A 112699-nucleotide genomic window follows, 5' to 3' on the forward strand; every position below is an offset into this window, starting at 1 on the left:
CCGCCCTGTCCCTCGGGCCCCGTCCGGCCACACAGCACCACCCGCCCGCTTCCTGTCACACCGGACCACTCACCCCCTGTCACACAGGACCACTCGCTATCTTCTGTGCCTACAGCGACATCCGTACGGACATCCGGTCCGCGCGGACATCTGGACGTGGGGTCGGGATGCGGGTGACGGGCGAGCTGGTCCACGTCGAGCCGGAGGGGCGGGAGGCGGGCCGGAGGGGGGAGGAGCCCGGAGCGGGTGCGCTGCCCCGGTACTGGCCGCTGCTGCTCGTCGGGGCCGCCGTCGTGCCCGGCACCCTGCTCTTTCTCGTCGGGCGGTGGGGGGACGCGCCGGCCGCGCAGGCGTGGCGGACCGTGTGCCTCGCGGTGACCGTGCAGGCGCTGCCGTTCCTGCTGCTCGGTACGGCCCTGTCCGGGGCGATCAACGCCTTCGTGCCCGAGCGGGTGTTCCGGCGCATGCTGCCCCGGCGGCCCCTGCTCGCCGTACCCGTGGCGGGGGTGGCGGGGGTGGTGCTGCCGGGATGCGAGTGCGCGTCCGTGCCGGTGGCCAGCAGCCTCATCGGGCGGGGGGTCGCCCCGGCCGCCGCCTTCGCCTTCCTGCTGTCCGCGCCGGCCATCAACCCCGTCGTGCTCACCGCCACCGCGATCGCCTTCCCCGGCAACCCGGCCATGGTGCTGGCCCGGCTGCTCGCCTCGCTCGCGACGGCCGTCGTGATGGGGTGGCTGTGGTTGCGGTTCGGGCGCAGCGAGTGGCTCAGACCGGCCGTACGGCACACCGGGCACCAGGTGGGGCACAGCCGGTGGGACGAGTTCCGGGCCGGGTTCCAGCACGACTTCCTGCACGCCGGCGGGTTCCTGGTGCTCGGCGCGATGGCCGCCGCCACCTTCAACGTCGGGGTTCCGCGCTCCGTGCTCGCCACCTTCACCGGGACGCCCTGGTTGTCCGTGATCTTCCTGGCGGCCCTCGCCGTGCTGCTCGCCGTCTGCTCCGAGGCGGACGCCTTCCTCGCCGCCTCGCTGACCGGGTTCCCGCCGGTGGCCCGGCTGGCGTTCATGGTGGTGGGCCCCATGGTCGACCTGAAGCTGATCGCCCTCCAGGCGGGCACGTTCGGGCGGGCCTTCGCCGTACGGTTCTCCGCCGCCACCCTCGTCGTCGCCGTCGTGTGCAGCGCGCTGATCGGAGGTGCCCTGCTGTGAAGCGGACGCTGCAATCGGGGCTGCTCGTGCTGTGCGGGCTCGGCCTGCTGCGCATCTCCCTCGTCACCGACCTGTGCCTCAGATACGTCAAGGAGAGCATGCGGCCCCTGCTCATCGCCTCCGGGTGCGTGCTGGTGCTGCTCGGAGTCGTCAGCGCGGTCCTCGACCGGAGGCGGCGGAAGCGGGAGTACGGCGGCCACAGGCACGATCGGGCGGACAGTCACGGCCACGGACACGGACATGGGCACTCCGACGGCCATGGCCAGGGCCACGACCATTCCCGTCTACCCCGCGTCGCCTGGCTGTTGCTGCTCCCCGCGCTGAGCCTGCTCTTCTACGCCCCGCCCGCCCTCGGCGCCTACACCGCCTCCCGGCAGCCGCCCAAACCCGTCGCCCGGCAGAGCGAGTTCGCGCCGCTGGCGGCCGTCTCGCCGCTGCCGATGACCCTGTCCGACTTCACCAGCCGGGTCCAGCAGGACCGCTCGCGGGCCATCAAGGGGCGTACCGTCCTGATGACCGGCATCGTCACGCCGCACGGGAACGGCAGCTGGGACCTCACCCGGATCATCATCAACTGCTGTGCGGCGGACGCCCAGTCGGTGAAGGTACGTGTCTACGGCGGGCCCGTGCTGCCCGCCAACACGTGGGTCACGGTCACCGGGGCCTGGCACCCCGGCGGCACGCTGGGCACCGCTTCCGCGGCGGTCGCGCTGGACGCCCGTACCGTCGAGAAGGTGCCCCGGCCCATCAACGGCTACCAGGACGCCCTCCCGCTGCCCACCACGCGCACCTCCTGAAAGAAATGGGGCGGGGGCGAACCGGCCGTCACGGCAGGGGAGTTGGTCCTGCCCGCCCGCCGGTCTGCTTGCCCTCCCGCAGCGCCAGCACCCCGATCGCGCCCGCCGTCGCCAGGGCCGCCGAGACCAGCAGGGCGAGGTTCATGCCGTGGGCGAGGTGGCCGCCGGAGGTGGCGAGGGCGATGGTGAGGGCGACGCCGACGCTGGAGCCGATGTAGCGCAGGGTCTGCTGCGCGCCGGAGCCCATGGCGGCGCGTGCGCGGGGGACGGAGTCGACGGCGAGGAGCGGGAGGGCGGCGTTGAGGAGGCCGCTGCCCAGTCCGCCGATGATCAGACCGGGGAGCAGCCGGGTCCAGGAGCCGGAGCCGATGGCGCCGAGCAAGGTCAGGGCGCCGGCGGCGTGCAGGGCGAAGCCCAGGGCGAGTTGGCCGCGCGGGGGGACGGGCAGGCGCTTGACCTGGAGGGCGACCGTGCAGCTCAGGCCGGACCAGAGCAGCAGCAGACCGGCCGTGGCGAGCGGGGAGAGACGCATCGTCTGCTGGGCCACCGCGGGCAGATAGCTGAAGACGCCGATCACCGCGAGGCCTGTGAAGAGGCCGCCCGCCGAGGAGGCCAGGAAGCGGGCGTGGCGCAGCAGGCCCAGGTCGATCATCGGGGTGCGGGAGCGTCGTTCGACGGCGACGAAGACGGCCAGCAGCGCCACGGCCGCCGCCAGGAGCAGCCCCACCGGTGCCCGCAGCCAGCCGTCCCGGCCCAGCGTCAGCGCCGCGACCAGGGAGATGAGGGCGAGTCCGAAGGTCAGCGCGCCGGGTATGTCCGGGCGGCCGCCGCGGGGGGCGCGGGACTCGGCGAGGGTGCGGGTGCCGAGCGCGGCCAGCAGCAGGGCGAGGGCGCCGAGGACGCCGTAGCCGGCGCGCCAGTTGGGCAGTGAGGCCGCGATCAGGGGGCCCGTCGCGATGCCGCCGCTGACGAACGCGCCCCACACACCGGTCGCGTGCAGCCGGCCGCGCGTGCTGGGGAAGGCGTGCACGATCAGGCCGAGGGCGCTGGCCAGCAGCGCCGCGCCGGCCGCGCCCTGGGCGATGCGGGCCAGGGTGAACTGCCAGGTCGAGGTGGTCAGCGCGCCGAGGGCGGTGGTCAGGCCGAGGGCCAGGGTGCCGGCGAGGAAGACCCGGCGGCGGCCGTAGTCGTCGGCGAGGCTGCCGGCCACCAGGAGCAGGGCGGCGAGGCCCAGCGGGGTGCCGTTGAGGAGCCAAGCCTGGCCGGAGAGCGGGGTGTGCAGGGCGGCCGCCGTCTGCGGGAGCGTGACCATCGGGGCCGTGTAGTTCATCAGGGTCACGGCGGTCGCCGCGCTGACGAGGGCGAGGGTGGCGCGGGGGCGGGCGGGGGAGGGTGCGATGCCGTCCGGTTCCGGAGGCGGGGCTCCGCCGGTGCGAGCCGCGCGTGACCCGCGGGAGCCGCCCGGCCCCGGCGCGTCGCGAGCCCCGCGCACCACCTCTTGCACTCCATGCGCCTTTCGCGCCTCGCCCACTGCGGCGGAATCGAGCCCGGTCATCGCAAGTCCTCAGTTCGGTCAATGAACCTAGCTGTCCCGGCCACCGTAACACCGTCGGTTCGGTGACTGAACCGAACGTCGGAAAGTGGCTACAGTGGAGGGCATGGCACTGGGCAAGGACTACGCGACACAGGAGTGCTCCATCGCCCGCGCGCTGGAGATCGTCGGCGAGCGCTGGACGTTGCTCGTCGTCCGGGACGCGCTCTACGGCGTGCGGCGCTACAACGACTTCCTCGTCCACCTCGGCATCCCGCGCGCCGTCCTCGCCGCCCGGCTCCAGACGCTGACCGCGGAGGGGATCCTGGAGAAGCGCCGGTACCAGGAGTCACCGCCGCGCGACGAGTACGTGCTCACCGAGCGCGGCATCGCCCTGTGGCCCACCCTGCGCGCCCTCGCCGCCTGGGGGCGTGACCATGTCGTCGGCGTCCGGCTGCGCTCCTTCCGGCATGCCGGGTGCGGCGCCGAGATCGGGCCGTACGCCGCATGCGTCCGGTGCGGAACCGTCGTGCCGGCCGGTGACGTCGTCATGGAGCCGGGCCCCGGACTCGATCCGGACCCGGCGGATCCGGTCAGCCGCGCCCTGCTCAAGCCGAAGCGGTTGCTGGAGCCCATGGAGATCGAACAGGCGTAGAACAGGCGTATGGCGAACGGCGCACGGCGAACAGGCATAATCGAGCGGGCACCGTCGAGTGCCGGACAAGCGCCGATCGGAGACGATCAGGGAGGGGGATGACGATGAACCGGCCCATGAGCCACGGAACCAGCCGTGCCGTCGCGTTCCTGCTGGCCCCCCTGCTCTTTCTGCTTCCCCTCGCGATCCTCGACACCGGCGGCCTGACCACCGCCGTCGCCCTCGCCGCGACCGCCGCCGCCGGTTCCGCGCTCGCCCTGTGCACCCTGATCGCCGCCGGCCGCGCCCCCGCCGTACCGCCCACCCGGATCCGTACGGCGATACGCGACCGCGCCCGGCGCACGGCCTTCCTGCCCCAGCGTGATCCCGACGCGCGCGGCCGCCGCAGGCCGCGGGCGCCCGGACGGACCCTTCCGGCGACCGCCGCGTAGGGCCCGTACCCCCGTACTTCCCGGCCCCGCGCGGGTCGTCCTGCCGTTATCTCCTTCTCCCGGCACGACGAGACCCCCGGAGGGCTCACCCATGTCCGTCTTCTCCGTGTTCGCACACCTGGTCGAGCGGCTCGCCGGCCTGCTCGCCCCGCTCTGCCACGACTCCGCGACCGCCGCCGCGATCGTCCTGTTCACCGCGCTCGTACGACTCCTCGTCCACCCCCTCTCCCGCGCCGCCGCGCGGGGGCAGCGGGCCCGCGCCGCGCTCCAGCCGAAGATCGCGGAGCTGCGGAAGCGGCACGCGAAGGACCCCGAGCGGCTGCGGTCGGCGATCATGGAACTGCACACCGCGGAACAGGTCTCGCCCCTGTCCGGCATCCTGCCGAGCCTGCTCCAGCTCCCCGCCTTCTTCCTCCTCTACCACCTCTTCTCCAGCACCTCCGGCAACGCGCTGCTCGACCACCGGCTGTTCGCGGCGCCGCTCGGCGGCCGCTGGGCCGACGCGCTCGCCGGCGGCGGGGTGTTCGGCGGCGCCGGCCTGGTCTACCTGGGCCTCTTCGCCCTGGTCGCGGGCGTCGCCACCGTCAACTACCTGCGGACGAAGCGGCAGCTGGCGCAGAACCCGGTCATGGCCGCCGCCGGTGGCGGGGAGCCGGTGCCGGGGCTCGGGGCGGTCGGCAAGGTGATGCCGTTCCTGTCCTTCCTCACGCTGGTCAGCGTGGCCGTCGTACCGCTCGCCGCCGCGTTGTACGTCGTCACCAGTACGACGTGGAGCGCGGTGGAGCGGGCCGCGCTGTACCGGCAGTCGTAGCCCGGCGACCCGGAGTTACGGTCCAGTACGTGAACAGGGTCTTGCCGGGTGGACGGTGTGCTTGGAGGATCGTCCAGCCCTGCCGATGGCTGCACCCGTCGGCCGGGCGCCCGCGATCGAGGGAGATGGTGACCATGAAGCTGCTGCGAGTCGGTGCGGCGGGGGCCGAGCGGCCCGCGCTGCTCGACGCCGACGGAACCCTGCGCGACCTGTCCCCGCTCGTGACCGACATCGACGGGGCGCTGCTCGCCGACGCCGCCGCGCTCGGGCGGGTGCGGGAGGCGGCTGCCACCGGTGAACTGCCCGTCCTGGACGCGGCAGGGCTCCGGATCGGGCCGCCGCTCGGGCGGATCGGGAAGATCGTGTGCATCGGGCTGAACTACCACGACCACGCCCGCGAGACCGGCGCCGAGCCGCCCGCCGAGCCGGTCGTCTTCTTCAAGGCGCCGGACACGGTGGTCGGGCCGGACGACACCGTGCTGGTGCCGCGCGGCTCCGCCAAGACCGACTGGGAGGTGGAGCTGGCCGTCGTCATCGGGCGCACGGCGCGCTATCTGGAGTCGGCCGAGGAGGGGCTCGCGCATGTCGCCGGGTACGCGGTCGCGCACGACGTCTCCGAGCGGGAGTTCCAGATCGAGCGGGGCGGGACCTGGGACAAGGGCAAGAACTGCGAGACGTTCAACCCGCTCGGGCCGTGGCTGGTGACCGCGGACGAGGTGCCCGATCCGCAGCGGCTGTCGCTGCGGCTGTGGGTCAACGGGGAGCTGAAGCAGGACGGCACGACGGCGGAGCAGATTTTCCCGGTGGGCGAAGTGGTGCGCTACGTCAGCCAGTTCATGACGCTGTACCCCGGTGACGTGATCAACACGGGGACGCCGGCCGGAGTGGCGATGGGGCACCCCGAGCCGAAGCCGTACCTGCGCGCCGGGGACGTGGTGGAGCTGGAGGTCGAGGGGCTGGGGCGGCAGCGCCAGGAGTTCAAGGACGCGTAGGCGCTCCGCTGGGATCGCGGGGGGGGGATGCGGTTCCGCCGGGGCGGTCGGTGGGGCGCGGCTTCGTCCGGGGTGGCCGGGGGGATGCGGTTCCGCTGGGACGGCGGGCGATGCGGCCTTGCAGGGATGGCCGGGGGGATGCGGCTTCGGCGCTGGGTGGGGGTGGGTGACGGTCAACCGGGCCGGGAAGCGCCAGGGCACTCAGCCGGCCCGGGAAACGCCGGAGCGCACGGCCGGGCCGGGAAGTGTCGGGACACTCAGCCGATCCGGAAAGCACCAGGGCAGTCGCCCGGGCCCGGAAGCGCCGGGGCGGTCAACCGGACCGGGAAACGCCGGAGCACACGGCCGAGCCGGCAAGTGCTGGGACACTCAGCCGATCCGGGAAGCACCGGGATGGTCCGCCGGGTCAGGAAGCGTTGAGGCAGTCGGCCAGTCCGGGGAACGCCGAGGCAGTCGGCCGGGCCCGGAAGCGCCGGGACATGACGTGGGCGGTCGCGTTCGCGCGGCGCGGTCGTACGCGGAGACGGCCCCGCCTCCGGGCCGGGCGGGACCGGTCGCGTGTGCTGCCGGGCCGCCCGGCCCGGTCGTCTTGCCGGGGCGGGGGTGCGGGCCGGTCACCTCAGGAGCAGGGCCAGCCTGCGCCACTGCTCCCTCGGGATGGTCTGGCCGGTGGTCTCCGTGACCACCTGGAGGGCCACGTGGTCGGCGCCCGCCTCGTGGAAGGCGTGCACGCGGCGGCGGATCCGGTCGTCGTCGCCCCAGGCGAAGACCGCGTCGATGAGCCGGTCGCTGCCGCCGTCCGCGACATCGGACTCGGTGAAGCCGAGGCGGAGGAAGTTGTTGGTGTAGTTGGGGAGTTCGAGGTACCGGGCCAGGTAGGCGCGGGCGATGCCGCGGGCGCGGCTCGGGTCCTGCTCCAGGACGACCTTGAACTCCGGGGCCAGCAGCGGGCCTTGGCCGAGGATCTCGCGGGCCTTCGCGGTGTGCTCGGGGGTGACCAGGTAGGGGATGGCGCCGGCCGCGCGGTCGCCGGCCAGCTTCAGCATCTTGGGGCCGAGGGCGGCGAGGACACGGCGGCCGGCCGGGACACCGGCCTTGTCCAGCTCGTCCAGGTAGCCGGTCATCGCGGAGTAGGGGCGGTGGTAGCCCTCGACGCGGGGACCGTGGCTGACGCCGAGGCCCAGGATGAAGCGGCCGGGGTGGGACGACTCCAGCCGGGCGAACTCGGCCGCGGTCGTGGCGGCGTCCTGCTGCCAGACGCTCTGGATGCTGGTGCCGACGGTGATGTGGTGGGTGGCCTCGATGAGCGGGGCGGCGTGCGCGGCGGTGCTGTTGCCGCCCAGCCAGATCGCGCCGAAGTCGAGTTCCTCCAGCTCGGCGGCGGCGTCCTCCTGCTCGCCGCGGCGGGCGGGGTCCTCCGCGCGCAGCGCGATGTCCCAGACGCCGTGCCGGCCGATGCGCTGTTTCAGCGGGCCTGTTGTCTCACTCATGCGGGCGATCCCTCCGGAGGGTGGGCGATGCTGTCGTGATCGTCACGTCTGTGCCCACTGCCAACCGGAGGGGGTCCCCGCTGATTCCCTGCTTCCCTCGGTCCGGCTGCCGGGTTCCCTCAGTCGGCCGAAGGGGCGAGGGGCTCCCGCGGGCGGCCGAGGAACTGCTCCAGCGCCGCCACCACCAGCCGGTGGTCGTCCACCTGGGGCAGTCCCGAGACGGTCACGGCGCCGATGACGCCCGCGTGCTCCAGCCGGATCGGGAAGGAGCCGCCGTGGGCCGCGTAGGCGTCCGGGTCCAGGCGCGAGGAGTTCTCGAAGGTGGTGCCCTTGGCCCGGAAGCGGCAGCCGACCAGGTAGGAGGAGGCGGCGTAGCGCTCGGCCACCCGGCGCTTGCGGACGATCCAGACGTCGTTGTCCGGGGTGGAGCCGGGCAGGGCCGCGTGGAACAGCTGCTGTCCGCCGCGGTGGATGTCGATCGCGACCGGCGCCCGGTGCTCGCGGGCCAGCCCGACCAGCAGGGAGCCCAGCTCCCAGGCGTCCTCGTACGTGAACCGGTCGAACACCAGGCGCCGCTCCTGGTCCTCCAACTCCGCGATGGTGGGCGCGACTTGTTGCTGTTGCGTGGTCACAGGGTCACCGTCACCTTCTCCTGGGCGGACCTGCGGGCCGCCTCCAGTACGTCGAGGGCGGCGGCCGCCTCCAGGGCGGTCACCGGGTTGGGGCCGGCACCGGCGAGGGCGGCGGCGACGGCCGTGTAGTAGGCGGGGTAGTCGCCGGGCAGGGTCTTCACCGGGGTGCCGCCGCCGGTCAGCGGGGATTCCCCGGCGCCGATCCGACCGTACAGCTCCTCGGGCTCCGCGCCCCACCGGGGTCCGGGGCGCAGGCCCTCGCGCAGGGCGGCCTCCTGGGGGTCGAGGCCGTACTTCACATAGCCCGCCTCGGAGCCCAGCACCCGGAAACGGGGGCCGAGTTGGGGGGTGGTGGCGGAGACGTAAAGGTGGGAGCGGGCGCCGCGCCGGTGGGTCAGCGCGATGAAGGTGTCGTCGTCGGCCTCGGCGCCCGGACGGCGCACGTCCGCCTCCGCGTACACCTCGGCGGCCGGGCCGAACAGCACCAGGGCCTGGTCGACGACATGGCTGCCGAGGTCGTAGAGCAGGCCGCCGATCTCCGCCGGGTCGCCGGACTCGCGCCAGCCGCCCTTGGGCTTCGGGCGCCAGCGCTCGAAGCGGGACTCGAAGCGGCGCACCTCGCCGAGCGCGCCGTCCGCGAGCAGGGCGCGCAGGGTGAGGAAGTCGTTGTCCCAGCGGCGGTTCTGGAACACGGACAGCAGCAGACCGCGGTCCTCGGCGAGGGCGGCGAGCGTCCGGGCCTCGGCGGCGGTGCCGGCGACCGGCTTGTCCACCACCACGGGCAGGCCCGCCGTCAGCGCCGCGGTGGCGAGCGGGACGTGCGTCTTGTTCGGGGAGGCGATGACGACCAGGTCCAGCTCGCCCGCGCGGGCGAGGAGTTCCTCGGGGCTCGCGGCGAGCGTCACGTCCGGGAACGCGTCGCGGGCCTGGCGCTGCCGCTCCGGGTTCGAGGTGACGACCGTGTCGAGGACCAGGCCCTCGGTGGCGGCGATCAGGGGGGCGTGGAAGACGGAGCCGGCGAGGCCGTAGCCGATCAGGCCGACGCGGAGGGGAGTGCTCATGGCCCCCACTTTCGCAACGCTGTTGCCAAAGTGCAAGCGGTGGGGAGAATGGGTGAGTGAGCGAGGACAGGGTGGACAGCGGGGCAGGGGTGCGGCGCGAGCCGGTCGCCGGGCGGGCGGGAGCGAACCTGGGGGCGGTGCGCTCGCACAACAGCGCGCTCGTGCTGGGGCTGCTGCGCGGGGCCGGGGCGGAGGGCATCAGCCGGCTGGAACTGGCCGAGCGCACCGGGCTGACCCCACAGGCCGTCAGCAAGATCACCGGGCGGCTGCGGGAGGCGGGCCTCGCGGCGGAGGCGGGCCGGCGGGCGTCCACGGGAGGCAAGCCGCGCACGGTGCTGCGGCTGGTGCCGGAGGCGGGGCACGCGGTGGGGGTGCAGCTGGACCGGGACGCGCTGCGGGTGGTGCTCGTACGGCTGGACGGGGCCGTGGTGGGGGAGCGGTGCGGCGAGCTGGACCTCGGGGCGGGCGCGGAGGCCGTGCTCGGGGTGGTCGTGGAGGCGGTCACGGGGCTGGTCCGCTCCTGCCTTGGGCCCTTCGGGGCGCTGGCCGGAGCCGGGTCGCTGCTGGGGGTGGGGGTGGCCCTGCCGGGGCCGCTCGACCACGCACGCGGGGTGCTGCACCGGGTGACCGGGTTTCCGGGGTGGGACGGATTTCCGCTGCGGGACGCGCTGCACGGGCGGCTGGGGGTGCCGGTAGTGGTGGACAAGGACACCAACGCGGCGGCGGTGGGGCTGGCGGCCGGCGGTGAGGGCGGGTCGTTCGCGTACCTGCACCTCGGTACGGGCCTCGGGGCCGGGCTCGTGATCGGCGGGCGGGTGCACCGGGGGGCGCGGACCGGGGCCGGGGAGTTCGGGCACCAGGTCGTCCAGCTGGACGGACCGCGCTGCGCGTGCGGGGACCGGGGGTGTCTGGAGGCGCTGTGCCTGTCCGCGGTGGCGCGGGGCGAGGTGGCGGCGGCGGCGCGGGCGCTCGGGGTGGGGGCCGGGAACCTGGTGGGGCTGCTGGACATCGACCGGGTGCTGCTCGGGGGGCGCACGGTGCTGGCGGACCCGGAGCCGTTCGTGCGCGGGGTCTCGGCGGTCCTGGACGCACGGGCCCGGCGGGAGGGGCTGGGCGCGGGCGCCGCGGTGGCAGTCGTACGGCAGGGGGAGCGGGTCGTGGCGGAGGGGGCGGCGGAGATGGTGCTGGGGGCGGGGGTGTTCGGGAGGGGGGAGGGGTGACGGATCCCTGGGGACGACCCCCCACCGGTGGGAGGCTGCCGGGCAGTCGTCTTCGAGCGCGCCGCGCGAGCGCCGGATCCGGATGTGGGTACTCATGCTGTGGGGGTTGCTCGTGGGACGGAGGTGTCCGATGAGGTGGATGAAAACCAGAGTGGCCGTCGGGGCGATCGGGCTCGGTCTGCTCTGCGTGTCGGGCGGCGGCACGGCCGTCGCGGCGCAGGACGCGGGCACCCGGTACTGCGGCGCCGATCCCGCCTCCGGGCTCGGCGTCCTCGCGAGCGAGCCGGTCACCTGCGGAGCGGCGCTCCAGGTCGCGGCGGCCTACACGAAGGTCTGGCACGGCGCGGCGGCCGGGGCGCAGGTGCGGGCGGCCGGGGCCCGGTGGGCGTGCGGGGAGCGGCAGGGGAACCCCGACCCGTACCAGGTTTGCGTGGAGGTCCGGGACGGCGGGCGTGTGGTCACGCTGTCCTCCTGACTCGGCGTCACCATCACACACCCCGAGCATCCGTCACAGCGGAGGTTCCCATGAGGTCCATACGACCGTTCGCGGCCGGAGCCCTGGCGCTCCTCGCCTTCTCCGCCGCCGCGCCCGCGGCCCACGCCGCTCCCCCGACCAACTGCGACAAGGCCCTGGCCGCCGCCCAGAAGGCTGAGCGGTCCTACGACGACATGAAGGCGGACCTGCTGCGCAGCATCGCCGACGGCGGCCACCCCGACGCCTCCCAGCGGCGGGCGCTGCAACAGGCCGAGAGCCTCCGGAACTCGACGGCAACCGAGGCGGAGCACGTCTGCGCGGGCGCTTCCTGAGCCGGCCGAGTGTCCCGGTGCTTGCGGGCCCGGCCGACTGCCTCGGCGCTTCCGGGCCCGGGCGACTGCCCCGGTGCTTTCCGGATCGGCTGAGTGTTCCGGGCACTTGCCGGGCCGGTTGACTGCTCCGTCGTTTCCCGGAGGCTTCCCCGCCCGGTTGACCGCCTCGGCGCTTCCGGGCCCGGCCGACTGCCCCGGCACTTCCCGGACCGGCCGCGTGCCCCGGCACTTCCCGGATCCGCCGCGTGCCCCGTCGTTTCCCGACCGGCTGACCGCCCCGGTGTTTCCTGGGCCGGGCCTGCCGGGCGCCTCCGCCGATCGAGGGGTGTCCGGGGCCGCCCCGGAGTGGCGGTCCGGTTCCGCGTCGCTGACCCGGCATGGTCATGTGTTCATGCGACTGCGCTCGTCCCCGTCCCCCGGCCGCATCTCCCGCCACTCCCTCATCCTCGCCGCAGCCACCGCCCTCGCCCCGCTCCCGGCTGCCCTCCTCGCCCCCCTTCCGGCCGCCGCCCTCGCCGGCCCCCTCCCGGCGTCGGTCCCCGCCGGTCCCCTCCCGGCGTCGGTCCTCGCCGGTTCCCTCCCGGTGTCGGTCCCCGTCGGTCCCCTCCCGGTGTCGGTCGCCGCCGGTTCCCTCCCGGCGGCAGCCGCCCCCGCGCCCTCCTGTGCCGCGCCCGGCGAGCACGTCTTCCCCCTGGCCACCCGGATCCGCGGCGGCCCCACCGAGTACCAGCCCGGCGCCGGTGCCGTCACCTGGCACATCGACCTCACCAACACCACCCGCCGCTCCTGCGCGGGCATCCACCCGGTCGTCGTCCTCGTCGACGACCGGCATGAACTGAAGGCCGGCCAGGCACGGCTGGACTTCGACGACGGCTCCCGCGTCCGCCCCGTGACGTTCGAGAGCACCGACGAGAAGGAGTTGGTCGGCGTGCTGGACGCACCCGGATTCGGCGGTTTCACCGTGGCCCCCGGCAAGACCGTCAGCGTGCGGGTCCGCCTCGCGCTCACCCGTGAGGCCGCCGTACCCGACCAGGTCACCGCCAACGCGGCCGCCGTACAGCGGCGCGGCCAGGACGGGGACTGGGTCGGCGAGTCCAACGCCTACCGGTTCGGGGTCGGCACCCCGATGTCCCCTGCCCCCGAGCCGACCGGAGACCAGGACGGCACCCCGGTCGCACAGGACCTCACGGGCACGGGCACGGCCACGGCTCCGGAGCCAACGCAGGGCACCGGCAGCCCAGGCACCGGCACCGGCACCCCCGGCCCCGCCTCCTCCGCCGCCCCCTCCCTCCCCCTCGCCCAGGACGCGCGGGAAGCCGGCAGGCGCGCCCGTGAACTCGCCCGCACCGGTCCCGCCCTCACCCACGGCCTGCTCGCCGCCGCCGGTGCCCTGCTCTGCGTGGCCGGCGCCGCGTTCCTGCTGGCCCGCGGGCGCCGCTGAGTTGAGGCGCCCCCACCCCCGTCTGCGACGATCCCTTGCGTGGACTACCCCGTTGAGCAGGCTCCTGGCGCCCCCGTCCGGTCCGGCATCCCCGAGCACGGCCGGATCCCGAAGTACTACGCGGTGAAGGCGAGGATCGCCGCGCTGCTGGAGCAGCTGGGGCAGGACAGCGTCATCCCGACCGAGCGGGATCTCGCCGAGCGGTACGACGTCGCCCGCGAGACCGTGCGCCAGGCGGTGCGGGAGCTGGTGCTGGAGGGGCGGCTGCGCAGGCGCGGGCGCGGGACCGTGGTGGCCGGGCCGAAGCTGGCCCAGCCGCTGTCGCTGGCGAGCTACACCGAGGGGGTGCGCCGCCAGGGCCGTACCCCCGGCCGTACCCTCGTCGGCCTCGACCGCTTCCCCTGCCCGCGGGCGCTCGCCGCCGAGACCGGGCTGACGCTGGGCGAGCCCGTCTGGCACCTGGAGCGGGTGCTGCTCGCGGACGAGGAGCGGGTCGGCCTGGAGAGCACGTACGTCGCCGTCGCGCGGGTGCCCCGGCTGGACACGGACTTCGAGGCCGACTCCTCCTTCTACGGCTATCTCGCCGCCCAGGGCATCCGGTTCGGCGACGCCGACGAGCGCCTGGAGACCGTGCTCGCCACGCCCCGCGAGGCGCTGCTCATCGGGACCCCGCCCGCGCTGCCGATGCTGCTGATCCACCGGGTGTCCCGCGACACCGACGGCCGTCCCCTGGAGCGGGTGCGGTCGCTGTACCGGGGGGACCGGTTCTCCTTCACCACCCACCTCCAGGGCTGACGCCGTCCGTTTTCGGCGGGAAGGTCGGGACATATGCGCCACCCTACAGGTCACTGGAAGGTAACGGGTCTAGCCCAAACGTGATGGCCAGTTCACGCTCCCGTCGACCGGCGGACGACTCCGGTTACCCGCCCCCGAGGACCGTGGGCGGCGTGAGAGTGACAGTCGTCGGAGGCGGCGTGGTCGGCACCATGCACGCCTGGCAAGCAATCGAACGTGGCCACGAGGTCGTCCAGATCGAGCGGGAGGCCGAGGCGCGCGGCGCCTCGCTGCGCAACTTCGGACAGATCTGGGTGAGCGGCCGGGCCGGGGGAGCGGAACTGGAGACCGCGCTGCGGGCACGGGAGCTGTGGGAGGGCATCGGCGGCCGGGTGGCCGGGCTGGGCTTCCGCGCCACCGGCTCCCTGACCCCGGTGCGCACGGACCTGGAACTGGCCGTCGCCGAGGCCGCCGTGGCCCGCGCGGACGCCGCCGCCCGCGGCTACAAGCTGCTGACCCCGGCCGAGGCCCGCGCGCTCAACCCCGCCCTGCGCGGCGAGTTCACCGCCGCCCTCTACTGCGAGCGGGACGCCGCGGTCGAGCCGCGCACCGCGCAGCTCGCCCTGCGCGCGGAGCTGCGCAGGTCCCCGAAGTACACCTTCCTGCCGGGCCGCGAGGTCCGCGAGGTGACCGGCGCCGGGACCGTCCGCGACGACCACGGGGACGTGCACCACGCCGACGCCGTGGTGCTGGCCACCGGCGCCTGGCTCGGCGGTCTGGTCCGCGAGCTGGCCGGGCCCGGCCTGCCGGTGCGCCGGGTCCGGCTCCAGATGATGCAGACCGACCCGCTGGGCGAACCGCTGCCGACCTCCGTCGCGGACGGCGACAGCTTCCGCTACTACCCGGCCTACGCCTCCGCGGCCCTCGACGCGCTCAACGCCGGCCAGCCGCAGCCCGAGACGGCGGCCGCGCACAAGATGCAGCTGCTCATGGTGCAGCGCGCCGACGGCGGCCTGACCATCGGCGACACCCACGAGTACGAGTATCCCTTCGCCTTCGACACCGTCGAGGAGCCGTACGAGCACCTGACCGGCGTCGTGGAGAACCTGCTGGGCCGGCCGCTGCCGCGCATCCGGCACCGCTGGGCGGGCGTGTACGCGCAGTGCACCGACACGTCCCGCGTCGTGCACCGCCAGCAGGTCGCCGACGGGGTGTGGCTGGTCACCGGGCCCGGCGGGCGCGGCATGACCTGCTCCCCCGCGATAGCCGAGACCACCGCGAACGAACTGGGCTGGTGAGCACCCCCATGACCGACACCTCCGCCGACATCCGGCTCGTCGTCCTCGACATGGCCGGTACGACCGTCGCCGACGGCGGGCTCGTGGAGCGCGCCTTCGCCGTGGCCGCCGCCGAACTCGGCGTCCGGGAGGGCACGGCCGAGCACGCCGGGCACCTCGCCTACGTCCGCGCCACCATGGGCGAGTCCAAGATCTCCGTCTTCCGGCACCTGTTCGGGGACGAGGAGCGGGCCCGGCGCGCCAACACCGCCTTCGAGAAGGCGTACGGCGAACTGGTCGACGGCGGCCTGATCGCCCCCGTCCCCGGCGCCCGCGAGACCATCGAGGAACTGCTCGTGGGCGGCCGGACCGTCGTACTGACCACCGGCTTCGCCCGGATCACCCAGGACGCCATCCTCGCCGCCCTCGGCTGGCGGGACCTGGTGCCGCTCACCCTGTGCCCGGCGGACGCCGGCGGGCGCGGGCGGCCCTACCCGGACATGGTCCTGGAGGCGTTCCTGCGGACCAGGGCCGCCGAGGACGTACGGCAGGTCGCCGTGGTCGGGGACACCGCGTACGACGTGCTCAGCGGCGTGCGCGCCGGGGCCGGACTGGTCGCCGGGGTGCGCACCGGGGCCCACGGCGACGAGGAGTTCCGCGCGGCGGGCGCCGGCCACGTCCTGGACTCCGTGGCCGGCCTGCCCGCGCTGCTCACGGGAGCCCGGTGAGATGAGCATCCGCTTCGATTCCGTCACGGTCGCCTACGACGGCGCCGTCGTCCTCGACTCCCTCGACCTGACCGTCGAGCCCGGCGAGGTGATGGCGCTGCTCGGGCCGTCCGGCTCCGGCAAGACCACCGCGCTGCGGGCGGTCGCCGGGTTCGTCCGGCCCGCGTCCGGGCGGGTGTTCCTCGGCGGCCGGGACGTGACGGACCTGCCACCGTACCGGCGGGGCGTCGGGATGGTCGTCCAGCAGTACGCGCTGTTCCCGCACATGCGGGTCGAGGAGAACGTGGCCTTCGGGCTCAAGGCCCGCGGCACGGCCAAGGCCGAGGTGCGCCAACGGGTCGGCGAGGCGCTGGAGATGACCGGTATGGCCGGCTACGCCCGCCGCCATCCACGGGAGCTGTCCGGCGGCCAGCAGCAGCGCGTCGCGATCGCCCGCGCGCTGGCCATCCGGCCCGACGTACTGCTCCTGGACGAGCCGCTGTCCGCGCTCGACGCCCAGCTGCGCTCCGGGATGCTCGCCGAACTCGCCCGGTTGCACCGCGAGTTGCCCGAGGTCTCGATGCTGTACGTCACCCACGACCAGGTCGAGGCGCTGACGCTGGCGGACCGGATCGCGGTGATGGACAAGGCGCGGCTCCAGGGCTGCGGCACGCCCAGGGAGCTGTACCGGGCGCCGGCGAACGAGTTCACCGCGTCCTTCGTCGGCGGGGCGAACCTTCTCCCGGTGACGGTGAGTTCGGGAAGCGTCGACTTCGCGGGCCGGGAGGTGAAGGTCGACACGGCGGACGTGGCGGCGGGGGCACGGGCCACGCTGTGCGTACGGCCGCATCTCGTGGGAATCGGGGAGGGGCCCAACCAGCTCACCGGTGTCGTACGCGAGATCCAGTGGCGGGGAGCCACGCACCGGCTGTATGTCGAGGTCGGTGCCCACCAGGTCATGGCCGATGTACGTGAGTTGAGGAATCCGCCGTGGCGGGGGGACGAGGTCACGCTGCACTTCGCGCCGGACGACGCGGTGCTGCTGCCCGCGGGGGTCGGTCATGGCTGAGGCCGTGCAGAAGGTGCGGCTCGTCCGTGGCCGGTCGCGCAGTTCCCCGCGCCCCTACCGGGCACTCGCCTGGGCCCTCCCTCCCCTCATGCTCCTCGCCCTCTTCTTCCTCTACCCCCTCGCCCTCGTCGTCCAGCAGTCCTTCCGGCCGGACAGCGGCGGGACGTCCGTCCAGCCGTACGCCGATGTGTTCGCCTCGGAGGCGTTCCGGCACGCGCTGTGGACCACCGTGTGGCTGGCGCTCGCCTCGACCGCCGGGTGCCTGGTGCTCGGGTTCCTGCTGGCGCTGGTGATCGCGTTCGTGCCGTTCCCCGGAGCGAGGGCGGTGGCGCGGTTCGTGGACGTGTTCCTGTCCTTCCCGTCCTTCCTGATCACGTTGGCCCTGCTGTTCATCTACGGCAGCGTCGGCATGGCCAACGGGGCGTGGACCGATCTCACCGGCGCCGCGCAGGGGCCGTTCCAGTTCCTGAACACGCCCTGGGGCGTGCTGCTCGCGGAGATCACCTACTTCACGCCGTTCGTGATGCGCCCGCTGCTCGCCGCGTTCTCGCAGCTGGACACCGCCCAGCTGGAGGCGGCCAGTTCGCTGGGGGCACGGGCGCCCAGGGTCGTCCGCAGGGTGATCCTGCCGGAGGCGCTGCCCGCGCTCGCGGCCGGCGGCAGCCTCGTCCTGGTGCTCTGCCTCAACGAGTTCGGCATCGTGCTGTTCACCGGCGCGAAGGGGGTCACCACCCTGCCGATGCTCGTCTACAGCAAGGCAATCCTGGAGTCCGACTATCCGGGCGCCTGCGTGGTCGCCGTCGTCAACGTCCTGATCTCCGTGGGCCTGTACGGCCTCTACCGGGTGGTGAGCCGTCGTGCTGGTGCATAGCCGGGGGGCCAGGTGGGCCCTGTGGGCGGTGTTCCTCGTCCTCTTCCTGCCGCTGTTCGCGCTGCCGCTGCTCACGGTGCTCGGCGCCTCCTTCGCCACCCACTGGTCCAGCGTCCTGCCCTCGGGCCCGACGCTCGCCAACTACCGTTCCGCGACCCGCGGCGAGGCCCTCCAGGCGCTCGTCACCAGCCTGCTCACCGCCACCGGTGCCAGCCTGCTCGCGCTGGCCGCCGGCACCTGGGCGGCGCTCGCCGGGGCGGCCCTGAACAGGCGCGGCAAGCGGGTGCTGGACGCCCTGTTCGTACTGCCGGTCGCCGTGCCCTCCGTGGTGGTGGGCCTGTCGGTCCTGGTGGCCTTCTCCAAACCGCCGCTGCTGCTCAACGGCACCCGCTGGATCGTGATCCTCGCGCACACCGTGCTGGTCACCGCCTTCGCCCACCAGTCCGTGTCGGCGGCGATCACCCGCCTCGACCCGGCCTACGAACAGGCCGCCGCCTCCCTCGGCGCCCGGCCCTCCCATGTGCTGTGGCGGGTACGGCTGCCCCTGCTGCTGCCCTCCCTGACCGCGGCCGCCGGCCTCTGCTTCGCCCTGTCCATGGGCGAGCTGAGCGCCACGATGATGCTCTATCCGCCGGACTGGACCCCGCTGCCCGTCCTGATCTACGCGGCCACCGACCGGGGGACCCTGTTCACCGGCTCCGCCGTCGCCGTGGTGCTGATGGCCGCGACCCTGCTCGTCCTGTTCGCCGTCTCCCGGATCCGCACCCGGGCGTCGTACCGCTGACCCTCCCGACCGCCCTGAAAAACGCCAGGAGTTCGTTCCGCCATGTCCAGAACCCGCGTCCCGCTCGCCATCGTCCTCGCCCTGCTCGCCGCCCCCGCGCTGTCCGCCTGCGGTGCCTCCTCCGCCGCCGACGCCAAGGAGGTCACCGTATACAGCGCGGACGGCCTCAAGGGCGAGAACGGGGACGGTTGGTACGACAAGGTCTTCGCGGACTTCACCAAGAAGACCGGTATCAAGGTCAAGTACGTCGAGGGCGGCTCGGGCGAGGTGGTGCAGCGCGCCGTGCGGGAGAAGAGCAACCCGCAGGCCGATGTGCTGGTCACGCTGCCGCCGTTCATCCAGGAGGCCGACGCCAAGGGCCTGCTCCAGAAGTACGAGCCCGACGGTTCCACGGCGGTCAGCGGGGCCGACAAGGCGCCCGACGGCACCTGGACCTCCGTCGTGAACAACTACTTCGGCTTCGTCTACGACAAGAAGGAGCTGAAGCAGGCGCCGAAGACCTGGGACGACCTGCTCGACGCCCGTTACAGGAACAAGCTCCAGTACTCCACGCCGGGCGTCGCCGGCGACGGCACGGCCGTGCTGATCCAGGCCATGCACGACCTCGGCGGCAAGGACCGGGCGCTCGCCTACCTGAAGAAGCTCCAGGCCAACAACGTCGGCCCGTCCGCCTCCACCGGCAAGCTCGCGCCCAAGGTGGACAAGGGCGAGCTGCTCGTCGCCAACGGCGATGTCCAGATGAACTACGCCCAGGCCAAGACCATGCCCAACCTCGGCATCTGGTTCCCGGCGGGCAAGGACGGCAAGCCCTCCACCTTCGCGCTGCCGTACGCCGCGGGCCTGGTCACGAAGGCCCCGCACAGCGCCAACGGCAGGAAGCTGCTCGACTTCATGCTCTCCCAGCAGGCGCAGGCCCAGGTCAGCTCCATCGGGGGCGGCTTCGCGGCCCGCGAGGACGTCAAGGCCACGGACGCCAACGCCAGCGCCCTCACCAAGCTGATGGACGGCGTCCAGTTCTTCCAGCCCGACTGGAACGACATCGACAAGAACCTGACGTCGTACGTCGAGGACTGGAAGTCGGCGACGGGCAGCTGACCGCCGGGACACGGATCGGCCGCGGCTGACTACGCTGGGGGCGTCGGTACGCCGTGGTTCCGGCGCCCCCGCCCGTCGATCTCACGCATGCCAGGAGACGCACAGCATGGCAGACCGCAAGCCGATCACATCGTGGCTCACCGACATGGACGGCGTCCTGATCCACGAGGGCGTGCCGATCCCCGGTGCCGAGGACTTCCTGAAGAGGCTGCGCGACTCGGGCCGCCCCTTCCTGGTCCTCACCAACAACTCCATCTACACCGCCCGCGACCTGCACGCCAGGCTGCGCCGGATGGGCCTGGACGTGCCGGCCCAGAACATCTGGACCTCGGCGCTCGCCACCGCCCAGTTCCTGAACGACCAGCGGCCCGGCGGCAGCGCCTACGTCATCGGCGAGGCCGGCCTGACCACCGCGCTGCACGACATCGGCTACGTCCTCACCGACCACGAGCCCGACTTCGTGATCCTCGGCGAGACCCGCACCTACTCCTTCGAGGCCATGACCAAGGCCGTCCGGCTGATCAACGACGGCGCCCGGTTCATCGCCACCAACCCCGACAACGTCGGCCCCTCCACCGAGGGCGCGCTGCCCGCCACCGGCTCGGTCGCCGCCCTGATCACCGCCGCGACCGGCCGCAAGCCCTACTTCGTCGGCAAGCCCAACCCGCTGATGATGCGCGCGGGCCTCAACGCGATCGGCGCCCACTCCGAGACCTCCGCGATGATCGGCGACCGCATGGACACCGATGTGCTGGCGGGCCTGGAGGCCGGTATGCGCACCTTCCTGGTGCTCAGCGGGGTGACCCGGACGGAGGACGTGGACGGGTACCCGTTCCGGCCCTCCCAGGTCGTGGACTCCATCGCCGACCTCGTCGACCTCATCTGACGTCCGGCCCCCGCACCCGTCTCACCCGGATGGAGCAGCGGCGCGCCCCCCGGGATGCGGGGGCGCCCCGGCCGGGAGAACCTCCTTACGTGTCTGGAGGTTCACGATGGGCTCACTACCCCTCACTGTGTGCAGCGGTCTGCTGGCCGTAGCCGCGCTCGGCCCGACGGCCCAGGCCGCCCACGCGGCCGACGGCGGCACCCTCGCCGCGGCGCCCGCGGCCCCCGTGCCGGGGGCCGCGGTGACCCTGCGGGTCAGCGGCTGCACCGGGAGGCATGCCACCGCCGCCTCGCGCGCCTTCACCGCCGACGCCCGCCTCACGGGCGCCCACAACGCCCTCGCGGGCCGGGCCCGCGTCGGCTCCACGGTCGGGCCGGGCGCCTACGACGTCAGGGTCACCTGCGCCGACCGGGTGGTGGACGGCAGGATCACGGTCGTGGCCGGGGACGGCGGCAGCAGAGTCTCCGCCGCTCCCGTCGACGCCACCGCGCACTTCGCCACCGTGGCCACCAGCGGCTCCGGACCCGACACCGCGCAGGCCCTGACCGGTCTCGCGCTGGCCTCGGTCGCCGCCGTCGCCGTGGGTCTGCGCACCCGCCGCGACCGCCGCCCCCGCTGAACCCGCCGCGCCGGCCGCGGTCGGCTCACCCGGACGAGTCGGCTCACCCGGACAGGCGTGTCCGCACGTTCCCGAAGTGGTCCCTTATGGCGCGCTCCGCCCGCGGGGAGTCCCCGGCGCGCACCGCGTCCAGGATCTCCCGGTGCTGGCGGCAGGTCACCCGCGGGTCCTGCGGCACGTCCACCAGGTCCCGGCGCACCCGGTGGAAGGCGTCCCAGAACGCCTCCAGGACCTCGCTGAGCAGGGCGTTGTCCAGGCCCCGGTAGAGCGTGGCGTGGAAGGCGCGGTCGGTGTCCGCGAGACCGTCGCCGCGCGCCGCCTGCTGCTCCATGCGGTCGACCAGCGCGTCCAGCTCGGCCAGGTCCGCCGCGGGCAGCCGCCCGGCGAGCCGGGAGACGAGGCCGGTCTCCACGGCCTCGCGCAGTTCGAGGAGCTGGAGCAGCGAGTCCTCGCCCCGGTAGTGGCCGACGACCGTGCGGAAGGCCAGGCCCTCGATCATCGGCGCGAACGACATCGGGCCGACGTACGTCCCGAAGCCGTGCCGGATCTCCACGATGCCCATCGCCTGGAGCGCCTTCAGCGCCTCGCGCACCGAGTTCCGGCTCGCCCCGAGGAACTCCATCAGCTCCGGCTCGGTGGGCAGCGGGGCTCCGGGGGGCAGCCGCCGGTCCACGATCAGCTTCTTGATCCGCTCCTGAAGGTCCCGCGCCGCCATGACCAGAGCGTAGCGGCCCACCCCACCGACGAACGCCCCCGGCAACGGGCATGCGAGAAGGCCCCTCACCGATGGGAGGAGGCTGGAGCCGGGCTCGGGGGTGCGGGTGGCGGAGCCCCCGCCGCGCGCGGCGAAGCCGTGCAAAACAGAGATGGCGACCCAGGTCCGCGTTGTCCGCGGACATGAGTCGCCATCGTCATCGTGCGCCGCCAGGGACTCGAACCCCGGACCCGCTGATTAAGAGTCAGCTGCTCTAACCAACTGAGCTAGCGGCGCCTGCTGACAGAGAGAACTCTACCTGACCAGCTGGGGTGCTCCGAACCGCCGGGGAGGGGCGCAGGAGGGGCCGTACATCGTTCGGACCGTCAAAGTGCGCGTTCCGTGGACAGTTGGGAAACTGATCAACGTGCACACAAGCGGACAAAAACACCATGAATGTGAGGCAGATCGCATGACCGCTCCGGTGTTCGAGGAGTTCGAACCCGCGCGCGACTGTGACTGCCCCGGCTGTGTCCACCGGCGCCGCGCCCGTCGCCGCCAGCTGCCCGGCCGTCTCGCCCAGCTCCCCGCGAGACGCGGGATGGCCGTCGTGGCCGCCGTGTCCGCCGCCCTCGGCGCGGTGACCCCGGCGGCCGCGCTGCCCGCCGTCCTCCCCGCCGGCCACCCCCCGCACCGCCAGGCCGTCCCCGGCGACGGCGAGAGCGCGACCCCTCAGGGCCCCCCGTCCCCGCTGCACGGCCGGGGCCCCGTCCGCCCCGGCGCCGCCCGTACCCCGCACACCACCCGCAACGCCATCATCAAGCGGGCCAAGTCCTGGGTGACCGCGAAGGTGCCGTACAGCATGGGCAGCTACTGGACCGACGGCTACCGGCAGGACTGCTCGGGCTACGTCTCCATGGCCTGGGGCCTGGGCAGCAACCAGTGGACCGGCAGCCTCGCCCAGTACGGCGTAAAGATCACCAAGTCCCAGCTCCAGCCCGGCGACATCCTGCTCTACCACAACGCCGCCAACCCCCAGGACGGCTCCCACGTGGTGATCTTCGGCGGCTGGACGGACTCCGACCACACCCACTACAAGGTCTACGAGCAGACACCCCCGCACACCCGCAGCCGGACCACGCCCTACCCCTACTGGAGCAACACCGGCAAGTACGTCCCCTACCGCTACAAGGGCCTGTCCACCGGCAGCGAGGGCGCCGAGGCGGCGGACGGCAAGGCCTCCCCGGACTTCCCGGGCCCGGACGCCTTCGGGTCCGGCGCGGTCAACGAGTACGTCACCCAGCTGGGCCAGATGCTGGTGGCGCGGGGCGCGGGGCCGTACTACCCCGAGGGTCCGGGCCCGGTCTGGAGCGAGGCGGACCGGCGGGCCACCGAGGCGTTCCAGCGGGCCCAGGGCTGGCAGGACGCGCAGGCCGACGGGCTGCCGGGCCCGCGCACCTGGGAACTGCTCACCTCCGGCCGGGGCCGGGACATCCCTCCGGACGCGCCGGAGCCCGCCGCCAACGGCGTGCCCGGCTATCCCGGCAAGGCCTACTTCCGCGCGGGGCAGAGCAGCGAGTACGTCACCCGGCTGAGGGGCCGGCTGACCCGCAAGGGGTTCGGCCGGTTCTACGACGACGATCCCGGACCGCGGTGGGGCGAGGCGGACCGGCAGGCCGTGGCGGCCTTCCAGCGCAGCCAGGGCTGGCGGGGCGGCGCGGCCGACGGCTCGATGGGCCCGGAGACCTGGCGCCGCCTCTTCTCCTGAGCCCCGCCCCGACCGCCGTACGCATCCCATCAGTTCCCGTTCATGACGCATCTGGCGCGGAGGCTGGAGGCACCCATGAGTACGACCACCTCGCACACACCGTCCGGTTCCGAGGGGCATCCCTGGTCGGCCACGGCCACCGGCACCCGCCCGGCCCGGCTGATCCGCAACGAGTCCACCACCGAGATCCCGGTCCATCTGCTGTTCCGCGACGACCCCGGCGGCCGGGACGTTCGCGGGGACGGCCGTGATCCGGTGGGGCCGCCGCTCGCGCCCGCCGTGGTGGGGCGCCGCCAGGGCACCGGTGAACTGCCGCGCGCGAGCCGCCCGGCGCCGGCGCGTCGGCACCCGCTGCCCCGGATCGACCCCGAGCTGACGGAGCGTCCGGCGCGGGTGCTGCCCGGTGCGGCCGGGGTGCTCGCCGGGGCCTGCGGGGTCACCGGCTGCCTGGCCGCCTCCTGGTGGGCGGGGGTGCTGCCGCCGCTCGCCGCCCAGGCGCTGCGCCTGCCGGAGCCCGCGGGCGCGGGGCTCGGACCGGCGCAGTGGGCGGCGTACGCCGGGGCCGGGCTGCTCGGCGCGGCCGGGTTCGGCGGGCTGGCTCGCGGGCGCACCGGACGGGCCTGGGTGGTGGGCCTGTTCGGCCGCTACCAGGGGACGGTGCGGCGCACCGGGCTGCTCTGGGTCAATCCGCTGCTGCGGCGCCGGCGGGTCGACGTGCGGCTGCGGCACTGGCGCAGCGAGGCGATCCCCGCGGCCGATCCGGGCGGCACCCCGCTGCGGGTGGTGGTGCTGGTGGTGTGGCGGGTGCGGGACACCGCGCGGGCGGTGCTGGGCCTGGAGGACCACGAGCGGTATCTGCGCGAGTGCGTGGAGGCGGCGCTCGCGCGGGTGCCGGTGGAGCCGGCGGGCGGCGTGGGCGGCGGGCCCGCGGCGGCGGGGGAGCGGCTGACCCGGCTGGTGACGGCCCAGACCGCGCCGGCCGGTCTTGAGGTGTTCTCCGTGCAGCCGCTGCGGGTGGAGTACGACCCGGAGATCGCGGCCGCGATGGAGCGCCGCCGGATCGCCGCGCTGGACGCCCGGCAGCGGGCCAGCGTGCTCAGCTCGGTGGTGGACTCCGTGGAGGACACGGTGACCCGGCTGACCACGCGCGGCCTGGTCGAGCTGGACGACGACCAGCGCAAGGTGCTGGTGCGCGACCTCACGGTGGCGTTCTGCGCGGGGCGCGGGGAGCAGGTGTAGCCGGGAGCAGGTGCGGACGCCACTGGTATGGACATGACCAAGTGACGCCCATAACCTGTGACTTGGTCTAGACCTTCCTCCGTGGCGCCTCCCTGAACTCCCCACGTTCTCCAGGAGCGGCAGTATGCGAACCAAGACCAGAATGTCCGCAGTCGTGCTCGGCGTGGTGACCGCCGCAGCGTTCGCTCTCTCCACCGGCGGCGCCAGCGGGCACGGCTACACCGACCTGCCCATCAGCAGGCAGAAGCTCTGCGCCAACGGTACGGTCAAGGGCTGCGGCGACATCCAGTACGAGCCGCAGAGCGTCGAGGGCCCCAAGGGCTTCCCGGCCGCCGGACCCGCCGACGGGCAGCTCTGCAACGGCGGCGTGGACCGGTTCGCCCAGCTCAGCTCGCCGACCACGCCGTCCGGCGCCGCCTGGCCGACCACGCAGGTGACCGGCGGGCAGTCGTACACCTTCCGCTGGCAGTTCACGGCCCGGCACGCCACGACGGACTTCAAGTACTACGTCACCAAGCAGGGCTGGAACCAGAACCACCCGCTGTCCCGCTCGGACCTCAACCTCACGCCGTTCCTGACGGTGCCCTACAACGGCCAGCAGCCGCCGGCGACGCTCAGCCACAGCGGCGTCCTGCCGACGGGCCTGTCCGGCCACCATGTGATCCTCGCGGTCTGGACGATCGCCGACACGGGCAACGCGTTCTACGCCTGCTCGGACGTCACCTTCTAGGCGAACGAAAAGGGCCCCTCACCGAGGTGAGGGGCCCTTTTCGCTGTGCGCCGCCAGGGACTCGAACCCCGGACCCGCTGATTAAGAGTCAGCTGCTCTAACCAACTGAGCTAGCGGCGCGTGACTCTCGCCTTCCGCTTCCCGCGGCCGGCGACGAAGAAAATACTACCTGGTCCTCGGGGGTGCTCGTGACCACCCGAGGGGTCGCCTAGATCGCCAGCGAGAGCAGCACCGGAGCCGCGTTCCGGTTCAGCGTGTCCGCGGCCTGCTTCAGCCGGTGCGCGTGCTCCACCGGGAGTGACACGGCCAGGCAGCCCACCGAGGCGCCCGCGGTGATCGGGACCGCCGCGCAGACCGTGCCGACCGCGTACTCCTGGAGGTCGAGCACCGGCACCGTCGGCGGCTGGGACTCCAGGCGGGACAGCAGCAGCTTGTCGCTGGTGATGGTGCGCGAGGTGAGGCGGGCCATCTTGTGCCGGGCGAGATGGTCGCGGCGCGCGTTGTGGTCCAGCTGGGTCAGCAGGCTCTTGCCGACCGCCGTGGCGTGGGCCGAGTAGCGGAAGTCCACCCACTCGTTGACCGCGGGGGTGGCGGGCCCGGCGGCGTACTGGGTGACCTTGACCTCGCCGTCGACGTACCGGCTGATGTAGACCGCCGCGCCGACCGAGTCGCGCAGCCGGTCCAGCATGCGCTGGAGCTTCTCGGCGAGGGCCCGCTCGCGGTCCCGGACCGAGGTGAGCCGGCGCAGGGTGTCGCCGGTGGTGTACGCCCCGCCGCCGATCTGCTCCACGTACCCCTCCCGGCGCAGCATCCGCAGCAGCAGGGCGAGCCGCTCGGGGCCGAGGCCGGTGTGCCGGGCCAGCTCGGTCTCGGTGACCCCGGCGGCGGTGCGCGCCACGGCCTCCAGCACGCGCAGCGCGTCCTGGACGGAGTGGTACGGGGCGGTCGGCTCGTGCATCAGCGCCACGGTGGGTCCCCCCTGCGCTCGCTTACTGGGCCGTGGATTTCCGGACGGTGCGGCGATACCACGATAACGGGCAAACGGCCGCCGGGGAGGGGGCGTTGACAAGTTCCCGGCCCGTCGTTCTCGTCCCGGCGGCCGCCTCAACTGCGGCGGAGGCCCGCTGGCATATGCCAAAGGCATGCCCCAGCGGCTGGACCTCGACCGTTGCTCACGGACGCCACAGCACCGCCCTCACGGCGCCGCGCCGATGAATTCCCGTGTGCGGTCCTGCTCCGGCTCGCTGAAGATCTTATCCGGCGCCTAGCCGCGCCGCTCCCCAGCGGCCTGTCCCCGCTTCCCGCCCCTCGCCTCCACAACCCCCACCGTCCACCGGATCAGTGGCCCGGTACGTAACCGCGTTTCTTGTCGACCACGTTCCGCAGGGGCCGGCCCGCCGCCCAGCGCTCGTACAACTCCAGGAACTGGCGGCCCAGTTCGTCCCGCCAGCCCACCGTGTCGCCGCTCATGTGCGGGGAGACGATCAGCCCCTCCAGCCCCCACAGCGGGCTGTCGGCCGGCAGCGGTTCGGTGGCGAACACGTCCAGCGCGGCGCCCGCGATCCAGCGCCGGGCCAGGGCGTGGACGAGCGCCTCCTCGTCCACGAGGGCGCCGCGCCCCACGTTGACGAAGAACGCCGAGGGCTGCATCACGCCGAAGAGGTGGGCGCCGAACATGCGGTACGTCGCCTCCGTCAGCGGCGCCGCCGCGATCACCCAGTCCGCGCGGGAGACCAGCCGGTCCAGGTCGTCCGGGCCGTACACCCCGGTCCGCGGCACCCGCCCCACCAGCGCCGTCGTCACCCCGAGCGCCTTCAGCAGCCGGACGATCGCCCGCCCGACCGGCCCCGTACCGACCACACACGCCCGCGTGCCCGCCACCCGCCGGCTCTCCCGGTGCCGCCACACCCGCTCCCGCTGCTGCTCCAGGGTGCGCGGCAGATCCTTGGCCACCGCCAGCACCAGCGCCGCCACGTACTCGGCGATCGGCTGCTCGAAGATCCCGCGCGCGTTGGTGACCACCGCCTCGGACGCGGCCAGCTCCGGGCACAGCAGATGGTCCACGCCCGCGCTCGCGGTGTGCACCCAGCGCGGCCGGGGCCCGGCGCCGGGCCATGCCTCGCGCACCGCGGTCGAGGTGAAGTCCCAGACCAGCAGCGCGTCCGCGTGCGGCAGCCGCTCGGCCAGGTGCGCCGCGTCGGTGTGCACGATCCGGGCCCGCCCGGTCAGCCGGCCGAGCCGGGGCGGCGGCTCGGCGTCCAGCACCAGCAGGGTGGGGACGCTCGCCGTACCGGACGGCTCCCGGCGTCCGGCGGGACGGCTCCCGACGTCCGACATGCGCGGCTCCCGGCGGTCCGTGGCGGACGCGTGCCCGGACGCTCCGGAGGCACCCCTCCGGCCTACCGGACAGCACGGACCGTCCACGCTCGCACCCCGGCCCACCCACGTCAACACGGTCGGCCGGCCATGGTGTGGGCCGTGCCGCCGAGGCTGGGTACCCGAGCTGCGGGACCACACCGGGCGTCGCCCCGCGGGCGTCCCGTGCCGATGCCCGAACGCACGCAGGAAGGACGGACATGACCGCACTCGGAGTCCTCTATCCGGGCCACTTCGCAAAGGACGACTATCCGCGCATCGAGCAGCTCCTTGGCAGCGACATCCGGGTGGACCTGATCCACGCCGAGGACGGCGAGGACGCGCGCCGGATCGAGGAACTGCGCGAGACGGGCTCCGCGGAGCGGCTCGGCGCGGGCATGGAGCGGCTGCGGCTCGCCGGTGCCGAGACCGTGGTGTGGGCGTCCACCAGCGGCGGCTTCGTGCACGGCTGGCAGGGCGCCCAGGACCAGGTGCGCACGCTGGCCCGGCTGGCCGGGATGCCGGCCTCCTCGACGTCCTTCGGCTTCGTGCACGCGGCCCGTGAGCTGGGGGTACGACGGGTCGCCGTCGGCGCCACCTACCCCGGGGAGATCACCGCGCTGTTCGTGGAGTTCCTGCGGGCCGGGGGCCTGGAGGTGACCGGGGCGCGCTCCTCGGGGATCAGCTCGGCCGCCGAGGCCGCCCGCTGGGGCGAGGAGGACGTGCTGACGCTGGCGCGGGCCGCGGACGACGCGGGCGCGGAGGCGGTGCTGCTGCCGGACACCGCCCTGCACACGGCCGCCCACCTCGGGCTGCTGGAGAAGTCCCTGTCCAAACCGGTCCTCACCGCGAACCAGGTCACGGTGTGGGAGGGGCTGCGGCTCGCCGACCGGCGGGTGAACGCGCCCGAGCTGGGCGCGCTGTTCACCAGGGAGCCGCTCGTCCAGGTCTGAGGGCCGCTCCCGGCGGGCGGAATAAGCGGGGAGGGCCGCCTGTTACGACACTCCGGCACAGCTCACGCCGGAACCAGGAGGCCCCCACCGTGTCCGCAGACGAGGCAGCTCAGGCACCCGAGAACCACGCGGTGGCGCACGAGGACCGCGCGGTCGCGGACGGCATCCGGGGCACGGCGCACGGCACCGCACCCGTCCCGCTCTCCGTCCTGGACCTGGTGACGGTCGGCGCGGGCCGCACCGCCACCGACGCGCTGCGCACCAGCGCCGAGCTGTCCCGCCTCGCCGAGGCCCGCGGCTTCCACCGGTACTGGGTGGCCGAACACCACTCCATGCCGGGCGTCGCCTCCTCCTCGCCGGCCGTGATCCTCGCCCACCTCGCCGCCCACACCGAGCGCATCCGGCTCGGCTCCGGCGGCGTGATGCTGCCCAACCACGCCCCGCTGGTGATCGCCGAGCAGTTCGGCACGCTGGAGGCGCTGGCCCCGCGCCGGATCGACCTCGGCCTCGGCCGCGCTCCCGGCACCGACGGCGCCACGGCCGCCGCCCTGCGCCGCAGCGACACCCTGCACGAGGGCGCCGACGACTTCCCCGAGCAGCTCGCCGAGCTGATCCGCTTCCTGGACGACGACTTCCCCGACGGCCACCCCTACCGGCGCATCCACGCGATCCCCGGCCCGGTGCAGGGCAGCACCGAGGGCGGGGTCCAGTCCCCGCACCGTCCGCCGGTCTGGCTGCTCGGCTCCTCCGGGTTCAGCGCCCAGCTGGCCGGCATGCTCGGTCTGCCGTTCGCCTTCGCGCACCACTTCTCCGCGCAGAACACCATCCCCGCGCTCGACCTGTACCGGCAGACCTTCCGCCCCTCCCCGGTGCTCGCCGAGCCCTACGCCCTCATCGGCGTCTCCGCCCTCGCCACCGACGAGGAGCGCGAGGCCCGCCGCCAGACCCGCGCGATGGCCCTCAACATGCTCCGCCTGCGGATGGGCCGCCCCGGCCTCTTCCCCGACCCGGCTCAGGCCGAGAACCAGGAACTCGGCGCCATGGAGGAGGAGTTCATCGCCTCCTGGTCGGCCAACGTGGTGCACGGCACCGCCGACGAGGTGCGCTCCGGCCTGAACGACCTCCACAAGCGCACCGGCGCCGACGAGTTGATGATCACCACGCACGCCCACCGTGGCGAGGTGCGGGTGCGGTCGTACGAACTCATCGCGGACGCCTACGAGTTGCCGACGGCCGGATAGCCCCTACGGCACCGCGCGCCCCGCCCTCGCGGGGTGGCGGTGCGGCCGTCCTCAGGGAGTGGCGGTGCGGCCGTCCTCACGTGGTGGCGGTGTACGCCCGTGCCCCCAGCAGCTCGGAGATGCGGTCCGGCGGCACCGGGCGGGAGTACAGCCAGCCCTGGCCGGTGTCGCAGCCGATGCGGCGCAGCCGGGTGGCCTGGGCGGAGGTCTCCACGCACTCGGCGGTCACCGTCAGGCCCAGCCGGTGGGCCAGCTGGATCATCGCCTCCACGATCACCTCGTCGGCCGGGTTGGGCGCCACCCCCTTGGGCGTCTCCTCGTACTGGAAGCTGCGGACGAAGGAGCCGTCCAGCTTCAGCGCCGAGACCGGGAGCCGGCTGAGGTAGGCGAGGTTGGAGTAGCCGGTGCCGAAGTCGTCGATGGCGATGCGCACCCCCATGTCGCTCAGGGCCTGCAACGCCTGGAGCGGGCGGCCCGCCGAGCCCATCACCGCGGACTCGGTCAGCTCCAGCTGGAGCAGATGCGGGGCCAGTCCGGTGTCCGCCAGGGTCTGAGCCACGTCCGCCACCAGGTCGGAGTCCCACACCTGGCGCACGGCCACGTTCACGCTGACGAAGATCGGCGGCTCGCCGGGGTGGGCCTGCTGCCAGCGGCGGGCCTGCCGGCAGGCGGTGACCAGCGCCCAGCGGCCGAGCTGCACGATCGAGCCGTCCTCCTCGGCCAGCCCGATGAACCGATTCGGCGTCAGCGTGCCGAACTGCGGATGGTGCCAGCGCACCAGCGCCTCCACCCCCGACAGACGGCCGTCCTCCATGCCCACCAACGGCTGGTACTCCAGGGCGAATTCACCCCGCTCGATGGCGGGCCGCAGGGTGGAGGACAGGGCCTGCCTGGTCATCCGGTGCGCGTTGCGCTCGGGATCGAACAGCGTCCAGCGGCCCTTGCCGTCGGCCTTCGCCCAGTAGAGCGTCGTATCCGCCGCCTGCATCAGACCGGTCGCCGTGGTGCCCGCCGCATGGCGCTCCACGACCCCGATGGACGCCGTCAGCGACAGCCGCTGCCCGGCCAGGTCGAAGGGCTCCTGGAGGGCCGCGAGCGCGGACTCGGCGAGGTCGGCGAGCTGTTCGGTGCCGGTGGAGTCCTCCACCAGCAGCGCGAACTCGTCCCCGCCGAGCCGGGCCACCAGGGGGGTGGCGGCGCGGGCGTACCCGGCGTCGTCGGCGACCCTGGTCAGCCGCTCGGCCGCGGCGGCGAGCAGCCGGTCCCCGACGCGATGGCCGAGGGTGTCGTTGACCGCCTTGAACCCGTCGAGGTCCAGGTAGCACAGCCCGATCCGGCCGGTGCCGCCGCGCTCGTACGACTCCGCCTCCAGCGCGGCCGTCAGGCGCTCGAAGAACAGGGTGCGGTTGGGCAGCCGGGTCACCGGGTCGTGCATCTGCAAGTGCCGCAGCCGCGCCTGGAGTTCACGGCGGGCGCTGATGTCGGCGGCGGACAGCAGCACGCCCGCCCCGCCGTCGGCCAGCGGGACCACGGTCAGCTGCACCCACACCGTGGTCCCGGCGGGGCGCTTCAGCCTGCGGGTGCAGCGCAGCCTGGCCTGCCGCCCGCTCAGCACCTCCCGGTAGGCGTGCCAGGAACGGGCGTCGGCGGCCAGGTCCACCAGATCCGCGGCGGACCGGCCGGTGAGGGTGTCGCAGTCGGTGCCGAGCAGCTCGCCGAAAGCCGGGTTCGCGCGCAGGACGAAGCCTCCGCGGTCCACGACGGCCATGGCGAGCGGCGACGCTCCGAAGACACGGTCGTAGGTGATGTGATCACTGTCTGTGACGGCTGACCGGTCGAGGTCTGCCGCGGGCGTCGGCCCTTCGGACGTTCCGCTCACCGCTCGCTCCCGCAGTGCACTCGATCTCTGTCCGTGCCGGAAAGTGTGCCGATCATAGAGGCTGGCCCCAGGCCCTTCCAGCCATCATCCAGTGTCCCGGACCGGACAGACTTTCTGACAGATCGTTTCTGCCCGCACCTGGACGGGTTATTGAGCCCGTCGACCAGTTGTGACGTTCCGTGAGTGAATCGGGGCTGACGAGCGCCGTAGTGCGCCAGGCGCCCAAATGGGGAGCGCTCACCCTTCTGGTGCAGACAAACAGGGCATCGAGTGGTGAAACCGAGCAACCTGGGTGCGGGTCTGTCGAACCGCGTCCGGAGGTCATGTCCGTGCCCCTGCTGCGCAGCACCGCCGCCGTGTGCACCACGTTGTCGGCGGTGGCCGCGACCTCGATCTTCACCGGCCCGTCGGTCGCCGAGCCCTTCTCCACCGCCCCCTGTGCCCTGCACCGCACCGAGGCCCACCACTCCGAGGGCGTCGACACCTGGGACTCCGACTACGCCCGCCCCACCCGGACGCTGGACGCGGTGATGGTCTTCCTGTCCTTCCCGGACGGCACCCCGCGCACCACCCCGGCGGAACTGACCGCCGACCACTTCCCGGAGACCAGCCGCTACTTCGAGCAGGCTTCCTACGGCAGGTTCACCCTGCGGCCGCATCCGCTGACGCACTGGCTGCGTATGCCCCGCCCGTCGACGGCGTACGCCATGCGGCGGGACTGGGCCGCCGAGGACCGGGCCGCCTATCTGAACGACGCCTTCAAAGTGGCCGACAAAGTTGTCGACTTCTCCCGCTACCAGGTGGTGTACCTGGTAGCCGACCCGGACGCGCCCGGTGTGGACTCCGACGCCACCAAGGTCGTCAACCTCGACACCCCCCTGCATGTGGACGGCACGGATGTACGGCGGGTCGTCACGGTGTTCGAGAAGCATCCGCCGGACCGGCTGGTTCTCGCCCATGAGACCGGCCATGTCTTCGATCTGCCCGACCTCTACCACCGCCCGGCCGACGGCAAGGGCGACTGGGACACGTACGTCGGCGACTGGGACCTGATGGGCAGCCAGTTCGGGCTCTCACCGGATCTTTTCGCCTGGCACAAGTGGCGGCTCGGGTGGCTGGACCCGCGCCAGGTGATGTGCGTACGCGGCACCGGGCCGACCCGGATCACCCTGGAACCCCTCGCCGCGGGGCCCGGCATCCCGGTGCAGGGCACCGGCGGGGCGCCCGCGTTCGGGCTCGGCGGCGGGGTGAAGCTGGCCGTGGTGCGCACCGGGGCCGACAGCGCCCTCGCCTTCGAGGCCCGCACCGCCGCCGGCAACGACCGCGCCACCTGCCGCGAGGGCATCCTCGTCTACCGGGTGCGCAGCGGCGCGGAATCCGGCGGCGGCCCCATCGAGGTCGTCGACGCCCACCCGCACACCTCGGCCTGTCCCGACGACTCCGTCTACCCGCCGCTGGCCGACGCCCCCGTGGCCCTGGGCGAGAGCTTCACCGTGCCGGGGCAGGGCGTGAAGGTCGAGGTGGAGGACCGGACGGCTTCGGGGGCGTGGACGGTGCAGATCACGCAGAGGATCAGGGGCTGACCTCCCGGCCGGCGTCCATCGGGCCGACCTGACGGGAGCGTGGGTGGCGGAACCCTGGCGTCGCGCGGCGGAGCCACGCGAAAACAGCGATGGCGAGTTCTGACCGTGTTTTTCTGGTCAGAACTCGCCATCGCCATCGCGTGCGCCGCCAGGGACTCGAACCCCGGACCCGCTGATTAAGAGTCAGCTGCTCTAACCAACTGAGCTAGCGGCGCCTGCTGACGTCGTAGACCTTAGCATCCTGGTCGGCGGGAGGAAAAATCGATATCCGCACCGCCGCCCTGGCCGCCCGCACCGCCGCCCACAGCAGCACCTCCGGGCCCGGCAGCCAGGGGTGACGCGCGTCCGGGGCGACCAGCCAGCGGGGGTCGGCCGAGGCGTCGACGTCGGGTGCCGGGACGGTCACCGCGTCGCCCGTGCCGTGGCAGAGCAGGGGCGGCACGGCGGCGGCCCGGTGCGAGCCCCACTCCTCCCAGGCCAGCAGCGAGGGCAGCCGGTGGGCGGTGCCGGGGGCGCAGAACAGCAGCATCCGGCCACGGGACATCGCGACCGGGCCCGAGCCGGGGCCGTCGTCCCAGAGCCGGTCGAGCATCCGGCGGCCGAAGACGGCCGGGGCGCTCACCACGTCGAAGACGGTGCCGCAGGGCAGGACGGCCGGGGCGGGCGCCCGCCGCGGGTAGGTCCCGGCCGAGGCGAGCCAGGCGGCGCCGTCGGAGGTGACGCGGGTGACGTTCGGTGTACCGCTCATGCCGTACAGATCTACCGGCGGTGAGCAACCGGTTCTGCTGAGTTGCGAAAAACCGGGACAGGCGGCGGGGGAGAGGAGTATCTTGCCCGCCTGGCATATGCCAGACGAGGATCACGTCGGCTTATCACACGGCGGATCGCGCGCGGGGTCACACGGGATCGGCGGTGGTCCGGCCCTCGCTGTTCCCGCGCATCAGGTCCCGGCCGAACTCGACCATGCGCTTGGCATAGTCCTCGGTCCACTCCGCGCGCTCGGCGATGTCAGCGGTGGTCAGCCGGTCGAACCGGCGCGGGTCGGCGAGCTGGGCCGCGGCGATGGCCTGGAATTCCACGGCACGGTCGGCGGCCGCGCGGAACGCCTGGGTCAGCTCCGTCGCGCGGGACAGCAGCGCCCGCGGATCCTCGATGGACTCCAGCTGGAAGAAGTGCTCGGGATCGGCGGCCGCTTCCACGGGCTCGAAGATCAGGGGCGCGGGGCGTAGCCGCGGTTCGTTCCGACGCGGCGTGGGCTCCGCCATGTCTTCATCTCCTCCTCGTACGGCTCTGCTGCCGGACCCGGCGGGTCTGCCGGGCCACCGTCCATTGTCCCGCGTGCGCGCAAGGGCGCTGCCGCGCGTGCCGCCGCCTTCCGCGGGTCCGTTGTGGCGGGTCGCGCGGTTCCCCGCGCCCCTGGGGGTTGCGGTGCCGTCGGCTGTCACGGCCCCCGGAGGGATGCTCACGGTCGCCAGCGCACCCGGTGTTCCGCCAGATGCGCCAGTACCGCGTGGTTCGCCTCCCAGCCGTCGGGGAACTTGACCAGGGCGCCCAGGGGGACCGGTTCGGTGGAGGGGTAGTCGTCCAGGAGGCCGGTCACGCCCTCGCGGCAGACCACGATGCAGGCGTGGCGGTGCCGGGAGGCGAGGACGCACAGGCGGCCGGTCTCCAGGTGGAAGGCGGTGGCGTCGGGGCGGCCGGAGAGCGGGTGCAGGACGACCGTGACGTCGTACTCGCGGCCCTGGAGCCGGTTCGCGGTGTCGACCGTCACGTCTGGCACGCCCAGGGCCGTCAGCGCGGAGCGCACCGCGGCCGCCTGGTCGCGGTGGGCGGTGCCGACGGCGATCCGGGCGGCGGTCAGCGGCGCCGGGTCGGGCGAGCCCTCGGAGAGCGCCGCGCCGCCCCGGTCCAGCAGGCGCCGGACCACCGCCGCCACCGCCCGCACCGCCTCCGGGTCGGTGCGCGGGGTGTGCCGGGCGGGCAGCTCCAGCAGGCCCCAGCCGGAGGCGGCCGCCTCGTCGATCACCCGGTCCGGGCCCGAGCCGTCGGAGGGCACCGCGAAGCCGAGCCGGCGGTCACCGGGCCCGGTGCCGCTGCGGAACGGGGTGTACGGGTAGAACGCGTCCGAGACCAGGGGCGCCGCGGAGGCCGGCAGCCGCCAGGAGACCGGCAGCCGGTGCTGCGGCAGCCGGGGGTTGTGGGCCAGCAGCGTGGTGACGGCGGAGGCCGAGGGGTCGTACGACAGCCCCGCCCACTGCTCGCTGCCGACGATCGCGAACGGGTCCAGCTGGCCGGGGTCGCCCACGAACAGTGCCCGCTCGAACAGGCCGGCGACCGCGAGCAGGGAGTCCGAGCGCATCTGGTACGCCTCGTCCACGATCGCGTGCCGCCAGGGCTCGTCCACCGTCACATGCGCCCACTTCGCGGCCGTGGACAGCACCACCGGCAGCCCGGCGAGATCGGCCGCCTTCGCCGACGTACGCACCTGGGGCAAGTCGTCCAGCGCCTTGTCGTACGCCTCCGCGTCGCTGCTGTGCAGCCGCCCCACCGGCAGCTCCGGGTTCTTCCCGGCGAGGCGCAGCACCAGGTCGTCCACCTGCGCGTTGGTCTGCGCCACCACCATCAGCGGGCGCCCCGCGTCCGCGAGTTCGAGTGCCGCCCGCACCACCAGCGTGGATTTGCCCGCGCCGGGCGGCGAGTCGACCACCACGCCCCGCTCGGTGCCGTGCAGCGTGTCGTGGAGGATCGCGTCCGTGGCGCGCGCGGCGGCGGCTCCGGGGTCCGCCTCGACGGTCGTCACAGCACGTCCTCCTCGGTGATCGGATCGGCGGCCTCCGCCACGGCCTCGCCGGGCGGCCCGCCGTGCGTCCACGGCGTCTGTTCCGGGTCGGGCAGCTTCGCCCCGCCGCGCTGCTCGTGCTCGAAGAGGGTGAAGCAGACCCGCTCGCCCTTCTCCGGCACCGAGCCCGGCTCCGGCTCCCTGCCGCGCCCCATCTTGTCGAGGACGCGCAGTACGACCGCGTCCTCGGCCGCCCGCTCCACGAACTCCGCCGACTGCGGCCGGCCGCCCAGCGACCGGTACACCCTGACGCGCTCCGCGAGCTGCGGCCGGTCGTCGGTGCGGACCGTCACCAGCGGGCGCGGGCTCGGCCGCTTGCCCTCGCTGTACGCCATGACGACCTCGGTGACCTCGCCCGCGAACGCCTCCCCGGCCAGCCGCCGCCCCGCCATCACCAGCGGATCGTCCAGCGCCTCCTGCGCCTCCAGCCGGGCCTGCTCCCGCTCGCGGGCGGCCAGTTTGTTCGCCGCCGTCACCGCGTCGTCCCGGCGCGGCTGCGGGGGCTCCCCGGCGAGCACCCGGTCCCGGTGCCCGGTGAACGACCAGCGGTCCCGCACCCAGCGCTCCCCGGCATGCCCGCCTTCCGGCAGCGCCCGCAGCAGGTCCAGGCCCCGCCACACCGCCTCCCAGGTGGGCCGGGTCTGGCCCTCGATCAGCTCGCGGATCTCCCGCTCGGCGCGGGTGAGCGCGGCCAGCCGGTCGTCGGCCTCCAGCGGGTCCTCGGCGGCGGCGAGGGCGGTGCGCGCCCGGTCGTACCGCCCGATCGCCGGGGCCAGCAGCTTGTTGTCGAACGCCGGGTCGGTGGCGGGACCGGCCGGCGGGCACCGCAGCTGCCCGGCCTCGTCGCGCGCCAGCTCCGCCGCCCGCGCTGCCTCGGCGCCGCTCATCCCCTCCGGGGGGTCGATCCACGCCAGCAGCGCCCCGAGGTGCTGGTCCTCCAGGCCCGACTGGCCGGTCGCCCAGTGCCGGGAGAGCACATCGGTGAGGGCGAGCAGCAGCGCGGAGCCGGGGACGCGGGCCCGCTCCCCGTAGTGGGTGAGCCAGCGCCCGAGCAGCGGCACCCGCGGCGGCGCCGGATAGGGGGCCTCCGGGTCCTGTTCCGCGGTGCGGCGAAAGCGCATGGAGCGGCCGAGCAGCCGTACGAACTCCAGGCCGGCGCGGCTCGGCACGATCAGCTGGGGCGCGTCCGCGCACAGCTCCGTCTCCACCTTGACCCGCTTGCCGGTCTCCGGGTCGGTCTCGGTGCGCTCGGCGGCCTCCACCTCGGTGGCGTAGGAGTCGATGTACGGCAGGACCACATCGGCCAGTTCGGCGAGGAACGCGAACCGCAGCTCGCGGTCGCGGGGCTGCGGTACGACCAGCAGCCGGGGCGCGTCCCGGTCGGTGCCGACCAGCGCGCCGAGCGGGGCGCCGGCCTCGCCCGCGGTGGTGAGCGGCACGAACACCAGCGGACGGCCGGACAGATGCCGGTGCCGCACGGTCGCGGCGGCCTGGGCCCGCCCGCTGCCGACGGCCTCCAGGCGGGCGAGGGTGTCGATCAGCGACATACGGCTGCCACCTCCCGGTTCCGGGCCTCCTGGAGCGCCTCGGCGCGCAGGGCCGCCGCCCGGCGCAGGGCCGCGACCGCCGGGTCGTCCGGGTCGCCCAGCTCGCCGTGGGCCGCCGCGAGGACGTCCCCGACCGTGGTCAGGCCGCCCAGTTCGGCACGCAGCGGCCGGCCGAGCGGGGTGACCGCGCCGGCCGCGCGGGCCCGCTCGCGGCAGTGGAAGGCCAGTTCGCAGGCGGACAGGCACTCGGGCGCGTACGTCGCCGGGACCGCCGCCACCGCGGCCGTCAGCTCCTCGGGGTCCCGGTCGGGCGCGAAGCAGGTGCCCTCGGGCAGGGAGCCGGCGATCTCCTCGATCCGGGTGAGCCGGGCGAGCTGCCGCGCGGTGACCGCCCGCTGCTTGCGCACGTCCACGGCGGAGCCGGCCGGCAGGTTCGAGAAGTCCTTCGGGCACACCAGCAGCACCTGGTAGCGCACCCGCGGGGCGGGGTCGAGCCGGGCGGCCACGTCCTCCAGGGCGAGCACGTACACCGCGGCCTGCCGGGCGGCGGCGCCCACCTTCGCCGGGTCCGCGGAACCGTCCAGCACCGGGAAGGACTTGATCTCCACCACGGACCAGCTGCCGTCCGGGTGCACCACCACCGCGTCCGGCTCCAGGAACGCGAGCGAGCCCGCCACGTCCAAGGCGAGCATCGGGTGGTCCAGCAGTGTCCAGCCGCCCGCGCGGGTGGCCTCGCGCAGCGCGAGCGCCGTACGCGCCGTACGGCCCTCGGGGCCCTGGGCGGTCAGGTCGGGCACCGCGGCGCACCCGGGCGGCTCGGCGGCCGGGTCGAGGCGGGTGTGCGCGAGGCGCAGCAGCTCGGCGCCGCCGTCGGCCTTCACCTTCGCCTCGAACGCGTTGCCGCGGGTCAGCGCGAACTGCGACTGGCCGAAGCCGGAGGGCGCCCCGAGCGCGCTCGCCAGCCTGGCCTTGTCCACTCCGGCGCCGTCCAGGATCGCCCGTCTGCGGCAGCCGGGGTTGGCGGCCAGCGCCGCGAGGGCGCGGGCGTCCAGGGCCTTCGCCGGTACGCCGGGGCCGCGCAGCTCAGCGAGCCGGTGCCGGAGCCCCGTCGCCCGCGTCCGTGGGGGAGGGGTCCGGCTCGGCTCCGGCGCCGGGCCGCGACTCGCGCTGCCGTGGAATTCGCTCACCCGCGGAAGTCTGGCATCCGCCACTGACAATCGGGGAACTTCCGGCCGCGGAGCCCTTGAACAGGCGGGCGCGGACCAGGTCGACGGCCCGCAGTACGCGCGGCGCGAGCAGGTGGCCCACGCCCATCACGGCGACGCCGGCGAGCGCGTCCAGCAGGTAGTGGTTGGCGGTGCCCATGACGACCAGCGCGGTGCCCAGCGGATAGAGCACGCCCAGGACCTTGGTGAGCCGGTTGCCGCCGTGCCGCCACAGCATCAGCCCGCACCACAGCGCCCAGCCGACGTGCAGGCTCGGCATCGCCGCGTACTGGTTGGTCATGCCGCCCAGGCCGCGCGGGGCGCTGGCGTCGCCGCCCCACCAGCCGTACGCGCTGTAGTGGGCCATGGTGTCCACGAAGCCCTGGTCGGCGGCGAGCAGCCGGGGCGGGCAGGTCGGCACCAGGGTGAAGCCGATCAGTCCGATGAACGTGGACGTCATCAGCCAGGCGCGGGCCCGCCGGTAGTGCTCGGCGCGGTTGCGGAACAGCCAGACGAGGATCGCGGGCGTGACCAGGTAGTGCAGCGAGGCGTACCAGAAGTCCGCGGGTATCCCCAGCCAGGGCTCGCGGGTGAACAGGCGGTTGAGGGGGTGCTCGGCGTTCAGGTGGAGCAGCTTCTCGGCGCGCAGCAGGGCCAGGCCGTGGTCCACGGCGTCGTCGACGTCGCCGCGCACCAGGAGGCGGCCGGCCGAGTAGCAGCCGTAGACCAGGACGAGCAGCGGCAGCTCGGTCCACCAGCGCAACCGGGTGCGGGGCGCCACCTCGGTGCCCGGTGTCTCGGTCTGCGGCATCCGATCGCCCTCCCCCTTCTGCGGTACGGCCACCCGGCGGGCGACCGTGCCACTTTACGGTGTCCTTCCGCGGCCCACGCGGGTGCTCCGGAGCTCGCCCGGCGGTGGGCGGCCCCGGCCCACAAAGACGCCGGGACCGGGCGCGGGGTTGCCCCACACGGGTGAGCGATGATGGAGGGGCCGACTCTCGTTGTTCCTGTGGCGTCTTCTGGGCGTCCGTCTCCCGGAAAGGTCCCCCATGGCACCGCGCATCCTGCTGGCCCGGCACGGACAGACGGCATGGTCGCTGTCCGGCAAGCACACCGGCAGGACCGATGTGCCGCTCCTGGAGGAGGGCCGGCACGGCGCGAAGCTGCTCGGCGAACGCCTGCACCGGGCGCCGCTGGACGGGCTGCCCGGTGTGGCGGTGCGCACCAGCCCGCTCGTGCGCGCCGCGGAGACCTGCGCGCTGGCCGGGTTCGGGGAGCGGGCCGAGACCTGGGACGCGCTGATGGAGTGGGACTACGGCGCGTACGAGGGCCTGACTCCGGCGGAGATCCAGGCCGTCCGCCCCGGCTGGCTGATCTGGCGCGACGGCGTCCCCGAAGGGGAGAGCGTCGCGGAGGTCACCGCCCGCGCGGACGAGGTCGTCACCTGGGCCCGCTCCGCCGACCGGGACGTCCTCCTCTTCGCCCACGGCCACATCCTGCGCTCCCTGGCCGCGCGCTGGCTGGGCTTCCCGCTGGACTTCGGCGCCCGTATCCGCCTGAACCCTACGTCCCTGTCGATCCTGGGCTGGGCGTACGGCGAACCGGCACTGGAGAGCTGGAACGACGTGGGTCACTTGGCGGGCTAGGAGCCAACGCCTCCGGGGGGCCGGGCGCGATCCACGGCTCCGCTGCGAGCCGGCGCCGATCTACGGCTCGCTGCGGGCCGGGGCGATCTACGGCTCCGCCGCGGGCAGGGTCCGACCCACGGATCCGGCGCGTGGGCGCGACAGGCCGCTCACAGCCCGCGGGCCGACGACGGCAGCCCCCCGCCTCGTCCACCAGTCCCTGCCGCTTCCATCAGCCCCCGGCCGCTTCCGTCGCCCCCCGGCCCCCCCGTCACGCTCCCGCCACCCTCGGATACGCCTTGTGCCGGTCGAGGAAGTCCGAGACCCCCGCCGCCCGCCGGTGCGGCAGCAGCACCCGCGCGGTGCCCGCCAGCATCGTCTGGATGCGCGACGACTGCACCTGGTCCAGGAGCGACAGCACCCGCATCCCCGCCTCCGCCGCCTCGTCCGGCCGGCCCTCGCGCGCGAGGTCGTCCGCGAGTTCCGCCGTGTACAGGGCGATGTTCCGGGTGAAATGGGGGTCCTGGAGGTCCGCCGCCCGCCGGGCGTGCCGGGACGCCCGCGGCCAGTCGCCCAGCATGGACCAGCACTGCGCCTCCAGCCCCTCCAGCTCGGCCTCGCCGTAGAAGCTCATCCACTCGGGGTCCGCCTCGGAGCGCCCCCGCGCGAACAGCGCCTGCGCCCGTGCGAGCGCCCGCGCGCAGCCGGTGCGGTCGGCCAGCCCCGCCCAGCCGCCCGCCTCCCGCAGCGCCAGCAGCGAGTTCAGCCGGTCGGAACCGAGCGACCGGGCCGCCCGCTGCGCGGCCTGCGCGGCGCGCACCGCCTCCCGCGGCCGGCCCGCGTCCCGCGCGAGGAACGCGGTGTTGCAGAAGGCGTGCGCCTCCAGCCCCTCGTCCCCGGTCATCCGGGCCGTGGCCAGCGCCTCCGCGTAGTGCGAGCGCGCGTCGTCGAAACGGCCGGAGTCGTGCGCCAGCCAGCCCACGGAGATGGCGAGTTCACCCGCGCCCGTGTGCAGCCGCTCGACGGTGGCCTGCCGGGTCGCGCCGGCGTCCAGCAGCGCGTACGCCGCGCGCAGGGGAGCCGCCGCGCGCCGATAGAGGCCGTCCGCGCCGTGCCGGTCGTCCAGCAGCCGGATCCGGCGGACCGCCTCCTCCAGGGCCGTCGCCTCGGTGCTGCCGGGCCGGCGCGAGCGGCGGGGCGCGGGCACGGCGTCCGGGGTGAGCCGCAGGGGGCCCAGCGCGGCGGCGGCCACGGTGGCGCCCCCGCCGGTCATGAATGCGCGACGCAGCACGTCGCTCTCCTCGTGGTTCGGATGGTCGTACGGGTACGGCCCCTCAGGGCCGTACGCCTCGTGCGGGTCATACGGGTCGTGCTGGTCCGGCGGCTCGAACGCGTCGCCGCCCGCCACGGCGGCGGCCTCCCGCACGACGGGAGACGGCGTGGCCGTACGCGCCGCGCGGCCGCGGACGGACGAGCGGGGCGCGAAGCCGAGGTCGGCGAGCGTACGACCGGGGAACATGTGCAGGAACACCCGCTCGTAGGCGTAGTTCGGGCAGCGGATCTCACCCGCCTCCACCCGCCCGACATAGCGCGCGTCACAGCTCACCCGCTCACCGATCTCCCGCGCGGCCCGCCGCACCAGCGCCGCGAACTCGGCCGGTGAGCGCCGGCCGCGCAGCCGCCGGAAGGCGAGGTTCGGCCGGGGTGGCCGTTCGGGCTGTGACGAGGTCACGGTAGACGACGCCATGGCCGGGTCCTCTCGTGCGAACCGTCGAACCATGCCGGTGCCGGGGCGGGTTCGGGACATGGCGCCCGAGTGGTGCCCTGGTTCCGGCGAGCAAGAACGTACCGGCTGTGAGGGTCCCGCCACGCTGGGTTTGGCCACAAAAGCGGATATCTCATCCGCGAACTGCCATGAAGTGCCATCCTTTGCGGCGCACTTGTGCCGTAGCCGTTGACAGGTTGGCGCGTTGAACATGTTGACCGCGACAGTGCTGTGTGGTGGAGGCGGGCATGGAGACCAGCCAGAGCAAGAAACCGTGTACCCCGCCGCTGTCGCCCGGCTCGGGCGACACGGTGTGCGACCTGGTGACCGTACCGGCCCGGCAGGGCCTCGAAGCGGTCGACATCCTCCGGCGCGGTGCCGCGGACGCGGTCGGACCGGTGCTGCACGACGACGACCGCGACACCCTCGGCTTCCTGGTGCCCGCCGGCACCGCGGCCGGCTGGGACGTGCCGGGCAGCACCTGCACCCAGACCAACGGGCGCGGGCTGCGGCTCGCCCCGGAGCCCCCGGTCGCGGGCGCCGACTGGCTCCTGCCCCCCGGCGACGACGCCGACCTCGCCACCGACCCGGTCGTGCTGCGCGAGGCCCTCGGGGAGGCGGCGCGTCTGATCGAGGCCGCCGACAACTGCCGCTGACACGTCTACCGCGGGGACCTGCGAAGCTCCCGCGGGGACCTGCGAAAATGGCCAAATGGGCAGGTCCAGGAACCCGCGGCGCGCAGCGGCCGCCGCCACCGCCGTCGAGGAAGCCGTCGACGGCGGTCTCGCGCGGCTCGTCCCCGACCCGGACCGGAGCCGGGCCTGGACGCTGCTGATCGACGGGGCGCCCCAGTCACACGTCGACCTGGACGACCCGGCGTACCTCTCCTTCGAGTACCAGCGCCGCCTCGGCCATGTCATCGACCTCGCCGCCCCGCCCGGCAAGCCGGTGCACGCCGTCCACCTGGGCGGCGGCGCGTTCACCCTCGCCCGCTACGTCGCCGCCACCCGGCCCCGCTCCACCCAGCAGGTCGTGGAGCGCGACGCGCGTCTGGTGCAACTGGTCCGCCGGGAGCTGCCGCTGGACCCCGGCGCCCGGATCCGGGTGCGCTCGGCGGACGCCCGTGCGGGTCTCGCCAAGGTGCCCGACGGCTGGGCCGATCTGATCATCGCCGATGTCTTCAGCGGCGCCCGCACGCCCGCCCACCTCACCTCCACCGAGTTCCTGGACGAGGTCCGCCGCGCCCTGAAACCCTCCGGGATCTACGCCGCCAACCTCGCCGACGGCCCGCCGCTCGCCCATCTGCGCGGCCAGATCGCCACCGCCGCCGCCCGGTTCGGCGAACTCGCGCTGATCGCCGACCCGGCCGTGCTGCGCGGCAAACGCTTCGGCAACGCGGTCCTGGTCGCCGCCGACCTGCCACTGCCGCTCGCCGAACTCACTCGGCGCGCCGCCTCCGACCCGCACACCGCACGCGTCGAACACGGCCGCCCGCTCACCGACTTCACCGGCGGCGCGCCGCCCGTCACGGACGCGGCGGCCGTGGACTCCCCGGCGCCGCCGCCCTCCGTGTTCCGCTGAGCGTTCCGCTGAGCCCCGGCCGGCCGCCTCAGTAGGTGCCGATGTCCACGTGCGGCGGGCCGTCGTGCCAGGCGCAGAACACCGACACCCGGTCCGTGCCCCGGCTGAACTCCACCCGGATCCACGTCTGCGTCTTCCACACCTGCATCGACCAGCCGGCCCCCGGCGTCGCCGAGACGAGCGTCGCATCGGCCGCGCCCAGCTCGAACACCGCACGGCCGCCGTCGGTGTCGTACGCCCTGACCTTCCCGGAGGCGGTGGAGGAGGGAGCGGGCCCGGAGCGGGGGCCCGGCGAGCGGTGGACGGTCGCCTCGGCGGAGCGGGACGGCGGCGGGGGCGCGGAGTGCGACCGGGACGGCCGCGGGCCAGGAGCCGTGGCCGACGTCGCCATCGTCGTCGGGGCGGGCGCCGGCCCGACCGGCAGCGCGCGCGGCGGGGCGGGCGCCGTCCCGGCCATCACCGTGTGCACGCCCCACCACGACAGCGTGACCGCCGCGCCCGTCGCGAGCAGCCAGGCCAGTACGTGTACGAGTCCTCTGCGCATCGCGGTCCATCCTGCCCCAACCGCTCGCGCGGACCCCACCGGCCGGTGCCGGTTGTCCACAGCCGGGGAGTTGTCCACAGGCCCGCACCGGCTTCCCGCGCATGGCGTACGGTGCGGCGCATGGCAAGTCTGCTCGTGGTCGAGGACGACCAGTTCGTACGCTCCGCGCTCATCCGGCAGTTGACCGACGCCTCGCACACCGTGCGCTCCGTCGGCACCGCGCTGGAGGCGCTGCGCGAGGTCGCCCACCACCGTTTCGACGTGGTCGTCCTGGACCTCGGGCTGCCCGACCTGGACGGCTCCGAGGCCCTGAAGATGCTGCGCGGCATCACCGACGTGCCCGTCATCATCGCCACCGCGCGCGACGACGAGGCGGAGATAGTCCGGCTGTTGAACGCGGGCGCGGACGACTACCTGACCAAGCCGTTCTCCGTCGGCCACCTGTGCGCCCGGATCTCCGCGGTGCTGCGCCGCGCCCGCGCCACCGGCGGCGAGGACCCGCCCTCCAGCGTGCTGCGGGTCGGCGGCCTGACCGTGGACCCGCTGCGCCGCCAGGCCGAGCTGGACGGCACCCGGCTCGACCTCACCCGCCGCGAGTTCGACCTGCTCGCCTTCCTCGCCGGACGCCCCGGCGTCGTCGTCCCGCGCAGAGAACTGCTCGCCGAGGTCTGGCAGCAGTCGTACGGCGACGACCAGACCATCGACGTCCATCTGTCCTGGCTGCGCCGGAAACTGGGGGAGACGGCGGCCCGGCCGCGCTATCTGCACACGCTCCGCGGCGTCGGCGTGAAGCTGGAACCCCCGGCGGACGTGGAGCCGCCGCGATGAGGTGGGCCCTGGTCAAGGTCTGCCTGGCGGTCACCACCATGGTCGTCGTCGCCTTCGCCGTGCCGCTCGGCCTGGTGGTCCGGGAGATGGCCCGCGACCGTGCCTTCGCGGGCGCCGAGCGGGAGGCCGCCGCCGTGGCGCCCGCGCTGTCCATCACCACCGACCGGGACGAACTGGAGCGCGTGGTGGCCGCCGCCGGCGCCGGCTCCCACCTGGCCGTCCACCTGCCCGCCGAGGGCACCCGCGCCGCCCTCGACATAGGCGCCACCCACACCACCGGCCACGACATCCGGGCGGTACGACGCCTCGGCCGGGCCTCCACCGCCACCGTCACCGGCGGCTTCGCCCTGCTCCAGCCGGTGGCGCTCGGTTCCGGCGCGATCGCCGTCGTCGAGGTATACGTCCCGGAGTCCGAGGTGACCCACGGCGTCGGCACCGCCTGGGCCGTGCTGGCCGGGGTCGGCCTCGCGCTGATCGTCGGCTCGGTCGCCGTCGCCGACCGGCTCGGGGTGCGCATGGTGCGGCCCGCGCGCCGGCTGGTCGAGGGCGCGCGGGAACTGGGCGAGGGCGAGCTGGGCGCGCGGGTGCCGGAGGAGGGCCCGACCGAACTGCGGCTCGCGGCCGTCGCGTTCAACTCCATGGCCGACCAGGTCGTCCGGCTCCTCGCGAGCGAGCGGGAGCTGGCCGCCGACCTCTCCCACCGGCTGCGCACCCCGCTCACCGTCCTGCGGCTGAACGCCGCCTCACTGGGCGCCGGACCGGCCGCCGAGCAGACCCGCGCGGCCGTCACCCAGCTGGAGCGGGAGGTGGACACCATCATCCGCACGGCACGGGAGGCCAAGCCCCAGACGGCCGCGCCCGGTCCCGGCGCCGGGTGCGACGCGGCCGAAGTGGTGGGCGAGCGGATGGAGTTCTGGTCCGCGCTCGCCGAGGACGAGGGACGCGCCTGGCGGGTGGCCGGGGTGGACCGCGCGGTGCGGATACCCGTGGCCCGCACCGACCTGGCCGCCGCGCTCGACGCCCTGCTCGGCAATGTCTTCCGGCACACCCCGGAGGGCACCGCCTTCGCGGTGGACGTGCACCAGGGCGAGGACGCGGTGATCATGCTGGTCTCCGACGCGGGCCCCGGCATACCCGACCCCGAGGCGGCGCTGGCCCGCGGCCGGGGCTCGGGGAGCACGGGCTCGACCGGGCTCGGCCTCGACATCGTGCGCCGACTCGCCGAGTCCACCGGCGGCGACGTCCGCATCGGCGCCTCGGTGCTCGGCGGCAGCGAGATACGCATCCGCTTCCAGCGGGACCCGCGCGGCCCCCGGCGCCGGGGACACCGGGGTGCCGTGCGACGGCGCGGGGCACGCCGGCTGGTCTCGACCTTTAACCGGCCCCGATCCCTTCCTTAAGCGAAGCCTAAGGACCGGGGCGGCCGCCCGCATCAAGCGGTTTGCCCGATTCCGGCTCGCTAGCGTGCTGCCGCACCACACCCCCACACCCGTGACGAACGAAGGCAGGCACGCGCATGAGCACGCACCGGCGCAGCATCAGTGGCAGGAACAAGGCGATAGGCGGCCTCATCGCCGCGGCCGTGGTCGGCGGCGCCGCGCTCCTGTTCACGGGCACGGCGAACGCGGCAGGGGTGAACGCCGCCTACACCCGGACCAGCGACTGGTCCACCGGCTACACCGGCCAGTACGTCGTCACCAACACCAGCGGCCAGCAGGAGAAGACCTGGACCCTGGAGTTCGACCTGCCGGCCGGGGCGAGGCTGTCCTCGCTGTGGAACGGCACCTCCAGCGTCAGCGGGAGCCATGTCACGGTCCGCCCCGCGAGCTGGGACACCACCGGTCTCGCCCCCGGCAAGTCGGTGACCGTCGGCTTCGTGGTCGAGGGCAGCGGCGCCCCGACGGGCTGTCGTATCGACAACAGCTCCTGCTCCACCGACGACGGCCCGGCCCCCGAGCCGAGCGGCCGCCCCACCGAGACCGGGACCCCCACCCCGGCCCCCACGCCCACCAAGACCACCAGCCCCGCCCCCACGCCCACCACGAGCACCGGTTCCGGCACCACCGCGTCCGCCGGGTTCGCCCCCTACGTGGACACCTCGCTCTACCCGGCCTTCGACCTCCTCGGCGCCGCCGACGCCACCGGGGTGAAGAACTACAACCTGGCCTTCATCACCGATGGCGGCGGCTGCACCCCCAAGTGGGGCGGCGTCACCGATGTCACGAGCGACGCCGTGGCCGCGCAGATCGGCGCCCTGCGCGCCAAGGGCGGCGATGTCCGGGTCTCCTTCGGCGGCGCCAGCGGCTCCGAGCTGGCCACCACCTGCTCCTCCGCGGACGCGCTCGCGGCGGCGTACGGCAAGGTGATCGACGCGTTCAAGCTGACCAAGGTCGACTTCGACGTGGAGGGCGGCGCGCTGCCGAACACGGCCGCCAACACCCGCCGCGCCCAGGCCATCGCCAAGCTCCAGGCCCAGCACCCCGGCCTGGACGTCTCCTTCACCCTCCCGGTGATGCCCGAGGGCCTCACCCAGGACGGCGTCAACCTGCTGTCCAACGCCAAGGCGAACGGCGTGCGGACCGGCACCGTCAACATCATGGCGATGGACTACGGCTCCTCGTACAGCGGCGACATGGGCGGCTACGCCGAGCAGGCCGCGACCGCCACCCAGGCCCAGGTCAAGAGCGTGCTCGGGCTCTCCGACGCGGCCGCCTGGAAGACCGTCGCCGTCACCCCGATGATCGGGGTCAACGACGTCTCCACCGAGACCTTCACGGTCGCCGACGCCACCCGGCTCGCGGGCTTCGCCACCGCCAAGGGCCTCGGCGGACTGTCCATGTGGTCCGGCGCCCGCGACCAGCAGTGCCCCGGCGGCCCCAAGCCCTCCGCCGACCCCACGTGCAGCTCCGTCGCCCAGGACAAGTGGGCGTTCTCGAAGGCGTTCGCCGCCTTCAAGTGAGTCACGGCAGGACCACGGACACGAGCCGGGGGCGCGGCGCCACTCCGCCGCGTCCCCGCCCCCGCGGTCAGCTCACGCCGCGTCCACCGGTGGCAGTTGGCCCGTCCGGGCCGCCCGGCTGTACCAGTGGGCGCTCGACTTGGGGATGCGCTCCAGGGTCGTGTAGTCGACGTACACCGCGCCGAACCGCTTGCCGTAGCCGTACGCCCACTCGAAGTTGTCCATCAGGGACCACAGGTAGTAGCCGCGCACATCGGCCCCGTCCGCGATGGCGCGCTCCACCTCGGCGAGGTGGGCGCGCAGATACGCGATGCGCTCGGGGTCGTGCACCCGGCCCTCGGCGTCCGGCTTGTCGTCGTAGGCCGCGCCGTTCTCCGTGATGTACAGCCGCAGCCCCGGCGCCTCCCGCGAATAGCGCATGACCAGCTCGTACAGGCCGCTCGGGTCGATGGTCCAGCCCATCTCGGTGCGCTCGCCCGGCGTCTGGTGGAACAGCACGTCGTCGGCGCCCGGCCAGGGGGAGTGCTCGCTGGCGCCGTGGCCGTCCGCGCGCGGGCCCGCGACCTCGCCGGGGGCGGCCGAGACCAGCGCGGGGGTGTAGTAGTTCAGGCCCAGCGCGTCCAGCGGCGCCCTGGCCGCGGCCAGATCGCCGTCCCGCACGAACGACCAGTCGGTGACCTGGGCGGTCGCCTCCAGCAGCGTGGCGGGGTACGCCCCGTGCAGCATCGGTCCGTGGAAGACGCCGTTGGCCAGGTCGTCGATGCGCCGCACCGCCGCCAGGTCGGCCGGGTCCGGCGTGAGCGGCCGTACCACCGAGGAGTTGAGGCTGACCGCGATCTGGTTGCGGGCCGGCATCACCGAGCGCAGCGCCGAGGCGGCGAGGCCATGGCCGAGGTTGAGGTGGTGCGCGGCGCGCAGCGCGGCCACCGGGTCGGTACGGCCGGGGGCGTGCACCCCGGAGCCGTAGCCCAGGAAGGCGCTGCACCAGGGCTCGTTGAGGGTGATCCACTGCTCCACCCGGTCGCCCAGCGCCTCCCCGACGAGCTGGGCGTACTCCGCGAACCGCAGCGCGGTCTCCCGTTCCGGCCAACCGCCCGCGTCCTCCAGCTCCTGCGGCAGGTCCCAGTGGTAGAGGGTGACGGCGGGCCGGATGCCGTGCTCCAGCAGGTCGTCCACGAGCCGGCGGTAGAAGTCCAGGCCCACCTGGACCGCGGGGCCCCGGCCGGTCGGCTGCACCCGCGACCAGGAGACGGAGAACCGGTAGGCGTTCAGGCCGAGGCCGGCCATCAGCGCGACGTCCTCGCGGTAGCGGTGGTAGTGGTCGACGGCGATGTCACCGTGGTCACCGCCCGCCGTTCTGCCCGGCGTATGGCTGAACGTGTCCCAGATCGAGGGGGTGCGGCCGCCCTCCCGCACCGCTCCCTCGATCTGGTAGGCCGAGGTCGCACAGCCCCAGAGGAAGTCGGTCGGGAAGGTGACGGGGGTGAGGGGTTCGGACATGGAAGCGCTCCCATGAGAGTTGGAGGGACCGGAGGTGGTGGGCGCACCGGGCGGGCGGCCCGCGGGGAAGAGACGGGCGCGGGCCGTGGGGCCGGGCGGGCGAGGGGGCCGGGCGGTGCGGGCCCGGCCCCGCGCGGGGTGATCGGTGTGCCGGGCTCAACCCTTGATCGCGCCCTGCATGATCCCGCCCACGATCTGCTTGCCGAACAGCAGGAAGGCGATCAGCAGCGGCAGGGTGCCCAGCAGCGCGCCCGCCATGATCACCGACTGGTCCGGGACGTAGCCGGTGCCGAGCGCGTTCAGGGCCACCTGCACGGTCGGGTTCTGCTGGTTCAGGGCGATGATCGGCCACAGGAAGTCGTTCCAGGCGAACACGAAGGTCAGCAGGCCGAGCACCGCCATCGCGGGCCGCGCGGCCGGGAAGACCACGTGCCAGACGATCCGCAGACTGCTCGCCCCGTCCACCCGCGCCGCCTCCACCAGCTCCGAGGGCAGCGCCTGGACCAGGTACTGCCGCATGAAGAAGGTGCCGAAGGCGGTCACCAGGCTCGGCAGGACCACCGTCTGGAGCTGGTTGGACCAGCCGAGGTCCGCCATCCACAGATACAGCGGTACGACGGCGAGCTGCGGCGGGATCATCATGGTGCCGATGGTCAGCAGCAACAGCAGCCCGGAGAAGCGGAACCGGAGCTTGGCGAAGGCGAACCCGGCCAGCGTCGCGAACAGCACCGTGCTGACCGTGATGGTGCCCGCCACGAACACCGAGTTGACCATCGCGGTGCCGAGCCCGGCCTGGTCCCAGGCCGCCTGGAGGTTGCTGAACAGGTTGCCGCCGAACCACAGCGGCGGCGGGGTCTGCGCCAGCCGCCGGTCGGTGCGGGAGGCCGCGACCGCCGTCCACACCAGCGGGGCGAGCGAGACCAGCGCGAAGACGGTCAGGACGACGTACGTCACCGGTCCCGCGTGCAGTTGCTTGCCGGCTCCCAGCACCCGGCGCCGGGTGCGCGGGGTGTGCGCCTTCGGCGGCAGCGTCAGTTCACTGGTGGTCATTGGGACTTCCTCAGCCGTCGGGTGAGCAGCAGGTTGACCGCGGCGATGATCAGCAGGATCAGGAACATCGACCAGGCGATCGCGGACGCCTTGCCGAGGTTGCCGACGATCCAGCCTTGGTCGTACATGTACAGACCGAGCGTCTGGTACTGGTGCTCGGAACCGCCCTTGGACCCGCTGACCCCGCCGAACAGCAGCGGCTCGCCGAAGAGTTGGGTCGCGCCGATGGTGGAGACCACCACCGTGAACAGGATCGTCGGCCGCAGCTGCGGGACGGTCACATGCCGGAACTGCTGCCAGCGGTTGGCACCGTCGATCGCCGCCGACTCGTACAGGTCGGCCGGGATCGCCTGCATGGCGGCGAGGTAGATCAGCGCGTTGTAGCCGGTCCACCGCCAGATCACGATGGACGACACCGCGAACTGCGAACCCCAGTCGGACTCACGCCAGTTGACCGGACCCACCCCGGCGAAGTGCAGCAGCCAGTTGACCATGCCGCCGTCCCACGAGTACAGCAGGGTGAACACCAGGGTCGCCGCGGCCACCGAGGTGGCGTACGGGGTCAGCATCACCACCCGCCACACGGTCGAGCCGCGCAGCCGGTAGTTGAGCAGATGGGCCAGCCCGAGCGCGGCCAGCAGCTGCGGCACCGTCGAGATCACACCGATGGTGAAGGTGTTCTTCAGGGCGTTCCAGAAGAAGTCCGAGGACAGCAGGTTCCGGTAGTTGGCCAGGCCCGTCCAGGTCTGGTGGTCCAGCGAGGACAGCTGCACATTGTGCAGTGAGTACCAGGCCGTGTAGAGCAGCGGCACCAGGGTGAAGGCGCCGAAGAGGATGAAGAAGGGGGCGACGAACGCGTATGGCGACCCCTTCATGTCCCAGCGGTACAGCCGGCTGCGCCAGGAGCCGGCGGCGGCCGGCCCGGCCGGGCGGCGAGCGCTCCGGGCCGCGCCCGGCGGGGTGCCGGGCGCGGCCTCGGCGCTCGACGCGGAGTGCGCGAGAGCCTCGTCGGAGCTGGTCACTGGCCGAGCACGTCCTTGATCTCCTTGGCCGCCGCGTCCCAGCCCTGGGCCGGCGTCTTGCCCTTCTGCTCGACCTGGAGGATGCCGACGTCCGTGATGGCGGTGGTCATCGGCTGGTCCTTGGCGCCGAAGATCTGCGTCGGGATGGTCTTCGCCGAGTCGGAGAAGATCTGGGTGATCGGCGCGTTCGAGAAGTAGGCGGTGGTGTCCGCGGCCGGCTTCAGGTCCGGGTAGGCGGCCGGGGTCGAGGGGAAGCTCGCCTGCTTGGCGAAGACCTTCTCCTGCTGGGCGGGCGCGGTCAGCCACTTGGCCAGCGCGATGGCCTCCTTCTGGTGCTTGCCCGCGGTCGGCACACCGAGCCAGGAGCCGCCCCAGTTGGACGCGGTGGGCGCCGCCGCCACATCCCAGTTGCCCTTGCCGGAGTCGCCGGACTTCTGCTCGATGTAGCCCATCATCCAGGCCGGGCAGGCGACGGTGGCGAAGGAGGCGTTGGCGTATCCCTGGTCCCAGGTCGGGTCGAACTGCTTGAGCTTCGCCGACATGTCGCTGGTGGCCACGGTCATCGCCACGTCCCAGGCCTTCTTCACCCCCTGCGACTTGTCCCAGATGACATTGCCGTCCTTGTCGTAGTAGCGGTCCGCGGCGCCGCCGAGGGCCGCGTTGTAGACGGAGGCCGCCGAGTCCACGAACTTGGTGCCCTTGGGCGCCTTCTGCATGTACTCCTTGCCGACGTCGACGTACTTGGCCCAGTCGCCCTTCCACATCTGGGCGAGCTTGTCCCGGTCGGTGGGCAGGCCCGCCTTCTGGAACAGGTCCTTGCGGTAGCAGATCGCCATCGGGCCGATGTCGGTGCCGAGCCCGATCAGCTTGCCGTCCTTGGTCGTGGCCTGGGCGTTCTTCCAGTCCAGCCACTGGGACTTGTCGACGTACTTGCCCATGTCGACGAACTTGTCCGCCTGGGTCTGCACGGCCTCGGTGATGTTGCCGATCTCGATGGCCTGAATGTCATCGGTGCCGGAGCCGGCCTGGAGGCGGGTGAGCACCTTCGGCCAGTAGACGTCGGTGCGGGTGGTGACGTTCTCCTTGATGTTGATGTCCGGGTGGAGCTTCATGTACTCGTCGTAGAGGCCGGCCTGCTTGTAGCCGAAGACGCCGTACGTCCCGACGGTCAGCGTGATCTTCCCCTTGCCGTTGCCGCCGTCCGCGTCGTCCGCGGAGCCGTCCTTGGCGTCCTTGGCGCAGCCGGCCAGCAAACCCGTGGTCAGCGCGGCGACGGCCGCCAGGGCCATCATCCGCCTGGACCGGCGGAAGTTCGTGCGCATTGCGTCCTCCTGTTGCCTGACGTGCCGACCCCCCGGCCGACTGCATGGAATCGGGCCCGTTCGTCACGCGCTGCGGCTCGGGCGGGGAACGTGCGGGTTGTGTAGGTGTCAGGTACTGTGGGAGCGCTCCCACAAGTGATGGCTTGAAGAGTCGTCGGTTCCGAGCGGGGTGTCAAGGGACCTGACACGGGGGTTGAGTTCAGTTATCGGAGCGTTAACTGGCGCGCACGGACGGGACGTTCGGGGCGCCCGGGCATACGGAGCCGTCGGGGGGCCGGGCGGGACTGTTAGATTCCAGCCAACCGGAGGACGCGAGGGAGGCGGAGCGCATGGCGGGCCAGGGAGTGCGGGGCCGGAGCGGGGGCCGGCCCACGCTGGAGCAGGTCGCCGCGCGGGCGGGGGTCGGCCGGGGCACGGCCTCGCGCGTGATCAACGGCTCGCCCCGGGTGAGCGACGCGACCCGCGCCGCGGTGGAGGCGGCCGTCGCCGAGCTGGGCTACGTCCCCAATACGGCGGCCCGCGCGCTGGCCGCCAACCGCACCGACGCCATCGCGCTGGTCGTCCCCGAGCCGGAGACCCGGTTCTTCGCGGAGCCGTACTTCTCCGACATGCTGCGCGGGGTCGGCGCCGAACTGGCCGACACCCAGATGCAGTTGCTGCTGATCTTCGCGGGCAACGACCGGGAGCGGCGGCGCCTCGCCGAGTACCTGGCGGCGCACCGGGTCGACGGCGTCCTGCTGGTCTCGGTGCACGCCGACGACCCGCTGCCCGACCTGCTGTCCCAGCTGGAGATCCCGGCCGTGGTCAGCGGCCCGCGCTCGGCCGCGGAGACGCTCACCTCGGTGGACTCGGACAACTACGGCGGCGCCCGCGCGGCCGTGGAGCACCTGCTGGCCCGCGGCCGCACCCGCATCGCCCACATCACCGGCCGCCTGGACGTCTACGGCGCCCGCCGCCGCGTCGACGGCTACCGCGACGCCCTGCGCGGCGCGGGCCACGAGGTGGACGAACTGCTGATCGAGCCCGGCGACTTCACCGAGGAGGGCGGCCGCAAGGCCATGTCCGCCCTGCTGGCCCGCCGCCCCGGTCTGGACGCCGTCTTCGCCGGCTCCGACGTCACCGCGGCCGGCGCCCGCCAGATCCTGCGCGAGTCCGGGCTGCGCATACCGGACGACGTCGCCCTCGTCGGCTACGACGACTCCGCCATCGCCCGCCACATGGACCCGCCCCTGACCAGCGTCCGCCAGCCCATCGACCACATGGGCCGCGCCATGATCGACCTCCTGCTGACGGAGATATCCGACAGGCGTCCCTCGGGCCCCCGGCGGGCCGAGCGGCGGCACGCGGTCCTGCCGACGGAACTGGTGGTGCGGGCGTCCTCGTAGGCAGGGGGCGCGGGTGCCGGGCGCCATCCTCCGGGAACGCGAAACAGCCGGTGACCCGTCTTCCGACGGATTCACCGGCTGTTCACACAGGGTGAGTGACGGGACTCGAACCCGCGGCATCCTGGACCACAACCAGGTGCTCTACCAGCTGAGCTACACCCACCATGACCGGCGCTTGGAAACTTGTCGTTTCCCCGACCGGCCGAGAAGAAGTCTACAGGGTCCGAGGGGGTGCTCGCGCACAGGTTTTCGCGCGGACCCCCGCGGGCCCCCGGACGGGGTCCCGGGGCCCGCTTCGCCGGCTACTGTGCCGCGGGCAGCACGTGCTTCGCCGCGATCGTCCGCGCCGTCTCCGAGTCCGGTCCGGGCTGCGGCACGAAGATGGCCTCGCGGTAGTAGCGCAGCTCGGCGATGGACTCGCGGATGTCGGCGAGCGCCCGGTGGTTGCCGTTCTTCTCCGGGCTGTTGAAGTACGCCCTCGGGTACCAGCGGCGGGCCAGCTCCTTGACCGAGGAGACGTCCACGATCCGGTAGTGCAGCCAGTCCTCCAGCGTCGGCATGTCGCGCAGCAGGAAGCCGCGGTCGGTGCCGACCGAGTTGCCGCACAGCGGAGCCTTGCCCGGCTCCTTCACGTGCTCCTTGATGTACGCGAGGACCTGCTCCTCGGCGTCCTGGAGCGTCGTGCCGTTCGAGAGCTCGGCGAGCAGCCCGGACGCGGTGTGCATCTGACGCACCACCTCCGGCATCGTCTCCAGCGCCCGCTCCGGCGGGCGGATGACGATGTCCACCCCCTCGCCGAGTACGTTCAGCTCGGAGTCGGTGACGAGGGCGGCCACCTCGATGAGAGCGTCGTCGGACAGCGAGAGGCCGGTCATCTCGCAGTCGATCCACACCATGCGATCGTTCATGCGACCACCCTAAGGCGGACCTCGCCTTCTGGATGCCCCGCGGACGAAGAGAGGGGGTGCGGAGCCCAGGCTCCACACCCCCTCCCCGGCCTTCCGGTCAGTTCCCGGAGCGCGGCCCGGGAAGCAGGCTCACCGCCCCGGCCGCCGCGGTGCGCCGGCTCTGCATCGGCACCCCGCTGTCCCGCTCGCTGTGCAGCACGGGCATGCCGCTCAGCGGCCCCGGACCCGCCGGTCCCACCGGCGGCAACGGCTGCCCGGCACCCTGCTGGAGCGTCGCCTCCGCCTCACCCGGCTTGTCGCCGCCGGGCCGCCGGGCCCGGTACGCGGCTCGGTACGCGGCGGGCGAGGAGCCGAGCTGGCGGCGGAAGTGCCCGCGCAGCGCGACCGGCGAACGGAACCCGCACCGGCCCGCCACCTCGTCCACCGAGTAGTCCGACGTCTCCAGCAGCCGCTGCGCCTGGAGCACCCGCTGGGTGATCAGCCATTGCAGCGGCGCGCTCCCGGTGAGCGAACGGAACCGGCGGTCGAACGTACGACGGCTCATGTACGCGCGTGCCGCCAGCGTCTCCACGTCGAACTGCTCGTGGAGGTGCTCCAGCGCCCAGGCGACGACCTCGGCGAGCGGGTCGGCGCCGATCTCCTCGGGTAAAGACCGGTCCAGGTAGCGCTCCTGACCGCCCGAGCGGCGCGGCGGGACCACCAGTCGGCGGGCCAGCGCACCGGCCGCCTCGTTGCCGTGGTCCGTCCGCACGATGTGCAGACAGAGATCGATTCCGGCCGCCGTCCCCGCGGAGGTCAGCACGTCGCCGTCGTCGACGAACAGCTCCCGCGGATCGACGTGCACCGACGGATAGCGCTTGGCCAGCGTCGGCGCGTACATCCAGTGGGTGGTCGCCGGGCGGCCGTCGAGCAGCCCGGCGGCCGCGAGCACGAACGCGCCGGTGCACAGCCCTACGATGCGGGCGCCCTCTTCGTGCGCCCGGCGCAGCGCGTCGAGCGCCTCCTCGGGCGGCGGCGCGGTGATCGAGCGCCAGGCCGGTACGACGACCGTACCGGCGCGGGCGATCGCCTCCAGCCCATGCGGGGCGGTGAGTTCGAGACCGCCGGTGGTCCGCAGCGGACCCTCCTCGCCGCCGCACACCAGCAGTCGGTAGCGCGGCACCCCGGCGTCCTGGCGGTCGATGCCGAACACCGACAGCGGTATGGAACTCTCGAAGATGGGGCCGCCGCTGAACAGCAGCACCGCGACGATCTCCTTGCGGCGACGCCCGGACAGTTTCCGGACAGCGGCTTCCGGCGCGGCAGTGGAGTCGTGGCTCATACTGCTAAGCCCCCCTCGGTGGTCGCGGCTCCTCGGTTGTGTCGCTCCTGCACGTTTCCCCTCGGTCCTGCACGAGTCCCCCGCCGTAAAGACAGTCAAGATCGAATCTACTGGGTCCCGCGAACGCACGGTGACCCGTTCCAAATGCGGCACATTGTCGACATGACAACTTGGCGTGAAGCATTCGATCACGAAGCGTTGCACTCGTGGGCCGTGCAGGGAAGTGCGCCTCCGGGCAGTGGCCAAACCGCGTAGGGTGCGCAGCGCCCCCTGGACCCTTTCCGTGCAGGTGGAACGGGGGTTGAGGGGTGGTGCGGACCCCACTTGGGCGATATCAAGAAGTTGGCTGAAAAGAGGCGCTTGGAAGCATGGAAACCGGTCAGTCGACCGGTGTCCGCTGCCGGGTGTGACGTCCGCCTCTTTGCATCTCGCAACGCCCGCCGTGCCGCCCGCCGTTCCGGCCCCCGCCCCGGCCGGCGTCCCGCCCGGCACCCCGCGCCCCGCCGCGCCGCGATTCGCGCCCCCGGCCCCGACCCGCACCCCGGCGCGCGCCGTGCCGTGCCGTGTGCTCCGAACGCCGGAGCAACAGCCGGCACGCGGCCGTGACGGCGGCCAGCCCGAGGGCGGTGCCCGTGGCGCCGGCGAGCGAGGTGCCGTACCAGAGCAGGACCACCGGGACGAGGACGCAGGTGAAGGCGGCCCAGCGGATCAGCTCGCCGGTGCTGTCCTGCGGGCCGGGTTCCTCGGGGCGGGACCGGTGTCCGGACATCTCGTACTCCCTGTGGCGAGCTGGGTCGGCCGCCGGCGTGTGGTGGCGCCCGGTAGCTCCCCGTGGCTCCCCGTGGTGGTGGCTCACCCCCTTCAACGCCCGGCGGAGCGGTCGGTCACCGGCCGTGCGTCCGCGAATCCTGTGCAAAGCGCCTGTACGGGGCAGCAAGCATTGCGTAACGGGCGCGGCTCGTGCATGCTCCGGTGAACCCCTACGGATGTCGAGGGGCCGCTTACGGAGCGTGCAAGGGATCTGTCCTCGGGACGCGTGCCGCCGTACCCTTGGGGGTATGGGGTGGGGAAGATGAATCCCGGACACAGGTCCGCCGCACACTGTCATCCCGTCCCATAAAGGATCACAACGCCGAGACAGCCATGGCCGGTCACGAATTCTTCGAACCCGCGGACCGCAAGCGACCGGTCGCCGATCCTACGGCGGCCGATCCCCAGGCGGCCGAAGAGTCACGCCCTTCCTGCGACCCCGCCTTCCGGCACGGTGTCGTCGTCGGCTTCGACGGCTCCACCTCCAGTGAGCGCGCCCTCGCGTACGCGATCGGCATGGCGCACCGCTCCCACTCCGGTCTGATCATCGTGCATGTGGCCAACCGGCTGCCCACCACGGTGTGGGCGGGCTGCGAGCCACCGGTCTTCGTGGACGTACCGGATCACCGTACGGAGGTGCTCGGCCTTGAACTCGCCTGTGCGGACTACCTCTCCGAGGTGCCCTGGATCCTCGTCGAGCGCGGCGGTGACATCTGCCACGAACTGGAGGAGGTGGGGCGGGAGTACGAGGCGGACGCGATCGTCGTCGGCTCCACGCACGGGATCGTGGGCCGGATCTTCGGCTCGGTCGCGGGGCGGCTCGCACGGCGGGCGCGGCGGCCGGTGATCGTGATCCCCTGAGACGGCGGAACCCCCCGCGCGGCGCACGGGGGGTTCGTTCGACCGCGGCGGTGCCTACTCGACCGTCACCGACTTCGCCAGGTTCCGCGGCTTGTCGATGTCGCGGCCCAGGGCCTTCGCCGTGTGGTAGGCGAGGAGCTGGAGCGGGATGCCCATCAGGATCGGGTCGAGTTCGTCCTCGTTCTTCGGTACGACGATCGTCTGGTCTGCCTTCTCCTGGTGCCGGTGGGCCACGGCGAGGATCTTGCCCGAGCGGGCCTTGATCTCCTCCAGGGCGGCGCGGTTCTTCTCCAGCAGGTCGTCGTCCGGGATGATCGCGACCGTCGGCAGGGCGGGCTCGATCAGGGCCAGCGGGCCGTGCTTCAGCTCGGAGGCGGGGTAGGCCTCGGCGTGGATGTACGAGACCTCCTTGAGCTTGAGGGAGGCCTCGCGGGCGACCGGGTAGCCGCGGACCCGGCCGATGAACAGCATCGAGCGGGCGCCGGCGTACAGCTCGGCCAGCTCCTTGATCTGCTCCTCCTGCTTGAGGATCTCGGTGATCTGGTCGGGCAGCCTGCGCAGGCCCTCGATGATCCGCTTGCCGTCGCGCACCGAGAGGTCGCGGGTGCGGCCCAGGTGCAGCGCGAGCAGCGCGAAGGCGACCGTGGTGTTGGTGAAGCACTTGGTCGAGACGACGCAGACCTCGGGGCCCGCGTGCACGTAGATCCCGGCGTCCGCCTCACGGGCGATCGCGGAGCCCACCACGTTGACGACGCCGAAGACCCGCGCGCCCTTGCGCTTGAGCTCCTGCACGGCGGCGAGCACGTCGTACGTCTCACCGGACTGGGAGACCGCGACGTACAGCGTGTCGGGGTCCACGACCGCGTTGCGGTAGCGGAACTCGGAGGCCGGCTCGGCGTCCGCGGGGATGCGGGCCAGCTCCTCGATCATCTGGGCGCCGATGAGCCCCGCGTGGTACGAGGTGCCGCAGCCGAGGATCTTCACCCGCCGGATCTGCCGGGCCTCGCGGGCGTCCAGGTTGAGGCCGCCGAGGTGCACGGTGGAGAAGCGGTCGTCGATCCGGCCGCGCAGCACCCGGTCCACCGCGTCGGCCTGCTCGAAGATCTCCTTGTGCATGTAGGTGTCGTGGCCGCCCATGTCGTACGACTCGGCCTCCCACTCCACCGTGGTGGGCTCGGCGGTGGTGCGCGTGCCCTCGGTGGTGTAGGTGCGGAAGTCGTCGGCCTTGAGGGTGGCCATCTCGCCGTCGTCCAGCGTCACTATCTGCCGGGTGTGCATGACCAGCGCGGCGATGTCCGAGGCGACGAACATCTCCTTCTCGCCGATGCCGAGCACGACCGGGGAGCCGTTGCGGGCCACCACGATCCGGTCCGGGAAGTCGGCGTGCAGCACGGCGATGCCGTACGTGCCCTCGATCAGCCGGACCGCCTGGCGGACCTTGTCCTCCAGCTTCTCGGCGCCGGCGCGGGCGATCAGGTGGGTGAGGACCTCGGTGTCGGTCTCGGAGAGGAACTCGACGCCCTCCGCCTCCAGCTTGCGGCGCAGGTCGGCGGCGTTGTCGATGATGCCGTTGTGCACGACGGCGACCTTGTTGTCGGCCGACATGTGCGGGTGGGCGTTCACGTCGGAGGGGGCGCCGTGGGTGGCCCAGCGGGTGTGGGCGATGCCGGTGGTGCCCTTGAAGCGCGCCGGGACCTTGGCCTCCAGGTCGCGCACCCGGCCCTTGGCCTTGACCATCTTCAGGCCGGGCGCCTTCGGGGAGGTGACCACGATGCCCGCCGAGTCGTACCCGCGGTACTCCAGCCGCTGGAGGCCCTCCAGGAGGAGGGGGGCGACGTCACGCTTCCCGATGTAACCGACAATTCCGCACATATACAGGTATTCCTAGCCGTAGACGATGCGGCGCAGCTGCCTGAGCGTCAGCTCGGGCGGTGCCACCGCTCGATATCTGAGGTCCGCCCCGATCCGTTCGAAGATCTCCGCGTTCACCAGGCCCCGGGCCTGGAGTTCGCGGTGGCGGCGACGGACGAAATCCTCCGTCGACTCGTCGAAATAGGCGAGCACGTCCTGGATCACCCGCAGCGCCTCGCCCCTGCCGAGGGGCGTCGACCGCGTCAGATGATCTACGAGTTCGTCGTGCACCCGTAGATCCTCGGGTACCGGCGTCGGTTTCGCAAGAATCCTGCCCGATATCGGGCACCGGGGTGCTGGGTGGCGTGCTGAACTCCTGTTCGCGCACTGTGTCCTACGTCACTCCTGCTCCCTTGCCGTCCCCGGTGGGACAGTGGTCCCGACCAGACCCGAAGGGAGCGCATGTGACACGGAATGACCGTACGACTCCCCGAACCGCCCGCGTCCTCGGTTCGCTGCTGCTCGTCGCGGCGGCCGGTGCCTTCACCCTCGGCGCCACCCCCGCCCCGCCCGAGGCCCGCCCCACCCCGCTGAACCAGGTGATCCCGGCCCCCGCCTCCGTCACCCCCGGCGGCGCCCCGTACCGCATCACCCGCGACACCGCCGTCCGCGTGGACGGCCCGGCCGCGGTCCGCCGCGTCGGCGCCTACCTCGCCGGCATCCTGCGGCCCTCCACCGGCTACCCGCTGCCGCTCACCGGGCACGGGAGCGGCGGCATCCGGCTGCGCCTGGCGAAGGGCGGCTACGGCGCCGAGGGCTACCGGCTGCGCAGCGGCCCCTTTGGTGTCACGCTCACCGCGAGCGCCCCGGCCGGCCTCTTCCACGGTGTGCAGACGCTGCGCCAACTCCTCCCGGCCGCCGTCGAGAAGAAGACCGTCCAGCGCGCGAGCTGGCAGATCGCCGGCGGCACCATCGAGGACCACCCCCGCTACGCCTACCGCGGCGCCATGCTGGACGTCTCCCGGCACTTCTTCACCGTCGCCCAGGTGAAGCGGTACATCGACGAACTCGCCCTCTACAAGGTCAACGAGCTGCATCTGCACCTCAGCGACGACCAGGGCTGGCGCATCGCCATCAACTCCTGGCCGCGGCTGGCCCGTTACGGCGGCGCCACCGAGGTCGGCGGCGGCAAGGGCGGCTTCTACACCCAGGACGAGTACCGGCAGCTCGTCTCCTACGCCGCCTCCCGCTACATGGAGGTCGTGCCGGAGATCGACATGCCCGGCCACACCAACGCGGCCCTCGCCTCCTACGCCAAGCTGAACTGCGACGGCGTGGCGCCCCCGCGCTACACCGGCACCGAGGTCGGCTTCAGCTCGCTGTGCGTGTCCAAGGACGTCACCTACACCTTCGTGAACGACGTGATCAGGGAACTGGCCGCGCTCACGCCGGGCCGCTATCTGCACATCGGCGGCGACGAGGCGCACTCCACCAGCCACGCCGACTACGTGACCTTCATGGACCGCGTGCAGCCGATCGTCGCGAAGTACGGCAAGACGGTCATCGGCTGGCACCAGCTCACCGGCGCCCACCCGGCCAAGGGGGCGCTCGCCCAGTACTGGGGGCTGGACAGCACCAGCGCGGCCGAGAAGGAGCAGGTCGCCGCGGCCGCGCGGAACGGCACGGGGCTGATCCTGTCCCCGGCCGACCGGGTCTACCTCGACATGAAGTACACCAAGGACACCGCGCTCGGGCTCAGCTGGGCCGGGCTGGTCGAGGTCCGGCGGTCGTACGACTGGGATCCGGGCGCCTATCTGCCGGGCGCCCCCGCATCGGCGGTCAAGGGGGTGGAGGCGCCGCTGTGGTCGGAGACGCTGAAGACGTCGGCCGACATCGACTACATGGCGTTCCCGCGGCTGCCGGGCGCGGCCGAGCTGGGCTGGTCGCCCGCCGCCACCCACGACTGGGACACCTACAAGGTACGGCTGGCCGCGCAGGCCCCGCGCTGGGACGCCCTCGGCATCGGGTACTACCGGTCGCCGCAGGTGCCCTGGACCGACGGCTGAGCGGAAGGTGAACGGGCGCCCCGGAGGACCGTACTCCGGGGCGCCCGCCCGTGCCCGGCACCGGTGCCGCGCGTCAGCGGCCGGCCAGCGGGTTGCGCAGCGTGCCCACCAGCTGGAGCGCCGCGGAGGGGTCCGCGAGGTCCACCATCTGGCGGTTGTCGCGCAGCTGGAGCCGGTTGAGGCAGGACAGCGCGAACTCGGGGGCAAACAGGTCGTACTGCCGGAACCGGTCGGCGAGTTGCAGATTCGCCTCCTGGTACTCGCGGGAGACCTCCGCGACCGTGCGCCAGAACTCGTCCTCGGTGAGGATCCCTTCGGCGGCGAGGTTCGCGGACAGGAAGCGGAAGAAGCAGTCGAAGACGTCGGTGAAGATCGACAGCAGCTTCTGGTCCTCGGGGATGTCGGCCCGGATGCGGGCGACCTCCGGCGGCAGCACGGCGTCCGGGTCCATCACCACGATCTCCTCGGCGATGTCCTTGTAGACGGCCCGCTGCACGACCCCGTCCCGCAGCACCAGGATGGTGTTCTCGCCGTGCGGCATGAACGCCAGGTCGTAGGCGTAGAGGCTGTGCAGCAGCGGGGTGTAGTAGGCCCGCAGGTACCGGCGCAGCCATGCGGCGGGTTCGAGTCCGGACCGTTCGATCAGGGCGCCCGCGAAGGACGTGCCCCCGTGGTCGACGTGCAGCAGGGAGGCCATGGTGGCGAGCGTCTCGCCATCTTGGAGGGAGGGCACCGGGCTCTCCCGCCACAGCGCGGCGAGCATCTTGCGGTAGGGGGAGTAGCGGTCGGTGGCCCGCTCGTACTCCAGGTGCCGGTAGCCGACGGCGGCCCGCTCGCGGATGATCGTCAGGCCGCTGCCCTTGAGCACCGGGTCGCCCTCGATCAGCTGGGCGAGCCAGTCGTTGATGGCGGGGGTTGCCTCCATGTAGGCGGCCGAGAGTCCGCGCATGAAGCCCATGTTGAGGACGGACAGGGCCGTCTTCACATAGTGCTTGTGCGGGGCGCTGGTGTTGAAGAAGGTCCGGATGGACTGCTGGGCCAGGTATTCGTCGTCGCCCTCGCCGAGCGGGACGAGGTGCCTGCGGGCCACCTCCGCCGCGAAGGTGACGGACAGCTTGTTCCACCACTGCCAGGGGTGGACCGGGATGAGGAGGTAGTCGGCCGGGTCGAGGCCCTGACCGGTCAGCGTCCGCCGGAACCGCTCGACGGTCTCCTCGCCCAACTCGCCCCGGATGAAGCCCTCGTACTCGATCCCGGCGCCCGCCGTGAACGCGGCGCGGGAGCGGTGCGCGGCCAGCCACAGCAGCCGGACGGGGTGCGCGGTCTCCGGGGCGTACGCCAGGTACTCGTGGACCCCGAAGCCGAGCCGCCCGCTGTTCGCGACGAAGCAGGGGTGGCCCTCGGTCATCCCGGTCTCGATCGCCTGGAAGCCGCTCGCCACCAGTTCGGCGGAGGTGAGCTGGTGCTTGGCGAGCTTGTAGCAGGTGCCGGAGAGGGTGGAGGAGATCTCCTCCAGGTAGACGGGCAGGATGGTGTCGCTCAGGCCAAGGGAGTCCTTCAGCTCGATGAAGAAGTCCAGTGCCGCGAGCGGGAGTTCCGCGCCGTCACGCTGCCGGGTGATCGAGCCGGCGTCGACCTCCCAGTGGTCGAGGGCGCGCCGCACGGCGGTGAACCGGTAGGCGGTGAGGCCGTCGTCGCTGCGGACGACATAGCCCTCGCCGTCCTCCTCGGGGGTGATCAGGCGCTCGTGCGCGAACTCGGCGAGCGCCTTGCGGAGCAGCAGCCGGTTGGCCCGCGCCCAGCGCTCGGGGGACAGATGGGCCACGGACTCGGCGGGCGTCAGCACGCGGACACCGCCTTCGTGAACTGCTCGCGGGTGCAGAAGCTCAGCAGGGCCGTCTTCTCCGGCTTCCGTATCTCACGCTCGGCCACGAACCCGACGGCCGCGTTCAGCGCGTGCACCGCTGTGTTGCGCACGTCCGGTTCCACGACCACGCGCTCGACGGCCGGGTCCGCGAAGAGATGGGCCATGACGGCGGTGATGACGGCCTTCGTGAACCCGTGTTCGGGGGTGTCGGTCGCGGGGGTCAGGAAGTGCATCCCGGCATCGCCCGGCCGCGGCTCGTAGAGGCCGACCAGTTCCCGGTGGGCGGGGTCGTACTTCTCCATGAGGAAGGCGGGGACGCCGTCCCGGAGTCCGAGCAGCGCGTGCTGGTGCTCGTCGGCGGCTATCTCCATGTACGCCCGCTCGACGTCCTCCAGTCTCGCCTCCTGCATCATCCAGAAGGCGGCCTTCGGGTGGGTGATCCAGGAGTGCAGCAACTCGGCGTCCCGGCGCGGGTCGACGGGCCGGAAGGTGAAGGTCGGGGTGGTCATACGGCGAACTCCTGGAAGGCGATGGACTTCTCGACCGGGTAGTACGCGCTGCCGAGCACCTCGCGGATGATGCACGCGTTGCGGTACGGGCCCATGCCCAGGTCGGGGCTGGTGATGCTGTGGGTGTGGACGCCGGCGTTCTGGAGGAAGACGCCGCGCCCGGTGACGTCGATGGCGTAGTTGCGGGCCACGTCGAAGCGTCCGTGGCCGTCGTAGCGCAGCCGCTCGCGCAGCGGGGCGAGGAAGGCCGGGGGCGCGTAGTGGTAGCCGGTGGCCAGCACCAGGCCCTCGGTGCGGATCTCGAAGTCCTTGCCCTGCTCGTCCTGGCGGAAGCCGAGGGTGTACGCCTCACCGTCGTAACCGGCGCTGTTCAGCGTGGAGTTGGTGAGCAGCCGGGTCGGCACCGGCCGGCCCCCGCTCGCCACGTCCTTCTGGTACAGCAGGTCGAAGATCGCGTCGATGAGCTCCGAGTTGATGCCCTTGAACAGGCCCTTCTGCTGCTTCTCCAGCCGGTAGCGGGTCTCCTCGGGCAGCGCGCGGAAGTAGTCGATGTAGTCCGGCGAGGTCATCTCAAGGGTCAGCTTGGTGTACTCCAGCGGGAAGAACCTGGGGGAGCGGGTGACCCAGTTGAGCTGGTAGCCGTGGACGTCGATCTCGGACAGCAGCTCGTAGTAGATCTCGGCGGCGCTCTGCCCGCTGCCGACGACCGTGACGGACTTCTTCCGCTGCAACTCCGCCTTGCGGTGCATGTACTGGGAGGTGTGCAGCAGGTCCCCGCCGAGGTCCCGGCAGGCCTCGGGGAGGTAGGGCACCGTGCCCGTGCCGAGCACGAGGTGCCGGGCGCGGACGGTGTCGCCGGCCGCGGTCCGCACGGCGTAGAGGCCGTCCTCGTACGACACCTCGGTGACCGTCGTGCCGAAGCGGACGCTGCTCAGCTTGCCGGCGGCCCAGCGGCAGTAGTCGTCGTACTCCACCCGCAGCGGGTAGAAGTTCTCGCGGATGTAGAAGGAGTACAGCCGGCCCTTCTCCTTCAGGTAGTTGAGGAAGGAGTACGGCGAGGTGGGGTCGGCGAGGGTGACCAGGTCCGACATGAACGGGGTCTGGAGGTGGGCGCCGTCCAGGAACATCCCGGCGTGCCACTCGAAGCCGGGCTTCGACTCCAGGAAGAGGGCGTCCAGTTCGGCGATCGGCTCGGTCAGGCAGGCGAGGCCGAGGTTGAAGGGGCCGAGTCCGATCCCCACGAGGTCGTGGACGCGTGTGGATTCAGCAAGCGCGGTCAAGGGACTCTCCCAGGTACTGCTCGGCGTGGCCGGCGATGAGATCGAGGACGGCGGCGATGTCGGACACCGTCGTCTCGGGGTTGAGCAGGGTGAACTTCAGGTAGTGGCGGCCGCCCACCTTGGTGCCCGCGACCACCGCGTCACCGGAGGCGAACAGCGCCTTGCGGGCGTGGAGGTTGGCGCGGTCGGTCTCGGCCGGGTCGGTGACGGCGGCCGGGACGTAGCGGAAGACGAGGGTGGACAGGGACGGCTCGACCACCACGTCGTAGCGCGGGTCGGCGGCGAGCAGGTGCCAGCCCTGGACGGCCAGGTCGCAGACCTCGTCGAAGAGTTCGCCGATGCCGTCGGCACCCATCACGCGCAGCGTCAGCCACAGCTTGAGGGCGTCGAAGCGGCGGGTGGTCTGGAGGGACTTGTCGACCTGGTTGGGGATGCGCTCGCGCACCGCGCGGCGCGGGTTGAGGTACTCGGCGTGGTAGGTGGCGTGCCGCAGGGTGGCCCCGTCGCGCACCAGCACGGCGGACGAACTCACCGGCTGGAAGAAGGACTTGTGGTAGTCGACGGTCACCGAGTCGGCGCGCTCGATCCCGTCGAGGCGGTGCCGGTACTTGCGCGAGGCGAGCAGCCCGCAGCCGTAGGCCGCGTCCACGTGCAGCCACGCGCCGTGGCGGTCACACAGCTCGGCGATCTCGGGCAGCGGGTCGATGGAGCCGAAGTCGGTGGTGCCGGCGGTGGCGACGACCGCCATGGGCACCAGGCCCTCGGCATGGTAGCGCTCCAGCTCGCGGGCGAGGGCGACGGTCTGCATCCGCTTGTCGCGGTCGACGGGGACGGTGACGACCGCGTCGGGGCCGAGCCCGAGCAGTTTCGCCGACTTCTGCACGCTGAAGTGGCCGGCCTCGGAGGCGAAGATCCGCAGTTTCGCGAGGTCGCCGCTTTTGGCCTCCTCGCGGGCCAGCAGCAGCGCCTGGAGGTTGGACTGGCTGCCGCCGGAGGTGAACACGCCGTCCGCGGCGGGCCCGAGGCCGGCCCGCGTGGTCGTCCAGTCGATCAGCTTGCGCTCGATGAGCGTGCCGCCGGCCGACTGGTCCCAGGTGTCCAGCGAGGAGTTGACCGCGCAGAGCACGGCCTCACCGAGCACGGCCGGGATGACGACCGGGCAGTTGAGGTGGGCGAGGTAGCGGGGGTGGTGGAAGTAGACCGCGTCCTTCAGGTAGACGTCCTCCAGCTCGTCGAGGACGGCGGCGGTGTCGCCCAGCGGGCGGTCGAGGTCGATGGCGTCGACGCGGGGGGACAGTTCGTCCACGGCGATGCCGGTGAACGGGCGCTCGGTGGCGGCGAGTTTGGCCGCCACCCGCTCGACTCCTTCGGTCACGGAGCGGCGGTAGTGCTCCGCCGTGCGGCCATTGAGCAGGTGGGAGCGCATGGGGGGTCCTCCGGGGGGGAAGTCCGTGGGATTAACTTAGGTTAGCCTAACCTAAGTTCTTTGGATCAAGGCGCACGTGCGCGGGGGCGCTTGCGAAACGGGGTGGGGCGGCTGTGCGGCGCCGCCCGGAACTACTCGCCCGCCGCGCGGAGCTGTTCCTCGGTCAGTCCGCGCCGCCAGTACCCGACGAAGGTCACCCGGCGCCGGTCGACCCCGCGCTCCTGGACGAAGTGCCGCCGCAGCGCCTTCACCTGACCGGACTCGCCGGCGATCCAGACGTACGGGCGTGCGGTGGGCGGGAGTTGGGCGCCGCGCACGGCGTCGAGAGGGTCCGGGTCGCTCTCGCCCCGCACCAGCCAGATGATCTCCGCGTCGGCGTCCGTGCGCACGTCCTGGATGTCACCGGGGTGCGGTACCTGGAGCCAGGCGCGCACGCGGGTGCCCGCCGGGAGGGACTCCAGGGTCGCGGTCGCGGCGGGCACGGCGGTCTCGTCGCCCCACATCACCACCAGATCGGTGTCCTCGGGCGGGCGGAACCGGATGGCCCGGTTGTCGGCGAGCACGGGCCCGAGCACCAGCACCCGGTCGCCGGGGACGGCCCGCGCGGCCCACCGGGAGGCGGGTCCCGCGGCGGTGGCGGCGCCGGGACCGACCCCGTGCAGGGCGAAGTCGATGTCGACCTCGTCCGGATCGCGGCGCAGCTCCCGCAGGGTGTACGAGCGCATTACGGCCCGTACGTCGTCCGGCAGTTCCCGCCATGCCTGCCACCACCCGTCCCCGAGGTCGAGCGGTACGACGGGCTCTTGCTGGCCGGGATGCGGCAGGAACAGCGAGAGGGACTGGTCGCGTCCCTCGGAGCGGAAGTCGCACAGCTCGCTCCCGCCGAAGGTGACCCGGACGAGGGACGGCCCGAGCCGCCGCGTCCGTACGACCTGGAGGGAGAAGAACCGGTAGGGGGCGGCAACGGCCGTGGTCATGGGGGCTCCTGAGGGAAGCGGGGGGGACGGCGGCGAACCTTGGGGGGCGGCCGGCCCGGCCACGACGCACCGGCGTGCGCGGCCGGGCCGGGCCGCCCCTGCGATCGGGGTGCGGTGCCTAGCTGACCTTCTGCGCCTTCTCCAGCGCCTCGGCGAGCGTCGTCAGCAGCGGTACGCACTTGTCGTACGACAGGATCGGCTCGGGCGACCGCGCGATGACCTGGCCCGCCTTCACCGCCGGCAGCTTCTTCCATGTCGGCTGGGTGATGTCCGCGGGCTGGATGGCGGAGGACCGGTCGTCCATCATGATGATGTCGGCCTGGTACTTGTCGACGTTCTCCCAGCTCAGCGACTCGTACCAGCCGCCGCCCTGCTTCTTCGCGCTCTCCGGCGGCTCCACGAAGTTCACGCCGAGGGCCTTGAAGTACTCCAGGTCGACGGAGAGATGCGTGCCCGAGACGTAGAACAGCTGGTCGCTGGCGCTGCCGGCCATCACCTTGATGTGCGGCTTGGCCTTGGCGGCGGCCCGCAGCCGGGCGGCGGCCGCCTCGAACCGCTTCTTCGCGTCGGTGACCTTGGCGGCCTTCATGTCGCCGCCGAGCGACTCGGCGAGGTCCCACATCCGCTGGAGCGGCTGAGTGAGCTGGCGGTCGTAGACGGAGATGCCGACGCTGGGCGCGAGTTCGGCTATCTGCTTGGCGGACTGCTCCGGGACGTACCAGAGGGTGCCGGCGCCGTCGAACATCGTGGTGATCAGCACGTCGGGGGAGAGGGCGGCGCACTTCTCGACGTTGAACTGGCCCCAGGTGTTGCCGAGGACGGTCACCTTGCTGACGTCCATGTCGCCGGCCTGGACGTCGGGCTTGCCGCCCTTGGTCGTGGTGGGGCCGAAGACGCCCTTGACCTGGACGCCGTAGTCGTAGAGCGCGGCGCCGACGCCGGTGAAGGCGACGATGTCCGCGGGCACCTTGTCGAGCTTCACGGTCGTGCCGCGGTCGTCCTTGAACGTCCAGGGTCCCGGCTTCGCCGCGGTCGACCCGCTGCCGGCGCCCTCGGCTTTGCCCTTGTCGTCCCCGCAGGCCGCGAGCGCGGCGCCGAGCCCTACGGCGCCGCCCGCGGCGAGCAGGCCGCGGCGGGAGAGGTGGATGGCACGGGCATGGGACATGGATCTGACCGCTTTCGAACGGGGCGCGACGCCCGCCGGACAAGTGCGATGCTTAGGTTAGCCTAACCTTCTTATCTGTCCAGGGTGCGGGGCAGTTTCCCGCGCGTGTGGAACGCGTCCGGGAGAGGCGGGTCCATGGGCCCTGGGCGGAGCCGCCGGGCCCCGCGCCCCGAGGACAGCCCCGCCTGCGATCCTTGCCCCCATGAGCACACCCCCCGGCGGCCTCCCCGCCTACCGCGTCCTCACCGGCCCCGACGACGCCGCCTTCTGCCACCGGGTCAGCGAGGCGCTGGCCCTCGGCTACGAACTCCACCAGGGCCCCGCCGTCACCTTCGACGGCGAACGGGTCATCGTGGCGCAGGCGTTGCTCTGGCCTATGCACTGAGCCGGCACTACCGCCGACCGGATCCGTCCGCGTACCGCGTCACGTGGTAGTTCCCCGGCGCAGGAAAGGCGAGGGGGCGCGTCCACGTGGACGCGCCCCCCTCGGCCCGAGCCTCCGCAGGATCAGCCCGCCAGCCCCAGCTCCCGTGAGATCAGCATGCGCTGCACCTCGCTCGTGCCCTCGCCGATTTCGAGGATCTTGGAGTCGCGCCACATGCGGGCCACCGGGTACTCGTTCATGAAGCCGTAGCCGCCGTGGATCTGGGTGGCCTCGCGGGCGTTGTCGACCGCGATGGTGGAGGAGTACAGCTTGGCCATGGCCGCCTCCTTCTTGAAGGGCTCGCCCGCGACCAGGCGGTAGGCGGCGTCGCGCCAGGCGAGTCGGGCGGTGTACGCCTTCGTCTCCATGTCGGCGATCTTGAACTGGATCGCCTGGTTGGCGCCGATCGGCCGGCCGAAGGCGTGCCGCTCCTTGGCGTACTTGACCGACTCGTCCACACAGCCCTGCGCCAGACCCGTCGCGAGGGCGGCGATGGCGATGCGGCCCTCGTCCAGGATGCGCAGGAACTGGGCGTAGCCGCGGCCCTCCTGGCCGAGCAGGTTGGCGGCGGGGACGCGGACGTCCACGAAGGACAGCTCGCGGGTGTCGGAGGCGTTCCAGCCGACCTTGGAGTACGGCGCCGCGACGGTGAAGCCCGGCGTGCCGGACGGCACGATGATCGAGGAGATCAGCGGCTTGCCGTCGGGCTTGCGGCCGGTGACCGCGGTGACCGTGACCAGCCCGGTGATGTCCGTACCGGAGTTGGTGATGAAGCACTTGGTGCCGTTGATCACCCACTCGTCGGTGTCGGGGTCGAGGCGGGCCGTCGTACGGGTCCCGCCCGCGTCCGAGCCGCAGTCCGGCTCGGTCAGGCCGAAGCCGCCGAGGATCTCGCCCGCGCACAGCCGGGGCAGCCACTCGCGCTTCTGCTCCTCGGTGCCGAAGAGGTGGATCGGCATCGCGCCCAGCGAGACACCGGCCTCCAGGGTGATCGCCACCGAGGAGTCCACCCGCGCCAGTTCCTCCAGGGCGATGCCCAGCGCCAGGTAGTCGCCGCCCATGCCGCCGTACTCCTCCGAGAACGGCAGCCCGAACAGGCCCATGCGGCCCATCTCGCGGACGATCTCGTACGGGAACTCGTGCCGCTCGTAGAAGTCGCCGATCTTCGGCGCCACGACGTCGTGCGCGAACTCCTCGACCGTACGGCGGAGTTCCTCCAGCTCGGGGCTGAGGCGGTGGTCCATGCTGATCACTGGTCCTTGTGGGAGAGAGCGCGGACGGTACGGGAGGGACTGGGCCGGTCCAGGTGGGCGGCCATCCACACGCTGGTGGCGGTCAGCCGGTCGAGGTCGACGCCGGTCTCGATGCCGAGGCCGTGCAGCATCCAGACCAGGTCCTCGGTGGCGAGGTTGCCGGTGGCGGACTTGGCGTACGGGCAGCCGCCCAGCCCGCCGGCGGACGCGTCGACCGTCGTCACGCCGTGCTCCAGGGCCGCATAGGTGTTCGCGAGCGCCTGGCCGTACGTGTCGTGGAAGTGCACGCCGATCTCGTCGGTCGGCACGCCCTCCTCGTTGAGCAGGTTCAGGAGTTCCTGGACGTGTCCGGGGGTGGCCACGCCAATCGTGTCGCCGAGGCTCAGTTCGTCGCAGCCCATGTTCCGCAGGGCGGTGCAGACGCGGGCCACCTGGTGCAGCGGCACCGCGCCCTCCCACGGGTCGCCGAAGCACATGGAGACGTAGCCGCGCACCCGCGCGCCCGCGTCCTTGGCCCCGCGCACCACCGGCTCGAACAGCGCGAGGGACTCGTCCACCGTGCGGTTGAGGTTGGCCTTGGCGAAGGACTCGGTGGCGCTGGCGAACACCGCGATCCGGTCGGCGCCGAGGGCCAGCGCCCGGTCCAGGCCACGCTGGTTGGGGACCAGGACGGGAAGCTCCACGCCGGGCAGGTCGCGCACCCGCGGGAACAGCTCCTCGGCGTCGGCGAGTTGGGGTACCCACTTGGGGTGCACGAAGCTGGTCGCCTCGATGGTGGTGAGGCCCGCCTCGGCCAGGCGGCGGATGAAGTCCGCCTTCACCTCGGTCGGTACGGCACCCTTCTCGTTCTGGAGCCCGTCGCGCGCGCCGACCTCGTAGATCCGCACCCGCGCGGGCAGCTCCGCGGCCGGTACGACCATGGGCAGTCGCTCGGTGCTCACTCCGCCTCCTCCTTCGGCGCGATGACGGCCAGCACCTGGTCCATGGCGACCGTGGTGCCCGGTGTCACGTCCAGCTCGGCGACGGTGCCCGCGTGCGGGGCGGAGACGACGTGCTCCATCTTCATCGCCTCCACCACCAGCAGGCTCTGCCCGGCGACCACGTCGTCCCCGACGGCGACCTTGACGACGGTCACCGTGCCGGGCATCGGCGCGGTCAGTGAGTCGGCGCCCGCGTGGGCCGTCCGGGACAGCGAGTCGGCCACCGGGTCGTGGTCGCGCACCTGCCAGGCGTCGCCGTCCCGGCCGATCCAGTCACCGGCGCGGCGGAAGGTGTGCCGCAGCCCGTCGAGGGTGACGGCCACCGTGTCGCCGGTGACGGTGGCGGTGCCGCGCGGGGTGTACGTCACCGGGTCCTGGACCCGCAGGTGGAACGCGGGCGGCTTCGGGGTGCCGCCGAGCCGCCAGCCGCTCGGCACCGAGAAGGGGTCGGTCCAGCCCTCGCCGGAGGGCTTCAGCGCCTCCAGGCGTACGGCCGCCGCCGCCTCGTACACCTCCTCGGGCACCGACGCGGGGACCAGGTCGGCCACGACCCGCTCCACCAGGCCGGTGTCCAACTCGCCGGCCACCACGTCCGGGTGGGCGAGGAGGCGGCGTAGGAAGCCCGCGTTCGTCTGCACGCCCAGCGTGACCGTCCCGGCCAGCGCCGCCCGGAGCCTGCGCAGCGCGGTCGCGCGGTCGGGGCCGTAGGCGATCACCTTGGAGAGCATCGGGTCGTACAGGCTGCCGACCTCGGTGCCCTCGCTGAGCCCGGAGTCGGTGCGCACGCCGTCGCCCTCCGGTTCGTCCAGCAGCAGGACCGTGCCGCCGGAGGGGAGGAAGCCGCGCGCGGGGTCCTCGGCGCAGATGCGGGCCTCGACCGCGTGCCCGGTCAGCGTCACGTCGTCCTGGGCGAAGCCCAGCGGCTCGCCGGCGGCCACCCGCAGCTGCCACTCGACCAGGTCGAGTCCGGTCACCAACTCGGTTACCGGGTGCTCGACTTGGAGACGGGTGTTCATCTCCATGAAGTAGTACTGCGAGGGGTCGCTGCCCGGCACGATGAACTCCACCGTGCCCGCGCCCCGGTAGCCGCAGGAGCGGGCCGCCTGCACGGCCGCCTCGCCCATCGCCGCGCGCGTGGCCTCGTCCAGGAGGACGCTGGGCGCCTCCTCGATGATCTTCTGGTGGCGCCGCTGGAGCGAGCACTCGCGCTCCCCGAGGTGCACCACCTGGCCGTGGCCGTCGGCCAGCACCTGGATCTCGATGTGCCGGGGGCGGTCGATCCACCGCTCCACCAGCAGGGTGTCGTCGCCGAAGGAGGCGCGGGCCTCGCGGCGGGCGGCGGCGATCTCCTCGTCCAGGACGGACAGGTCCCGCACCAGGCGCATGCCCTTGCCGCCGCCGCCGGCCGACGGCTTCAGCAGCACGGGCGCGCCCAGGGCACGTGCGGCTTCGGCCAGTTCGGGGTCGCGGCCGCCGGGGACCACCGGTACCCCGGCGGCCGCCACCGTCTCCTTGGCGCGGATCTTGTCGCCCATCAGCGCGATGGCGTCAGCCGGGGGGCCGATGAAGACGAGGCCGGCCTCCTCGCAGGCCCGCGCGAACGCGGCGTTCTCGGCGAGGAAGCCGTAGCCGGGGTGGATGGCCTGCGCGCCGGTGCGGGCGGCGGCCTCCAGCAGGCGTTCCACCGAGAGGTAGCTCTCGGACGCCGGCGCCGGGCCGATCCGGACCGCCGTGTCGGCCTCCCGGACGTGCCGCGCGCCCGCGTCGGCGTCGGAGAAGACCGCCACCGAGCGCACGCCCAGCTCGCGGAGCGTTCGGATGACGCGTACGGCGATCTCGCCCCGGTTGGCGACCAGCACTGTGTCGAACACGGTTCCCTCCCTCACATCCGGAAGACGCCGAACTGGGGCTCTCCCAGTGGCGCGTTGGCGCAGGCCGTCAGGGCGAGTCCGAGCACCTGGCGGGTGTCCATCGGGTCGATCACGCCGTCGTCCCACAGCCGGGCCGTCGCGTAGTAGGCGTTGCCCTGGGTCTCGTACTGCGCGCGGATCGGCGCCTTGAAGGTCTCCTCGTCCTCCGCGGACCAGGTCTCGCCGCGGCCCTCCAGCTGGTCGCGCTTGACCGTGGCGAGGACGCTGGCGGCCTGTTCGCCGCCCATCACGGAGATCTTGGCGTTGGGCCACATCCACAGGAAGCGGGGGGAGTAGGCCCGGCCGCACATCGAGTAGTTGCCCGCGCCGTAGGAACCGCCCACCACGACGGTCAGCTTGGGCACGCGGGTGCAGGCCACCGCGGTGACCATCTTGGCGCCGTGCTTGGCGATGCCGCCCGCCTCGTAGTCCTTGCCCACCATGAAGCCGGAGATGTTCTGGAGGAACACCAGCGGGATGCCGCGCTGGTCGCACAGCTCGATGAAGTGCGCGCCCTTCTGGGCGGACTCCGAGAAGAGGATGCCGTTGTTGGCGACGATCCCGACCGGGTGCCCGTGGATCCGGGCGAAGCCGGTGACGAGCGTCTGGCCGTACTCGCTCTTGAACTCGGCGAACCGGGAGCCGTCGACCACGCGGGCGATGATCTCCCGGACGTCGTACGGGGTGCGGGAGTCGACCGGCACCGCGCCGTACAGCCCGGCCGGGTCCACCTTCGGCTCGACGGCCGGGGTGACCTCCCAGGGCGGCGACTTCCGGGCCGGGAGGGTGGCGACGATGTTCCGGACGATCCGCAGCGCGTGCGCGTCGTCCTCCGCGAGGTGGTCGGTGACGCCGGAGGTCCGGGAGTGGACCTCGCCGCCGCCCAGCTCCTCGGCCGTGACCACCTCGCCGGTGGCCGCCTTCACCAGCGGGGGGCCGCCCAGGAAGATGGTGCCCTGGTTGCGGACGATGACCGCCTCGTCGCTCATCGCCGGGACGTACGCGCCGCCCGCCGTGCACGAGCCGAGGACGGCCGCGATCTGCGGGATGCCCGCTCCGGACATCCGGGCCTGGTTGTAGAAGATCCGCCCGAAGTGCTCGCGGTCCGGGAACACCTCGTCCTGCATCGGCAGGAAGGCGCCGCCGGAGTCGACCAGGTAGACGCAGGGCAACCGGTTGTCGAGGGCCACCTCCTGGGCGCGCAGGTGCTTCTTGACCGTCATCGGGTAGTACGTGCCGCCCTTGACGGTCGCGTCGTTGGCGACGATCACGCACTCGCGCCCGCTGACCCGGCCGATCCCGGCGATCACACCGGCGGCCGGCGCCTGCCCGTCGTACAGCCCGTCGGCCGCGAGCGGGGCGAGCTCCAGGAACGGCGAGCCCGGATCGAGCAGGGTGTCGACCCTGTCCCTCGGCAGCAGCTTGCCGCGCGCGGTGTGCCGGGCGCGCGCCCGCTCCCCGCCGCCGAGCGCCGCCGCGGCGAGCTTGCCGCGCAGCTCCTCGACCAGCGCCAGATGGGCCTGTTCATTGGCCCGCCAGGCCTCCGACGCGGGCTCGGCCGTGCTCCGGAGTTCCGGTGCCTCCTGCATCCTGCGGTCCCCTCACCCGGTGCTCGAACCGGTTAATGAGCGTTAACCATCTCCTTCAGGTTAACGACCGCTAACCTCGCTGTCTAGAATTGTCTTCATGGCCAGAACCGACGCCCCCACCCGCCGCGAGCAGATCCTCAAGGAGGCCGCCCGCCTCTTCGCCGAGCGCGGCTTCCACGGCGTCGGCGTGGACGAGATAGGAGCGGCGGTCGGCATCAGCGGCCCCGGCCTGTACCGGCACTTCCCCGGCAAGGACGCGATGCTCGCCGAACTGCTCGTCGGCATCAGCGGCCAGCTGCTCACCGGGGCCCGGCGGCGGCTCGCGGAGGCCGACGGGGACGCGCGCGCCACCGCGGTCCTGGACTCCCTGATCGAGGGGCACATCGACTTCGCGCTGGACGACCGGCCGCTGATCACCCTGCACGACCGTGAGCTGGACCGGCTGCGCGACAGCGACCGCAAGCTGGTGCGCCAGCTCCAGCGGCAGTACGTGGAGCTGTGGGTGGGCGTGGTCCGCGAGGTCTACCCGCCGCTGACCGAGCCCGCCGCCCGCTCCGCCGTCCACTCCGTCTTCGGCCTGCTCAACTCCACCCCCCACCTGGGCCGCGCCGGCACGCTTCCCGGCCGGGGTGCGACGGCGGAACTGCTGCACCGGATGGCACGGGGGGCGTTCGAGGCGGCGGGTTCCTCCGGGGGGTGAGGAGGCGTTGGCGGCGGGCGGGGGAGTGACGTGCGCCACTATCGTCGGGCCATGGACTACCGAAGATGCGCGCGATCGCCGAGGAGCTGGGTGCCTACGCGGAGCAGTTTGAAGGGGCCTGGAGCGTCGAGATCGGACCGTCGGGCCCGATACTGGCCATGATGTGCCCGTCGAGGCGGCACGAGGGAACCGTCCGCCGTATCTGCGTGCAGTTGGACGAGCAGCTTCGCGCCACCCATCCCGGCTACATCTGCGCGAGCGGCCCGGAGATCGAACACCCGGCGCTCGGTCGTATGCGGCTCCCCGGCGCGGTGGTCATTCCCGAGGCCGTCCTGGACGAGGAGGGCATCGCCGTCGACGCGTCGCAGGTCCTCGTCGTGGTGGAGGTCGTCTCGCCGTCCAACCCCACCAACGAGCACATCGAGAAGCTGGCCGCCTACCCGGCCATGGGCATCGCGCACTACCTGGTCGTCGACCCCGGCACCGGCACCATCGAGGTCCACTCCGACCCGTGCAAGGGCCGCTACGTGCGCAAGGACTCGTACATCTACGGCGACTCGGTCCCCTTCGGGCCCTGGACGGTCGAGACGTCCGCCTTCCGGCGTTACGGCAAAGCGGGAAACTGACCGGAACGGCCTGGCTGCCCGAGTGCCGCCTGCCTCGTGGCGCAACTCACCCTGGACGCTCCCCGTACCCGCCGGTATCTTCGAATCTGAGCAAGCGCTTAGACATGCCCCTTGCCGGCATGCCCGAGGTACGTGGAGGTGGGCGGCGTGCGCCGTACGGTGTTCAACGAGGATCACGAGGCGTTCCGGGAGACCCTGCGCGCCTTCATCGAGGCCGAGGTCGTACCGGTGTACGACGAGTGGTTCGCGGCCGGCCAGGCGCCCCGCGACTTCTACTACAAGCTCGGCGAGCTGGGTATCTTCGGCATCAACGTGCCCGAGGAGTTCGGCGGCGCGGGCATGGACAGCCACAAGTTCGAGGCCGTCCTCTACGAGGAGACCGCCCGCGCGGGCGTCCAGTTCGGCGGCTCCGGCGTGCACGTGCTGCTCGCCCTGCCGTACATCAAGATGCTGGCCACCGACGAGCAGAAGAAGCGCTACCTGCCGAAGTTCGTCACCGGCGAGGAGATGTGGGCCATCGCGATGACGGAGCCGGGCACCGGCTCCGACCTCGCGGGCATGAAGTCCACCGCCCGGCTCAGCGAGGACGGCACCCACTACGTCCTCAACGGCGCCAAGACCTTCATCACCGGCGGCGTGCACGCCGACCGCGTGATCGTGTGCGCCCGCACCGCCGCGCCCACCGCCGAGGACCGCCGCCACGGCATCTCCCTGTTCGCGGTGGACACCAAGTCCGAGGGCTACTCCGTCGGCCGCAAGCTGGACAAGCTCGGCCTGAAGACCTCCGACACCGCCGAGCTGGCCTTCGTGGACGTCAAGGTCCCCGTCGAGGACCTGCTGGGCGAGGAGAACAAGGGCTTCTCCTACCTCGGCCACAACCTGGCCTCCGAGCGCTGGGGCATCGCCTTCGGCGCCTACGCGCAGGCCAAGGCCGCCGTCCGGTTCGCCAAGCAGTACGTGCAGGAGCGCACCGTCTTCGGCAAGCCGGTCGCCCACTTCCAGAACACCAAGTTCGAGCTGGCCGCCTGCCAGGCAGAGGTGGACGCCGCCGAGGCGGTCGCCGACCGCGCCACCGAGGCTCTGGACGCCGGCGAGCTGACCCCCGCCGAGGCCGCCTCCGCCAAGCTGTTCTGCACCGAGGTCGCCCACCGCGTCATCGACCGCTGCCTCCAGCTGCACGGCGGCTACGGGTACATGAACGAGTACCCGATCGCCCGCCTGTACGCGGACAACCGCGTCAACCGCATCTACGGCGGCACCAGCGAGATCATGAAGACGATCATCGCCAAGGACATGGGCCTGTAAGGTCCCGCGATCACTGGCCGGTACAGACCCGTCATGAGCCAGGCACTCCAGGACCTCCTCGATCTGCTCGACCTCGAACAGATCGAGGAGGACATCTACCGCGGCCGGTCCCGCTCCGCCGTCGTGCCCCGCGTCTTCGGCGGGCAGGTCGCGGCGCAGGCCATGGTCGCCGCCGGGCGCACGGTCCCCGCGGACCGCCCCGCCCACTCCCTGCACGCCTACTTCCTGCGCCCCGGCGACCCCGGCGCGCCCATCGTCTACACCGTCGACCGCATCCGCGACGGCCGGTCCTTCACCACCCGCCGCGTGGTCGCCGTCCAGCACGGCAAGCCGATCTTCCACCTCTCGGCGTCCTTCCAGACGTACGAGGAGGGCCTCGACCACCAGGTGCCGATGCCGCCCGCGCCCGACCCGGCGACGCTGCCCACCTCTCAGGAGCGGCTGCACGGGTACGCCCATCTCGCGCCCGAGGTGGTGGCACGCTTCCTGGAGGCGCGCGAGGCGGTCGACCTCCGATACGTGGACGAGCCGCCGTACGGCCGCTTCGGCGAGCCGCGCGAGCCGCACAGCCAGGTGTGGTTCCGCACCAACGGCAAGCTGGACGACGACCCCGCCCCGGACTCCGTCTGGGGCGACCCCCAGCTGCACGTCGTCCTCGCCACCTATGTCTCCGACATGACCCTGCTCGACTCCGTGCTGCTCGCGCACGGCCGCGGCGGCTGGGCGGTCGGCGACGTGGTGGGGGCCTCCCTGGACCACGCGATGTGGTTCCACCGCCCCTTCCGCGCCGACGAATGGCTGCTGTACGACCAGGAGTCGCCGTCCGCGCACGGCGGCCGCGGCCTCGGCCAGGCCCGCATATACACCCGTGACGGGCGGCTCGCCATCACCGTCATCCAGGAGGGCGTCGTCCGCGTCCCGCGCCCACCCGACGGCAACCCGGTTTGCTGAGGTGCCAAGCGGCGGGTGCGGTACTAGGCTCAATGAGTGAAAGCCGCGAGTGCACGGCATGAGCGGCCGGCGAGGTTCCGGGACACCTCAGACCTCAGCCGCGGTACCTGATGACGCGCCAGCGTCCGGGTGGGCGCAGGCGTCGACCGTGCAGACGTGCCGTGTATGCATGATCTCTCGCGGTGATATCCGAAGACCGTGCCGTGCGTCCTTCCGCGCGGCGGCGGCCATCCGCCTCGTGTGTCCCTCCGGGGGCCGCGAGAGACGATGGAAGGTAATTCCCATGCGAGCAACACGCACGCGGCGCCTTGTTGCGCTGTCCGCCACCGGCCTGCTGCTGGCAGGCGGGGCCGCGATCGGCGTGGCGGGCACCGCCTCGGCGAGCCCGTCCAACGTTCACAGCTCCTACAGCAGCGACTGGGGCGGCGGCCACGGCGGAGACCACGGCCGCGGCGGACACGGCGGCTGGTGGGGCAACGACGATGACGACTGGGGCTACGGCGGCTACGGCGGCTACGGCCACGGCGGCTATGGCGGCTATGGCGGCTATGGCGGCTATGGCGGCTACGGAGGCGACCACGGTGGTGGCGGCTACGGAGGCGGCCATGGTGGCGGAGGCTACGGAGGCGGCCACGGTGGTGGCGGCTACGGAGGCGGCCATGGTGGCGGAGGCCACGGCGGTGGCGGAGGCCACGGTGGTGGCGGTCGCTGAGCCAGGTCCCGATCCGATGTGACAGGATGTGCGGCCCCGCGCGGGGCCGCACATCCCGTTGTTTTCCGGGCCGGTCGGCCCCTGACGAACCCTATTGGTCCAGATCGGCCAGACCGGCGGCGGCCAGCAGATACGCGGTCATCGGGTCGTAGTGGCGCGGGCTGACCACGTGGTCGTCCAGCGGCACGGCGACCTGGAGGGTGCCCTCGGACTCGGCGAGGAACAGCGCGGGGTCGTTGCAGTCGGCGTAGCCGACCGCGTCCAGGCCGTGCTGCGCGGCGTACCCGGCCCAGCCGTGGTCGGCGACCACCAGGTCGGGCAGCGGCCGCCCGGCCTGCTCAAGTCCCGTGAGAATGGCCCGCATCGGCGCCCCGGAGTGGGTGTGCCACAGGGTCGCCCCGTGCTCCAGGACGGCCACGTCCGCGAACTGCATGACGTATCCCTCGTCCGTCTGGAGCCCGTCCGGGATGACGACGATCTCGCAGCCGGCGGCGCGCAGCGCGGCGGCCGTGGCCCGGTGCACATCCAGCAGCCCGCCCGGATGCCCGGTCGCGAACAGCACCCGCTCGCGCCCCTCGGCCGCCTTGCGCAGCCGCGCCGCGAGCCGGTCCAGGGCGTCCACGGTCAGTTCCGGGTCGATGGTGTCCTGGCCGTACCGGTACTCCGGGTCGTCGTTGACCCCCACCCGCTCGGCCATCACCGCGAGCACGTCCTGCTCGTCCGCCCAGCGCTCGCCCAGCTCCAGACCGAGCCAGAAGTTGCGGTCACCGTTGGCCAGCAGGCGGTAGTGGGAGAGGTTGTTCTCGCGGGGCGTGGCGACGTCCCCCGCGATACGGGTCCTCACCAGGTGGTCGACGAGCTGGGCGCGGCTGGGTGTCCCGGATATCGGCATGGCACCCATTGTGGGGCAGCCAGGCGCGGGCGGCCCCGCGGTTTCGCCCGCTGGGACGGGCGTCACCCTCGCCCGAGCGGCACGCGGCGTCAGGAGTGCCGCAGCGCGAACCACAACTCCATGCGCACGTCCGGGTCGTCCAGGTCGGCGCCGAGCAGCAGGGCGGCGCGGGCGACGCGTTGACGCACGGTGTTGCGGTGCACCCCCAGGGCCACCGCGGTGCGGTCCCAACTGCCGTGCAGGGAGAGCCAGGTGCGCAGGGTGTCCACGAGGGCGGGCCCTCCGGCCAGCGGCGCGAGCAGGGCCTCGGCGTGAGCCCGCGCCTCCGCCTCGGGCACCAGCTCGGGCAGCCCGAGCCGGGCGCCGCGCCCGCTGCCGTGCCGGACCAGCGGGACGCGGGTGGCGCGGGCGCGGGCCAGCGCGCGGGCCGCCCGGGCGTCGGCGGCCGGCCAGCCGCCGGGGCCCGCGGGCGCGCTGACCCCGAGCGTCCAGCCGGGCACCGGGGCGGGTTCCCGGTGGGCGGGCACGAGGACCCGTACGACCTCTCCGGCCACGTCGACCAGGGGGGAGCCCAGGGCGGTGCCGAGGGCGGCGGCGGCCACGGCGTCCGGCGTCCCCCGCTCGGGCCGGGCGTGTACGACGATCCGCTCGCCGTCCCCCGTGTCGTTCCCTGTGCCGTCGCCGGTGCCGAGCAGCGGCGCGACCTCCTCCGGCGTGGCCCCGAGCAGCAGCCGTACCAGCGCGGAGGAGCGGGCGGCCCCGGCGCCGCTGTGGTGCTCCCCGGTCAGCAGCGACAGCAGCACCGCACCCACGGAGGCGATGGTGTGGTCCCCGCCCTCGCGGCGCCCGGCGGCGACCCCGAGCACGAAACCCCCGCCGGAACCGAGGGCGTAGGCGGACAGGTGGGTGCCGTCAGCGGTGTCAGTGGCGGAGGCGGGCCGGGGCGGGCCGGTGGGGGAGGGGCCGGCGGGACCGGTGGGCGCGGTGCGCCCGGTCGGGAGGGTGAGCGCGGGGCCGGTCCGTCCGGTCGGGCGTACCACCGCGGCCAGGCCGCGCAGCGCTTCCCCGGCGGCGGGCGTGGGTGCCCGGCCCGCCGACGCGATGGCGGTGCCGTCGGGGCCGTAGAGCACCGCGTGCCCGCCGAGCCGCTGGGCGAGCCGGCGCAGCACGGACGGCACCGGATCGGGATGGGCCGCGGCGGCGGCGAGGCTCTGCTGGGCCTCGGTGACCCGGCGCAGTTCGGCGAGCCGGGCCTGCGCCATCAGCTGCCACACCGCGCGGGCCACGCCCGAGAAGGTGGTGCCCGGCGGGACCTCCAGCAGCGGCAGCCCGTGGGTGTCGCAGGCGGCCACCAGGGCGTCCGGCACCGTGTCGTGCACCGGGGCGAGCCCGAAGCCGAGGGCGGCGCCGCCCGCGGCGACGACGCGGGCCACGTAGGAGTCGAAGAAGGTGTCCGGTGAGGGGGTGCCGGGGATCTGGACGCCCGCCGTGAGGAGCAGTTCGCCGCCGAGGAGATAGGGGAAGGGGTCCGCCATCTCGGAGGTGTGCGCCCAGTGGACGACGATGTCCGGGCCGGTGGGGCCGGCGAGCTGGCGCAGGGCGAGGTCGTCGCGGGCGAGCAGGGCGGAGAGGGGGATCGGCGGGGTCGGCGGGACCGCGGCGGCCGGGGCCGTGGGGCGCGTGTCGGCCATGGTGTGCACTTCCTCCACTCCAGGTCCCCTGTATGGATAAAACGTACACTTCGTAGTGGCTGCCCGGCCACCTAATGTCGGGCCCAGGAAATCGCGGCGAGAAGCCGGTCAGGCCGCGGCCGGGCCGAGCCGGGCCGCAGTCAGGACGCAGGAAAGAAGGCACACCCCATGAGCAGCAACGAGACGCCCCGCGGCCCCGTCGACTCCTCCCGCGTCCCCCGGTACGCCGGCCCCGCGACCTTCGCCCGGCTGCCCCGCCTGGACGAGGTCGGCAGCGCCGACGTCGCCGTGGTGGGCGTGCCCTTCGACTCCGGCGTCTCCTACCGGCCCGGCGCCCGGTTCGGCGGCAACGCGATCCGCGAGGCGTCCCGGCTGCTGCGCCCCTACAACCCCGCGCAGGACGCGTCCCCCTTCGCGCTCGCGCAGGTCGCGGACGGCGGCGACATCGCGGTGAACCCGTTCAACATCAACGAGGCCGTCGAGACGATCGAGGCCGCGGCGGACGACCTGCTGGGCACCGGCGCCCGTCTGATGACCCTGGGCGGCGACCACACCATCGCGCTGCCGCTGCTGCGCTCGGTGGCGAAGAAGCACGGCCCGGTCGCGCTGCTGCACTTCGACGCCCATCTGGACACCTGGGACACGTACTTCGGCGCCGAGTACACGCACGGCACGCCGTTCCGCCGCGCGGTGGAGGAGGGCATCCTCGACACCTCCGCCCTCTCGCACGTGGGCACCCGCGGCCCGCTGTACGGCAAGCAGGACCTCACCGACGACGAGAAGATGGGCTTCGGCATCGTCACCTCGGCGGACGTCTACCGGCGGGGCGCCGACGAGGTGGCCGACCAGCTCCGCCAGCGCATCGGTGACCGCCCGCTGTACATCTCCATCGACATCGACTGCCTCGACCCGGCACACGCCCCCGGCACGGGCACGCCGGAGGCGGGCGGCATGACCTCGCGCGAGCTGCTGGAGATCCTGCGCGGCCTGGCGTCCTGCAACCTGGTCTCGGCGGACGTGGTGGAGGTCGCCCCGGCCTACGACCACGCCGAGATCACGTCCGTGGCGGCCAGCCACACGGCGTACGAACTGACCACCATCATGTCCCGCCAGATCGCGGCGGCCCGGAAGGACGCGTAACCGACGTGACGCACGACCACGACCTGGTCCTCCGCCCGACCGCCGCCCAGCGGGAGGCCGCGCTGAACCCGCCCGCCGGACGCGTCGGCGGAGACCTGGTCGTGGAGACCCTGGTCGGGCTCGGCGCGACGACCGTCTTCGGCCTGCCCGGCCAGCACGCGCTCGGCATGTTCGACGCCCTGCGCAGGTCCTCCCTGCGGTACGTGGGCCTGCGGGTGGAGAACAACGCGGGCTTCGCGGCGGACGCGTACGGCCGGATCACCGGCGAGGCCGCGCCGCTGCTCCTGTCCACCGGCCCCGGCGCGCTGACCTCGCTGGCCGCGCTCCAGGAAGCGGCCTCCGCCTCCGCCCCGGTCCTGGCGATCAGCAGCCAGATCCCGTCGGCCGGCCTGGGCGGTGGCCGCCACGGCTATCTCCATGAACTCCCCGACCAGGCCGCCTCGTTCCGGGGCGTGGTCAAGTCCGTGCACACGGCCCGCACCCAGTCCCAGATCCCCTCGGCGATCGCCGCGGCCTGGAAGTCGGCGCTGACGGCCCCGCACGGCCCGGTGTGGGTGGAGATCCCCCAGGACGTACTGGCCGCGCCGGCGTCGCTGCCGGTGGTGACGGCGATGGACGCGACCCCGGACGACCTGGCCCCCCGCCCCGAACTGACGGCGGTGGCAGCGGAGTTGCTGTCGGGCGCGGACCGCCCGGCGATCATCGCGGGCGGCGGCGTCGTACGCTCGGACGCCTCCGGCAAGCTGCGCCGGCTGGCGGAACTGCTGGACGCCCCGGTGGTCACGACGTACGGCGGCAAGGGCGCGTTCCCCTGGGAGCACCCGCTGTCCCTCCAGTCCTGGATGGAAGACCGCCATACGACCGACTTCCTGGAAGAGGCCGATGTCCTGCTGGTCGTGGGCTCGGGTCTGGGTGAACTCTCCTCGAACTACCACACGTTCAGGCCCCGTGGCCGCGTGATCCAGATCGAGGCGGACCTCGGCAAACTGGAGTCGAACCACCCCGCGCTCGGCATCCACGCGGACGCCCGCCTGGCGCTCCAGGCGCTCCTGGAAACGGCGGCGGAGCGGCACGACCCGGAGGCACCGGAGCGCGTCCGCTCCCTCCTCTCCCGCGTCTCGGACCGCATCGCGTCCCAGGAATTGACCCTGGAACAGTCGCTGTTGACCGCCGTCCGCCGGGCGCTGCCGGCCCGCGCCCCGTCCTTCTGGGACATGACGATCCTGTCCTACTGGGCGTGGTGCGCGTTCGACCCCCGCGGCACGAACCTGATGCACTCCGCCCAGGGCTCGGGCGGCCTCGGCTACGCCTTCCCGGCGGCCCTGGGCGCGGCGGTCGCCGACCCGTCCCACCCGGTCCTCGCGGTCTCCGGCGACGGCGGCGCCCTCTACTCCCTCGCCGAACTGGCCACGGCCCGCCAGCACGACCTCCCCGTCACCTGGCTGATCATCGACGACGGCGGCTACGGAATCCTCCGCGAATACATGACGACCGCCTTCGGCAGACCGACGGCGACGGACCTGTCCCGCCCCGACTACGTCGCCCTCGCGCAATCCTTCGACGTCCCGGCGGTACGCACGACCCCGGAGACCCTGGAAGGCGACCTGGCGAAGGCACTCGGGACACCGGGCCCGTCGGTGGTGGTGCTGCCGGCGGTACTGCGAATGTTCGCGCCGACGCACTTGAGCCAGCCGGAAGGGCGGTAGTTCGGCCCAGCCGTCCTTGCCGCTGCCATACGGGCGACGGCCGTATCCGATGCCTAGGATGTCCAGGGATCCTCAGGAGAAGAGGTCTGGATGAGCAGCCGGGAGACGGGGCGGCAGCCCAAGTACCAGCGCATCGCGGCTGAGCTGCGGGCCGCCGTCGACGCCGGGCGGTACGGTCCCGGGGACCGGCTGCCCGGTGAGAACGACCTGATGGCCGAACACGGCATCGCCCGTATGACGGCCCGGCAGGCACTCGGTCTGCTCCAGGCGGAGGGCATCGCCGAAGCCCGCAGGGGCGCCGGTGTGTTCGTACGGGACTTCCGGCCGATCCGGCGTCGTGGCATCGAGCGGCTCGCGCGGGCGGGGTGGGGCGAGGGGCGGTCCGTCTGGGCGGCGGATGCCGAAGGGCGGGAACTCACCGTCGATTCCGTCGAGGTGACGCACGAGGTCGCGGCGGCTTCCGTTGCCGCGGTCATGGGGCTGGACGAGACCGCGAGCCTCTGCGTCCGCCGCCGTCGCTTCGTCCTCGACGGCAAGCCGGTGCTGCTGTCCACCTCCTACCTGCCGGCCGACCTCGTCACGGGCACCCCGATCACCCGGCCGGACACCGGCCCCGGCGGCGTCTATGCCCGCCTGGCCGACCTCGGCCACGCGCCCGTCCGCTTCCGCGAGGAACTCCGCTCCCGCATGCCCGACCAGGACGAGGCCGCCCGCCTGTCCCTGCCACCCGGCGTTCCCGTGATCCACCTCGCCCGCACGGCCTTCGACGCGGAGGGGCGGGTCGTCGAGGTCAACGAGATGATCCTCGACTCCGCCGCGTACGTCCTGGAGTACGACTTCGAGGCGTGACGTTGCGATCTCGTGTCACGGGCGCGGTTGGAAACCCAGCATCCGGCTCGCTTCTGCCGAGATGCTCAGTAGTGTCTCCTGGTCGACTGCCGGGATGCTGAACTCGTTCTTCTGGATGGCCGCAAGGAAATCTCGAGGGAGATCGATGTGGTACCGCTCGATGTATGAGGACAGATCCTCCCGCCAGACGAAAACTCCGTCTGTGAGGATTGACGAGCCGCCCGGAACGCGGAAGGCGCCGCCGATGGCATCGATGGTCAACTCGGTTACGTCGAAGATTGGGTAGCCGGCTTCGAGGTAGTCGACGACACCACGGACTGGGTACTTATCCGTCCCCGATCCAGGCTTAGGGATAGTTCCTCCCCAGGACATGGAATATCCTGGATCCAATTCCTGGAAGAAACCGAGCATCTTCATCTTGGCGGCACCGCCACTCGGCCAGCTCCTCCTCGGTGGGCGGTGTGCTCCATGAACGCGTCGAAAATCCGGGTGCTGGCTTCCGTGAGGGCGAACAAAGGGCCGTAGAGGTCGCTGAGTTGGCGGTTCACCCGAGCGAGACGCTCCTCGCGCTGCGACAGCCGCAACCCGTTGAGATAGGTGACGACGCAGCCGACGAACGCCAGCCCGATAGTGACGACCCCTGCGACCATGAGGGGAGATGCTAGCGAGCGGCGACAGGCACCGGTCGGGCGGTCACCCCGGCTGGTCGGAAAACTGCGACCGGAACAAGGCCATTTGCGCCTCGTGCCCCACCCTGTGCTCCACAAGCCCCGGCTCCGGCATGGACGAAGGGTGGCACCTCTTGGTCAGTTGGAACACGCCCCTTGAGAACATGTGTGCAACTTCCGACCACCCCTGCGAGTCAAAGGGCCGTACGCGCCCACCAGGGGTGCGCACACACGTCGTTCCCAGGGGGACCCCGATATGACCCACCGCTTCAGCCGGCGCAAGGCGTCGGTCGCGGCGCTCGGTGCCGCGCTGCTCATACCCACCGTCGCCGCCGCCACCCCGGCCGCCGCGACCACGCCCGCCGTGAGCTGCACGTCGGGCAAGGCCGGCCTCGCCGCCAAGCTGACCAAGGACATCACCGCAGCGCTCGCGAACCGCAAGAGCACCGTCGCCCTCGGCCTGTACGACCGCGGCACCAAGACCACCTGCACCCTGCGCGGCACCACCGCCTACGACTCGGCCAGCACCGTCAAGGTCACCGTGCTCGCCACCCTGCTGTGGGACGCCAAGAAGCACAACCGGTACCTGACGAGCACCGAGGCCTCGCTCGCCACCCGCATGATCACCCAGTCGGACAACGACGCCACCAGCAAGCTGTGGAAGCAGCTGGGCCTCACGAAGATCAAGGGCTTCCTGGCCGCCGCCAAGATGACCAAGACCGTTCCGGGCGCGGACGGTTACTGGGGCCTGACCCAGGAGAACGTCGCCGACGAGCAGAAGCTGCTCCAGCTCGTCACCGCCAAGAACAGCGTGCTCGGCGACAACTCGCGTGCCTATATCCAGCAGTTGATGGGGAAGGTCGTCTCCGACCAGCGGTGGGGCACCCCCGCCGGCGCCCCGTCCACCGTCTCCGTGCACGTCAAGAACGGCTGGCTCCAGCGCTCCACCCATGGCTGGCGCGTGCACAGCCTGGGCACCTTCAACGGCGCCGGGCACGACTACATGATGTCCGTGCTGACCCAGGACAACAGCACCATGGATTACGGCGTCACCACCATCCAGAACGTCGCCAAGGCCATCCACAAGGACCTCGTGCCGACCACCGCCAAGACGGCACGCTACGTCCCCACCAGCAGGCCGAGTGAGGCGTTCGTCGCCACGCCCGCGCAGTAGCCGGGATTTCTCAGTGCGTCGTCAACTCATGGTTGTGCAGCCGTAGTTGACCAGCGGATACGGTGACCGACCATGCGACTGAGACATGTCATCGCCACCGTCACCGCCGGCCTGGCGGCCGTCACCACGCTGACCGCCGCCGGGCCCGCCGCCGCCCCGCCCACCGGCTCCGCGTCCAACCCGTCGGCGAGCCACGCCTGTTCGCCACGCGTCTCCCTCGACCGCTTCTCCGACGCGCTCGACAAGACGACGTACGACGGCACCTTCGTCGGCAACTTCTCCGCCCTCGCCGTGGACCGCGACGGCTCGCTCGCCGCCCTGGCGGACCGGTCCTTCCTCTTCGGCCTGGACGCGAAGACCCTCGCGCCCCGGTCCGCCGTCCACCTCGCCGACGAGAACGGCGCCGACCTCGACTCCGAGGGCCTCGTCATCGATGGCGACGGCACCCGCCTCGTCACCTCCGAGACCGAGCCCTCCATCCGCCGCTACTCCCGCGACGGCCGGATCCTCGACCGGCTCCCCGTGCCGTCCAGCCTCCTCGTCGCCCCCGCCGGCCGCGCCACCGCCAACCAGACCTTCGAGGGCCTGACCCTGCTGCCCGGCGGCCACACCCTCCTCGCGTCCATGGAGGAGCCGATCGCGGGCGACGACCCCGGCCTCGTCCGCTTCCAGACCTGGACCCGGACGAAGGGCGGCCACTTCCGGCTCGGCGCGCAGTACGCGTACCGCATCGACCCCGGACTCGGCGTCCCCGAGGTGCAGGCCACGCCCGACGGTCGCCTCCTCGTCCTGGAGCGCGGCTTCACCGCCGGTGTCGGCAACACCGTCCGCCTCTACCTGGCCGACCCGCGCCACGCCACCGACACCAGCGGCATCGAGAACCTCACCGGGCAGCGCGGCGTCCGGCCGGTCGGGAAGACGCTGCTCGCCGACCTTGCCGCCTGCCCCTCTCTCGGCGCCACCACCAGGCAGCCGCAGCCCAACCCGCTCCTCGACAACATCGAAGGCATGACCATCACCGGCCGCGACCGCACCGGCCGCCTCACGGTCCTCCTGGTCAGCGACGACAACCAGAACCCGGCCCAGACCACACGCTTCTATTACCTGCGGGTGCGCGCCTGACGGCCGATTGTTACGGCGGGATGAAATCACCCCCCGCCCGCGTTGGTGCCTTCCGGATAAGTACGACGATCGGGAGGCACCGCGTGGGACCACAACGGGGATGGGCACGACGGCTCGCGGGCTATGCCTGGCGCTATCCGAAGGACGTCGTCCTGGCCCTCGGCTCCTCGCTCGCCGGCATGGCCGTCACCGCCGTCGTCCCCCTGATCATCAAGGTGATCATCGACGACGTGATCGGCGCCCACACCCGCTCCATGGCCCCCTGGGCGGGCGCCCTCGTCGCCGCCGCCGTCCTCGTCTACGCCGCCACCTACGTCCGCCGCTTCTACGGCGGCCGGCTCGCCCTCGACGTCCAGCACGACCTGCGGACGGAGATGTACGACACGATCACCCGCCTCGACGGCCGCCGCCAGGACGAGCTGTCCACCGGGCAGGTCGTGGGCCGCGCCACCAGCGACCTCCAGCTGATCCAGGGCCTGCTGTTCATGCTCCCGATGACCATCGGGAACGTCCTGCTGTTCCTGGTCTCCCTGGTGATCATGGCGTGGCTGTCGCTGCCGCTGACCCTCGTCGCGCTCGCCGTCGCCCCCGCGCTCGGCTGGATCGCCCGGCGCAGCCGCACCAAGCTGCACCCCGCCACCTGGTACGCCCAGGCCCAGGCCGCCGCCGTCGCCGGTGTGGTCGACGGCGCGGTGAGCGGCGTACGCGTGGTCAAGGGCTTCGGGCAGGAGGCGCAGGAGACCCGCAAGCTGCGCGAGGTCGGCCGCAAGCTGTTCGCCGGCCGGCTGCGCACCATCCGCCTGAGCAGCAAGTACACCCCCGCCCTCCAGGCCGTCCCGGCGCTCGGCCAGGTCGCCATGCTCGCCCTCGGCGGCTGGCTCGCGGTGCGCGGGCACATCACGCTCGGCACCTTCGTCGCCTTCTCCACCTACCTCGCCCAGCTGGTCGGCCCGGTCCGCATGCTCGCGATGGTCCTCACCGTCGGCCAGCAGGCCCGCGCCGGCACCGAGCGCGTCCTGGAGCTGATCGACACCGAGCCGACCATGAAGGACGGCACCCTGGAGCTGCCCGCCGACGCGCCCGCGACCGTCGAGTTCGACGGCGTGTCCTTCGGGTACGCCGAGGACGCCAAGGTCCTGGACGGGCTCAGCTTCGAGATACGCCAGGGTGAGACGCTGGCCGTCGTCGGCTCCTCCGGCTCCGGCAAGTCCACCCTCTCCCTGCTCCTGCCGCGCTTCTACGACGTCACCCACGGCGCCGTCCTCGTCGGCGGCCACGACGTCCGCGAGCTGACCCTCTCCTCGCTGCGCGCCGCCATCGGACTGGTCCCGGAGGACTCGTTCCTCTTCTCCGACACGGTCCGCGCCAACATCGCGTACGGCCGCCCCGACGCCACTCAGGACGAGATCGAGGCCGCCGCCCGCGCCGCACAGGCCGACCGCTTCATCCGGGAACTGCCCGAGGGCTACGACACCAAGGTCGGCGAGCACGGCCTCACCCTCTCCGGCGGCCAGCGCCAGCGCGTCGCGCTCGCCCGCGCCCTGCTCACCGACCCCCGCCTGCTGGTCCTGGACGACGCCACCTCCGCCGTGGACGCGCGCGTCGAACACGAGATCCACGAGGCCCTCAAGGAAGTCATGCGGGGCCGCACCACCCTGCTGATCGCCCACCGCCGCTCCACCCTGAACCTCGCCGACCGCATCGCCGTACTCGACCGCGGCCGGCTCGCCGACCTCGGCACCCACGAGGAGCTCCAGCGGCGCTCCGCCCTGTACCGCAGGCTGCTGACCGACCCGGACGAACTGGGCGGCGTCTCGCCCGGCCACACGCCGCCGGGCGACGAGCCGGCCGAGGACGACGCGGGCCTGCGCGCCGAGCTGGACGCCGAGTACGACGCCGAGCGCGGCGTCACCCCCCGCCTGTGGACCGGCGACCGCGCGCCGAAGGACACGGCGCTGGCCGGCACCCCCGCCACCCCCGAGCTCCTCGACCGGGTCGCCGCCCTGCCCCCGGCCACCGACACCCCCGGCGTCGACGAGGAGAAGGCGGTACGCCCCGAGGACTCCTACGGACTGCGCCGCCTGCTGCACGGCTTCGGGCTGCCCCTGCTGGTCAGCCTCGCGCTGGTCGCCGTCGACGCGGGCGCGAGCCTGGTCCTGCCGGTGCTGATCCGGCACGGCATCGACGCGGGCGTCACCAAGCTGGCCATCGGCGCCGTCTGGTCGGCCTCGCTGCTCGCCCTGCTGGTGGTCCTGGTGCAGTGGGCCGCGCAGATCGGCGAGACCCGGATGACCGGCCGTACCGGCGAACGCGTCCTCTACACGCTCCGGCTCAAGATCTTCGCGCACCTCCAGCGGCTCGGCCTCGACTACTACGAGCGCGAGCTGACCGGCCGGGTGATGACCCGCATGACCACCGACGTCGACGCGCTGAGCACATTCCTCCAGACCGGTCTGGTCACCGCGTTCGTCTCGGTCGTCACCTTCTTCGGCATCATGGTCGCCCTGCTGGTGCTCGACATCCAGCTCGCGCTGGTCGTGTTCACCACGCTGCCCCCGCTGATCATCGCCACCTTCTTCTTCCGCCGGGCGAGCGTGAAGGCGTACGAACTCGCCCGCGAGCGCGTCTCGGCGGTCAACGCCGACCTCCAGGAGTCCGTGTCCGGGCTGCGGATCGTGCAGGCGTTCCGCCGCGAGCGGGACGGCGGGCGGCGGTTCGCCGAGCGCAGCGACGGCTACCGCGCCGCCCGGCTGCGCGGCCAGTGGCTGATATCGGTCTACTTCCCGTTCGTACAGCTGCTGTCCTCCGTCGCCGCGGCCGCCGTGCTGATCGCGGGCGCGGGCCGGGTCGAGGCCGCCACCCTCACCACCGGCGCCCTGGTCGCCTACCTCCTCTACATCGACCTCTTCTTCGCCCCCGTCCAGCAGCTCTCCCAGGTCTTCGACGGCTACCAGCAGGCCACCGTCTCCCTCGGCCGCATCCAGGAACTGCTGCGCGAGCCCACCTCCACCAAGCCGGCGCAGCGGCCGCGGGACGTCACCTCGCTGCGCGGCGACATCGCCTTCGAGCACGTGCGCTTCGCGTACGGCGACGGCGAAGCGGCCCTCGCGGACGTCGACCTGACGATCCCCGCGGGCCAGACCGTCGCCTTCGTCGGCGAGACCGGCGCCGGAAAGTCCACGCTGGTCAAGCTGGTGGCCCGGTTCTACGACCCGACGGCCGGGCGGGTCACGGTCGACGGCACCGACCTGCGCGACCTGGACCTGACCGCGTACCGGCACCGGCTCGGGGTGGTGCCGCAGGAGGCGTACCTGTTCCCGGGCACCGTCCGGGACGCCATCGCCTACGGCCGCCCCGACGCCACCGACGCCGAGGTGGAGGCGGCCGCGCGGGCGGTCGGCGCGCACGAGATGATCGCCACCCTCGACGGCGGCTATCTGCACGAGGTCGCCGAGCGCGGCCGCAACCTCTCCGCGGGCCAGCGCCAGCTGATCGCGCTCGCCCGCGCCGAACTGGTCGACCCGGACATCCTGCTCCTGGACGAGGCCACGGCCGCGCTCGACCTCGCCACGGAAGCCCAGGTCAACAAGGCCACCGACCGTCTGGCGGGCCGCCGTACCACCCTGGTGGTGGCCCACCGGCTGACCACCGCCGCCCGTGCCGACCGGGTGGTGGTCATGGACCACGGCCGGGTCGCCGAGGACGGCACCCACGAGGAACTGCTCGCCCTCGGCGGCCGGTACGCCGAGCTGTGGCGGACCTTCGCCGGGCGCTCCGAGCCGGAGGAGCCGGTGGGCGCGGTCCGCTGAGCCGCCGGGGGCGGCCGGGTCCGCCGAGCCCCGCCGGTGCGCGCCGGTGACGGCCGTGCAACCATCCGACACACCCCTGCGTCGTACATGCGTACGGCCGCCGGGGGACGGCCTGGACACGCTACGGGGAGGACGAACACGTGGAAAAGGGCGCGATACGCCGGCGACTCACGCTCGGCCCGGCCCTGCTGGCCGCGGCCGGGCTGCTGGCCTTCGCGGCTTCCGGCACCGCACAGGCCGCCCCCAGCGCCTGCTCGGGGCAGCAGGTCAGAACCCTCTCCTTCGCCTCGGGCGTCACCCGTGTCTACCGCAGCGGCGACTACGTCTGCGCCATGACGGTCGCCCGCGTCCCCGGCACCGTCCGCGCGATGTCGGTCAGCGTCCAGGCCCGCGGCAGCCGCCCGGCCAGGGACACCGGCCACTACCTCCACCACGCCGGTCCGGTGACCGTGCACGCCGGGCACCGCTGTGTCTGGGTCCGCGGCGCGGTCGGCCAGAGCAGCGTCAGCTCGGGCTGGATCCTCTGCTGAGCCGCCGGGCCCACCGACACGCTGGCTCCCGCGCCTTCCCTTGACGGAAAGAAACTTCCCGGATATTCGTGACTCCTTGGAAGTTTCCTTCAGCAGTTCTCCTCTGGGAAGGAGCGCACGTGCCCGACACCAGCACGGGAAGCGACACCAGCAAGAGAGGCACAGGAAACACCGGGGACGGGGACGGCGGCACCCGGCTGTCCCGGCGTACGGTCCTCGCCGCGGGCGCCGGAATCACCGCCGCGCTCACCGTCCCCGCCACCGCCCGCGCCGCCACCGCCCGCGCCGCCACCCCCGACGAGCGCCGGCTCAAGGCCCTGATCTCCGGGATGTCCCTGGAGGAGAAGGTCGGCCAGCTGTTCGTGTCGCGGGTCTACGGCGCCTCCGCCACCGCCCCCGACCAGGCCGACATCGACGCCAACCTCAGCGAGCTGGGCGTGCGCACCGCGGCCGAGCTGATCAGGAAGTACCGGGTCGGCGGGATCATCTACTTCACCTGGACCCACAACACCCGGAACCCGCACCAGATCGCGGAGCTGTCCAACGGCATCCAGAAGGCGTCCCTGGAGCAGCCGCGGGGCCTGCCGATGCTGATCGCCACCGACCAGGAGCACGGCGCGGTGTGCCGGGTGGGCGCGCCCGCCACCCTGTTCCCCGGCGCCATGGCGATCGGGGCGGGAGCGAAAGGGCGCGAAGCGCTGCCCCGCGAGGACGGGGGCGGGAGACGGGCGGCCGGCTCGGCCGCCGACGCGCGCACCGTCGGCCGTATCTCCGGCACCGAACTGCGCGCCCTCGGCGTCAACCAGGACTACTCGCCCGACGCCGATGTGAACGTCAACCCGGCCAACCCGGTCATCGGGGTGCGCTCCTTCGGCGCCGACCCGGCGGCGGTCGCGGAGCTGGTCGCGGCCGAGGTGGAGGGCTACCAGTCGGCCCGCGTCGCCGCCACCGCCAAGCACTTCCCGGGCCACGGGGACACTTCTGTGGACAGCCACTACGGCTTCCCGGTCATCACGCACAGCCGGGAGCTGTGGGAAAAGCTGGACGCGGTGCCGTTCCGCTCGGCGATCGCGGCGGGCATCGACTCGATCATGACCGCGCACATCCAGTTCCCGGCCCTGGACGACTCCGGCGACCCGGCCACCCTCTCCGAGCCGATCCTCACCGGCATCCTGCGCGGTGAACTCGGCTACGACGGCGTGGTGATCACCGACTCCCTCGGCATGCAGGGCGTGCGCACCAAGTACGGCGACGACCGGGTGCCGGTGCTCGCGCTGAAGGCCGGCGTGGACCAGCTGCTCGACCCGCCCTCCATCGACCTGGCCTGGAACGCGGTCCTGAAGGCCGTCCAGGACGGCGAGCTGACCGAGGCCCGCCTCGACGAATCGATGCTGCGCATCCTGCGGCTGAAGTCCCGGCTCGGCCTGTTCGGCGATCCGTACGCGGACCGGGCGGGCGTGGACCGGGTGGTGGGCACCGCGTCCCACCTGGCCGCGGCCGCGCGCATCGCCGACCGTACGACGACCCTGCTGGTCAACGAGGACGCGATCCTGCCCCTCGACCGGCGCCGGGAGCCCCGCCTGCTGGTGGTCGGCGCCGACCCGGACTCCCCGTCCGGCACGACGGGCCCGCCGACCGGCGTGCTGGCCGCCGCCCTCACCGAGGCGGGCTTCGCCGCGACCGCGCTGTCCACCGGTACGAGTCCGTCCGCCGCGACCATCGACAAGGCGGTGGCCGTCGCCCGGAACGCCGACGCGGTGGTGGTCGGCACCTACAACGTGACGGCGGGCAGCTCCCAACGCACCCTGGTGGAGCGGCTGCTGGCGACCGGCAAGCCCGTGGTGGCGCTCGCCCTGCGCAACCCGTACGACATCGCCCAGCTCCCCTCGGTCCGGGCCTGCCTGGCGTCGTACTGCTGGACGGACGTCGAACTGCGCGCCGCCGCCCGGGTGATCGCCGGCCGGGTCAAGCCGCGCGGCAGGCTGCCGGTGCCGGTGCAGCGGGCCGACGACCCGAGCCAGGTGCTGTACCCGATCGGCCACGGCCTGAGCTACTGAGGCGGACGGAGGCACCGGGCTGCACGGACGGGGGTACCGGGCTACGCGGCCTCGCCGAGCAGTCGTACGAGGTGATCGCGGCCCGCGGCGAGCAGGCCGGGCAGCGGCGCGGCCCGCTCGTACCACCGCTTCTCGTACTCCCAGCACAGCCAGCCGTCCCAGCCGCCCCGGCTGAGCACCTCCACGCACTCGGTGAGCGGCAGCACGCCCGCGCCGGGCGGCAGCGGGGTGGTGTCCTCGGCCGAGGCGATGTCCTTGACCTGCACATATCCCAGGTGGGGGGCGAGCGCCGCATACGTCTGCGCGGGCTGCTCGCCGCCCAGCCAGGTGTGCATCACGTCCCACAACGCCCCCACCTGCCGGTGCCCCACCGGGCCCAGCACCCGGATGGCGCCGGCGCCGGTGCGGTGCGAGTCGTGGGTCTCCAGCAGGATCCGCACCCCGAGCGCGGACGCGTCCTCGGCGGCGGTCCCGAGCCGCCGGGCCGCGATCGCGTCGGCCTCCTCCTGCGGGCCCTCCCCTCCGGGGAAGACCCGGACGAAGGGCGCGCCGAGATCGTGGGCGAGCCGCAGCAGCCCCCGCAGCTCGCCGAGCACGGCCGCGTCGTCACCGGGCACGGCGACCCGCGCGTACCCGGCCACGCACAGCGGTTCGATGCCCGCACTCCTGAACAGGGCCGCCGTGTCGGCGCGTTCGGCGGGGGAGAGGCCGGGATGGACCGGTTCCTCGGAGTGGGCGCGCAGTTCGACACCGTGGTAGCCGTGCTCGGACGCGAGCGCCAGGACGTCCGGGACGGGCAGGCCGGGGACACCGAGAGTGGAGAACGCCAGCTTCATGCACAACGAGCCTACTCACCCGCCGGGCGCCCCCCGTCGCGCCGCAATGTCACGACTTCTCCAAGAAGAACCCAGGTATTGCCGCTTTTTCGCCGGCAACCGATGTCACCCGATCTGCCGGGGTAGGGATCGACCGCTCATCCGGTCCGCAAAGACCCACAAGAAGGTCGATACATGGCAGAGTTGACTCGACGCAGACTCCTGGGCTCGGGCGCCGGAGCGCTGGGCGGCGCGGCGGCCCTCTCCCTGCTCCCGCCGAGCGTCCAGAAGGCGGTCGCCGCCGACGCGCCCAGGCGCAGCTCGTTGCACGACATCGAGCACGTCGTCCTGCTGATGCAGGAGAACCGGTCCTTCGACCACTACTTCGGCACGCTCTCCGGCGTACGCGGCTTCGCCGACCCGCGCGCGCGACGGCTCGGCACCGGGCGCAGCGTCTTCTACCAGCCGGACGCCGAGAACCCGAAGGGCTATCTGCTGCCCTTCCACCTCGACACCCGCAAGTCCAGCGCCCAGGTGATCCCGTCCACCAGCCACGCCTGGTCGGTGCAGCACCAGGCGTGGAACCACGGCAAGATGGACCGGTGGCTGCCCGCCCACCGCGAGGCCGACGGTGCCAACGGCCCCTACGTCATGGGGTACTACACGCGCGAGGACATCCCGTTCCAGTTCGCGCTCGCGGAGACCTTCACCGTCTGCGACAACTACTTCTGCTCGGTCCTCGGCCCCACCTGGCCCAACCGCCTGATGTGGATGACGGGGACGATCGATCCGGGCGGCACCAGGGGCGGCCCGGTCATCAGCAACGCAGCGCCGGCGCCGTACCGCTGGACGACGTACGCCGAACGGCTCCAGGCGGCCGGGGTCAGCTGGCAGGTGTACCGGCAGGACGACGACTACGGCTGCAACATGCTGGAGCAGTTCGCCGCGTTCCAGAAGGCCAAGCCGGGCTCCGCCCTCCACGAGCGCGGGGTGCGCCCGCGGCCCGCGGGCTCCTTCGAGGACGACGCCCGCAACGACCGGCTGCCGGCGGTGAGCTGGATCATGCCGACCAGCCACCAGTCGGAGCACCCGGACTATCTGCCCGCCGCGGGCGCGGACTTCGTGGCGTCGAAGATCGAGGCCATCGCCGCCAACCCGAAGGTGTGGCGCAAGACGGCCTTCATCCTCAGCTACGACGAGAACGACGGCCTCTTCGACCACGTCGCCCCGCCCACCCCGCCCGCCGGGACCAGGGACGAGTTCATCGGCGGCCTCCCCATCGGCGGCGGGTTCCGGGTCCCGGCGATCATCATCTCGCCCTGGACGGTGGGCGGTTGGGTCGCCACCGAAGCCTTCGACCACACCTCGGCCCTCCGGTTCCTGGAGCGCTTCACCGGGGTCGCGGAGCCGAACGTCAGCGCTTGGCGGCGGCACACCTTCGGCGACCTCACCAGCGCCTTCCGCTTCTCCCGGAGCGCCACGCGCGCACCCCGGCTGCCCGCGGGCACGGCGGCTCAGCTCAAGAAGGCGAAGGAGGGGGTGGCGACGCTGCCCGCACCGCGCCTGCCCGCCGCCGACCAGACCTACCCGCACCAGGAACAGGGCCACCGGCCCCAGGTCTGAGGGCGGCCGGGCCCACCGGACGAGGCGGCCCGGGCCACCAGGACGACTCCCACCGGTCACCGGGGCACGACCGCACCGAACCCGGCCGGCCGCGCCCCCCGGTGGGAGCCCTGCGCGTCGGGGGGCAGGCCGACCGCGTGGCGCACCGACAGGGAATCCGGCCGGCCACCCCGGCACCGCGTGTGACGGTGGTTGCTCGTGGGCGCGTCGGCATGGGGTCGCGGGTTTGTCGGGTGTGTGGCGCACTTTCCCGTGCGGGGCCGGATGGCTGTCCTGGCACCGCACGTGACGGTGGTTGCTCGTGGGCGCGGCCGCATGGGGACGTGGGCCCGTGCGGACGTGCGGCGCACTTCCCCGTGCGGGGCCGGATGGCTGTCCTGGCACCGCACGTGACAGTGGTTGCCCGTGGCGCGTCCGGACGGGGAGTCGGGCCTGTCGGCCGCGTGGTGCACTTCCCTGTGCAGGGCCGGGTGGTGGTCCTGGGGCCGCGTGTGACAGTGGTTGCCCGTGGGCGCGTCCGCACGGGAACGCGGGCCCGTGCGGACGCGCGGCGCACTACCCGGGCGGTCGCAAGCTTCCCCCCGACGGGGACGCGCCGGTGGCAGTGCGCACGGGTGACACGAGTGGCGTGACCGGGCTTCCACCGGGGGCGCGGGCACGGCCGTCTTCCACGGCCCGCCGACAGGCCGGGCGCCCGCCTGCCGATCAGCGCCACCGGCAACTCCGGTCCCAGGGGCGTCCAGGTGACGATCGACGGCCTCCCGGCGCAGGTCACCACCGAGGACGGCCCCCACCTCCCCCGGCGGTGCCGGGAGCGGCTGCCGCATTCGGTTACCAGCCTCTTCGGCCCGCGCACGCCGGCGCCGAGTACCCGATCGGCTTCCGGCCGCCCTTCACGGCCGCCACCAGGCCGCCCCGCTCACCCCCGCGCCACCGCCGTCGACCCCCTGACGACCAGTTCCCCCCGCACCTCGGCCATCCCCCCGGCCGGTGCCTCCTCCCGGCCCATGGCGACGCGCCCGGCCCGCGCTCCCGCCTCGGCCAGTGGCAGGCGGACCGTCGTCAGTCCGGGTACGACGTCCACGGCCACCGGGAGGTCGTCGAAGCCGGTGACGGACACGTCCTCGGGGATGCGCAGGCCGGCGTCCCGCAGGGCGGCGCACGCCCCCGCCGCGACGGAGTCGTTCGCGGCGACCAGGGCAGTCAACGACGGGTCCCGGCGCAGCAGCTCACGCGCCCCCTCGTACCCCGAGCGCCGGTCGAACCGCCCGTGCACGGTCCACCGCGGGTCCTCCCCGATCCCCGCCGCGGCCAGCGCGGCGCGATGCCCCTCCAGCCGGTGCCGCGTGGTCGAGCGCTCCTCGGGCCCGGCGATGCACCCGAGCCGCCGGTGCCCGAGGCCCACCAGATGCTCGGTCACCGCCCGCGCTCCGCCGAGGTTGCCGAAGCTGAGCGCGACCGCCCCCGCGTCCGGCACCGGGGGCCGGCCGCACAGCACCACCCGCGTGCCGCCCTCCCCGAGCTTGCGCAGCTTCGCCGCCACGGCCGCCGCGTGCGGCGCGTCCAGGACCGCGCCGCCGGTCAGCACGACCGCGGCCGCCCGCTGCCGTTGCAGCAGCGTCAGGTACTTCAGCTCCCGCTCCGGCGAACCGCCCGTGTTGCAGACGACCGCGAGCCGCTCGCCGCCCGCCCGGCCCCCGGTGCCCCCGATCTCCGCCTGGATCGCGCTCGCCATGATCCCGAAGAAGGGGTCGGCGATGTCGTTGACGAGGATGCCGACCAGGTCGGACGTGGCGGCGGCCAGCGCGCTCGCGGGCCCGTTGAGGACGTAGTCCAGCTCGTCCACCGCGCGCAGCACCCGCTCGCGGGTCGACGCCGCGACCGGGTAGTTGCCGTTCAGCACGCGCGACACCGTCGCGGGGGAGACCTGGGCGCGCGCGGCCACGTCCGCCAGGGTCACGGTCATTCTCGTCGTCCTCCGGTCGCGCCGATCGTCGTCTCGTCAGGGCAGGTAGACGGCCTGAACAGGACTTCGGTTCCCACGCCCCGCCGACGCCCCTCCCGGTGGAAAGGGGCACCGGAACCCGGACAGGTCTTGTGCCGACCGCCGTCCCGAGGCTAGCTTCCTCCTCGGTGGAAAGCGCTTGCTATGACGATTGTCGCAGTGGTGGACAGGGCGCTCGGCGCCACGGAAGAGGACCCGGTGAGGGCCCGTGGAGGGGACCTGCGTGACACGTAAGACGACCGTGCGCATCGCCATGAACGGCGTGACCGGGCGCATGGGCTACCGCCAGCACCTGCTGCGCTCGATCCTCGCCCTGCGCGACCAGGGCGGCCTCGATCTCGGCGACGGCACCGTGCTGTGGCCGGAGCCGATCCTGCTCGGCCGCCGTGAACACGCGCTCCGCGAGATCGCCGGCCGGCACGGACTGGAGCACGTCTCCACCGACCTGGACACGGTGCTCGCCGACCCCTCCGTCGACGTCTACTTCGACGCGCAGGTCACCGCCGCCCGCGAGGACGCGCTCCGGAAGGCGATCGCCGCGGGCAAGCACGTCTACACCGAGAAGCCCACCGCCACCGGCCTCGACGGCGCTCTCGGACTCGCCCGGCTGGCAGGGGAGAGGGGCGTCCGGCACGGCGTCGTCCAGGACAAGCTGTTCCTGCCGGGCCTGCGGAAGCTGAAACGGCTGATCGACGGCGGCTTCTTCGGCCGGATCCTGTCCGTGCGCGGCGAGTTCGGCTACTGGGTCTTCGAGGGCGACTGGCAGGACGCCCAGCGCCCCTCCTGGAACTACCGCGCCGAGGACGGCGGCGGCATCGTCGTGGACATGTTCCCGCACTGGGAGTACGTGCTGCACGAACTGTTCGGCCGCGTCACCTCCGTCCAGGCCCTGACCGCCACCCACATCCCGCGCCGCTGGGACGAGCACGGCAGGCCGTACGACGCGACGGCCGACGACGCCGCGTACGGCATCTTCGAGCTGGCGGGCGGCGCGGTCGCGCAGATCAACTCCTCCTGGGCGGTGCGCGTCCACCGCGACGAACTGGTCGAGTTCCAGGTCGACGGCACGGAGGGCTCGGCGGTGGCCGGCCTGCGGAACTGCCGCGTCCAGCACCGCTCCGCGACCCCCAAGCCGGTCTGGAACCCCGACATCCCCGCCACCGAGGCGTTCCGCGAGCAATGGCAGGAGGTGCCGGACAACGGGGAGTTCGACAACGGCTTCAAGGCGCAGTGGGAGCTGTTCCTGCGGCATGTGTACGCCGGCACCCCGTACCACTGGGACCTACTGGCCGGGGCGCGGGGCGTCCAACTGGCGTACCTGGGCCTGAAGTCGGCGGCGGAGGGCCGCCGCATCGCGGTGCCGGAGATCACGCTGTGACCATCCAACTCCCTTCCTTGCACGGCGGCTTGCGGACATACGAGCCGCGCCCCGAGCCCTTCCGGGCCGCCCCCGGTACGGCCCTCACCTCCCGTACGGTCTTCTCCGCGGCCCATGTCGTCGCCGATCCGTACGCGGACGTCTCGCCCGATTCGCCCGCCGCCGTCGACTGGGACGCGACCCTCGCCTTCCGCCGCCATCTGTGGGCGCACGGCCTCGGGGTCGCCGAGGCGATGGACACCGCCCAGCGCGGGATGGGCCTGGGCTGGCCGGCGGCCGCCGAACTGATCCGGCGCAGCGCCGCCGAGGCGAAGGCGGTCGGCGGGCGCATCGCCTGCGGAGCCGGCACCGACCAGCTCACCGGCGGGAGTCTGACGGACATCCGCGCGGCCTACGAGGAACAGCTCGCGGTCGTGGAGGAGTCCGGCGCCCAGGCGATCCTGATGGCCTCCCGCGCCCTGGCCGCGACGGCCACCGGGCCCGAGGACTACCAGGAGGTCTACGGCCACCTGCTCCGCCAGTGCGCCGAGCCGGTCGTGCTGCACTGGCTCGGCCCGATGTTCGACCCGACGCTCGAGGGCTACTGGGGGTCCACCGACCTGGACGCCGCCACCGAGGTGCTCCTCGACGTGATCGCCGCCCACCCGGACAAGGTCGACGGCGTCAAGGTCTCCCTGCTGGACGCGCGCCGGGAGGTCGGGCTGCGCCGCCGTCTGCCGGAGGGCGTGCGCTGCTACACCGGCGACGACTTCCACTACCCCGAACTGATCGCGGGCGACGCGCGGGGCTTCAGCCACGCCCTGCTCGGCGTCTTCGACCCGCTCGCCCCGCTGGCGGCACGGGCGGTACACCACCTCGACACCGGCGACGTCTGCGCGTTCCGCGAACTCCTCGACCCCACCGTGGAGTTGTCCCGCCACTTGTTCCAGCCTCCCACCCGCTTCTACAAGACCGGCGTCGTCCTGCTCGCCTGGCTGGCCGGCCACCAGTCGCACTTCACGATGGTGGGCGGCCTCCAGTCGGCCCGCTCGCTCCCGCACCTGGCCCGCGCCTACGAACTCGCCGACGGCCTGGGCCTTTTCCCGGACCCCCGCTTTGCGGAGGACCGCATGAAGACCCTTCTCGCCCTGTACGGAGTCCAGCAGTGACCGGTGACCTCGCCCGCCTCTCCGTCAACCAGATGACGGTGAAACAACTGTCCTTGCCCGAACTGACGCAAGGCTGCCGCCAGTTCGGCATCGGCAAGGTGGGCCTGTGGCGCGAGCCGGTCCAAGCGTACGGCGTCGCCAAGACGGCCGCGCTGGTGCGGTCGGCGGGGCTGGAGGTGACGACGCTGTGCCGGGGCGGCTTCCTCACCGGGATCGACCCCGGTGAGCGGGCCGCCGCCCTGGCCGACAACCGCCGCGCGGTGGACGAGGCGGCGGCGCTCGGCACCGACACCCTGGTCCTGGTCTCCGGCGGCCTCCCGGCGGGCGGCAAGGACCTGTGCGGGGCCCGCGAACGCGTCGCCGACGCCCTCGCCGAACTGGCGCCCTACGCCGAGTCCCACGGCGTCCGCCTCGCCGTCGAGCCGCTGCACCCGATGTTCGCCGCCGACCGCTGCGTCGTGTCGACCCTGGCCCAGGCGCTCGACCTCGCGGAACGCTTCCCCGCCCACCAGGTCGGGGTGACCGTGGACACGTACCACGTCTGGTGGGACGACCGGGCCCCGGCGGGGATCGCCCGTGCGGGCGCTGCGGGTCGTATCCACGCCTTCCAACTGGCCGACTGGACCACACCGTTGCCCGCCGGGGTGCTCAACGGCCGGGGGCAGCTCGGGGACGGTTCGATCGACCTGCGCGCGTGGCGCGGGTACGTCGAAGCGGCGGGCTACTCGGGCCCTATCGAGGTGGAGCTGTTCAACGAGGAGTTGTGGGCGCGGGACGGGCGGGCGGTGCTGAAGGAGACGGCGGCGCGCTTCCTGGAGCACGCCGCCTGAGTCCGGCGCCGGGTCAGTAGGTGATCCGGTCGAGCAGCCAGCCGCCCAGTTCCCCGGTGACGGCGGTGTGCGTGGTGGTCGTGGACGAGCAGATGAAGTCGTCCAGGTCGCTCTCGTCCGGCGGGAGTTCGTCCACCGCCACGTACAGGTCGTCCTGCCGGCCGATGTCGCGGACGGACACCGCGCTGATCGTGGGCACGAAGCAGATGTCCGGGTGCCGCAGGTCCACCGTGCCGCCGGCCTTCTCCAGCGCGTTGGCGAGGATGCGGTACGTGTTGAGCGTGCCGCCGGGCGCGCCGTCGAGTTCCGGGAAGCCGTCGGTGGTGATCGTCTTCTCGGCCTTCGGGAAGCGGCGGTTGAGGTAGGCGGCGGTCACGTCGTCGCCCTGGGCCTGGGTGTAGAAGGTGGTGCCGGGGTAGATCCGCTCGACGCGCAGCGCGGTCTCGCCGGGCCGCACCTCGGGCAGTCCCACGCCGTCCCCGCGTCCGCTGGCGACCCCGAGCAGCCGGGGGATGCGGGGCCAGCCACCCAGCCGCGCCAGCTCCTCCAGCAGGTCCTGGCGCTCCTTGGCCACCCCGATCTTGCCGGTGTCCTTGTCGTAGTGCCGCCACAGCATCTGGCGGGCGGCCGGGCTGTTCATCTGCCGGGCGAAGTCGTTGCCCGGGAACGGGATGAAGTACGAGAACGCCTGGACGCCGACGGGGATGGTGGCGCCGCGATGCGGGGTGTCGAACGAGAAGTACGTGCCGGTCCGGTGGTCGATGCGCTGGCTCTCCAGCCGGGCGAGCGCGTACCGGGTGACCAGTCCGCCCATGCTGAACCCGCCGACGACCAGCCGCTCGTCGCCCAGCCGCTCGGCGTTGGCCCGCAGGATCGCCGCCGTGGCCGCCTGGGCGTTGGTCTGGATCGCGGCGGTGCGCTCGTTGTAACCGAGCAGGATGACGTCCTTGCCGCGCCGGCGCAGCTCGCTGACGAGGGGGAAGTCGCTCTCCAGGAACTGGTAGAGCTTGTCGAGCTCGCTCCGGCCGAGGCTGAAGCCGTCGGAGATGATCACCGGCCGGACGAGGCCCCGGTTCCCCTCCCCGTGGAAGACCCACGCGAAGCCTTCCGGCAGGCTCCACTCGTTGTCCGGGGGCGGTACGTCGACCGGGTTGTGCACCCGCTGGTCGAGCGGGTCGCTGATGGTCAGTCCGGCGAGCTGTGGCTCGGAGGCGTCCTGTGGCGACATGGTCGTGCTCCTCGGTGTCGTCGCAAAGGGCGGACACCGCCATGGTGGGGCCGGCTCCGGGCGATGCCGGGCGTGTTGCCCTGCGGGTTCATCACATGGGATGGAACCCGCGGGGGAACCGTTTGCCCCGCCCCGCGGGTGCGTGCGCGCGAACCGGCAGGCACGCGGCCGGCCGGGACGGCCACACGGCCGATCGTGGAAACTTGACCGGATGATCACCATATCGACCGGTCGCCGCGCCACCGCGTTCGTGATCCCGCTGGTGCTCGGCGCCGCCCTGACCGGCTGTGCCGCCAAGCGCCCGGACTACTTGCAGGACTACGCGGACCACCCGCACCTGCGCGTCACCGGCTACCCGGTCGCCGACAGCCTGGAAGTCGTCCAGAAGTTCCTGTGGCGGCTGGCCGACGGTGAGGTCGACGGCGTCGCCGCCCTGGACACCGAGGGCGGTGACGCGAGGCCCGCGGCGCGTGCCTGGATCAAGGAGTACGGCAAGGCGGCCCGCGGCGAGGTGTCGGCCGACTTCGAGGAGGACTTCGCCGTACGGCAGCCCGTCGTCCTCCACTTCACCGGCCCGACCCGCACCGAGGAGAGCACGGCGCGACCCGGCCCGCACGACACCTGGGGACTCGTGCTGGTGAATCCCGCGCCGAAGGATGTCAAGAAGTCCAACGCCGCTCCGACCACCCGGTGAAGGGCTCAGCGGCCGGACACACCCCGGTACGCCCGGCCCCGCACATAGAGGACGACGAAGGTGATCGCCGCGATCGCGCACACCATCATGCCGACGGCCAGGAGGGTGATGCCCGCGTCGCTGATGCCCTGTGCGTCGGTCACCGTGACCGGGCCGAGGGCGGTCTGCTCCCGGTGCACATGGTCGGGGTGGTCCGCGATGTAGAGAACCTGGCCCACGATCGCCAGCACACAGAGTGCCGCCCCGGCCAGCAGCCGTCCGCCCGCCCTCGCCCACCAGGGGACCCGCGGGCGCAGGGCGATGTCCGGGCAGCGGGCCAGCAGCACGCGCCCCAGGTCCGCGGCGTACGCGGCGAGCCCGTCGGTCCGCAGCCGGCGGCCGTCGGCGAACAGGATCTCGATGCGGTAGCCGTTGCCCAGCCGGGTCGCGAGGCGGTTGACGGCGTCGCCCGCGACGTAAAGGGAAGTGACGCGGTCCCAGGTCCAGCAGGCGGTGCCCCGCCGCGACCCGTGGACCAGGCCCCGCTCCCGCACCTCGAAGTACTCTCCGGGCTCGCCGCGCAGCGCCCGCACGATCTGGGTCACCGCGACCCATACGGCGCCCAGCGCGAGACCGATCAGCAGGCCGATGGCCCGGTTGCCGCGGGCCGACCCCTCGCCGGCGGTGGACAGGCCCCACACCCCGAGCCAGCCCGACGGGACGGCGACGAGCAGGGCCCAGGCGGCGTTCACCCACCGCTTGCGGTGGTCGACCGGATGCCGGCTGAGCACCGGCCCGAGCCGGTCCAGAGCGCTCGCTCCCTCGATGGCAGTCACCGGCCAAGTCAAACACCGGTGGGTGCCCGCGCTCAACACCCGGACTACGAAAAGGAGTTGTCTACGGCCGCCATGCGTCCCGGTAGTCGGGGTGGTCCGCGTACGTCAGCGCGATCAGCCGGAGCGGACCCTCCAGGACGCCCGCCCGGTACTGGGCGCGGTCCCACGCGTCCAGATCCGCGCCGGACACCCGGTCCCCCCGCTCCCCGATCCGTGCCACGGCCGCGTCCCGCCGCCGGGCCGCCTCCGCGTACGCGTCCACGATCCCCTTCAGCGCCTTCGCGCCGCGCAGCACCCGCGCCGGGTCCTGCCCCGCGATGTACCGGCCGGTCTCCTCGTCCCCGACCTCGCACACCCCGCGCGCTCTCTCGTCGAACACCCACCCCGCGGCGAAGCCCCACTCCCGGCCCACCACCGAGCGTGCCCCCCGCGTGTCGTCGTCGAGCCGGGCGTACAGAAACCGCACGAGTTCGTCCATGACGCGCCCCGCCCCCCTTCCCGGTCCCTAGAAGAACACCCCGCACCGCAACAGCACATTGGCATACGGGCTCGCCTCACCGGTGCGCACGACCAGCCTCGCCGTCGCCGACAACTCCTTGAGCCGCTCGTGCGGTACGACGTCCAGGCGGGCGAACTGCCGCCGCACCAGGTCCAGATGGTCTCCGCGCAGCTCCTCCGCCACCGTGGCGCCCTCCAGGACCAGTTCGTCCACCAGGCCGGCGAAGACCTCCGCGAAGGACGGCACCCCGGCCCGGAAGGCCAGGTCCACGACGCGCGGCCCGGCCGGGATCGGCATGCCCGCGTCGCAGACCAGCACCTCGTCCCCGTGCCCCAACTCGGCCAGCGCGCCCGCCAGATGGCGGTTCAGGATGCCCGACTTCTTCACAGCTGTCCGACCTCCTCGGCCGTCGGATACGACTCCTGCGCCCCCGCCCTCGTCACGGCCGCCGCGCCGACGCGGGCCGCGTACGCCGCCGCCTCGGCGAGGCTCGCGCCCGTGCCCAGCCTCCAGGCCAGCGCCGCCGTGAACGCGTCGCCCGCGCCCGTGGTGTCCACCGCGTCGACCTTCACCGACGCGACCCGCCGCGCGCCCGAGCCGTCGTACACCAGCGCGCCGCGGGCGCCGAGCGTGACCACGACCGAGCGCGGGCCGAGGGCCAGCAGCCCGCGCGCCCAGTCCTCGGGTTCCGCCCCGGCGGACTCGCCCAGGATCACCCGCGCCTCGTGCTCGTTGACGATCAGCGGGTCGCAGGCGGCCAGCACCTCGGCGGGCAGCGGGCGCGGCGGGGAGGGGTTGAGCACGAAGCGGGTGCCGGACGGCAGGGCCCGTACGACCTCCTCCACCGTCTCCAGCGGGATCTCCAGCTGGGCCGAGACCACGCGCGCGGCCCGCAGCAGGGGGGCAGCCGACCGGACGTCCGCCGGGGTGAGGCGGGCGTTGGCGCCGGGTGACACCACGATGCTGTTGTCCCCGGACGGGTCCACGGTGATCAGCGCGACCCCGGTCGGCGCCCCGCCTTCGAGCACCCCCGCCGGGTCCACCCCGGCCGAGCGCAGGGAGTCCAGCAGCAGCCGGCCGTGGCCGTCCGCGCCGACGCGCGCCAGCAGGGCCGTACGGGCGCCCAGCCGGGCCGCCGCGACCGCCTGGTTGGCGCCCTTGCCGCCCGGATGCGTGGACAGATCCCCGCCGAGCACCGTCTCACCGGCGGCCGGCCGCCGCTCGACCCCGATCACCAGGTCGGCGTTGGCCGAGCCCACGACCAACAGGTCGTAGTCGTACATCAGTTGACTCCCATGAACCCTTTGAATCCGAGAACCCGAGGAACGAGCCGGGGCGGACGGCCGCCCCCATGGTGCGTCCATGGTGTACGACCGTCCGCCCGCGCCCGCTTCGCCCGCCGCCGTCAGCCGGTGAATCCGGCCACGTTGTCCTTGGTGACCACCTTCACCGGCACCTTCACCGTCTGCTGCACCTTCTTGCCCTGGGACGCCTTGAGCGCGTTGTCCAGGGCGATCCGGCCGAGCTGGGTCGGCTGCTGCGCGACGGAGGCGTACAGCGTGCCCGCCTTGACCGCGTTCAGGCCGTCCGGGGTGCCGTCGAAGCCGACCACCGGCACCGACCTGCCGGCCTTCGAACCCAGCGCCTTGATCGCGCCGAGGGCCATCTCGTCGTTGGCGGCGATCACGCCCTGCACGTCCGGGTGGGCCTGGAGCAGGTTCGACATCACGTCGAGGCCCTTGGTGCGGTCGAAGTCGGCGGGCTGCTGCGCGACCACCTTGATGCCGGGATACGCCTTCAGACCGTTGGCGAAGCCCTGCGCACGCTCCCGCGCCGCCGAGGTGCCCGCCTGGCCCTGGAGGATCACGATCTTGCCCTTGCCGCCCAGCTTCTCGGCGATCGTCCTGGCCGCCTGCTCGCCGCCGGCGATGTTGTCCGAGGCCACCAGGGCGTCCACAGCGGCCTTGTTCACCCCGCGGTCCACCGCGATCACCGGGATCTTCGCCTTGTCGGCGGCCTTGACCGAGTTGCTCGCCGCGTCCGAGTCGACCGGGTTGACGATGATCGCGTCGAGGCCCGAACTGGTGAAGTTCTGCAGCTGGTTGGCCTGCTGGGAGGCGTCGTTCTGCGCGTCGGTGACCGTCAGGTCCACGCCCAGCTTCTTCGCCTCGGCCTGCGCGCCGGAGCGGATCTGCACGAAGAACGGGTTGTTCAGGGTGGACAGCGACAGACCCATCTTCGGCTTGTCCGAGGCGGAGGAGCCGCCATGCAGGAAGGAGGTCGCGCCGACCACCGCCACCGTCACCACGGCCGCGAGCCCGTACGTCGCCGCCTGCCTGCCCTTGTTGCCGCCGCCCCCGCTGGTCACCGGGGTGGCACCCGCCTTGCGGCGCACCGTGTCGAGCAGCACCGCCAGCGCGATCACGACACCGATCACCACCTGCTGCCAGAACGCGGAGACGTTCAGCAGGTTCAGGCCGTTGCGCAGCACCGCCAGGATCAGCGCGCCGACCAGGGTGCCGGACGCCTTGCCGGTACCGCCCGCGAGCGAGGCACCGCCGATGACGACGGCCGCGATCGCGTCCAGCTCGTAGCCGTCGGCGGCCTGCGGCTGTGCGGAGGACAGCCGGGAGGCCAGCACGATGCCCGCCACCGCCGCGAACACCCCGGACAGGGCGTAGATCGCGAGCTTCTGCTTCTTCACCCGCAGACCCGACAGGCGCGCGGCCTCCTCGTTGCCGCCGATCGCGTACATCGAGCGGCCGATGTAGGTGCGGCCGAGCACGAACGCGGCCAGCAGCCCCATCACGATCATGACCAGGACCGGCACCGGCAGCCAGTCGCCGAGCGTGTCCCCGAGGTGCGAGACCGAGTCCGGGAACGGGATCGGCACACCACCGGAGATCACCAGCGACAGACCGCGCCCCACCGACAGCATCGCGAGCGTCGCGATGAACGGCGGCAGCTTGCCGTAGGCGATGAGGAAACCGTTCACCAGACCGGCCGCCACACCCGTGGCCACCGCCAGGACGACGGCCAGCGCCACCGGCACCCCGTGCTGGGTGGCGCTCCACGCCAGCACCGTCGCCGACAGCGCGGCCACCGAGCCGACCGACAGGTCGATGCCCGCCGCCACGATCACGAAGGTGACACCGAAGGCCAGGATCGCCGTCACGGCCGCCTGGACACCGATGTTGAGCAGGTTGTCCGTCGTCAGGAAGTCACCGGACAGCGCCGACAGGGCGATGACCAGGACGATCAGCGCGGTCAGCGCGCCGTTGTCGAGCAGCAGCCGGCGCAGGCCGCCCGGCGCGCCACTCGCTCCCGTCGTGCTCTTGAGCGTGTCAGTGGCCACGGTCGGCCTCCTTCGCGGTGTTGTCGTTCGTGTCGCTGGTGGTGGGGCTGGATACGGCGAGCGCCATCACGGCGTCCTGCGTGGCCTCGCCGGCCGCGAGTTCGCCGGCGATCCGGCCCTGGGCCATCACCAGCACCCGGTCGCTCATGCCGAGCACCTCGGGCAGATCGCTGGAGATCATCAGGACGGCGGCACCGGCGGCCGTCAGCTCGTTGATCAGCTGGTAGATCTCGACCTTGGCGCCGACGTCGATGCCGCGCGTCGGCTCGTCGAGGATCAGCACCCTGGTGTCGGCCAGCAGCCACTTGCCGATGACGACCTTCTGCTGGTTGCCGCCGGACAGCGTGCGCACATGCTGGCCGAGCCCGGCCATCCGCACGCCCAGCTGACCGGCGATCCGCTCGGCCGCCACGTGCTGCGCCTTGCGGTCGACCAGCCCGGCGCGGGTCGCGGCCCGCAGGGTCACCAGGCCCAGGTTCTCCTCGACCGAGGCGTCCAGCACCAGGCCCTGCCCCTTGCGGTCCTCGGGCACGAGCCCGATCCCGGCCGCCATCGCGGCGTTCACGTCAAAGCGCCGCAGCGCGGTGCCGCCGACCTTGACGGTCCCGTCGTCGTACGGGTCCGCGCCGAACACGGCCCGGACGACCTCGGTGCGCCCGGCGCCCACGAGACCGGCGACGCCGACGACCTCACCGGCGTGCACCTCGAAGCTCACGTCGTGGAAGACGCCGTCGCGGGTCAGCCCCTCGACGCTGAGCAACGCGGCGCCCCTGTCCGGGCGTTGGCGCGGGTACTGCTGCTCGATGGAGCGCCCGACCATGAGCCGTACGAGTTCGTCCTCGGGGGTGGTGGCGGGCACCTGGCCCACACTCCTGCCGTCCCGGATGACGGTGACCCGGTCTCCGAGGGCGGCGATCTCGTCGAGATGATGCGTGATGAAGACGATGCCCACCCCGTCCGCCCGCAGCTGCCGCACGATCGCGAACAGCTTCTCGACCTCCTCCGAGGTCAGCACGGCGGTCGGCTCGTCCATGATGAGCACGCGCGCGTCCAGGCTCAGCGCCTTGGCGATCTCCACCATCTGGAGCCGGGCGATGCCCAGTTCACGCACCCGCGCACGCGGCGAGACCCGCACGCCGACCCGCTCCAGGAGCTTCGCGGCCTCGGCCTCCATCCGCTTCCGGTCGATCATGCCGAGGCGGCGCGGCTGCCGGCCGAGGAAGATGTTCTCGGCGACGGTCAGATCCGGCACCAGGTTGAACTCCTGGTAGATGGTGGCGATCCCGAGCCGCTCGGAGTCCTGCGCACCGTGGATGCGCGTCTCCCGGCCGCCGACGAGGATCCGCCCGGAGTCGGGCGTATAGGCACCGGAGAGCATCTTGATGAGCGTGCTCTTGCCGGCGCCGTTCTCACCGAGCAGCACATGCACCTCGCCCCGGCGCAGGTCGAAGTCGACACCGTCGAGCGCGACCACGCCGGGAAAGGTCTTGCGTATGCCCTCGATGCGCAGCAACTCGTCCGGGTTGCTCACGTCGTGCTCCTTTGCACTGGGGGGAGGGACGGGGTGGGGATGATCCGGGGCTCGGTCTCCTCCGGTGTCTCACCGCAGGAGCGGCGTACGACCAGCCGGGCGGCGAGGGTGACGGACGCGGCCGGCCGCCCCTCGATCCGGTCGACCAGGGCGCGTACGGCGGCCCGGCCCAGCTCGCCGGTGGGCTGGGCGATCGCGGTGACCGGGGGATCGGTGTGCACGAACCAGGGGATGTCGTCGAACGCGGCGAGCGCGATGTCGTCCGGCACCCGCAGCCCGCGCGCCCGGACGGCGTCCAGGGCACCGAGTGCCATCAGGTTGTCCGCCGCGAAGACGGCGTCCGGCGGCTCGGGAAGGTCGAGGAACCCCTCGGTGACCCGGCGCCCGCTGGCGGCCTGGAAGTCGCCCTGGCCGATGTAGACGCCGGGGAGCGGGAGCCCGTACTCGGCCAGTGCGGCGCGGAACGCCTCGACGCGCTCGCTGCCCGTGGTGGTGGCGGCGGGCCCCGCGATGATCGCGACCCGCCGGTGCCCGAGGGCGTGGAGGTGCGCCACGAGGTCCTGTACGGCGGCTCGTCCGTCGGCGCGTACGACGGGGACGTCGACGCCGGGGATCCAGCGGTCCACGAACACCATCGGTGTCCCGGCGCGGGCGGCGTCCAGCATGAGCGGCGACCCGCCGTCGGTCGGCGAGACGAGCAGGCCGTCGATCCGCCGGTCCAGCAGGTTCCGTACGTGGTGGTCCTGGAGATCGGGCCGCTCATCCGCGTTCCCGATGATCACGCTGTACCCGAGCGACCTGGCCTCTTCCTCCACGGAGCGGGCCAGCTCGGTGAAGTAGGGATTCAGCACGTCGCTGATGACGAGGCCGAGGGTGTGGG

102 protein-coding genes and 4 tRNA genes (1 of these 106 cut by a window edge) are annotated in these 112699 nt (G+C 72.9%); 53 read left to right on the forward strand and 53 right to left on the reverse strand.

All coding sequences use genetic code 11. The features are described 5' to 3' along the window. Positions 1-167 precede the first annotated feature (167 nt). On the forward strand, positions 168-1205 hold the full coding sequence (locus ACE4Q9_RS21025; RefSeq protein ID WP_397985763.1) for a permease: 1038 nt from the start codon (positions 168-170) through the stop codon (positions 1203-1205). Continuing rightward, positions 1202-2002, forward strand: a complete 801-nt coding sequence (locus ACE4Q9_RS21030) for a TIGR03943 family putative permease subunit (RefSeq protein WP_397985764.1) — start codon at positions 1202-1204, stop codon at positions 2000-2002. The genes ACE4Q9_RS21025 and ACE4Q9_RS21030 overlap by 4 nt, the downstream gene beginning before the upstream one ends. A 28-nt stretch (positions 2003-2030) precedes the next feature. On the opposite strand, the gene ACE4Q9_RS21035 is transcribed toward ACE4Q9_RS21030, so the two are convergent. Further along, entirely contained in the window at positions 2031-3401 is a 1371-nt protein-coding gene (locus ACE4Q9_RS21035; RefSeq protein ID WP_397987284.1) for an MFS transporter, read from the reverse strand. Positions 3402-3651: 250 nt separating this feature from the next. Between ACE4Q9_RS21035 and ACE4Q9_RS21040 the strand changes: the two genes are divergently transcribed. The 4 genes from ACE4Q9_RS21040 to ACE4Q9_RS21055 all read left to right on the forward strand — a co-directional run bounded on the left by ACE4Q9_RS21040 (position 3652) and on the right by ACE4Q9_RS21055 (position 6422). Next, positions 3652-4188, forward strand: coding sequence for a winged helix-turn-helix transcriptional regulator (locus tag ACE4Q9_RS21040; protein WP_397987285.1), 537 nt, complete (start codon positions 3652-3654; stop codon positions 4186-4188). A gap of 116 nt (positions 4189-4304) precedes the next feature. Then, a complete protein-coding gene (locus ACE4Q9_RS21045; RefSeq protein ID WP_397985765.1) occupies positions 4305-4619 on the forward strand; it encodes a DUF6412 domain-containing protein in 315 nt (104 codons plus the stop codon). Between the two features lie 91 nt (positions 4620-4710). Further along, positions 4711-5430 carry a YidC/Oxa1 family membrane protein insertase gene (locus ACE4Q9_RS21050; protein ID WP_397985766.1) on the forward strand — a complete coding sequence of 240 codons (720 nt, stop codon included), beginning with the start codon at positions 4711-4713 and terminating at the stop codon, positions 5428-5430. A 134-nt stretch (positions 5431-5564) separates the two neighbouring features. Next, entirely contained in the window at positions 5565-6422 is an 858-nt protein-coding gene (locus ACE4Q9_RS21055) for a fumarylacetoacetate hydrolase family protein (protein WP_397985767.1), read from the forward strand. Between the two features lie 614 nt (positions 6423-7036). On the opposite strand, the gene ACE4Q9_RS21060 is transcribed toward ACE4Q9_RS21055, so the two are convergent. The 3 genes from ACE4Q9_RS21060 to ACE4Q9_RS21070 form a co-directional block, all read right to left on the reverse strand. Beyond that, positions 7037-7912 (reverse strand): LLM class F420-dependent oxidoreductase, encoded by an 876-nt coding sequence (locus ACE4Q9_RS21060; protein ID WP_397985768.1) that lies wholly within the window; start codon positions 7910-7912, stop codon positions 7037-7039. A gap of 119 nt (positions 7913-8031) precedes the next feature. Next, a complete protein-coding gene (locus tag ACE4Q9_RS21065) occupies positions 8032-8544 on the reverse strand; it encodes a heme-degrading domain-containing protein (RefSeq protein ID WP_397985769.1) in 513 nt (170 codons plus the stop codon). Continuing rightward, complete coding sequence (locus ACE4Q9_RS21070; protein WP_397985770.1) at positions 8541-9605, reverse strand: Gfo/Idh/MocA family oxidoreductase; 1065 nt, start codon at positions 9603-9605, stop codon at positions 8541-8543. The genes ACE4Q9_RS21065 and ACE4Q9_RS21070 overlap by 4 nt, the downstream gene beginning before the upstream one ends. 71 nt (positions 9606-9676) lie before the next feature. On the opposite strand from ACE4Q9_RS21070, the gene ACE4Q9_RS21075 reads away from it, so the two are divergent. From ACE4Q9_RS21075 to ACE4Q9_RS21135, 13 genes are all read left to right on the forward strand, one after another. Continuing rightward, positions 9677-10825 (forward strand): ROK family protein, encoded by a 1149-nt coding sequence (locus tag ACE4Q9_RS21075; RefSeq protein WP_397987286.1) that lies wholly within the window; start codon positions 9677-9679, stop codon positions 10823-10825. Between the two features lie 139 nt (positions 10826-10964). Further along, on the forward strand, positions 10965-11300 hold the full coding sequence (locus ACE4Q9_RS21080) for a hypothetical protein (protein WP_397985771.1): 336 nt from the start codon (positions 10965-10967) through the stop codon (positions 11298-11300). A 50-nt stretch (positions 11301-11350) separates the two neighbouring features. Next, positions 11351-11632, forward strand: a complete 282-nt coding sequence (locus tag ACE4Q9_RS21085) for a hypothetical protein (RefSeq protein ID WP_397985772.1) — start codon at positions 11351-11353, stop codon at positions 11630-11632. A gap of 391 nt (positions 11633-12023) precedes the next feature. After that, positions 12024-13073 (forward strand): hypothetical protein, encoded by a 1050-nt coding sequence (locus tag ACE4Q9_RS21090; protein WP_397985773.1) that lies wholly within the window; start codon positions 12024-12026, stop codon positions 13071-13073. A gap of 39 nt (positions 13074-13112) precedes the next feature. Next, positions 13113-13868 (forward strand): GntR family transcriptional regulator, encoded by a 756-nt coding sequence (locus ACE4Q9_RS21095; protein ID WP_397985774.1) that lies wholly within the window; start codon positions 13113-13115, stop codon positions 13866-13868. Between the two features lie 152 nt (positions 13869-14020). Beyond that, complete coding sequence (locus tag ACE4Q9_RS21100; RefSeq protein ID WP_397985775.1) at positions 14021-15145, forward strand: TIGR03364 family FAD-dependent oxidoreductase; 1125 nt, start codon at positions 14021-14023, stop codon at positions 15143-15145. A gap of 8 nt (positions 15146-15153) precedes the next feature. After that, positions 15154-15852, forward strand: coding sequence for an HAD family hydrolase (locus ACE4Q9_RS21105; protein WP_397985776.1), 699 nt, complete (start codon positions 15154-15156; stop codon positions 15850-15852). 1 nt (position 15853) lies between these two features. After that, positions 15854-16900: an ABC transporter ATP-binding protein gene (locus tag ACE4Q9_RS21110; protein WP_397985777.1), complete on the forward strand. Its 1047-nt coding sequence runs from the start codon at positions 15854-15856 to the stop codon at positions 16898-16900. An 88-nt stretch (positions 16901-16988) separates the two neighbouring features. Beyond that, on the forward strand, positions 16989-17771 hold the full coding sequence (locus ACE4Q9_RS21115; RefSeq protein ID WP_397987287.1) for a 2-aminoethylphosphonate ABC transporter permease subunit: 783 nt from the start codon (positions 16989-16991) through the stop codon (positions 17769-17771). After that, positions 17758-18555, forward strand: a complete 798-nt coding sequence (locus ACE4Q9_RS21120; RefSeq protein WP_397985778.1) for an ABC transporter permease — start codon at positions 17758-17760, stop codon at positions 18553-18555. Before ACE4Q9_RS21115 ends, ACE4Q9_RS21120 begins: the two co-directional genes overlap by 14 nt. A 42-nt stretch (positions 18556-18597) precedes the next feature. After that, positions 18598-19650 (forward strand): 2-aminoethylphosphonate ABC transporter substrate-binding protein, encoded by a 1053-nt coding sequence (locus ACE4Q9_RS21125; RefSeq protein ID WP_397985779.1) that lies wholly within the window; start codon positions 18598-18600, stop codon positions 19648-19650. A 106-nt stretch (positions 19651-19756) separates the two neighbouring features. Next, entirely contained in the window at positions 19757-20536 is a 780-nt protein-coding gene (locus ACE4Q9_RS21130; protein WP_397985780.1) for an HAD-IIA family hydrolase, read from the forward strand. A 106-nt stretch (positions 20537-20642) separates the two neighbouring features. Next, a complete protein-coding gene (locus tag ACE4Q9_RS21135; protein ID WP_397985781.1) occupies positions 20643-21155 on the forward strand; it encodes a hypothetical protein in 513 nt (170 codons plus the stop codon). A 43-nt stretch (positions 21156-21198) separates the two neighbouring features. Here the strand turns inward: ACE4Q9_RS21135 and ACE4Q9_RS21140 are convergent, their stop codons facing one another. Both ACE4Q9_RS21140 and ACE4Q9_RS21145 read right to left on the reverse strand, forming a co-directional pair. Continuing rightward, complete coding sequence (locus ACE4Q9_RS21140; protein WP_397985782.1) at positions 21199-21870, reverse strand: FadR/GntR family transcriptional regulator; 672 nt, start codon at positions 21868-21870, stop codon at positions 21199-21201. Positions 21871-22072: 202 nt separating this feature from the next. Further along, a tRNA-Lys gene (locus tag ACE4Q9_RS21145) sits at positions 22073-22146 on the reverse strand. A gap of 175 nt (positions 22147-22321) precedes the next feature. Here ACE4Q9_RS21145 and ACE4Q9_RS21150 point away from each other — a divergent pair. The 3 genes from ACE4Q9_RS21150 to ACE4Q9_RS21160 all read left to right on the forward strand — a co-directional run bounded on the left by ACE4Q9_RS21150 (position 22322) and on the right by ACE4Q9_RS21160 (position 25586). Beyond that, positions 22322-23617 (forward strand): peptidoglycan-binding protein, encoded by a 1296-nt coding sequence (locus ACE4Q9_RS21150; protein ID WP_397985783.1) that lies wholly within the window; start codon positions 22322-22324, stop codon positions 23615-23617. 75 nt (positions 23618-23692) lie between these two features. After that, entirely contained in the window at positions 23693-24856 is a 1164-nt protein-coding gene (locus tag ACE4Q9_RS21155) for an SPFH domain-containing protein (protein ID WP_397985784.1), read from the forward strand. Positions 24857-24980: 124 nt separating this feature from the next. After that, positions 24981-25586: a lytic polysaccharide monooxygenase gene (locus ACE4Q9_RS21160; RefSeq protein ID WP_397985785.1), complete on the forward strand. Its 606-nt coding sequence runs from the start codon at positions 24981-24983 to the stop codon at positions 25584-25586. Positions 25587-25632: 46 nt separating this feature from the next. Here ACE4Q9_RS21160 and ACE4Q9_RS21165 read toward each other — a convergent pair. The 3 genes from ACE4Q9_RS21165 to ACE4Q9_RS21175 all read right to left on the reverse strand — a co-directional run bounded on the left by ACE4Q9_RS21165 (position 25633) and on the right by ACE4Q9_RS21175 (position 27923). Next, a tRNA-Lys gene (locus tag ACE4Q9_RS21165) sits at positions 25633-25706 on the reverse strand. A gap of 88 nt (positions 25707-25794) precedes the next feature. Beyond that, on the reverse strand, positions 25795-26553 hold the full coding sequence (locus ACE4Q9_RS21170) for an IclR family transcriptional regulator C-terminal domain-containing protein (protein ID WP_397985786.1): 759 nt from the start codon (positions 26551-26553) through the stop codon (positions 25795-25797). Between the two features lie 371 nt (positions 26554-26924). After that, positions 26925-27923, reverse strand: coding sequence for a D-2-hydroxyacid dehydrogenase (locus tag ACE4Q9_RS21175; RefSeq protein ID WP_397985787.1), 999 nt, complete (start codon positions 27921-27923; stop codon positions 26925-26927). A gap of 239 nt (positions 27924-28162) precedes the next feature. Here ACE4Q9_RS21175 and ACE4Q9_RS21180 point away from each other — a divergent pair, with 239 nt between their 5' ends. Together ACE4Q9_RS21180 and ACE4Q9_RS21185 are read left to right on the forward strand one after the other, a co-directional pair. Continuing rightward, positions 28163-28894, forward strand: a complete 732-nt coding sequence (locus ACE4Q9_RS21180) for a decarboxylase (RefSeq protein WP_397985788.1) — start codon at positions 28163-28165, stop codon at positions 28892-28894. A 131-nt stretch (positions 28895-29025) separates the two neighbouring features. Further along, a complete protein-coding gene (locus tag ACE4Q9_RS21185) occupies positions 29026-30135 on the forward strand; it encodes an LLM class flavin-dependent oxidoreductase (RefSeq protein ID WP_397987288.1) in 1110 nt (369 codons plus the stop codon). Between the two features lie 76 nt (positions 30136-30211). Here ACE4Q9_RS21185 and ACE4Q9_RS21190 read toward each other — a convergent pair whose 3' ends face one another. Next, a complete protein-coding gene (locus ACE4Q9_RS21190; protein ID WP_397985789.1) occupies positions 30212-32014 on the reverse strand; it encodes a putative bifunctional diguanylate cyclase/phosphodiesterase in 1803 nt (600 codons plus the stop codon). Between the two features lie 323 nt (positions 32015-32337). Between ACE4Q9_RS21190 and ACE4Q9_RS21195 the strand changes: the two genes are divergently transcribed. Next, positions 32338-33597 (forward strand): M6 family metalloprotease domain-containing protein, encoded by a 1260-nt coding sequence (locus tag ACE4Q9_RS21195; protein ID WP_397985790.1) that lies wholly within the window; start codon positions 32338-32340, stop codon positions 33595-33597. Positions 33598-33738: 141 nt separating this feature from the next. Here the strand turns inward: ACE4Q9_RS21195 and ACE4Q9_RS21200 are convergent. The 7 genes from ACE4Q9_RS21200 to ACE4Q9_RS21230 form a co-directional block, all read right to left on the reverse strand. Further along, a tRNA-Lys gene (locus ACE4Q9_RS21200) sits at positions 33739-33812 on the reverse strand. After that, complete coding sequence (locus tag ACE4Q9_RS21205; protein ID WP_397985791.1) at positions 33803-34345, reverse strand: hypothetical protein; 543 nt, start codon at positions 34343-34345, stop codon at positions 33803-33805. Before ACE4Q9_RS21205 ends, ACE4Q9_RS21200 begins: the two co-directional genes overlap by 10 nt. A 148-nt stretch (positions 34346-34493) precedes the next feature. Beyond that, entirely contained in the window at positions 34494-34862 is a 369-nt protein-coding gene (locus ACE4Q9_RS21210) for a hypothetical protein (protein WP_397985792.1), read from the reverse strand. A 197-nt stretch (positions 34863-35059) separates the two neighbouring features. Next, entirely contained in the window at positions 35060-36397 is a 1338-nt protein-coding gene (locus tag ACE4Q9_RS21215; RefSeq protein ID WP_397985793.1) for an AAA domain-containing protein, read from the reverse strand. Continuing rightward, entirely contained in the window at positions 36394-37983 is a 1590-nt protein-coding gene (locus ACE4Q9_RS21220) for a hypothetical protein (protein WP_397985794.1), read from the reverse strand. The genes ACE4Q9_RS21215 and ACE4Q9_RS21220 overlap by 4 nt, the downstream gene beginning before the upstream one ends. Next, positions 37974-39170, reverse strand: coding sequence for a hypothetical protein (locus ACE4Q9_RS21225; RefSeq protein WP_397985795.1), 1197 nt, complete (start codon positions 39168-39170; stop codon positions 37974-37976). Before ACE4Q9_RS21225 ends, ACE4Q9_RS21220 begins: the two co-directional genes overlap by 10 nt. Further along, positions 39067-39999 carry a phosphatase PAP2 family protein gene (locus ACE4Q9_RS21230; protein ID WP_397985796.1) on the reverse strand — a complete coding sequence of 311 codons (933 nt, stop codon included), beginning with the start codon at positions 39997-39999 and terminating at the stop codon, positions 39067-39069. The genes ACE4Q9_RS21225 and ACE4Q9_RS21230 overlap by 104 nt, the downstream gene beginning before the upstream one ends. A 238-nt stretch (positions 40000-40237) precedes the next feature. Between ACE4Q9_RS21230 and ACE4Q9_RS21235 the strand changes: the two genes are divergently transcribed. Next, the gene (locus ACE4Q9_RS21235; protein WP_397985797.1) at positions 40238-40834 is read left to right on the forward strand and encodes a histidine phosphatase family protein; all 597 of its coding nucleotides are present in this window, start codon (positions 40238-40240) and stop codon (positions 40832-40834) included. Between the two features lie 250 nt (positions 40835-41084). On the opposite strand, the gene ACE4Q9_RS21240 is transcribed toward ACE4Q9_RS21235, so the two are convergent. Continuing rightward, a complete protein-coding gene (locus ACE4Q9_RS21240) occupies positions 41085-42560 on the reverse strand; it encodes a hypothetical protein (RefSeq protein WP_397985798.1) in 1476 nt (491 codons plus the stop codon). Positions 42561-42826: 266 nt separating this feature from the next. On the opposite strand from ACE4Q9_RS21240, the gene ACE4Q9_RS21245 reads away from it, so the two are divergent. Both ACE4Q9_RS21245 and ACE4Q9_RS21250 read left to right on the forward strand, forming a co-directional pair. Further along, on the forward strand, positions 42827-43234 hold the full coding sequence (locus tag ACE4Q9_RS21245) for a hypothetical protein (protein ID WP_397985799.1): 408 nt from the start codon (positions 42827-42829) through the stop codon (positions 43232-43234). 55 nt (positions 43235-43289) lie between these two features. Then, positions 43290-44159, forward strand: coding sequence for a spermidine synthase (locus tag ACE4Q9_RS21250; protein WP_397985800.1), 870 nt, complete (start codon positions 43290-43292; stop codon positions 44157-44159). 28 nt (positions 44160-44187) lie between these two features. Here ACE4Q9_RS21250 and ACE4Q9_RS21255 read toward each other — a convergent pair whose 3' ends face one another. Continuing rightward, entirely contained in the window at positions 44188-44703 is a 516-nt protein-coding gene (locus tag ACE4Q9_RS21255; RefSeq protein WP_397985801.1) for a hypothetical protein, read from the reverse strand. A gap of 120 nt (positions 44704-44823) precedes the next feature. On the opposite strand from ACE4Q9_RS21255, the gene ACE4Q9_RS21260 reads away from it, so the two are divergent. The 3 genes from ACE4Q9_RS21260 to ACE4Q9_RS21270 all read left to right on the forward strand — a co-directional run bounded on the left by ACE4Q9_RS21260 (position 44824) and on the right by ACE4Q9_RS21270 (position 48490). After that, positions 44824-45531: a response regulator transcription factor gene (locus ACE4Q9_RS21260; protein WP_397985802.1), complete on the forward strand. Its 708-nt coding sequence runs from the start codon at positions 44824-44826 to the stop codon at positions 45529-45531. Further along, a complete protein-coding gene (locus tag ACE4Q9_RS21265; RefSeq protein ID WP_397985803.1) occupies positions 45528-46931 on the forward strand; it encodes a sensor histidine kinase in 1404 nt (467 codons plus the stop codon). The genes ACE4Q9_RS21260 and ACE4Q9_RS21265 overlap by 4 nt, the downstream gene beginning before the upstream one ends. Positions 46932-47047: 116 nt before the next feature. Continuing rightward, on the forward strand, positions 47048-48490 hold the full coding sequence (locus tag ACE4Q9_RS21270) for a cellulose binding domain-containing protein (protein ID WP_397985804.1): 1443 nt from the start codon (positions 47048-47050) through the stop codon (positions 48488-48490). A 72-nt stretch (positions 48491-48562) separates the two neighbouring features. Here ACE4Q9_RS21270 and ACE4Q9_RS21275 read toward each other — a convergent pair whose 3' ends face one another. From ACE4Q9_RS21275 to ACE4Q9_RS21290, 4 genes are all read right to left on the reverse strand, one after another. Further along, positions 48563-49990: a GH1 family beta-glucosidase gene (locus tag ACE4Q9_RS21275; protein ID WP_397985805.1), complete on the reverse strand. Its 1428-nt coding sequence runs from the start codon at positions 49988-49990 to the stop codon at positions 48563-48565. A gap of 156 nt (positions 49991-50146) precedes the next feature. Then, a complete protein-coding gene (locus ACE4Q9_RS21280) occupies positions 50147-51040 on the reverse strand; it encodes a carbohydrate ABC transporter permease (RefSeq protein WP_397985806.1) in 894 nt (297 codons plus the stop codon). Continuing rightward, positions 51037-52062 (reverse strand): carbohydrate ABC transporter permease, encoded by a 1026-nt coding sequence (locus tag ACE4Q9_RS21285; RefSeq protein WP_397985807.1) that lies wholly within the window; start codon positions 52060-52062, stop codon positions 51037-51039. Before ACE4Q9_RS21285 ends, ACE4Q9_RS21280 begins: the two co-directional genes overlap by 4 nt. Continuing rightward, a complete protein-coding gene (locus ACE4Q9_RS21290; protein WP_397985808.1) occupies positions 52059-53384 on the reverse strand; it encodes an ABC transporter substrate-binding protein in 1326 nt (441 codons plus the stop codon). The genes ACE4Q9_RS21285 and ACE4Q9_RS21290 overlap by 4 nt, the downstream gene beginning before the upstream one ends. Positions 53385-53713: 329 nt before the next feature. Here ACE4Q9_RS21290 and ACE4Q9_RS21295 point away from each other — a divergent pair, with 329 nt between their 5' ends. Further along, complete coding sequence (locus ACE4Q9_RS21295; protein WP_397985809.1) at positions 53714-54769, forward strand: LacI family DNA-binding transcriptional regulator; 1056 nt, start codon at positions 53714-53716, stop codon at positions 54767-54769. A 90-nt stretch (positions 54770-54859) separates the two neighbouring features. Here ACE4Q9_RS21295 and ACE4Q9_RS21300 read toward each other — a convergent pair. From ACE4Q9_RS21300 to ACE4Q9_RS21315, 4 genes are all read right to left on the reverse strand, one after another. After that, a tRNA-His gene (locus ACE4Q9_RS21300) sits at positions 54860-54932 on the reverse strand. Between the two features lie 139 nt (positions 54933-55071). Next, positions 55072-55677, reverse strand: coding sequence for an oligoribonuclease (gene orn / locus ACE4Q9_RS21305; protein ID WP_397985810.1), 606 nt, complete (start codon positions 55675-55677; stop codon positions 55072-55074). Between the two features lie 97 nt (positions 55678-55774). Continuing rightward, positions 55775-56998 carry a helix-turn-helix domain-containing protein gene (locus tag ACE4Q9_RS21310; RefSeq protein ID WP_397985811.1) on the reverse strand — a complete coding sequence of 408 codons (1224 nt, stop codon included), beginning with the start codon at positions 56996-56998 and terminating at the stop codon, positions 55775-55777. 379 nt (positions 56999-57377) lie between these two features. Further along, on the reverse strand, positions 57378-57767 hold the full coding sequence (locus tag ACE4Q9_RS21315) for a hypothetical protein (protein WP_397985812.1): 390 nt from the start codon (positions 57765-57767) through the stop codon (positions 57378-57380). 374 nt (positions 57768-58141) lie between these two features. Here ACE4Q9_RS21315 and ACE4Q9_RS21320 point away from each other — a divergent pair, with 374 nt between their 5' ends. After that, positions 58142-58669, forward strand: a complete 528-nt coding sequence (locus tag ACE4Q9_RS21320; protein WP_397985813.1) for a universal stress protein — start codon at positions 58142-58144, stop codon at positions 58667-58669. A gap of 54 nt (positions 58670-58723) precedes the next feature. On the opposite strand, the gene glmS is transcribed toward ACE4Q9_RS21320, so the two are convergent. Continuing rightward, positions 58724-60541, reverse strand: a complete 1818-nt coding sequence (gene glmS / locus ACE4Q9_RS21325; protein ID WP_397985814.1) for a glutamine--fructose-6-phosphate transaminase (isomerizing) — start codon at positions 60539-60541, stop codon at positions 58724-58726. 12 nt (positions 60542-60553) lie between these two features. Beyond that, entirely contained in the window at positions 60554-60811 is a 258-nt protein-coding gene (locus tag ACE4Q9_RS21330) for a hypothetical protein (RefSeq protein ID WP_397985815.1), read from the reverse strand. Positions 60812-60984: 173 nt separating this feature from the next. On the opposite strand from ACE4Q9_RS21330, the gene ACE4Q9_RS21335 reads away from it, so the two are divergent. Then, entirely contained in the window at positions 60985-62586 is a 1602-nt protein-coding gene (locus ACE4Q9_RS21335; protein WP_397985816.1) for a beta-N-acetylhexosaminidase, read from the forward strand. Between the two features lie 73 nt (positions 62587-62659). On the opposite strand, the gene ACE4Q9_RS21340 is transcribed toward ACE4Q9_RS21335, so the two are convergent. The 6 genes from ACE4Q9_RS21340 to ACE4Q9_RS21365 all read right to left on the reverse strand — a co-directional run bounded on the left by ACE4Q9_RS21340 (position 62660) and on the right by ACE4Q9_RS21365 (position 69810). After that, positions 62660-64429, reverse strand: a complete 1770-nt coding sequence (locus ACE4Q9_RS21340; RefSeq protein ID WP_397987289.1) for an IucA/IucC family protein — start codon at positions 64427-64429, stop codon at positions 62660-62662. After that, the gene (locus ACE4Q9_RS21345; protein ID WP_397985817.1) at positions 64426-64962 is read right to left on the reverse strand and encodes a GNAT family N-acetyltransferase; all 537 of its coding nucleotides are present in this window, start codon (positions 64960-64962) and stop codon (positions 64426-64428) included. The genes ACE4Q9_RS21340 and ACE4Q9_RS21345 overlap by 4 nt, the downstream gene beginning before the upstream one ends. Next, positions 64959-66242, reverse strand: coding sequence for a lysine N(6)-hydroxylase/L-ornithine N(5)-oxygenase family protein (locus tag ACE4Q9_RS21350; RefSeq protein ID WP_397985818.1), 1284 nt, complete (start codon positions 66240-66242; stop codon positions 64959-64961). Before ACE4Q9_RS21350 ends, ACE4Q9_RS21345 begins: the two co-directional genes overlap by 4 nt. Beyond that, on the reverse strand, positions 66226-67668 hold the full coding sequence (gene desA, locus ACE4Q9_RS21355) for a lysine decarboxylase DesA (protein ID WP_397985819.1): 1443 nt from the start codon (positions 67666-67668) through the stop codon (positions 66226-66228). Before desA ends, ACE4Q9_RS21350 begins: the two co-directional genes overlap by 17 nt. Positions 67669-67799: 131 nt before the next feature. Next, positions 67800-68645, reverse strand: a complete 846-nt coding sequence (locus tag ACE4Q9_RS21360) for a siderophore-interacting protein (protein ID WP_397985820.1) — start codon at positions 68643-68645, stop codon at positions 67800-67802. Positions 68646-68763: 118 nt separating this feature from the next. Beyond that, entirely contained in the window at positions 68764-69810 is a 1047-nt protein-coding gene (locus ACE4Q9_RS21365) for an ABC transporter substrate-binding protein (protein ID WP_397985821.1), read from the reverse strand. 202 nt (positions 69811-70012) lie between these two features. Here ACE4Q9_RS21365 and ACE4Q9_RS21370 point away from each other — a divergent pair, with 202 nt between their 5' ends. Then, positions 70013-70195: a DUF1737 domain-containing protein gene (locus tag ACE4Q9_RS21370; RefSeq protein WP_397985822.1), complete on the forward strand. Its 183-nt coding sequence runs from the start codon at positions 70013-70015 to the stop codon at positions 70193-70195. 122 nt (positions 70196-70317) lie between these two features. Here the strand turns inward: ACE4Q9_RS21370 and ACE4Q9_RS21375 are convergent, their stop codons facing one another. The 4 genes from ACE4Q9_RS21375 to ACE4Q9_RS21390 are packed head-to-tail and all read right to left on the reverse strand — an operon-like array spanning position 70318 to position 75966. Further along, the gene (locus ACE4Q9_RS21375) at positions 70318-71478 is read right to left on the reverse strand and encodes an acyl-CoA dehydrogenase family protein (protein ID WP_397985823.1); all 1161 of its coding nucleotides are present in this window, start codon (positions 71476-71478) and stop codon (positions 70318-70320) included. A 5-nt stretch (positions 71479-71483) separates the two neighbouring features. Further along, positions 71484-72407, reverse strand: coding sequence for a hydroxymethylglutaryl-CoA lyase (locus tag ACE4Q9_RS21380; RefSeq protein ID WP_397987290.1), 924 nt, complete (start codon positions 72405-72407; stop codon positions 71484-71486). 17 nt (positions 72408-72424) lie between these two features. Then, a complete protein-coding gene (locus tag ACE4Q9_RS21385) occupies positions 72425-74338 on the reverse strand; it encodes a biotin carboxylase N-terminal domain-containing protein (RefSeq protein WP_397985824.1) in 1914 nt (637 codons plus the stop codon). An 11-nt stretch (positions 74339-74349) separates the two neighbouring features. After that, positions 74350-75966, reverse strand: a complete 1617-nt coding sequence (locus ACE4Q9_RS21390) for a carboxyl transferase domain-containing protein (protein ID WP_397985825.1) — start codon at positions 75964-75966, stop codon at positions 74350-74352. Between the two features lie 97 nt (positions 75967-76063). Here ACE4Q9_RS21390 and ACE4Q9_RS21395 point away from each other — a divergent pair, with 97 nt between their 5' ends. The 5 genes from ACE4Q9_RS21395 (at position 76064) to ACE4Q9_RS21415 (ending at position 80260) form a co-directional block, all read left to right on the forward strand. Next, positions 76064-76666, forward strand: coding sequence for a TetR/AcrR family transcriptional regulator (locus tag ACE4Q9_RS21395; protein ID WP_397985826.1), 603 nt, complete (start codon positions 76064-76066; stop codon positions 76664-76666). Positions 76667-76731: 65 nt separating this feature from the next. Then, positions 76732-77292 carry a Uma2 family endonuclease gene (locus ACE4Q9_RS21400; protein ID WP_397985827.1) on the forward strand — a complete coding sequence of 187 codons (561 nt, stop codon included), beginning with the start codon at positions 76732-76734 and terminating at the stop codon, positions 77290-77292. Positions 77293-77439: 147 nt separating this feature from the next. Beyond that, the gene (locus tag ACE4Q9_RS21405; protein WP_397985828.1) at positions 77440-78597 is read left to right on the forward strand and encodes an acyl-CoA dehydrogenase family protein; all 1158 of its coding nucleotides are present in this window, start codon (positions 77440-77442) and stop codon (positions 78595-78597) included. Positions 78598-78630: 33 nt separating this feature from the next. Continuing rightward, positions 78631-79548 carry an acyl-CoA thioesterase gene (locus ACE4Q9_RS21410; RefSeq protein WP_397985829.1) on the forward strand — a complete coding sequence of 306 codons (918 nt, stop codon included), beginning with the start codon at positions 78631-78633 and terminating at the stop codon, positions 79546-79548. Between the two features lie 283 nt (positions 79549-79831). Beyond that, on the forward strand, positions 79832-80260 hold the full coding sequence (locus ACE4Q9_RS21415; RefSeq protein WP_397985830.1) for a hypothetical protein: 429 nt from the start codon (positions 79832-79834) through the stop codon (positions 80258-80260). A gap of 91 nt (positions 80261-80351) precedes the next feature. On the opposite strand, the gene ACE4Q9_RS21420 is transcribed toward ACE4Q9_RS21415, so the two are convergent. Continuing rightward, positions 80352-81152, reverse strand: coding sequence for a phosphatase (locus ACE4Q9_RS21420; RefSeq protein ID WP_397985831.1), 801 nt, complete (start codon positions 81150-81152; stop codon positions 80352-80354). Between the two features lie 89 nt (positions 81153-81241). Next, positions 81242-82843 carry a PucR family transcriptional regulator ligand-binding domain-containing protein gene (locus ACE4Q9_RS21425; protein WP_397985832.1) on the reverse strand — a complete coding sequence of 534 codons (1602 nt, stop codon included), beginning with the start codon at positions 82841-82843 and terminating at the stop codon, positions 81242-81244. A gap of 168 nt (positions 82844-83011) precedes the next feature. Between ACE4Q9_RS21425 and speB the strand changes: the two genes are divergently transcribed. The 3 genes from speB to ACE4Q9_RS21440 all read left to right on the forward strand — a co-directional run bounded on the left by speB (position 83012) and on the right by ACE4Q9_RS21440 (position 86538). Then, positions 83012-83983, forward strand: coding sequence for an agmatinase (gene speB, locus ACE4Q9_RS21430; RefSeq protein WP_397985833.1), 972 nt, complete (start codon positions 83012-83014; stop codon positions 83981-83983). Positions 83984-83988: 5 nt separating this feature from the next. Next, entirely contained in the window at positions 83989-85689 is a 1701-nt protein-coding gene (locus ACE4Q9_RS21435; RefSeq protein WP_397985834.1) for a thiamine pyrophosphate-binding protein, read from the forward strand. A 90-nt stretch (positions 85690-85779) separates the two neighbouring features. Then, positions 85780-86538: a GntR family transcriptional regulator gene (locus ACE4Q9_RS21440; RefSeq protein WP_397985835.1), complete on the forward strand. Its 759-nt coding sequence runs from the start codon at positions 85780-85782 to the stop codon at positions 86536-86538. A 15-nt stretch (positions 86539-86553) separates the two neighbouring features. Here ACE4Q9_RS21440 and ACE4Q9_RS21445 read toward each other — a convergent pair whose 3' ends face one another. After that, complete coding sequence (locus tag ACE4Q9_RS21445) at positions 86554-86955, reverse strand: hypothetical protein (protein ID WP_397985836.1); 402 nt, start codon at positions 86953-86955, stop codon at positions 86554-86556. Beyond that, positions 86952-87188, reverse strand: coding sequence for a hypothetical protein (locus ACE4Q9_RS21450; RefSeq protein WP_397985837.1), 237 nt, complete (start codon positions 87186-87188; stop codon positions 86952-86954). The genes ACE4Q9_RS21445 and ACE4Q9_RS21450 overlap by 4 nt, the downstream gene beginning before the upstream one ends. Before the next feature lie 274 nt (positions 87189-87462). Here ACE4Q9_RS21450 and ACE4Q9_RS21455 point away from each other — a divergent pair, with 274 nt between their 5' ends. The 5 genes from ACE4Q9_RS21455 (at position 87463) to ACE4Q9_RS21475 (ending at position 95898) form a co-directional block, all read left to right on the forward strand. Then, positions 87463-88380 carry a serine hydrolase gene (locus tag ACE4Q9_RS21455; RefSeq protein WP_397985838.1) on the forward strand — a complete coding sequence of 306 codons (918 nt, stop codon included), beginning with the start codon at positions 87463-87465 and terminating at the stop codon, positions 88378-88380. A gap of 72 nt (positions 88381-88452) precedes the next feature. Continuing rightward, entirely contained in the window at positions 88453-89502 is a 1050-nt protein-coding gene (locus ACE4Q9_RS21460) for an esterase-like activity of phytase family protein (protein ID WP_397985839.1), read from the forward strand. 83 nt (positions 89503-89585) lie between these two features. Continuing rightward, on the forward strand, positions 89586-93311 hold the full coding sequence (locus ACE4Q9_RS21465) for an ABC transporter ATP-binding protein (protein WP_397985840.1): 3726 nt from the start codon (positions 89586-89588) through the stop codon (positions 93309-93311). 140 nt (positions 93312-93451) lie between these two features. Then, the gene (locus ACE4Q9_RS21470) at positions 93452-93841 is read left to right on the forward strand and encodes a hypothetical protein (RefSeq protein WP_397985841.1); all 390 of its coding nucleotides are present in this window, start codon (positions 93452-93454) and stop codon (positions 93839-93841) included. Positions 93842-93960: 119 nt separating this feature from the next. Beyond that, entirely contained in the window at positions 93961-95898 is a 1938-nt protein-coding gene (locus tag ACE4Q9_RS21475; protein ID WP_397985842.1) for a glycoside hydrolase family 3 protein, read from the forward strand. A gap of 41 nt (positions 95899-95939) precedes the next feature. Here ACE4Q9_RS21475 and ACE4Q9_RS21480 read toward each other — a convergent pair whose 3' ends face one another. Then, complete coding sequence (locus ACE4Q9_RS21480) at positions 95940-96734, reverse strand: sugar phosphate isomerase/epimerase family protein (protein ID WP_397985843.1); 795 nt, start codon at positions 96732-96734, stop codon at positions 95940-95942. Between the two features lie 174 nt (positions 96735-96908). On the opposite strand from ACE4Q9_RS21480, the gene ACE4Q9_RS21485 reads away from it, so the two are divergent. Beyond that, positions 96909-98336, forward strand: coding sequence for an alkaline phosphatase family protein (locus ACE4Q9_RS21485; protein ID WP_397985844.1), 1428 nt, complete (start codon positions 96909-96911; stop codon positions 98334-98336). A gap of 919 nt (positions 98337-99255) precedes the next feature. Here the strand turns inward: ACE4Q9_RS21485 and ACE4Q9_RS21490 are convergent. After that, positions 99256-100302 carry a LacI family DNA-binding transcriptional regulator gene (locus ACE4Q9_RS21490; protein WP_397985845.1) on the reverse strand — a complete coding sequence of 349 codons (1047 nt, stop codon included), beginning with the start codon at positions 100300-100302 and terminating at the stop codon, positions 99256-99258. Between the two features lie 262 nt (positions 100303-100564). Here ACE4Q9_RS21490 and ACE4Q9_RS21495 point away from each other — a divergent pair, with 262 nt between their 5' ends. Genes ACE4Q9_RS21495 through ACE4Q9_RS21505 form a run of 3 tightly spaced genes read left to right on the forward strand, consistent with a single transcriptional unit; the run spans position 100565 to position 103697 of the window. Continuing rightward, positions 100565-101719: a Gfo/Idh/MocA family protein gene (locus ACE4Q9_RS21495; protein WP_397985846.1), complete on the forward strand. Its 1155-nt coding sequence runs from the start codon at positions 100565-100567 to the stop codon at positions 101717-101719. Further along, a complete protein-coding gene (locus tag ACE4Q9_RS21500) occupies positions 101716-102867 on the forward strand; it encodes a dihydrodipicolinate synthase family protein (protein WP_397985847.1) in 1152 nt (383 codons plus the stop codon). The genes ACE4Q9_RS21495 and ACE4Q9_RS21500 overlap by 4 nt, the downstream gene beginning before the upstream one ends. A gap of 32 nt (positions 102868-102899) precedes the next feature. Then, the gene (locus ACE4Q9_RS21505; protein WP_397987291.1) at positions 102900-103697 is read left to right on the forward strand and encodes a sugar phosphate isomerase/epimerase family protein; all 798 of its coding nucleotides are present in this window, start codon (positions 102900-102902) and stop codon (positions 103695-103697) included. A 13-nt stretch (positions 103698-103710) separates the two neighbouring features. Here ACE4Q9_RS21505 and ACE4Q9_RS21510 read toward each other — a convergent pair whose 3' ends face one another. Further along, the gene (locus tag ACE4Q9_RS21510) at positions 103711-104925 is read right to left on the reverse strand and encodes an esterase/lipase family protein (protein ID WP_397985848.1); all 1215 of its coding nucleotides are present in this window, start codon (positions 104923-104925) and stop codon (positions 103711-103713) included. 211 nt (positions 104926-105136) lie between these two features. Here ACE4Q9_RS21510 and ACE4Q9_RS21515 point away from each other — a divergent pair, with 211 nt between their 5' ends. Next, positions 105137-105619 carry a hypothetical protein gene (locus ACE4Q9_RS21515; protein ID WP_397985849.1) on the forward strand — a complete coding sequence of 161 codons (483 nt, stop codon included), beginning with the start codon at positions 105137-105139 and terminating at the stop codon, positions 105617-105619. Positions 105620-105624: 5 nt separating this feature from the next. Here ACE4Q9_RS21515 and ACE4Q9_RS21520 read toward each other — a convergent pair whose 3' ends face one another. From ACE4Q9_RS21520 to ACE4Q9_RS21550, 7 genes are all read right to left on the reverse strand, one after another. Next, positions 105625-106434: a hypothetical protein gene (locus ACE4Q9_RS21520; RefSeq protein ID WP_397985850.1), complete on the reverse strand. Its 810-nt coding sequence runs from the start codon at positions 106432-106434 to the stop codon at positions 105625-105627. 61 nt (positions 106435-106495) lie between these two features. Continuing rightward, on the reverse strand, positions 106496-106912 hold the full coding sequence (locus tag ACE4Q9_RS21525) for a DUF6221 family protein (protein WP_397985851.1): 417 nt from the start codon (positions 106910-106912) through the stop codon (positions 106496-106498). 27 nt (positions 106913-106939) lie between these two features. Continuing rightward, the gene (rbsD, locus tag ACE4Q9_RS21530) at positions 106940-107320 is read right to left on the reverse strand and encodes a D-ribose pyranase (protein WP_397985852.1); all 381 of its coding nucleotides are present in this window, start codon (positions 107318-107320) and stop codon (positions 106940-106942) included. Next, the gene (locus ACE4Q9_RS21535; RefSeq protein ID WP_397985853.1) at positions 107317-108216 is read right to left on the reverse strand and encodes a ribokinase; all 900 of its coding nucleotides are present in this window, start codon (positions 108214-108216) and stop codon (positions 107317-107319) included. The genes rbsD and ACE4Q9_RS21535 overlap by 4 nt, the downstream gene beginning before the upstream one ends. Positions 108217-108338: 122 nt before the next feature. Further along, a complete protein-coding gene (locus ACE4Q9_RS21540) occupies positions 108339-110288 on the reverse strand; it encodes a substrate-binding domain-containing protein (RefSeq protein WP_397985854.1) in 1950 nt (649 codons plus the stop codon). Beyond that, positions 110278-111819 carry a sugar ABC transporter ATP-binding protein gene (locus ACE4Q9_RS21545; RefSeq protein ID WP_397985855.1) on the reverse strand — a complete coding sequence of 514 codons (1542 nt, stop codon included), beginning with the start codon at positions 111817-111819 and terminating at the stop codon, positions 110278-110280. Before ACE4Q9_RS21545 ends, ACE4Q9_RS21540 begins: the two co-directional genes overlap by 11 nt. Beyond that, a protein-coding gene (locus ACE4Q9_RS21550; RefSeq protein WP_397985856.1) for a LacI family DNA-binding transcriptional regulator crosses the window boundary here: on the reverse strand, positions 111816-112699 show its 3' portion. It continues 175 nt past the right edge of the window; only the last 884 of its 1059 coding nucleotides appear in the window; the start codon falls outside the window, past its right edge; it ends in the stop codon at positions 111816-111818. The genes ACE4Q9_RS21545 and ACE4Q9_RS21550 overlap by 4 nt, the downstream gene beginning before the upstream one ends.

This window comes from Streptomyces sp. AM6-12 (assembly GCF_044327085.1).
Lineage (GTDB): Bacteria > Actinomycetota > Actinomycetes > Streptomycetales > Streptomycetaceae > Streptomyces.

Coding starts and splice junctions, on each gene's coding strand:
- ACE4Q9_RS21025 (WP_397985763.1), top strand. CDS start 168: ATGCGGGTGACGGGCGAGCTGGTCCACGTCGAGCCGGAGGGGCGGGAG.
- ACE4Q9_RS21045 (WP_397985765.1), top strand. CDS start 4,305: ATGAGCCACGGAACCAGCCGTGCCGTCGCGTTCCTGCTGGCCCCCCTG.
- ACE4Q9_RS21050 (WP_397985766.1), top strand. CDS start 4,711: ATGTCCGTCTTCTCCGTGTTCGCACACCTGGTCGAGCGGCTCGCCGGC.
- ACE4Q9_RS21055 (WP_397985767.1), top strand. CDS start 5,565: ATGAAGCTGCTGCGAGTCGGTGCGGCGGGGGCCGAGCGGCCCGCGCTG.
- ACE4Q9_RS21060 (WP_397985768.1), bottom strand. CDS start 7,912: ATGAGTGAGACAACAGGCCCGCTGAAACAGCGCATCGGCCGGCACGGC.
- ACE4Q9_RS21070 (WP_397985770.1), bottom strand. CDS start 9,605: ATGAGCACTCCCCTCCGCGTCGGCCTGATCGGCTACGGCCTCGCCGGC.
- ACE4Q9_RS21080 (WP_397985771.1), top strand. CDS start 10,965: ATGAAAACCAGAGTGGCCGTCGGGGCGATCGGGCTCGGTCTGCTCTGC.
- ACE4Q9_RS21085 (WP_397985772.1), top strand. CDS start 11,351: ATGAGGTCCATACGACCGTTCGCGGCCGGAGCCCTGGCGCTCCTCGCC.
- ACE4Q9_RS21090 (WP_397985773.1), top strand. CDS start 12,024: ATGCGACTGCGCTCGTCCCCGTCCCCCGGCCGCATCTCCCGCCACTCC.
- ACE4Q9_RS21105 (WP_397985776.1), top strand. CDS start 15,154: ATGACCGACACCTCCGCCGACATCCGGCTCGTCGTCCTCGACATGGCC.
- ACE4Q9_RS21110 (WP_397985777.1), top strand. CDS start 15,854: ATGAGCATCCGCTTCGATTCCGTCACGGTCGCCTACGACGGCGCCGTC.
- ACE4Q9_RS21115 (WP_397987287.1), top strand. CDS start 16,989: ATGCTCCTCGCCCTCTTCTTCCTCTACCCCCTCGCCCTCGTCGTCCAG.
- ACE4Q9_RS21125 (WP_397985779.1), top strand. CDS start 18,598: ATGTCCAGAACCCGCGTCCCGCTCGCCATCGTCCTCGCCCTGCTCGCC.
- ACE4Q9_RS21130 (WP_397985780.1), top strand. CDS start 19,757: ATGGCAGACCGCAAGCCGATCACATCGTGGCTCACCGACATGGACGGC.
- ACE4Q9_RS21135 (WP_397985781.1), top strand. CDS start 20,643: ATGGGCTCACTACCCCTCACTGTGTGCAGCGGTCTGCTGGCCGTAGCC.
- ACE4Q9_RS21140 (WP_397985782.1), bottom strand. CDS start 21,870: ATGGCGGCGCGGGACCTTCAGGAGCGGATCAAGAAGCTGATCGTGGAC.
- ACE4Q9_RS21150 (WP_397985783.1), top strand. CDS start 22,322: ATGACCGCTCCGGTGTTCGAGGAGTTCGAACCCGCGCGCGACTGTGAC.
- ACE4Q9_RS21155 (WP_397985784.1), top strand. CDS start 23,693: ATGAGTACGACCACCTCGCACACACCGTCCGGTTCCGAGGGGCATCCC.
- ACE4Q9_RS21160 (WP_397985785.1), top strand. CDS start 24,981: ATGCGAACCAAGACCAGAATGTCCGCAGTCGTGCTCGGCGTGGTGACC.
- ACE4Q9_RS21175 (WP_397985787.1), bottom strand. CDS start 27,923: ATGTCGGACGTCGGGAGCCGTCCCGCCGGACGCCGGGAGCCGTCCGGT.
- ACE4Q9_RS21180 (WP_397985788.1), top strand. CDS start 28,163: ATGACCGCACTCGGAGTCCTCTATCCGGGCCACTTCGCAAAGGACGAC.
- ACE4Q9_RS21195 (WP_397985790.1), top strand. CDS start 32,338: ATGTCCGTGCCCCTGCTGCGCAGCACCGCCGCCGTGTGCACCACGTTG.
- ACE4Q9_RS21205 (WP_397985791.1), bottom strand. CDS start 34,345: ATGAGCGGTACACCGAACGTCACCCGCGTCACCTCCGACGGCGCCGCC.
- ACE4Q9_RS21210 (WP_397985792.1), bottom strand. CDS start 34,862: ATGGCGGAGCCCACGCCGCGTCGGAACGAACCGCGGCTACGCCCCGCG.
- ACE4Q9_RS21220 (WP_397985794.1), bottom strand. CDS start 37,983: ATGTCGCTGATCGACACCCTCGCCCGCCTGGAGGCCGTCGGCAGCGGG.
- ACE4Q9_RS21230 (WP_397985796.1), bottom strand. CDS start 39,999: ATGCCGCAGACCGAGACACCGGGCACCGAGGTGGCGCCCCGCACCCGG.
- ACE4Q9_RS21235 (WP_397985797.1), top strand. CDS start 40,238: ATGGCACCGCGCATCCTGCTGGCCCGGCACGGACAGACGGCATGGTCG.
- ACE4Q9_RS21240 (WP_397985798.1), bottom strand. CDS start 42,560: ATGGCGTCGTCTACCGTGACCTCGTCACAGCCCGAACGGCCACCCCGG.
- ACE4Q9_RS21245 (WP_397985799.1), top strand. CDS start 42,827: ATGGAGACCAGCCAGAGCAAGAAACCGTGTACCCCGCCGCTGTCGCCC.
- ACE4Q9_RS21250 (WP_397985800.1), top strand. CDS start 43,290: ATGGGCAGGTCCAGGAACCCGCGGCGCGCAGCGGCCGCCGCCACCGCC.
- ACE4Q9_RS21255 (WP_397985801.1), bottom strand. CDS start 44,703: ATGCGCAGAGGACTCGTACACGTACTGGCCTGGCTGCTCGCGACGGGC.
- ACE4Q9_RS21260 (WP_397985802.1), top strand. CDS start 44,824: ATGGCAAGTCTGCTCGTGGTCGAGGACGACCAGTTCGTACGCTCCGCG.
- ACE4Q9_RS21265 (WP_397985803.1), top strand. CDS start 45,528: ATGAGGTGGGCCCTGGTCAAGGTCTGCCTGGCGGTCACCACCATGGTC.
- ACE4Q9_RS21270 (WP_397985804.1), top strand. CDS start 47,048: ATGAGCACGCACCGGCGCAGCATCAGTGGCAGGAACAAGGCGATAGGC.
- ACE4Q9_RS21275 (WP_397985805.1), bottom strand. CDS start 49,990: ATGTCCGAACCCCTCACCCCCGTCACCTTCCCGACCGACTTCCTCTGG.
- ACE4Q9_RS21280 (WP_397985806.1), bottom strand. CDS start 51,040: ATGACCACCAGTGAACTGACGCTGCCGCCGAAGGCGCACACCCCGCGC.
- ACE4Q9_RS21290 (WP_397985808.1), bottom strand. CDS start 53,384: ATGCGCACGAACTTCCGCCGGTCCAGGCGGATGATGGCCCTGGCGGCC.
- ACE4Q9_RS21295 (WP_397985809.1), top strand. CDS start 53,714: ATGGCGGGCCAGGGAGTGCGGGGCCGGAGCGGGGGCCGGCCCACGCTG.
- orn (WP_397985810.1), bottom strand. CDS start 55,677: ATGAACGATCGCATGGTGTGGATCGACTGCGAGATGACCGGCCTCTCG.
- ACE4Q9_RS21310 (WP_397985811.1), bottom strand. CDS start 56,998: ATGAGCCACGACTCCACTGCCGCGCCGGAAGCCGCTGTCCGGAAACTG.
- ACE4Q9_RS21315 (WP_397985812.1), bottom strand. CDS start 57,767: ATGTCCGGACACCGGTCCCGCCCCGAGGAACCCGGCCCGCAGGACAGC.
- ACE4Q9_RS21320 (WP_397985813.1), top strand. CDS start 58,142: ATGGCCGGTCACGAATTCTTCGAACCCGCGGACCGCAAGCGACCGGTC.
- glmS (WP_397985814.1), bottom strand. CDS start 60,541: ATGTGCGGAATTGTCGGTTACATCGGGAAGCGTGACGTCGCCCCCCTC.
- ACE4Q9_RS21345 (WP_397985817.1), bottom strand. CDS start 64,962: ATGACCACCCCGACCTTCACCTTCCGGCCCGTCGACCCGCGCCGGGAC.
- desA (WP_397985819.1), bottom strand. CDS start 67,668: ATGCGCTCCCACCTGCTCAATGGCCGCACGGCGGAGCACTACCGCCGC.
- ACE4Q9_RS21360 (WP_397985820.1), bottom strand. CDS start 68,645: ATGACCACGGCCGTTGCCGCCCCCTACCGGTTCTTCTCCCTCCAGGTC.
- ACE4Q9_RS21365 (WP_397985821.1), bottom strand. CDS start 69,810: ATGTCCCATGCCCGTGCCATCCACCTCTCCCGCCGCGGCCTGCTCGCC.
- ACE4Q9_RS21370 (WP_397985822.1), top strand. CDS start 70,013: ATGAGCACACCCCCCGGCGGCCTCCCCGCCTACCGCGTCCTCACCGGC.
- ACE4Q9_RS21375 (WP_397985823.1), bottom strand. CDS start 71,478: ATGGACCACCGCCTCAGCCCCGAGCTGGAGGAACTCCGCCGTACGGTC.
- ACE4Q9_RS21380 (WP_397987290.1), bottom strand. CDS start 72,407: ATGGTCGTACCGGCCGCGGAGCTGCCCGCGCGGGTGCGGATCTACGAG.
- ACE4Q9_RS21390 (WP_397985825.1), bottom strand. CDS start 75,966: ATGCAGGAGGCACCGGAACTCCGGAGCACGGCCGAGCCCGCGTCGGAG.
- ACE4Q9_RS21395 (WP_397985826.1), top strand. CDS start 76,064: ATGGCCAGAACCGACGCCCCCACCCGCCGCGAGCAGATCCTCAAGGAG.
- ACE4Q9_RS21400 (WP_397985827.1), top strand. CDS start 76,732: ATGCGCGCGATCGCCGAGGAGCTGGGTGCCTACGCGGAGCAGTTTGAA.
- ACE4Q9_RS21410 (WP_397985829.1), top strand. CDS start 78,631: ATGAGCCAGGCACTCCAGGACCTCCTCGATCTGCTCGACCTCGAACAG.
- ACE4Q9_RS21415 (WP_397985830.1), top strand. CDS start 79,832: ATGCGAGCAACACGCACGCGGCGCCTTGTTGCGCTGTCCGCCACCGGC.
- ACE4Q9_RS21420 (WP_397985831.1), bottom strand. CDS start 81,152: ATGCCGATATCCGGGACACCCAGCCGCGCCCAGCTCGTCGACCACCTG.
- ACE4Q9_RS21425 (WP_397985832.1), bottom strand. CDS start 82,843: ATGGCCGACACGCGCCCCACGGCCCCGGCCGCCGCGGTCCCGCCGACC.
- speB (WP_397985833.1), top strand. CDS start 83,012: ATGAGCAGCAACGAGACGCCCCGCGGCCCCGTCGACTCCTCCCGCGTC.
- ACE4Q9_RS21440 (WP_397985835.1), top strand. CDS start 85,780: ATGAGCAGCCGGGAGACGGGGCGGCAGCCCAAGTACCAGCGCATCGCG.
- ACE4Q9_RS21445 (WP_397985836.1), bottom strand. CDS start 86,955: ATGAAGATGCTCGGTTTCTTCCAGGAATTGGATCCAGGATATTCCATG.
- ACE4Q9_RS21450 (WP_397985837.1), bottom strand. CDS start 87,188: ATGGTCGCAGGGGTCGTCACTATCGGGCTGGCGTTCGTCGGCTGCGTC.
- ACE4Q9_RS21455 (WP_397985838.1), top strand. CDS start 87,463: ATGACCCACCGCTTCAGCCGGCGCAAGGCGTCGGTCGCGGCGCTCGGT.
- ACE4Q9_RS21460 (WP_397985839.1), top strand. CDS start 88,453: ATGCGACTGAGACATGTCATCGCCACCGTCACCGCCGGCCTGGCGGCC.
- ACE4Q9_RS21480 (WP_397985843.1), bottom strand. CDS start 96,734: ATGAAGCTGGCGTTCTCCACTCTCGGTGTCCCCGGCCTGCCCGTCCCG.
- ACE4Q9_RS21485 (WP_397985844.1), top strand. CDS start 96,909: ATGGCAGAGTTGACTCGACGCAGACTCCTGGGCTCGGGCGCCGGAGCG.
- ACE4Q9_RS21490 (WP_397985845.1), bottom strand. CDS start 100,302: ATGACCGTGACCCTGGCGGACGTGGCCGCGCGCGCCCAGGTCTCCCCC.
- ACE4Q9_RS21505 (WP_397987291.1), top strand. CDS start 102,900: ATGACGGTGAAACAACTGTCCTTGCCCGAACTGACGCAAGGCTGCCGC.
- ACE4Q9_RS21510 (WP_397985848.1), bottom strand. CDS start 104,925: ATGTCGCCACAGGACGCCTCCGAGCCACAGCTCGCCGGACTGACCATC.
- ACE4Q9_RS21515 (WP_397985849.1), top strand. CDS start 105,137: ATGATCACCATATCGACCGGTCGCCGCGCCACCGCGTTCGTGATCCCG.
- ACE4Q9_RS21525 (WP_397985851.1), bottom strand. CDS start 106,912: ATGGACGAACTCGTGCGGTTTCTGTACGCCCGGCTCGACGACGACACG.
- ACE4Q9_RS21535 (WP_397985853.1), bottom strand. CDS start 108,216: ATGTACGACTACGACCTGTTGGTCGTGGGCTCGGCCAACGCCGACCTG.